Below are 115,343 nucleotides of genomic sequence, written 5' to 3'. Positions count from 1 at the left end.
TACCGCTGATTGCCAACGGCTTTACCGATAAAGCGCGTAAGCAGGCGGTGAGCAACGTGGCCTCGCTCAGAGAAGCAATTGACGGTAAAGGCATTCCGGTGATCGCCACCTCATCAACCTGCACCTTTGCGCTGCGTGATGAATATCCGGAAGTGCTGGACGTCGACAACTCAGGTCTACGCGAACACATTGAACTGGCAACCCGCTGGCTGTGGCGCAAGCTGGATGAAGGCAAAACGCTGCCGCTGAAAACGTTGCCGCTGAAAGTGGTCTACCACACGCCATGCCACATGGAGAAAATGGGCTGGACGCTCTACACGCTGGAACTGCTACGACAAATTCCAGGGCTGGAGCTAACGGTGCTGGACTCGCAATGCTGCGGGATTGCCGGGACATACGGCTTTAAAAAGGAAAACTACCCGACATCGCAGTCCATTGGCGCACCGCTGTTCCGCCAGATTGAAGACAGCGGCGCTGATATCGTCGTCACCGACTGCGAAACCTGTAAATGGCAGATTGAGATGTCTACCAGTAAGCGCTGCGAACACCCCATCACCCTGCTTGCCAAAGCGTTAGGTTAATTCTGTTGCCCGGTGGCGTTGGCTACCGGGCATTTTTGCGAATGCCGTTGCACATAACTGAATACGTTGCAACCGGACGTATTTATCTCTGACTCCTCCACGCAAAAAATCAATTCCTCAAATGCAGCCCGCGTCATTCGTAGGTATCGTCACACCATCTTCTCCCTCTGGTGACGGACTACCATGGCTAAATCAGCAACATCAACACCGCATGATGCTGTTTTTAAAAAGATAATTTCTTATCCTGAGATGGCTCGCGATTTTCTTGAAATTCACCTTCCCGTCGCATTACGCGAGATATGTGACCTGCAAACGCTGAAGCTGGAGCCTACCAGTTTTATCGAAAAGGATCTCCGTGCTTACTATTCCGACGTATTGTGGTCGTTAAAAACCCGCGAAGGTGAAGGCTACATCTACTGCGTTATCGAACATCAGAGTACAGCGGTACAACACATGGCATTTCGCCTGATGCGTTATGCCACTGCCGCCATGCAATATCACCTGGATGCCGGATACAGAACGCTACCTCTGGTTATCCCCATGCTTTTTTATCACGGGCAACAGAGCCCGTATCCGTGGTCGCTCAACTGGCTGGACGAATTTGATTACCCACAACTGGCGCGCAAGCTTTACTCAGAAGCATTTCCGCTAGTGGACATCACTGTGGTATCTGACGACGAGATTATGCAGCATCGGCGTATCGCTCTACTTGAACTGATGCAAAAACATATCCGCGATCGCGATTTGATGGGACTGGTGGACAGGCTGGTCGCGCTTTTAGTTACTCGTACCGTTAATGACAGCCAGTTGCAAACGCTGTTTAATTATCTGCTACAGCGCGGTGAGGCTTCTCATGTCAGCGAATTTATCCGTGAAATTGCCGGGCGCTCACCCCATAACAAGGAGAAATTGATGACGATCGCAGAGAAACTACGCCAGGAAGGCCATCACAATGGATTGCAGGAAGGCTGGCTAAAAGGAACACGAGAAGAAGCATTACGTATTGCCCGCATGATGCTGGAGCGAGGCATCGATCATGAGACAGTCCTGACCATTACCGGATTTTCTGCTGACGACGTGACAGAACATCACCATTAGGAGCTATTTCAGGCCCGATGGCACTACACCACCGGGCCCGATATTAATAACTGATTTTCAACTTTTGCGTACTCTGGCCTGATTTAAACATTGCCAGCCTGCGATCCAGCGCTTCGGTATAAAGCATGGTATCCACGCCTACCGCGACAAAATTTGCTCCCCATTGCAGACATTTCTGCGCCATTGCTGGGTCAACAGCGAGGAAACCGGCTGCTTTTCCGGCTGCGCGGATACGGCGAATGCTTTGCTCAATGATCCGCTGCACCTCCGGGTGTCCGGCATTATCCGGATAGCCCAACGACGCAGAAAGATCCGCCGGGCCAATAAAGACACCGTCAATACCGTCAACGTCCAGAATGGCATCCAGATTATCCAGTGCCGCTTTGCTTTCGACCTGTACCAGCAGGCAGAGTGATTCATTAGCCTGGGCCATATAATTGTCGATACGCCCCCAGCGCGCCGCCCGTGCCACGCTGGCGCCGACACCACGCTCGCCGAGCGGTGGATAACGAGTCGCGGAAACCACCTGAAGCGCCTGCTCTGCGCTGTCGACCATCGGGACAAGCAGCGTCTGCGCGCCGATATCCAGCACCTGCTTGATCAACGCTTTACTGCCTTCCACCGGGCGAACCACAGGCTGGCTGGCGTAAGGCGCAATCGCCTGCAACTGATGGTAAAGATCCTGCACCGTGTTCGGCGCGTGTTCTCCATCAATCAGCAGCCAGTCATAGCCCGACGTCGCGGCAATCTCCGCCATGTAGGAGGTGGTCGAACTGAGCCACAGGCCGACCTGGACTTCCCCTTTGCGTAATCCTTCTTTGAAGGGATTTGATAACAATGCGTTCATAACGATCCTTACAACGTAGATAAGATTAATGATGCGCAGCGCCTGCTTGTGAAACTGAACGGTTCACACTCAGCGTAAAGATGATTAGCGAGCCAATAATCGCGACGCCCGCGAGGACCAGCAGGCCCGCCGCATCGCTGGCAAACACCGTTTCGGCTTTGACGCGCAGAATGGGAGCAATAAAGCCGCCGACGGCACCAAACAGGTTGACGAAGCCGATCCCCGCCGCCAGAGCTGTCCCGGAAAGAAGTTGCGTTGGCATCGTCCAGAACACCGGCTGTACCGCAATGAAACCGACCGCCGCGACGCAGAGCGCCACAATCGCCAGTACCGGTGAAACCAGCCCGGAAAGGCCAATGCCGATTCCTGCCGACAGCAGCGTCAGCGCGGCAACATTACGCCGGTCGCCGGTGCGATCGGAGTAACGGGGAATAAGCCAGGTACCAAACAGCGCCGCCACCCACGGTATTGCCGCCACGACCGAAGCCGTAAAGCCCACTTTTGTCCCTAACAACGCAGCAACCTGAGTTGGCAGGAAGAAGATCAGGCCATACACCGCCACCTGGATCGTCAGATAGATAATCGCCAGTTGCCAGACACGGCCATTACGCAGCGCATCCGACAGGCGCGAAGTGACCTTTTTCTCCTCTTCACTTGTCAACTGGCTAATGAGCACCGCCTTTTCCTCCGCGCTCAGGAAACGCGCCTGCTGCGGGGTATCATCCAGCCAGAAGAAGGTGAAAATACCCGCGCCTACCGCCAGTAAACCTTCGATAACGAACATCCAGAACCACCCTGGATGCCCCATAAAGCCGTGCATCTCCAACAGCGCACCGGAAAGCGGCGATCCCAGGGTTAACGCCAGCGGCGCCCCCATGTAGAACAGCCCCATGATGCTGGCGCGGTTACGCTGGGGGAACCACTGGGACGTCAGGTAGATCATACCGGGGAAGAAGCCCGCCTCTGCCGCCCCCAGCAGAGTACGGATAATCAGAAATTTCGATTCAGTATCCGCCCATGCCATCGCCGCAGAGAGGAATCCCCACAGCAACGTGGTGGTACCAATCCAGGTTCTGGCACCAAATTTACGCATCAACAGGTTGGCAGGAACCCCCAGAAAGGCATAAACCACAAAGAAAATCCCCGCGCCCAACGCATAAGCTTCGTTGCTCAGACCGGTATCAATCTGATAGGTCTCTTTGGCAAAACCGATGTTCGAGCGGTCAAGAAACGCCAGCACATACAGCGCCAGCATAAAGGGAATCAAACGGGCGCGGTTTTTCTTCACTACACCATCAAGTAACGTGGTACTCATAGCAAGATCCTCAAAGAAATGAGGGCGTTGCCGTGGCATTGGCAACGCACTGGTCATTAGTGGCTATAAGGGCGCTTCAGATTGCAGTCGCGGTTAAGCTCGACGCCAAATCCTGGTTTGTCGAGCACCGACTTATGAATGCGGCCATTGACGGGTACCGGTTCGTCCAGAAGGATCGGATCAAACTGTGGACGCATCGTTGAACAATCCGGGCTGGTCATCAAAAACTCGCTGAACGGGGTATTGGTGAACGTGATCACCGCATGGTGCGAGTAAACCGAGGAACCATGTGGCACCACCAGCTGTCCGCGCGATTTAGCAATAGCGGCAATTTCCACCAGCGTGGTTAACCCACCGCACCAGCCCACATCAGGCTGCATGATATCGATGCCGGTTTCTGAGAGTGTGCGGAAGGACTGCAGCGTCCCGTGGTGTTCACCGCTGGTAACCATCATCCCCGCCGGAGCGTTACGTTTCAGCTCGCGATAACCTTCGTACTGCTGTGGCGGCAGACACTCTTCGATCCACTTCAGATTGGACGGTGCGCAGGCATGGGCCAGTTTGGTGGCATAGTTCACGTCCTGACTCATCCAGCAATCAAGCATCAACCAGAAATCCGGACCGCATTTCTCACGCATGTCGGCTACCATTGCCGCATCTTTGCGGATCCCTGCATCCCCGTCGTGCGGCCCCCAGTGGGTCGGCATTTTGCCGCCAATAAAGCCCATTTCTTTCGCCAGATCAGGGCGCGCACCGGTCGCGTAGAATTGAATTTCGTCGCGTACCGCGCCGCCCAGTAGCTTGTAAACCGGTAAACCCACCACCTTGCCAAACAGATCCCACAGCGCCAGATCCACGCACGAGATAGTGTTCATCACCAGACCGCCGGAGCCGGAGTAGTACATCGTTGCGCCCAGCATCTGGTCGTGAATGAGTTTGATATCACTGACGCATTTCCCTTCAATAAAACGATTGAGATGCTTTTCCACAATAAAGCACCCCATCTCCCCTGCTGTGGAAACAGCAAAACCGGTCTGTCCGTTTTCAGCTTCCACTTCAACAATCAGTGTTCCTAATACGTTGATGCCAAAGGACTGGCGCGATTGCTCATATTCACGATATTTGCTCATTGGCGTGGCGATATGATCGTCAATCCAGTGGTTAGCCCCCTGATCGTGATAATCGCCGCCGCCAGCGCCTTTATCCGCCGTAGCACCACCGGTAAACCAGGCACGAACGTGTTTAATTTTAGGTAGGGTCATGGTGTTCTCCTTTTTATGAAGCGAGTGAGTCGAAGGGACTTTTCCATCCCAACAGGCGTGAAATATCCCTGGCGCAAGCAATCGCTTTACCGGCCAGATAATCACGGTTCTCTTCGTTAATTTGCAGACGAGTGCCGACCACTGAAATCGCGGCGGTCAGTTCATTGTTAGCGTTAAAAACAGGCGCTGCGACGCAGCGAACATCGGGATAATCTTCGCCATTATCAAAGCTCCATCCACGCTGTCGAATACGCTCCAGCTCGTCATTCAACTGCTGTGGCCTGGTGATAGTGGTCGGCGTTGCCTGTTCCCATATCAGCTGTTCAATAATGGCTTTTCGTGCGGCTGCCGGTTGCCAGGCCAGCAGGCATTTGCCGATACCCGAGCGATAGAGCGAAAGACTTTTCCCTTCGTGGGAGCGCACGCTGATAGTGGATGACGATTCCACTTTCAGAATGTAATACGCGCTTTCGTGGTCGATGATCCCGAGATGGCAAAGTAACCCTGTCTCATCCATCAGTTGTGTCAGCCGGGGACGCGCCAGTTCACGTAAATCCATCTTGCTCAGCGCATGCCCGGACAACTCAACCAGCTTGGTCCACAGGCAGTAATTTTCCTGATGATCAATGCTAATAAAGCGCTGACGCTTCAGTTCGTTAAGTAACAGGTACGCGGTGCTTTTTGGAATACCCAGCGTCTCTATGATGGTGGCGGCGCTACATGGGCCGATACGCGCAATGAGATTGAGTATTTCGATCGCCCTGGTGAGCGCAGGAACTTTGCTTGATTCCAACATACTGGACTCCAGTCTGAGATACTGGAATCAGTGTGGTAGGTTAAGGGGGTTAAAATTGTGAAGCGCATCAAATCCTCTCGTTCTTCCAGCTGGCTGGAGAAAAAACGAGCATAATTGTGAACTAACGCACGGATTTTTTTACAGAGAGTACAACAGGTTGGACTGATAACGGGAAGGCCAGAATGCCTTCCCATAACAAGCGCGTGAGAGAGTGCAAGTCAGGAAGGCAGCGTCAGGGATTCAACCACTTCTATCCAACCGTGTTCGCTGGCAATATCCTGCCCGTTGAGCCAACGGCGCAGCATATTGAGCGCCATCATTGCGCACACTTCCTGACGCACCGACAAACTATAACGATTAGCGTTCAGCCGTACGCGTAAGGCATGCGTTCCATCAGGCGTTGCCAGCGCAAAGTTAATATGTTCGTTTTCGAAAGCCGATACCGCCAACGCCAGCCCGGCATAATGGTTGCCGCGTCGTTCGGTTATCCAGTGTGCCGTTTGCGCCAGCGTTTCTTCCTGGGGCGGAACCACTTCGCTCGCCAACAGCGGAGCATTCACGCGCGAAAGCTGCAGCGCCACCAGACCGCCGGTGAATTGTTCGCTTAGCGTCAGGCTGTATTGCCGTTCCTGCAACGTGCGGGCGATTTGCGCGGGTAAACCTTCCGTACCTTCGAAAATCATATTCTGCCCGGCAACCCGCTTAACTTCTGGCCACAGCGCCAGCATCGCTTCCCGTTGGGAATCCGGCCCGGTCAGCTTTAGTTCGATAATCGGCATTGACGAGCGGTAGCCCATTGTCACTCCCGGAGGCAATTGCAGCGGATCCAGGCTCTGCGCCAGCTCGCTTTCAGAACGACCAAAGGTGGTTAATCGCAGGCATAGCGGGGGTTGAGACAGCGAAAAACGCTCACGCAAACGCGGCAGGATCTCATGCTCAACCATAACTTTAAATTCTGATGGCACTCCTGGGGTAAAGAACATCAGGCAGCGGTTAAGCTTCAGGGCAAACCCACACGCGGTTCCTACCGGATTATTGATGAATTCCGCGCTGGCAGGTAGCTCAGCCTGTTTGCGGTTACTCGGTGCCATCACGCGTCCACGATCGCGGAAATAACGCGTCATCTCGTCGAGCCATGCTTCATGCAGCACCAGCCCTTCACCTTTTGCCGTGGCCGCCGCCAGCGCGCTCAAGTCATCGCTGGTTGGTCCCAGACCGCCGTTAACGATCAGTACATCGGCATGTTCGCTACGCTCACGCAAAACGGCGACCAAATCGTCAAGATTGTCACCTACCGTGTTGCGACGGGTTAGCGGTAACCCCTGATTAAAGAAAAAATCGGCCAGCCAGGCGGCATTCGTGTCGACGATTTGTCCGTGCAACACTTCATCCCCGGTGGATAGCATCTCCACGTTTAACATCGTGTTCTCCTGCTTTTATGATGAAAACACTATAACGCATGGAGGGGGGAAGGCGCGACTGAACGCCGCGCCGGAAAAATCAGAAACTCGCGTTAACCCCAACGTACGGGCCGTCAGCAATCGCGTTATCGCGGTTACCGTCTTTGCCTGCCAGGTTCAGGTAGCGATAACCGGCTTCAATGCTCAGCGGACGCATAATGGTCAGACGCGCACCTGCATTCGCTTCTTCATAGCTGTCGATACCGCTGGAAAGAGAATCGGGAGAGTAATAATACTCGCCAAACAGGCGGAGGCTGTCGCCAATCGGCCACTGCAAACCGCCACCGACCGCCGCCGCGTAACCCTCGTCACCATCATTCGGGTTAGTATAAATGCCTTTCCCACCGACCGTTGCCAGCAGCGGACCGAGAGGTATATTCAGACCCAGTCCCAGCCCGGCCGCATCGCCGTCGTCATCGTTATGCATCCAGTTACCGCTGACGGCCAAACCGGTGGTCTCAGTACCCATACCGAACCCCAGGTTGGTGTAGTCTTCGCCAGCCTGGCCGCTGATGCTAATCGCGCTCGCCGACGCGGAAACAAACAGCATTCCGGCAAAACCCAACATTAAACTTTTTTTCATTTTCTATCCTTTCCAGCAAGAATCAAAACATAACCCCAAAACCTGTGAATTGTACTGTTAGATCACGAGGAATCAATGCACTAAAAAAGCGATGCAATAACATATTGTAAGCAAATACTACTCACAAGATTTAGATAAGGTTAAATTCTTGTAGCAATTACGCCACTGATGGCAGCAGAACGCCATTTTCTACAAACATCCTGTTTTCCCTGCCAAAGCTGCGTTATTCGTCGATGAAGCGTTTTTTCTACCGCCAGCAAAAGGTAAGATGCGTGCACGATGGAATTTTCTATACCTCCCCCTACAAGGATTCGACTTATGCGCCAAAGAACAATTGTTTGCCCATTAATTCAAAACGATGGCTGTTATTTACTGTGCAAAATGGCTGACGACCGCGGTGTGTTCCCCGGTCAGTGGGCGCTTTCTGGCGGCGGCGTTGAACCGGGTGAACGTATTGAAGAAGCTTTGCGCCGTGAAGTAAGAGAAGAGCTGGGCGAACAACTGGTGTTATCAGACATTACGCCATGGACCTTCAGTGACGATGTTCGCACCAAAACGTACGCCGATGGCAGTCAGGAAGAGATTTATATGATTTATCTCATCTTCGATTGTGTGGCGGCTAATCGTGAAGTGAAGATTAATGAAGAATTCCAGGCATTCGCCTGGGTTAAAGCGGAAGATCTCGGCTCTTACGATTTAAATATCGCCACGCGTAAAACGTTAACCTTGAAAGGGTTACTGTAAGTTATCATTTTAATAGCGACATTGCGCTCATCAGTCTGCAGATAACAGCAATGTCGCCAAAACCACTCAAACCTACATGATCTTTTTTTCATTAAGATAAATTAAAAACACGCTATTCCTCTCTCTTTCCCAAACCTTAAACTCTTAAGGATAAATTAACCTTCCGTCATTACCCTTTGAAGCCTGATGAAATAATTAACGACGCCCCTGTTTATCACTAAAAATAAAACGTCGGTGGCGTTAAATGGCTTGAAGGAATAATGATGTCTGACTTTTTGCCTTTCTCTCGCCCGGCAATGGGGGCTGAAGAACTTGCTGCTGTGAAGACGGTTCTGGACTCTGGATGGATAACCACCGGCCCGAAAAATCAACAGCTGGAAGAAGCCTTCTGCCAGCTCACGGGAAATCAACACGCCGTCGCCGTCTGCTCCGCTACGGCAGGAATGCACATCACGCTGATGGCGCTGGACATCGGTGCAGGCGATGAGGTCATTACACCGTCAATGACGTGGGTTTCTACCCTCAACATGATTGTCCTGCTGGGTGCGACGCCAGTCATGATCGACGTTGACCGCGATACGCTCATGGTCACACCGGAGCAAATTGAGGCCGCCATCACCCCGCGAACCAAAGCCATTATTCCGGTACATTACGCAGGCGCCCCCGCCGACCTGGACGCGATTTATGCCATTGGCGAACGCTATGGCATTCCGATTATAGAAGATGCGGCCCACGCCGTAGGGACGTTGTATAAAGGTCGTAATGTCGGCGCGCGCGGCACGGCAATATTCTCGTTTCACGCCATCAAAAATATTACCTGCGCCGAAGGCGGGTTGATCGTTACCGACGACAGCCAGCTTGCCCAACGGCTTCGCAGCCTGAAGTTTCACGGTCTGGGCGTTGATGCCTTTGATCGACAAACCTATGGCCGGGCGCCGCAGGCCGAAGTGCTTGCGCCAGGGTACAAGTACAACCTCACGGATATCAATGCCGCCATTGCGTTGGTACAGCTAAATAAACTGGAACACCTGAACTCACGCCGGGCGCAAATTGCCCGCGAGTATCAACAGGCGCTGGCCGATACGCCATTTCAACCACTGAGTCTGCCCCAGTGGGCGCACGTTCACGCCTGGCACCTGTTCATCATTCGCGTTGACGAAGCCCGCTGCGGTCTGAGCAGAGATGCCTTAATGGAAGCGTTAAAGGCCAAAAATATCGGCACCGGTCTGCATTTTCGTGCGGCCCATACGCAAAAATATTACCGCGAACGCTTCACTACCCTTTCGCTCCCCAATACAGAATGGAATAGCGCGCGCATTTGCTCACTGCCGTTATTCCCCGACATGACCGCCGATGACACCCAGCGGGTAATTACGGCACTTCGCGAGATTGCAGGACAATAACCATGTTTGAAGCAGCACCGATCAAAAAAGTCTCTGTGGTCATTCCCGTTTTTAATGAACAGGAAAGCTTGCCAGAGTTAATCAGACGTACCAGCGCTGCCTGCGAAAAATTGGGCAAAGACTATGAAATTCTGCTAATTGATGACGGCAGCAGCGACCATTCCGCACAGCTGATGATGGACGCTTCCCAGGCACCGAACAGCCATATTGTTTCTATTTTATTGAATCGCAATTACGGGCAACACTCGGCGATTATGGCCGGTTTCAGTCATGTCACCGGCGATGTGATCATCACACTGGATGCCGATTTGCAAAACCCGCCGGAGGAGATCCCACGGCTGGTCGCCACCGCAGATGAAGGCTTCGATGTGGTCGGCACGGTACGTCAGAACCGTCAGGACAGCGTATTTCGTAAGACCGCATCGCGAATGATTAACCATCTGATTCAGCGCACCACCGGTAAAGCGATGGGCGACTACGGTTGCATGTTACGCGCTTATCGCCGCCACATCGTCGATGCCATGCTGCATTGCCAGGAGCGCAGCACCTTTATCCCGATTCTGGCCAACATTTTTGCCCGGCGCGCTACGGAAATCCCGGTACACCATGCAGAGCGAGAATTTGGTGACTCCAAATACAGCTTTATGCGTCTGATCAACCTGATGTATGACCTGGTGACCTGTCTGACCACAACGCCACTTCGTATGTTGAGCCTGTTGGGCAGCGTAATCGCCGCCACTGGCTTTACCTTGTCTATCCTGCTTGTGGTTCTGCGTCTGACGCTCGGTCCACAGTGGGCCGCGGAAGGGGTATTCATGCTGTTTGCCGTCCTGTTTACCTTTATCGGCGCACAGTTTATTGGCATGGGTTTACTCGGCGAATATATCGGTCGCATCTATAACGATGTCCGCGCCCGCCCCCGCTATTTTGTTCAACACGTTATCCGCCCACAAACCACACAGTCAACCGAGGAAAACCGCGCATGAAAGCCATCGTATTTGCCTATCACGATATGGGATGTCAGGGTGTCCAGGCTTTGTTGGATGCAGGTTATGAAATCGCTGCCATTTTCACGCACACCGATAATCCGGGCGAAAAAGCATTTTTTGGATCGGTTTCCCGCCTTGCCGCCAGCGCCGGAATTCCGGTTTACGCCCCGGACGAGGTCAATCATCCCTTGTGGATTGAACGCATTAGCCAACTGGCGCCGGATGTTATCTTCTCGTTCTACTATCGTCATTTACTGAGTGATGAGATCCTCAGTCTTGCGCCTGCCGGGGCTTTTAATCTGCACGGTTCGTTGCTGCCGAAATACCGTGGTCGCGCGCCGCTGAACTGGGTATTGGTCAATGGCGAAACCGAAACCGGCGTCACGCTTCACCGCATGGTCAAACGCGCGGATGCTGGCGCCATTATTGCCCAGCAGCACGTCGCTATTTCGCCGGATGACGTGGCGTTAACGCTGCACCATAAATTGTGCCAGGCTGCGCGTCACCTGCTGGAACAGGCACTGCCCGCGATTAAAACCGGGGATTATGCAGAACGCCCCCAACAGGAAGCAGATGCTACCTGTTTTGGTCGCCGTACACCGGAAGATAGCTTCCTCGACTGGAACACACCTGCCGCGGAGTTGCATAACCAGGTCCGCGCCGTCAGCGATCCGTGGCCGGGCGCATATAGCTATGTCGGCACACAAAAGTTCACCGTCTGGTCATCGCGCGTTTGCGTAAATAACTCAGCGGCCCAACCGGGTACCGTCATCTCCGTTTCTCCTTTGCTGATCGCCTGTGGCGATGGTGCCCTGGAAATTATTACCGGACAAGCTGGCGATGGTATTGCAATGCAAGGGTCGCAACTGGCGCAGGTTCTGGGCCTGGTTCCAGGCTCCCGCCTGAACAGTCAATCAGTTACCACCACTAAACGTCGTACACGCGTACTGATCCTCGGCGTCAATGGCTTCATTGGTAACCATCTGACCGAACGCCTGCTGCAAGAAGATCATTACGAAGTGTATGGGCTCGATATTGGCAGTGACGCCATTGGACGTTTTCTGCAGCATCCGCGATTCCACTTCGTCGAAGGCGACATCAGCATTCACTCCGAATGGATTGAATACCATGTTAAAAAATGCGACGTCGTGCTGCCGCTGGTGGCGATCGCAACGCCAATCGAATATACCCGCAACCCGCTGCGCGTATTTGAGCTCGATTTTGAAGAGAACCTGAAAATCATTCGCTACTGCGTGAAATACCGTAAGCGCATCATTTTCCCGTCAACGTCCGAAGTCTACGGCATGTGTACCGACAAAGTTTTCGATGAGGACAGCTCGAATCTGATCGTCGGTCCGGTGAATAAACCACGCTGGATCTACTCCGTTTCCAAGCAGTTGTTAGACCGCGTAATCTGGGCATACGGCGAAAAAGAGGGATTGCGTTTCACCCTGTTCCGGCCATTTAACTGGATGGGACCGCGTCTGGACAGCCTTAACGCCGCGCGTATCGGCAGCTCACGCGCCATTACCCAACTGATCCTCAATCTGGTGGAGGGTTCACCGATTAAGCTGATTGAAGGCGGCAAGCAAAAACGCTGCTTTACCGACATTCGGGATGGTATCGAAGCCCTGTACCGCATCATTGAAAACGAAGGCGGACGCTGCGACGGTGAGATTATCAACATCGGTAATCCGCAGAACGAAGCGAGTATTCAGGAACTGGCAGAAATGCTGCTTACCTGCTTTGAAAAACATCCATTGCGTAGCCACTTCCCGCCGTTTGCCGGTTTCCGTGACGTCGAAAGCAGCAGCTACTATGGTAAAGGTTATCAAGACGTTGAACATCGTAAGCCCAACATCCGCAATGCGAAACGCTGCCTGAACTGGGAGCCCACCATTGAGATGCAGGAAACGGTAGAAGAGACGCTGGACTTCTTCTTACGCAGTGTGAATATCACGGAACACACATCATGACCCAAGTCGGCTTGCGCATAGATGTCGATACTTTCAGGGGGACGCGCGAAGGCGTACCCCGCCTGCTGGAGACATTGAACCGACATAATGTGCGGGCAAGTTTTTTCTTTAGCGTTGGACCGGACAACATGGGACGCCACCTCTGGCGTCTTGTGAAACCACAATTTCTGTGGAAGATGCTGCGCTCAAACGCCGCATCACTTTACGGATGGGATATATTGCTGGCGGGAACCGCCTGGCCGGGAAAAGAGATCGGCCAGGCCAACGCGGCGATCATTGCGCAAACCGCCCTGATTCATGAAACCGGTTTGCATGCCTGGGATCACCATGCCTGGCAGGCGCGAAGCGGAAACTGGAATGATAAACAGCTGATTGATGATATTTCACGAGGCATCACGGCCCTTGAAACTCTTATCGGACAACCCGTCACCTGCTCTGCCGTTGCCGGATGGCGTGCCGACGATCGCGTCATCCACGCCAAAGAAACGTTCCATCTGCGTTATAACAGCGACTGTCGGGGAACGTCGTTATTCCGTCCGGTGCTGACGTCCGGGAAAACAGGTACGCCGCAAATTCCCGTCACGCTACCCACCTGGGATGAAGTGGTTGGTCAGGAAGTCCAGGCGGTGGACTTCAACGCTTACATTCTTTCCCACATCCAGATGAGCAGAGGAACACCGGTGTATACCATTCATGCGGAAGTTGAAGGCATCGCCTTTCAGCAGAATTTTGACGAGCTGCTTACTCGCGCCGCAGACATGGGGATAACATTTTGCCCGCTCGGCGACCTGTTACCGGACGATGTCAGTTCGCTGCCAACAGGGCAGATCGTGCGTGGCAAAATACCCGGCAGAGAGGGATGGGTCGGCCGCCAACAACCAGTGAGTGTGACAAGATGAAACATACTGTCCGCTACACCCTGGCATTTATCGCTTTTATTGCGCTGTATTTTATTCTCCCCATCAACAGTCGCCTGCTGTGGCAGCCTGATGAAACGCGCTATGCCGAAATCAGTCGGGAAATGCTGACCTCTGGCGACGGGATCGTTCCGCACTTTTTAGGGCTGCGATATTTTGAAAAACCGATTGCCGGATACTGGTTAAACAGCATCGGGCAATGGCTGTTTGGCACCAATAATTTCGGCGTCAGAGCAGGAGCCATCTTTGCCACTTTGCTGACGGCGCTAATGGTAGCCTGGCTTGCCATGCGGTTGTGGCGGGATAAGCGCACCGCTGTACTCTCTTCGGTTATCTTTTTAACGTTTTTTTCGGTTTACAGCATCGGCACCTACGCGGTACTAGATCCCATTATTGCGCTCTGGCTAATGGCGGGCATGTGCTGCTTTTGGGAGGGGATGCAAGCCACCAGCAGAACGCGCAAAATTACCGCCTTTCTGCTGTTAGGGTTAACCTGCGGCATGGGCGTGATGACCAAGGGTTTCCTGGCACTCGCCATTCCTGTGCTCAGCGTACTGCCGTGGGTTTTCGTACAAAAGCGCTGGAAAGATCTCATTATCTACGGTCTGCTGGCAGTAGTCGGTTGCATCGTGACTGTGCTGCCTTGGGGAATAGCGATTGCCCGGCGTGAACCGGATTTCTGGCATTACTTCTTCTGGGTCGAACATATTCAACGCTTCGCGCAGGAGGATGCCCAACATAAGGCCCCCGTCTGGTACTACATTCCGGTATTGGTGGCTGGCGCATTACCGTGGCTCGGGCTGCTCCCCGGCGCGCTGCGTACGGGCTGGCGTGAACGGGATGTTCCGCGCAGCGCACTGTACCTGCTGAGCTGGATTATCATGCCAATCCTGTTTTTCAGCATCGCGAAAGGAAAACTGCCGACCTATATTCTTTCCTGCTTCGCGCCGCTGGCAATATTGACGGCGCGGTTCGGCCTGCAGGCCGCGCAAAAAGGTGCAACCGCGCTGCGCGTGAATGGCTGGATCAACGTTCTGTTCGGTGTAACCGGCATTGTCGCCACGTTTATTGTTTCTACACTGGGTCCATTAAAGACGCCGGTCTGGTCACATATCGAAACGTATAAAGTGTTTTGTGCGTGGGGCATTTTTATCATCTGGACGCTCTTTGGCTGGTATACGCTAAATAACCGCGAGAAGAACTGGACGTTCGCAGCGCTGTGTCCATTAGGCCTGGCACTGTTGTTTGGCTTCTCCATTCCTGACCGGGTGATGGAATCTAAACAGCCACAATTTTTTGTCGAGATGACCAAAGAGTCGCTGGAGTCGAGCCGTTATATTCTCACCGACAGCGTTGGCGTCGCCGCGGGGCTGGCCTGGAGCCTGAAGCGTGACGACATCATAATGTACGGACAAACGGGCGAGTTAAAATATGGCCTTAACTACCCGGATGCCCAGGGGCGTTTTGTCGGGCGGGGAAACTTTGCCGAGTGGTTAGCGCAACATCGTCAGCAAGGAAACATTACGCTCGTGCTTTCAGTCGATAAGGATGAAGATATTAATCGACTTGCTATCCCTCCCGCTGACTATATCGATAATCAGGGGCGTCTGGTCCTGATTCAGTATCGGCCGAAATGATCTGGATAGCCTTAGTTCTCGCCAGCCTGCTCAGCGTCTGTGGTCAGTTATGTCAGAAGCAGGCGTCGCGACCCGTTCCCGTTCGAGCGCGAAAACGCCATATTACGCTATGGATTGGGCTTGCTCTGGCAAGTCTCGGTCTGGCCATGCTGCTATGGCTGGCGGTGCTGCAGAACATTCCGGTCGGCATCGCCTACCCCATGCTGAGTCTTAATTTTGTATGGGTGACTCTGGCTGCCTGGAAAATCTGGCGCGAACCCGTCACCCCGCGCCACTGGCTGGGTGTGGGGTTAATCATCACCGGCATCTTTATTCTTGGGAGTGCGGTGTAATGGGCATCTTTTGGGGATTATGCAGCGTTATTATCACTTCAGCCGCCCAGTTGAGTCTCGGCTTTGCGATGGATAATCTGCCGCCAATGCTGCAGCCGCAGCAATTCATTTCTGCCGTATTCTCTCTTAGCGTTGGCGCATTTGCTCTGTATGCCGGACTGGCAGGATATTTACTGTCGGTGATTTGCTGGCATAAAGCGCTGCACCAGCTCGCACTGAGCAAAGCGTATGCCCTGCTCAGCCTGAGCTATGTACTGGTGTGGGTTGCATCAATGATCCTGCCCGGCTGGCAGGGAATATTTTCAGCGAAAGCGCTCGCCGGAGTGCTGTGCATCATGGCAGGGCTACTGACGATTTTTTTACCTTCACACCAGCGCCAACCCTGAGATTATTTATCTTCAGACAGTCGTAACAGGCGTTCCCATTCGTCGCACATGTACTGTCTGGCATCAATTATTTTGATTAACCGTGAGGTATCGCGATTAATGCAATACAGTGCATCTTTCAGCGGTGAAAGGAGGTCTCCGGGCTTAACCCACTCGGAAGATTGAGCCTCAGCCAGCATCTTTAGCGAACCGCCGCCATCACAAAGTACGATATAGAGCCTGCCTGCTTTTTTGTGACAGCAAGACTTCTTCACATGCCATTCCATAGCGCACCTTTTGTTAAAAAATTTCACAACAGGTTACACTTAAGCAGATAAACAAAATGACAATAGCGACGCAATGGCGAAAGTGAGAAATGTAATTACTGTTTGCTTAATTTTAACAATGAAGCACTTACCCAATCTGACAGCGCACGACGAGAGATTTTAATCCCTCCGGATTTTAGTTCGGGTGGCAATGTCAGCCAGCATACCGGTTGCTGAAAGCGGGCCAGCTTATCTTTCACCCACTCTGCCAGATTTGTGTCACCCGCATTGGTGTCATACTCAACAACCGCCACCGGGCGATGACCAAACTCTTTGTCTTCTATCGGCACAATGAAGGCTTGCAGAACATGCGGATGTGCAGCAATCACGCGTTCCACCTCTTCCGGCTGTATGCCTTCCCCGCCGCTAAAGAACAGATTGTCCATCCGACCGACAATGGTTAACTTGCCGTCCTTCAACACCCCGCGATCGCGGGTGGCAAACCAGCCTTCCGCGTTTACTAAAGGAATCAGCTGCCCGTTACGCCAGTAACCTTGCGCCATGCTGGCGGCACGCAGCCAGACTTCACCATCAACGATTCTGACTTCTCTGCCTGCCAGGGGTAACCCTACATCCGCCAGGCCATCCGCCTCTTTCGCACAGACTGTAGAAGCAAACTCCGTTAAACCGTAACCGCACCAGCAGCGAATCCTTTGCTCGCGCGCCTGTTCCGTCAATTCAACAGGAATTGCCGCGCCCCCCAGGAGCACGGCTTTGAGCGTTACCGCCGTTTTGTTGACCAGCAGGCGCCACAGCTGCGTGGGCACCAGCGAAGCATGAGTGCATCCAGCCAGCATTTGCTCCAACGGCTGCTTGTCGCGCACGGTCATTCGTGCCCCGGCAAACAACCAACGCCACAAAATACCCTGGCCGGAAACATGAAACAGCGGCAGCGAGAGCAGCCAGTCATCTTCAGCGTCAAACGGCATTAATGACAGCACGCCCTGCGCGCTTGCCAGATGAGCCTGACAGGTATGCACCGCTGCCTTTGGCAATCCGGTAGAACCTGAGGTTAACGTCATCGTACTCAAACGCTGGGGTAACCACGCGACGGCATGCTTGCCTGGCACTGCCTGCATCTGCAAAGGATGGAGTCCCGTGAGAACATTAGCGGTCTCCAGATCCATCGCAAAACGCAGCGTTAAGTCCGGGACCAGCGCGTCAAGCAGCGATTGAGGCAGCTGTGGGTTCACAGGTAAAACCCGCGCCCCACATTGCAGCAATGCCAGCCAGGCCAGCAAAGCACGCGGATGATTCCAGGCGCGAAGCAGGACGCCATCGCCCTCTTCCACACCCTGAGCGGCAAAACCGCTGGCCAGATGGTCAACGCGCGTGCAGAGCTCGCTCCAGCTTAATACTTCATCGTTGAGGCGTAGAGCAGGCACCTCTGCACGAACCTGTCGCCAGTGACGCCACGGCCAGTCATCGGGTTGTACCAGGCCCGATATGCTTACGCTATCGGGCATTTCCCGCTGGGTCATAGCAGGCGTTCCAGCGCATCAACATCGATACACGGCAATGCGCTACCCGGCCAGGTGCGTACCTGCTGGCACTGCATCAGGCTCAGGGTATCCAGCCCCGGAATGGTCTGCGGCGTCAGCCAGGCGGCAATTCGCGCCAGTTGGGTTAAGCCCAGGCTCGACTCGATCGACGAACTAATAACAGCGGTGAGACCAAGCGCATGCGCCGCTGCCACCTGTTCGCGCACTTTATCGAGACTGCCCGTCAGCGTAGGTTTGATAACCACTGCCTTGACGCCCTCTTCGGCTTCGAAGATGAAATCCGCTTCACGCAGGCTTTCATCCCAGGCAATGGCAATGCCGGTTTCACGCGCAAAAGCACGAGAGTCATCGCGGGTTTTGCATGGCTCTTCGAGAAAAGCGATGCGCCCGCGGTACTCTGGATTAACGTACTTCGCGAACTGCTGGGCTTTCAACGGCGTCCAGGCTCGGTTGGCGTCAAGTCGCAAATGCAGCTCCGGGATAGCCTCAAGCAGCAGGTTGGCGACCATACCGTCGCGAACCGCTTCATACAGTCCGACCTTGATCTTCGCTACTTTTTCACCCGGCATGTCCGCCAGTTGCAGTACCAGATCATCAGGATCGCCCGTACACAGCGGCGCTGCACGGTAGTCTGCGTCCTCTGGCAATACGCCAGCCAGTTCGGCCAGCGCACAGCTTGCGCCAAAGGCGACCGAAGGCAGCTGCGGTAAGGAAGAATCCCCCTGTAGCCAGCCGTTGACCCAGGCCAGCAGCTCGGTTTGCGCCTCTTCCCAGCTCTCCTGACTGAAGCCCGGCAGCGGGGAGATCTCTCCCCACCCTTCGCGCTCGCCGTCACAAAGGCGAACGTACAGCCCATCACGCGTTTTTAACCGCCTGTCGCGCAGAATCACCCCCGCGTCCATGGGGATCTGCCAGCGGTATACCTGCGCGCTACGCATTACGGATTCCGTTTAAATTTGCTGAAATCCGGCTGACGTTTCTGGTTAAAGGCGTTACGGCCTTCCTGACCTTCTTCCGTCATGTAGAACAGCATGGTGGCGTTACCCGCCAGTTCTTGCAGACCAGCCTGACCATCGCAGTCGGCGTTCAGTGCAGCTTTCAGGCAGCGCAACGCCATCGGGCTGTTTTGCAGCATTTCACGACACCAGCGTACGGTCTCTTTTTCCAGATCGGCCAGCGGAACCACGGTGTTTACCAGGCCCATATCCAGCGCTTGCTTCGCATCGTACTGACGGCACAGGAACCAGATTTCACGCGCTTTTTTCTGACCGACAATACGCGCCATGTAAGAGGCACCCCAACCGCCATCGAAGGAACCAACTTTCGGACCGGTCTGGCCGAAGATGGCGTTTTCAGCCGCAATGGTCAGGTCACACATCATGTGCAGCACATGGCCGCCGCCGATGGAAAAGCCTGCAACCATCGCCACTACCGGCTTCGGACAGGTACGAATCTGGCGCTGGAAGTCCAGTACGTTCAGGTGATGCACACCGGAATCATCCTGGTATCCGCCGTAGTCACCGCGCACTTTCTGATCGCCACCTGCGCAGAACGCTTTGTCGCCAGCACCGGTCAGAATAATCACGCCAATGTTGTCATCGTAGCGAGCATCCGCCAGCGCCTGGATCATCTCTTTCACGGTGACCGGACGGAAGGCATTGCGTACCTGCGGACGATTAATGGTGATTTTTGCGATACCGTCGGTGGATTTCTCGTAGAGAATGTCGGTGTAGCCTTCAGAGCAATCGTGCCATTCTACCGGTGCGTAAAGCATTGTTTCATCAGGATAGATCATAAAATGTCCTATAGTCAGCGATGCAGAATCTGAGCCAGACAGTCCACTACGCCAGCGGGATTGTCCCGATGCGCGTTGTGTCCGGCATTACGAATCACATGGCTTGGTACGGATATTTCCGCCGCCAGAGCGCGGAATTTATCGTCACGTTCACCACATAAATAATAAAACGGAAATGTGCGCGTAGTGAGTTGCGCACGTAAATCAGGTTGTACGGCTAGCGAGGTGGCATCCAGCATCGCTGCCAGCGTATGCCCGTTATTCTGGCTACGCAGTGCGACCAGCGCTTCCCTTTGCGCCGCATTCAGCGAGGAAAAAACCGGCTGTTGATACCAGTCAATAAACACCTCGCACAACGGCTCAGCGCGAAAACGCGCAGCCCAGCGACCATCAGAGAGACGACGCTGAACGCGCGCCTCCTCACTTTGCAAGCCTGGATGTCCACCTTCAACCACCAGACCGCACAGTCCTGGCATCTCCTGACAAGCCGCCATCATCGCGACTCTGCCGCCAAGAGAGTAGCCTACTAGCCAGTATTTAAGTATGTTGTAACTAAGCAACGTGTTACGCAGCAAAGCGCTTACGTCGTCGAATCCGCTCACGCTGATGTCAGCGGAGCCACCATGTCCCGGCAGGTCGATATACAGCCGCGAATAATTCTTAAACGCTTCGCCAACCGTCTGCCATTCCCGACAATCACCGGAAAAACCGTGCAGGAAAACCAGCCAGGGAAATCCCGTCTGGCCCACTTTCGCCTGCGCGTGCAGGATCATAGATGGCTTACCTGCGCCAGCAGTTGCTGCAGGGTTTGCGCCCCATCAGTTTCGTTTACCACCAGCTCAATCACCGTTGCCGCCGGAGTACGCCAGGCGTTAGTCAGCGCGCTCTCCAGTTGCTCCCAGTTTTCCGGGCGCTGGTATTTAAGGTTAAACATGGCGGCAGCATGCTCAAAATGCACGTTCTGCGGCATCAGGTAGAACCGTTCGCGTTCGCTTGCTGGCGTCGGCAACAGGGAAAAAATTTGCCCGCCGTTATTATTGACCACTATCAGGACAAACGGCGCGGAAACCTGGCGCAATAACGCCAGCGCATTGAGGTCATACAGCGCAGATAAATCGCCGACGATAGCCAGCGTCGATTTCGCGCTGGCGCGCTGTACGCCTGCTGCCGTTGACAGCAGGCCGTCAATGCCGCTCGCGCCACGGTTGCTATAGACCGGGTAACCCGCCGGAAGCTGCGACAGCGCATCAATCAGGCGCACCACCAGACTGTTGCCCACGAACAGTTGCCCCTGCTCCGGCAAGTATTCGCGGATACGGTGGGCTAATTGCGCTTCACCAAACGCGTCGCGACGGGCTTCTACCGCCTGCCAGGCCAGTTGCGCCAGGCGTGGGATCTCCACGCACCAGGGCTGACGTTTCTCCGCCGGATGCAACTCCAGCCAGTCGCTAACCGTCGCTACCAGTCTGCGCCCACGATGGTGAGCCGGATCGAGGCGGCCTTCGATATTATCGACAATCCAGTATTCCTGCGGATCGCAGCTGGCCTGCCATTGCAGGAGCCGTTTTCCGGTCAGGCTACTGCCAAGCTGCACCACAATCTGCGCCTGCTGTAATTCAGTGACCGCTTTCGCATTCCCCAGCCACAGGTCGGCGCACGGCAAAGGTTGTCCGGTTTGCGACAGAACATCGCCAATCAGCGGCCAGCCTAGCATCTGCGCCCACTGCGCAACCTTTTTGCCCTCTTCCGCGCTCATGCGGCCTGCAACAACAACGCCGCGTTTTTGTCGCCAGAAAAACCAGTCACGCTGTTTGTCGCTTTCCAGTCGACGCGCTTCACGCAGCCAGGGTTTATCATCCTGCCACCAGTCGCCAAGGCGCTGCTGCCAGTCAATCCCCGTTTCGTCCATGTCGCCATACAGCGGTTCCGCAAATGGGCAATTGATATGAACCGCCCCGCTATGCAGCGCAGCTAAGGCGTTATCAATGGTGGATACCAGCCAACTAGCCGGAATGTTCTGGGTCGGGCGCGGTAAAGAGAGCGTTTGCGATGGATGCGAGGCAAACATTCCGGCCTGACGAATCGCCTGGTTAGCGCCGCAGTCGATAAGCTCAGGAGGTCTGTCAGCCGTGAGTAGAATCAGCTTTTCACCGGTCAGGCCCGCTTCAATCAACGCGGGATACAAATTTGCCACCGCCGTACCGGACGTCACAATCACAGCGACAGGCTGCCGGCTGACTTTTGCCAGACCTAAGGCCAGATGCCCAAGGCCACGCTCATCAAAATGAGTATGGTGAATAAAAGCGGGGTTTTCCGCAGCCGCCAGAGTCAACGGTGTAGAACGAGAGCCAGGGGCAATGCAGACATGCCTGACGCCGTGGCGAGTGAGTGCTTCCAGAATGACCGCCGCCCAGCGTCGGTTAAATGCGCTTACTGACATGAGATTGTCCGGTATCAATATTGCGACACAGTATAAAGAATCGAATAAATGGATTTTTGATATGAGTCGGTAATATACAACTCATTACCCTTCCATCTGTAATAAAGTGCGCAGTCCTGCCGCTTTATTGTCTATTTCTTGCCATTCCTGTTCAGGATCTGAACCACGCACGATCCCTGCCCCGGCATACAGGCGTATCACATTTTCACTAATTTTCGCCGACCGTAATGACACGCAAAACTCGCTTTGGCGCAGAGAAAGGTAACCCGCAGAACCGGCATACCACTCGCGTTCAAACGGTTCATTTTGTTGGATAAATTCACGCGCCAGCTCACGCGGAATACCTGCGACTGCCGCCGTGGGCTGGAGCTGCATCAGACAAAGCGTATCATCAGCCTGATTCAGTTCCGTCCAGATACAGCGGCGCAGGTGCTGCACTTTGCGCAGTCTAAGCACCTGTGGCGGCAGCACATCAAGAGTTTGCGTACAGCCTTGCAGACGCTGGCAAATATCTTCGACCACCAGCATATTCTCGCGCTGGTTTTTATCATCTTTCATTAGCCATTCCCCCAACTGCCAGGCCCGATGATCCTCAGGGTGGTTGGCAACGGTTCCCGCCAGCGCCTCGGTGCGCAGCGCCGTGTCACGCCGCCGATACAGACGTTCAGGGGAAGAACCAAGAAACGCACACTTTGCGGAGAACGCCATAAAGAAATGGTAGCAGTTCAGGTTTAGACGACGACTGGAAGCCATCACGACCGCGGCGTTAACCGACTGAGAAAACTGTAAATCGGTCGCCCGCGCCAGCACGACCTTATCGAGCTGTTCCCTATTGATCGTTTGCGTGGCGAGCTTTATCAGGTCTATCCAGCCAGTTTTATCCGGCCAGTTCTGTTCTCCCGTCAAACGCAGACGCAATGCGGGCAGCGGCTTTACGTTGGCGAGCGATGAGATAAACGCCACCGCCTGCGCGGCGTCTTCACGCAGCGACACGTCGCTAAAAAGATGTAAGCGTAAGCTCGCCCCCCCCGCGCAACGTCGCCACTCCAGCCGTGGCAATAACAAATGGCCGCGCTGAGGCTCAAAGGCATTCAGGCCCCAGATACGCAGGTCAGGATTATCATTATGCTGATGTAAAAAATGCTGGGCTAATTCGAGCGAGGAAAATGTAGCAACAGCGCCCAATACGGCGGCTTCTTCATCGCCATTACGCTGTTGCCAGTAAAACTGGGGCCAGACAGGTTGACTGGCCAGCCATCCTAAAGCGTCAAACGCATCATTCAGTGGGAAAGGGATATCGTAAATACGAATTCCAGGTGCTGCTGGTATCTCTTGCGACAAATGACGCATCAGACTTTCCAGCGCAGTAGTGATTGAATGCACGCGGACCTCTCCCTGTTAAAAACCTCACATTATACGGGGTACTGAGCAGAAAAAGCAGTACCCCCAGTTAGGGAGTACGTACAAATGCGCTGACGGAATGGAATTTATCGCCGTGCTAACAATAATCCCATCACTAAACCGACCGTGGCGCCAACGCCGATTCCGCGCCAGGGTTTTTCATGCACATAATCATCCGCCCGGCAAACGGCTTTCTTCGCGCGGTAATAGTAGCTGTCAGAGGCGTGGCTGACGCGATTTCTCACCTCCTCTAACGCCCGCTCTGCCCGCGCTTTTAACTCAAGGTATTTTTGATCGGCTGGATCGCCGGAAGAACGCAGCACCTCCTCCAGCGTTTCACTCAATAATTCCAGATCGTCATCGATACGTGATTCATAAGAATGAAAAGACATTTTATTCTCCCTTTCTATTGACGTACCCGCTAACTATAGACAATCAGGCGTGTTTGCGCCTGTTTACGCCTGATGTGCTTCCCGCGCCATTCCGACGTGTGGAATACCGTCTTCGTCATAGATATCCGTGACCGGCACAAAGCCAAAGCGCGCATAGAATGACTGCAAATGTGCCTGCGCCCCCAGATACAGCGCCTTGTGCGGCCAATGCTGCGTACAGGAGGCCAGCGTCTGAGTCATTAGCTGTTGCCCCAATTTTTCACCCCGCAGCGCTTCGCTTACGATCACCCGCCCAATGACGACCGGCTCAAGCTCATCATCGCTTTTCAGAATCCTCGCATACGCCACCAGTTCATCGTTATGCCAACCCAGAATGTGCCGATTTTCACCACTCAGGTCATCACCATCCACATCCTGATACGGACACCGTTGCTCAACAACAAATACCGCACAGCGAAGCTCAAGAATGGCGTACAGCTGCTGTGTATTGAGCTTTGCATGGTGGAGATCTTGCCAGTGAATCATAGTCTGCCCCTTTGTTGTGATAACCTGAACACCCTGCCTTATTGATGGCGAAAAGTGTAACGCGAAGATGGAATTACTATTTTTAGGCACGTCTGCGGGAGTCCCCACGCGCTCACGCAATGTAACGGCAATTTTACTGAATCTGCAACACCCGACTCAGGCGGGGCTGTGGCTTTTCGATTGTGGTGAAGGAACGCAGCATCAGATGCTGACCACGCCATTTAACCCAGGAAAACTCGAACGTATTTTTATCAGCCATCTACACGGCGATCACCTGTTTGGTTTACCGGGGCTGCTGTGCAGTCGCTCAATGGCCGGGAACGTCCAGCCACTGACGCTTTACGGACCAAAGGGATTGCGAGAGTTTACCGAAACGGCTTTGCGTTTGAGCGGCTCCTGGACCGATTATCCGCTGGATATTGTCGAAATCACCGCGGGTGAAATTGTTGATGACGGCCTGCGTAAAGTAACGGCGTACCCGCTGGAGCATCCGCTGGAGTGCTACGGTTTTCGTGTTGAAGAACACGACAAACCGGGGGCACTTGACGCCAGCGCCTTGAAGGCGGCTGGTGTTAAAGCGGGCCCGTGGTTCCAGGATTTGAAAGCCGGGAAAACCATCGTGCTGGAGGATGGTCGAGCGATTAACGGTGCCGATTTTCTCGGCCCTGCCACCAGAGGAAAATCTGTGGCTATTTTCGGCGACACAGGACCTTGCGCGTCCGCCATTGAACTGGCACGCGGTGTGGATGTGATGGTACATGAAACCACACTGGACTCCTCAATGGAGGAAAAAGCCAACAGCCGCGGTCACAGCTCGACCCGACAAGCCGCCCAGCTGGCGCTTGAGGCCGGAGTGAGACGCCTGATCATGACCCACGTTAGCTCACGCTACGATGAAAAAGGCTGTCAGCGGTTACTCGAAGAGTGCAAAGCGATATTTCCAGACACTGAACTGGCTCACGATTTCGCCATTTTCACCGTTTAATGCTCCATTTTTCCGCCTCAGTGCCGATAACAGTGGAAAGGCTGGCTTTCACACTGAGGACAGGATGAACAATTTCCAGAAAGATATTGATGACAGGACAAACCTAACCCTGTCTAACCGTTTTGAACTGCTGCTGTTTCGCCTTGGCAAATCCGTCGAGGAGCAGAAATCAGAACTGTTTGGCATCAACGTATTCAAACTGCGTGAAATCGTACCGATGCCGACCTTTACGCGTCCCGCAGGTATGAAAGCCCCGTTGCTGGGTATGGTTAACATTCGCGATCAGGTGATCCCGGTGATTGATCTGCCTGCCGTCGCGGGCTGTAAGCCAGAGACCGGACTCAACATCCTGTTGATCACGGAATATGCCCGCAGCGTTCAGGCGTTTGCGGTGGAGTCGGTAGAAAACATTATGCGTCTGGACTGGCAACAGGTGCATACCGCCGAAAAAGCCGTCAATGGTCGCTACATTACCAGTATCGCCTGTCTGGACGACAACAAAGAGACTAACAATCTGGCGCTGGTGCTCGATGTCGAACAGATCCTGTACGATATTGTACCGTCGAACCACGACCTGCGCGCAACAGAGCTGAAAACCAATAAGTTCAACATTACGCCGGGTGCGGTGGCGATTGTGGCTGATGATTCCAAAGTGGCTCGCGCGATGCTGGAAAAAGGGCTTAACGCCATGGAGATCCCACACTTAATGCATGTGACGGGCCAGGATGCGTGGGAAAAGATACAACAGCTATCTGAAGAAGCAGAAGCGGAAGGTAAACCAATCAGCGAGAAGATTGCGCTGGTGCTCACCGATCTGGAAATGCCGGAGATGGACGGTTTTACGCTTACCCGTAAGATAAAAACCGACGAACGCCTGAAGAAGATCCCGGTCGTTATCCACTCCTCACTTTCCGGTAGCGCCAATGAAGATCACGTACGCCGAGTGAAAGCAGATGGTTACGTGGCCAAATTCGAAGTCAATGAGCTGTCTTCAGTAATTCAGGAAGTGATGGATCGCACAGCGAAAGGCATCAGCGGCCCGCTGGTGAGCCGTCAACTTTCGGCCTGACACCCCAGCAACTTGAAGTATGACGAGTATAGACAGGTAAAAAAAAGAGTCTGGACATTGTCCAGACTCTTTTTCGATCACAGCATGATGAATTACATCAGCGGAGCCGCTAACTGCACGATGCTGATCAACGGTTGCGGGTAGATACCCAGCACCAGTACCAGCAGGGCAGAAATCAGCACCACAATACCGCCCGCGCTGTACTGCCAGTTGGACGGCGCATCGCGATTCAGCTGCTGCGGTGCGCTCAGGTACAGGCTCACGGCAACGCGCAGGTAGTAGTACAAACCAATCGCGGAACCCACCACCACGGCGGCAACCAACCACCACAGATTAGCCTGCACACCCACCGCCAGTACGTAGAACTTACCGATAAAGCCCAGCGTCATCGGAATACCCGCCAGAGACAGCATCATCACCGTCATCACAGCCGCGAGGATCGGACGATGCCAGAACAGACCACGGTAGGAGAACAGAGAGTCTGCATCCGGACCGCGGTACGGGCTGGACATCAGGCTGACCACACCGAAAGCACCGAGGCTGCTGAACAGATAACCGGCCAGGTAAACGCCAACCGCTTCCATCGACATCTCGCCGCTCTGCAGGGCAATCAGCGCCACCAGCAGGTAACCGAGGTGAGAGATAGAAGAGTAACCAAGCAGACGTTTGATGTTGGTCTGGCTCAGCGCCATCAGGTTACCGAAGATAATGGAAGCAAAGGCAATCACACCCAGCACGATCCGTACCGCTTCGCTATCACCTACCGGTGCGTACAAGAACAGACGCATCACCACGCCGAAGATAGCGATTTTGCTCGCCGTCGCCAGGAAGGTGGAAACCGGAGCCGGAGCGCCCTGGTATACGTCTGGCGTCCACAGGTGGAATGGAACCAGTGAGAGTTTAAAGCCGAGGCCAACAATCATCAGACCGAAGCCCGCCAGCAGCAGCGGTTCTTGCAGCATACCGTCGCCGAGGCTCTTACCGAGCGCGACAAACGACAGGTTGCCAGACTGCGCGTACACCAGCGCCATACCAAACAGCAGGAAGGAAGACGCTGCGGCAGACAGAATGGTGTATTTGATACTGGCTTCCAGCGAACGCTTCTGACGGAACGCATAGCCAACCAGACCAAACAGCGGCAGAGAGATAAGCTCAATACCAAGGAACAGCGCCGCCAGATGGTTAGCGTTAGCCAGCAGAATACCGCCGAGCGCGGCAATCAGCACCAGCAGATAGAACTCTTCCCGGTTGTCGTCGTAGCCTTCCAGCCACGGGTAAGCGAAGGTACAGGTGGCAAGACTCGCCAGCAGCACCAGCCCGGTGTAGAGCATGGCGAAACCGTCAACCCGCATCAGCGGGGTGACGTCCATAGCGCCCGCCTGGCCAACAAACCAGAGCGAAACCAGTGCGGCGTTAAGCCCAATGACCGACAGCGTGGCATTGAGGAAGTGATTGCGTCGCCACGCAATGGAGAGCATCACAACCACCACCGTCAAGCCGACGATCAGCAGCGGTAGCAGCGCAATCAGGTGTTGTGGAGTTATTGTCATGGCGATTTACGGCCTTGTAGTAGTAACGGAATTAACAAACCACTGCTGGATGTTGCTCATCGCAGAATGCGAGGTATCCAGAATCGGCTGCGGATAGAAGCCAAGCAGTACCAGAAGCACGACCAGCAACAGGATGATAAACAGCTCACGCAGCGACATCCCTGGCAGTTCAACACTGGCAATCTGGCTCTTCGCCTTACCAAAGTAAGCGCGATGCAGCATCGCCAGCGAGTAAACAGAAGCAAACACCAGACCAAATGTCGAGATCACGGTAATAACCGGAACCACCTGGTAGCTGCCGAACAGAATCATAAATTCGCCAACGAAGTTACCTGTACCCGGCATACCCAGCGTACACACTGCAAAGAACATTGACAGCGCAGGCAACCATTTCATTTTGCCCCACAGGCCGCCCATCATACGCATATCACGCGTGTGCAGACGTTCGTACAGCTGACCACACAGGATGAACAGACCGGCTGCGGACAGGCCGTGCGCGATCATCTGAATCACCGCACCCTGGTATGCCAGCTGGCTGCCGGTGTAGATAGCAATCAGAACGAAGCCCATGTGGGATACGGAGGTGTAAGCAATCAGACGTTTGATGTCGTACTGATTAAAGGCCATCCACGCGCCGTAGAAGATGCCGATGACGCCAAGCCACATTGCGATAGGTGCAAACTCCGCTGACGCATTCGGGAACAGCGGCAGGGAGAAGCGCAGCAGACCGTAGGCTGCGGTTTTCAGCAAGATACCTGCCAGGTCAACGGAACCTGCGGTCGGTGCCTGGGAGTGAGCATCCGGCAACCAGCCGTGCAGCGGAACCACCGGCATTTTCACCGCGAAAGCGATGAAGAAGCCCAACATCAGCAGGTATTCCACGCCGTGGGACATCGGAGTATTCAGCAATTCTTCATAGTTGAAAGTCCACACGCCGGTCGCTTTGTAGTGCACAAACACCAGCGCCAGGATGGCAATCAACATCACCAGACCACTCGCCTGGGTATAAATGAAGAACTTGGTTGCTGCCGTGATACGCGTTTTACCGTCAGAGGCTTTATGCCCCCATAGCGCGATCAGGAAGTACATCGGCACCAGCATCATTTCCCAGAAGAAGAAGAACAGGAACATGTCGATGGCAAGGAACACGCCGATTACGCCGCCTAAGATCCACATCAGGTTCAGGTGGAAAAAGCCCTGGTATTTTTCGATTTCATTCCAGGAGCAAAGTACCGCCAGAACACCGAGCAGGCCGGTCAGCACCACCATCAGCAGCGACAGACCGTCGATAGCAAGATGAATCGAGATGCCAAAGCGTGGGATCCACGGCAGGACAAACTCAGACTGCCACTGCGGAATGCCAGTGGATTGCGTCAGTGAATAGCCGCCCTGCAACCAAAGTTGCAGGCCAAGCGCCAGCGTCAGTCCCATGGTAATCAGCGCGATCCAACGCGGCACCTTCACGCCAAAGCGTTCGGTCTGCCAGCACAGGAAGCCACCGATAAAGGGAATCAATATTAGCCAGGGTAGTAACATGGCGATTTTTATTCCTTTTTAAGGCCCCTAATAGAGGCCTGATTTTCAACGAATTTGGATAAAATTCACTTTACGATCAACGCAGTACCATCAACAGAGCCAGCACAACGACGGCACCGATGCTCATTGATGCTACATACCAACGCAGATAGCCGTTCTCGCTTAACAACAGGCCTTTACCTGCAAAGCGGGAAAGGATCGCCGGAATGTTCATCATTGCGTTCAGCGGATCGCGTTTCAGCAGCCATGCAACGCCCAGGAACGGCTTGACGAACACTTTGTCGTACAGCCAGTCGAAGCCCCAGGCGTTATACCACCAGGTACCCAGCAGACGGCCTGGCGCACTGTTGGCAATCGACGTCACCAGAGTACGTTTACCCAGCCACAGCCATGCTGCGATCAGAATGCCTGCAATCGCGACGATACCGGAGGTAATTTCCAGGGTCATCACGCGACCATGCTCAAGCTCGGTCGTCGCAGGCAGTACACCCTGCAGCGGTGGCACAATCAGTGCGCCAACGAAGGTGGACAGGATCATCAGCACAATCAGCGGTAGATGATGTGTAATCCCCTTCCCTGCGTGAGCGTGAATTTGCTCTTTACCGTGGAACACGATGAAAATCATACGGAAGGTGTACAGAGAGGTCATGAACGCACCGACCAGACCTGCAACCATCAGATTAATATGACCGTTCGCCATCGCACCGGCCAGAATCTCATCCTTACTGAAGAAGCCTGCGGTAATCAGCGGCAGAGCCGACAGCGCCGCGCCACCGATCAGGAAGCAGAGATACACCAGCGGAATAGACTTACGCAGGCCGCCCATCTTGAAGATGTTCTGTTCGTGGTGACAGGCCAGGATAACCGAGCCGGATGCCAGGAACAGCAGCGCTTTAAAGAAGGCGTGGGTCATCAGGTGGAAAATCGCCGCGTCCCACGCCTGAACCCCGAGAGCCAGGAACATATAACCAATCTGGCTCATGGTGGAGTACGCGAGAACGCGTTTAATGTCGGTCTGTACCAGCGCGGCAAAACCAGCCAGTACCAGAGTGATAGCCCCGATAATCCCCACCAGATGCAGGATTTCCGGCGTCATCAGGAACAGGCCGTGAGTACGTGCAATCAGGTAGACACCGGCGGTAACCATCGTCGCGGCGTGGATCAGCGCGGAGACAGGCGTCGGACCTGCCATCGCGTCAGCAAGCCATGTCTGCAACGGCAGCTGCGCGGATTTACCCACCGCACCGCCCAGCAGCATCAGGGTTGCCCACATCAGCATGTTGTTACCATCTGCAAAGTGAGCAGGTGCCAGTTCCACCATTTCGCGGAAGTTCAGCGTGCCCAGCTCGTTGTAGAGGATAAACAATGCGAAGGCGAGGAACACGTCACCCACACGGGTCACCACGAAGGCTTTCATTGCCGCAGCGCCATTCTTCGGATCGGTGTAATAGAAACCGATCAGCAGATAGGAGCACAGGCCCACGCCTTCCCAGCCGAGGTACATCAGCAGCAGGTTATCCGCCAGTACCAGAACCACCATGCTGGCGATAAACAGGTTGGTGTAGGCGAAGAAACGGGAGTATCCCTCTTCACCGCGCATATACCAGGAGGCGAACATGTGGATCAGGAAACCCACACCGGTCACCACACTGAGCATGGTCAGCGACAGGCCGTCCAGCACCAGATTAAAACCGATATTGAAGTCACCGACAGACATCCACGTCCACAGCGGCTGGCTGTAGGCCTGTTGACCATTAGCAAAGAAGTCAACGCCAACAAACGCGGTCACCAGCGCCGCCAGGCCAATCGACCCGACACCCACGGTCGCGGACAGATTTTCTGACCAACGACCGCGAGAGAACGCCAGTAATACAAAGCCAATAAATGGCAGAATAATGGTTAAGGCAAGCATGTTCATCCACGCATCTCACTTACTGAATCGATGTTCAGGTTCTGGCGACGGCGATGAAGTTGCAGCAACAGCGCAAGTCCAATGCTCGCTTCCGCAGCCGCAAGGCTGATGGCGAGAATATACATCACCTGACCATCGGTCTGGCCCCAGTAGCTTCCGGCGACCACGAAGGCCAGCGCGGAGGCGTTAATCATGATTTCCAGCCCGATCAGCATAAACAGCAGATTGCGGCGGATAACCAGACCGGTTAAGCCCAGTACGAATAAGACAGCCGCGAGGATCAGTCCATGTTGTAAGGGGATCATGCGTGCTCCTCCGTTTTTCTTTTCGCGCGGTCATCGGTGCGATTGCTCAGCACTTCACCAGAACGCTCTTCGCGCCCTACGTGGAAGGCTACAACCAGACCTGCCAGCAGCAGCATCGAAGCCAGCTCGACCGCCAGTACATACGGTCCGAACAGGGAAATACCGACAGCTTTCGCGCTAATTGGCGTCCCGTCGATGCCCTGATCGTTAACACCCAGAATGGCATAAACAATAACCGCCAGCATGATGGCCGACAGAATCGCCGGTCCAATCCACACCTGCGGTTTCAGCCACTGGCGTTCCTGTTCAATTTCAGAACCACCGAGGTTGAGCATCATGACCACGAACACGAACAACACCATGATGGCGCCCGCGTAGACGATTATTTCCAGCGCCCCCGCGAAGTAAGCACCTAACGAGAAGAACACCCCGGAAATCGCCAGCAGCGAAATAATCAGGTACAGCAGTGCGTGTACCGGATTGGTGTGGGTGATCACCCGCAAGGTTGCGAGAATGGCTATCAGGCCACAGATATAAAAAGCGAACTCCATTGCCCCTCTCCTTACGGTAACAGGCTCTTGACGTCGATAGGCTTGGCTTCGTTCTCTGCTTCGCCCTTATCTTTGCCGTCGATTGCCATACCTGCCATCCGGTAGAAGTTATATTCCGGGTATTTACCCGGACCGGAGATCAGCAGATCCTCTTTCTCGTAAACCAGGTCCTGGCGCTTGTACTCACCCAGCTCGAAATCTGGAGTCAGCTGAATAGCCGTTGTCGGACAGGCTTCTTCGCACAGGCCGCAGAAAATGCAGCGTGAGAAGTTAATGCGGAAAAACTCCGGATACCAGCGGCCGTCTTTGGTCTCTGCTTTTTGCAAAGAGATACAGCCTACCGGACACGCTACCGCACACAGGTTACAGGCAACGCAGCGCTCTTCGCCGTCCGGGTCACGGGTCAGAACGATACGACCACGAAAACGGGGCGGTAGATAGACCGGCTCTTCCGGGTACATCTGCGTTTCGCGTTTCGCGAACGCATGCAGGCCGATCATCCAGATACTGCGTACCTGGGTGCCGAAACCTACTAACAATTCTTTTAAGGTCATGGTCTTTGTGTCCCTTATTGCGCCTGCCAGAGAATGACAGCCGCCGTTACCAGCAAGTTGACGAGCGTCAGCGGCAGACAGACTTTCCAGCCGAAGGACATTACCTGGTCATAACGAGGACGCGGTAACGACGCACGAATCAAAATGAACATCATCATGAAGAACGCGGTTTTCAGCGCGAACCAGACGAATGGCGGTAAGAACGGACCATGCCAGCCACCGAAGAACAGGGTAACCATCAGTGCAGAAATGGTGACGATGCCGATGTACTCACCCACGAAGAACAGACCGAATTTCATACCGGAGTATTCAATGTGGTAACCGTCGGCCAGTTCCTGCTCGGCTTCTGGCTGGTCAAACGGGTGACGGTGACACACCGCCACGCCCGCGATGGCAAAGGTGACAAAACCAAAGAACTGCGGAATAACGTTCCAGATATCAGCCTGGTTGTTGACGATGTCGGTCATGTTAAATGAACCGGCCTGCGCCACCACGCCCATCAGGGAAAGTCCGAGGAATACTTCGTAGCTCAGCGTCTGCGCAGACGCACGCATCGCACCGAGCAGCGAGTATTTGTTGTTACTGGACCACCCTGCGAACAGCACCGCGTATACCGCGAGGCCTGCCATCATCAGGAAGAACAGGATCCCGATGTTCAGGTCAGCAACCACCCAGTTCGGGCTCACCGGCACGATGGCGAAAGCCAGCAGCAGCGAGGTGAAGGCGATCATCGGTGCCAGGGTAAAGATGACGCGATCCGAGAATTTCGGGATCCAGTCTTCTTTAAAGAACATCTTGATCATGTCCGCAACCAGCTGGAGCGAACCGCCCCAGCCAACACGGTTCGGTCCGTAACGGTTCTGGAACAGACCGAGCAGACGACGTTCGCCAAAGCTCATGAATGCCCCGCAGGTGACCACCACCAGCAGAATCACGACCGCTTTGAGAACGCTCAGCAGGATCTCAATCAGATCGGGTGTAATCCAACTCATTGTTGTGCCTCCTGCAGATCCTCAAGACGTGCACCAGCCAGAACCGGCGCGATGCCCGGCATACCCATTGGCAAACCAACCTGCCCTGCCGTTAATCCTTCAGCGATTTCAACCGGCAGCGTAACCGTGTTGCCATCGTAGCTAAAAGATACGCGCGTACCGGCATTAACACCCAACTTCGCGGCATCAGCCGGGTTGAGTTTGATGTACGGCTGCGGCATACGGGTCTGGAAGACAGGCGCACGCTGGGACATTTCGTCACTACCAAACAGATGATAGTAAGGCGCGACACGCCACTGACCATCCTGAGCCTGGAAGCTCGCCGGAACGGTTGTGAAGTAATCCAGACCACCCGCCGAAGCTTCGATCAGACGCACGCCCGGATCGCCATGACGCAGTTTACCGCCCACTTCATCCTGGAACTTGTTCCACGCCTGTGGGGAGTTCCAGCCCGGAGCCCAGGCAAACGGAATTTGTGAACGCGGCGCAGACGGTTGGTTGTTCCCTTCCATAGAGAAAGCGAACATGGTGTCTTTATCCTGCGGCTGGCGCGGTTCGTGGACGCTGATGTTGGCGCGCATTGCGGTACGGCCACTGTAGCGGTGCGGTTCACGTGCCAGTTTCTGTCCACGGATACGGAAGCTTGCATCCGGCGCGGCATCTTTAATACCCGCCAACTGCGGTAACTTCTCAACGACCGCGTCGATAACATGGTCGAGCTGCGTCCAATCCACTTCACGGCTCTGCACGGTACTGTGCAGCGAGTGCAGCCAGCGCCAGCTTTCCAGCATTACGGTGTTGCTGTCGTAGTAGGATGGGTCATAGACCTGGAAGAAACGCTGGGCGCGACCTTCGTTGTTAATTACCGTACCATCGCTTTCGGCGAAGCTAGCGGCGGAAAGCACCAGATGGGCGTTTTCCATAATAGCCGTGCGCTGATGGTCAACAACCAGTACCAGCGGCGCTTTCGCCAGCGCGGCGTTCACACGCGTTGCTGAAGCATGGCGATGCAGGTCATTTTCCAACACCACAACGGCGTCAGCACGACCTGTTTCCAGTTCGGTCAGCGCGTCGTCGAGGGAACCACCGCCAATCATACCCAGCCCCATACTGTTGACAGAGCGAGCAATCATGGTGATCCCGACGTCTGCGCCACGGCCTTTCAGCGCCTTCGCCACGTTGGCAGCAGCCTGAATCACGTCGGCGCTACCGGCGTTGGTACCGGAAATAATCAGTGGTTTCTTCGCCCCGGCCAGAGCCTGAACGATGACGTCAATTTTGTTCTGCAGGTCACGGTCGATACCGTCAACCGCCGGTGCGTTGTTATCCAGCGCATGGGCGATAGCGAAACCTAAACGCGCCTGATCTTCAACCGGCGCACGGTAGGTCCATGCCGCGATATCATCCAAACGGGTGTTATCGACGTTGGTAACGAACAGCGGGTGCTTGGCGCGCTGGCCGATGTTGAGGATTGCCGCAATCTGCCAGTCGGCCACTTTCTGCGCCGCCGCCATTTCACGCGCTTTACCTTTCACCGCCTGACGCACTGCCAGCGCAACGCGCGCGCCGGTTTGGGTGACATCTTCGCCCAGGACCAGAACCGCATCGTATGACTCGATTTCGCGCAGTGCCGGGGTATGAATACCGCCGTCACGCAGCACGCTCAGAGCCAGTTGCAGACGTTCCTGCTCGCCCTGGGCAATACCGGTATAGAAGTTATCCGCACCGACCAGTTCACGCAGCGCGAAGTTACTTTCAACGCTGGCACGCGGGGAGCCGATACCAATCACTTTCTTCGACTGACGCAGAATATCTGCCGCGCCCTGCATCGCCTGTTCGGCGTTCAGCGTGATCAGGTCATCGCCACGACGCTGTACCGGCTGACGCGGACGGTCTTTCAGGTTCACGTAACCATAGCCAAAACGACCACGGTCGCAGAGGAAGTAGTGGTTAACGGTACCGTTGTAGCGGTTTTCGATACGACGCAGTTCACCGTAGCGCTCGCCCGGGCTGATGTTACAACCGATAGAACACTGCTGGCAGATGCTCGGCGCAAACTGCATGTCCCATTTACGGTTATAACGCTCGGAGTGCGTTTTATCGGTGAAGACGCCGGTCGGGCAAATTTCCACCAGGTTACCGGAGAATTCGCTTTCGAGCGTACCGTCTTCCGGACGACCAAAGTAGACGTTGTCATGCGCGCCATAGACGCCCAGATCCGCGCCATCGGCGTAATCTTTGTAGTAACGTACGCAGCGATAGCAGGCGATGCAGCGGTTCATTTCGTGAGAGATGAACGGCCCCAGGTCCTGGTTGCGGTGAGTACGCTTCGTGAAGCGGTAGCGACGGAAGCTATGACCGGTCATGACGGTCATATCCTGAAGGTGGCAGTTACCGCCCTCTTCACAGACCGGACAGTCGTGCGGGTGGTTAGTCATCAACCACTCCACTACGCTTTCGCGAAACTGCTTCGCTTCTTCGTCATCAATTGAAATAAAGGTGCCTTCGGTGGCCGGTGTCATACAAGACATCACCAGGCGACCACGCGTGTCTTCCGCGTTTTGATATTGCTTCACCGCACACTGGCGGCAAGCACCGACGCTTCCCAGCGCCGGGTGCCAGCAAAAGTACGGAATATCAAGGCCGAGAGACAGACAAGCTTCCAGCAGGTTGTCCGCTCCGTTGACCTCATATTCTTTGCCGTCTACATGAATCGTAGCCATAGTCAGCATGCTTCCAGTTGGCTCGGTCTAAAACCGAGCGTTAATCGAATTTCTGATCGCGATTCAGGGTTACCCTGCTATTACCAGCGCTCTTTCAGCAGGTTCGGCTGAATACCACCAATCTGATGGGTATTGCTGAAGGACTGCTTGATGCCAGCTTCGAATTCTTCGCGGAAATATTTAATGGCGCTCTGCAGCGGCTCCACCGCACCCGGTGCGTGTGCACAGAAGGTTTTACCCGGGCCGAGGAAACGACACAGTTGCTCAAGCGTCTCGATATCCCCAGGCTGGCCTTCGCCACGCTCCAGCGCGCGCAGAATTTTCACACTCCACGGCAGACCGTCACGGCACGGCGTACACCAGCCGCAGGACTCGCGGGCAAAGAACTCTTCGAGGTTACGCACCAGAGGAACCATGCCAATCTCGTGATCGACGGCCATTGCCAGCGCTGTGCCCAAACGGCTACCGGCTTTACCAATGCTTTCGAATTCCATCGGCAGATCGAGGTGCGCTTCAGTCAGGAAGTCAGTACCCGCGCCGCCCGGCTGCCAGGCTTTGAATTTCAGGCCATCACGCATGCCGCCCGCGTAATCTTCGAGGATCTCGCGCGCGGTAGTACCGAAAGGCAGTTCCCACAGGCCAGGGTTCTTCACGCGACCTGAGAAGCCCATCAGCTTGGTGCCCGCGTCTTTGCTCTGCGAAATGTTCTGGTACCACTCCACGCCGTTCGCGAGGATAGCTGGTACGTTACACAGGGTTTCGACGTTGTTAACGCAGGTCGGCTTACCCCAAGCGCCAGAGCTTGCCGGGAACGGCGGCTTAGAGCGTGGGTTAGCACGACGACCTTCAAGGGAGTTGATCAGCGCCGTCTCTTCACCGCAGATATAGCGCCCTGCCCCGGTGTGGACAAACAGTTCGAAGTCGAAACCGGTGCCCATGATGTTTTTGCCAAGCAAGCCGGCTTCGGTTGCTTCGGCAATCGCGCGACGCAGATGCACAGCCGCTTCGATATATTCACCACGCAGGAAGATGTAACCACGGTACGCTTTCAGCGCAAACGCGGAGATCAGCATGCCTTCCACCAGCAGGTGCGGCAGTTGTTCCATCAGCAGACGGTCTTTATAGGTACCCGGCTCCATTTCATCGGCGTTACACAGCAGGTAACGGATGTTCATGGATTCGTCTTTCGGCATCAGGCTCCACTTCAGACCGGTGGAAAAGCCCGCACCGCCGCGCCCTTTCAGGCCAGCGTCTTTTACCTGATTAACGATTTCGTCCGGTGACAGCCCGGTCAGGGCCTTACGTGCACCTTCGTAGCCGTTCTTGCTACGGTATTCGTCCAGCCAGACCGGCTGTTTGTCATCACGCAGACGCCAGGTCAGCGGATGCGTTTCGGGAGTACGGATAATGTCTTTCATTTATACCGCTCCAGCAGTTCGGGAATGCCTTCCGGGGTCAGGTGAGCATGAGTATCCTCATCGATCATCATGTTCGGCCCTTTATCGCAGTTCCCCAGGCAACAGGTCGGGAGCAGCGTAAAACGACCGTCAAAGGTCGTCTGCCCCGGCTTGATGTTGAGTTTTTTCTCAAGCGCAGCCTGGATCCCCTGATAGCCGTTGATATGGCACACCACGCTGTCGCAATAGCGGATCACGTGGCGACCTACCGGCTGGCGGAAGATCTGGCTATAGAACGTGGCAACACCTTCTACGTCGCTTGCCGGGATCCCCAGCACATCAGCGATCGCATAGATCGCCCCATCCGGCACCCAGCCACGCTGTTTCTGAACGATTTTCAGCGCTTCAATGGACGCCGCACGCGGGTCTTCGTAGTGGTGCTTCTCGTGCTCAATCGCTTCACGCTCAGCCGCACTCAGCTCAAAAGCCTCGGTTTGTGGTTGTTGATTCTCGTGCATAATTAGCGGTCCACATCTGACATAACAAAATCGATACTACCCAGGTGGACGATAAGGTCGGACACCAGGCTGCCACGTACCGCTACCGGGATCTGCTGCAGGTGCGCATAGCTCGGGGTACGGATACGGGTACGGTAACTCATGGTGCTGCCATCGCTGGTCAGGTAGTAACTGTTAATACCCTTGGTCGCCTCCACCATCTGGAAGGACTCGTTTGCCGGCATAACCGGTCCCCACGAAACTTGCAGGAAGTGGGTGATCAGGGTTTCGATATGTTGCAACGTGCGCTCTTTCGGCGGCGGCGTAGTCAGCGGGTGATCCGCTTTGAACGGGCCTTCCGGCATGTTGTTGAGGCACTGCTCAAGGATGCGCAGACTCTGGCGCAGCTCTTCAACTTTCAGCATCACGCGGGTATAGCAGTCGGACACGCCGCCGCCAACCGGGACTTCAAAGTCAAAGTTTTCGTAGCCAGAGTATGGACGCGCTTTACGCACGTCAAAATCAATACCGGTCGCACGCAGCGCAGCACCGGTACAACCCCAGTCCAGCGCTTCTTTCTTACCATAAGCGGCAACGCCCTGCGAACGGCCTTTCAGGATGGTGTTACGCAGTGCGGCTTTCTCGTAGGAATCCAGACGTTTTGGCATCCAGTCGAGGAAGTCACGCAGCAGTTTGTCCCAACCGCGCGGCAGATCGTGTGCCACACCGCCGATACGGAACCAGGCCGGGTGCATACGGAAACCGGTGATCGCTTCCACTACGTCATAGATTTTCTGACGGTCGGTAAAGGCGAAGAAGACCGGCGTCATCGCGCCGACGTCCTGGATGAACGTGGAGATGTACAGCAGGTGGCTGTTGATACGGAACAGTTCAGACAACATAACGCGAATCACGTTGACGCGATCCGGCGTGGTGATGCCAGCCAGTTTCTCAACGGCCAGTACGTAAGGCATTTCGTTAACGCAGCCGCCGAGGTACTCGATACGGTCGGTGTACGGAATGTAGCTATGCCAGGACTGACGTTCACCCATCTTTTCAGCGCCACGGTGGTGGTAGCCGATGTCAGGCACGCAGTCGACGATTTCTTCGCCATCAAGCTGCAGCACAATACGGAACGCACCGTGAGAAGACGGGTGGTTAGGACCGAGGTTGAGGAACATGAAGTCCTCGTTTTCGGAACTACGCTTCATACCCCATTCTTCTGGTTTGAAGGTCAGTGATTCCATTTCCAGATCCTGTTTGGCTTTGGTCAGCTCAAACGGATCGAATTCGGTCGCACGCGCCGGGTAGTCTTTACGCAGCGGATGACCTTCCCAGGTATGCGGCATCAGCAGACGCGTCAGGTGCGGGTGACCTTCGATGTCGATGCCAAACATTTCCCAGGTTTCACGCTCATACCAGTTGGCGTTCGGGAACAGTTTGGTGAACGTCGGTACGCGCAGGTCGTTTTCAGACAATGCCACCTTGAGCATGATATCGCGATTGCGTTCAATGGAGATCAGGTGATAGAAAACGGAAAAATCCGCGGCAGGTAACCCTTCGCGGTGCGTACGCAGACGTTCGTCCATGCCGTGTAAGTCAAACAGCATGACGTAAGGTTTCGGCAGTCTCTTTAAGAAATCGCCAACTTCCAGTAATTGTTCACGCTTGACCCAAACAACAGGTACCCCGGTGCGAGTCGCCTGAACGGTAAAGGCATCCGGCCCAAAACGGTTGCGCAGTTCGCCAATGACCGGGTCATCAAGGTGATCCCGTGTTTGCCATACAGCGTCTTGCGCGGTTAAGTCGGTCATATTGTTCACCATTGCAAATGGTCCGTGGTGGTCGGCAGTGCTTCGCGCTATTTATGTAGTGATAAGCGAAGGAAGTGCTGCTGCCGACAGGCGCAAATTAAATCTCGTCTGGTGTACGAAGATTCGTTACAGCAATACGTTCGCCGCGTTTACGCTCGCGTTCTGACTGCATATTGGCGCGATAAACGCCCTGATCGCCAACCACCCAGGAGAGCGGACGGCGTTCTTTGCCAATGGAATCTTGCAGCAGCATCAGAGCCTGCATATACGCTTCCGGACGCGGCGGGCATCCCGGGATGTACACATCGACCGGAATAAATTTATCAACGCCCTGCACCACAGAATAGATGTCGTACATACCGCCGGAGTTGGCGCATGCGCCCATGGAAATAACCCATTTCGGTTCCAGCATCTGATCGTAGAGGCGCTGAATAACCGGCGCCATTTTGGTAAAGCAGGTTCCGGCTACGACCATCAGGTCAGCCTGACGCGGCGATGCACGCAGTACTTCTGCACCAAAACGGGCCACATCGTGCACGGCGGTAAACGAGGTCACCATCTCAACGTAGCAGCAGGAAAGGCCAAAGTTATATGGCCAAATTGAGTTTTTACGGCCCCAGTTAACCATGTCATGCAGCTTGCCCATGAACACGTTTTTGTTAACTTCTTGCTCCAGGGGGTCGGTTACGATCTCCTGTTTTTGCAGGGGGTAACGGTCGTTCTCACCGTTAGGATCTATGCGGGTGAGCGTATAATCCATCTTAATGCCTCGCGGTTAGCGTTGACGATTAGCGATACTGTTCGTTTCCGGGTTCATACGCTCGCGGCGTGAACGCGCGGGCGTCCAGTCCAGCGCGCCAATACGCACCAGATAAACCAGACCTGCCAGTAACACAAAAATAAAAATTGCAGCTTCCACAAAGCCAATCCAGCCGCTTTCACGGATAGAAGTTGACCATGCGAACAGATACAGCGCTTCAACGTCGAAGATAACGAAGAACATGGCTACCAGATAAAACTTGGCAGACAGGCGCAAGCGGGCGGTGCCGACCGAGTCGATACCTGATTCAAACGGCACGTTTTTAGATCTCGCGCGCGCGCGACCACCTAAAAACCAGCCGCCGACGAGCATCAGGCAGCACAGGCCAATGGCAACAATAAGAAAGATAGCGAATGCCCAGTGATGAGCGATGATTTCAGTGGATGTTGACATACTCATTGCTTACTCATCAAAAGTAGCGCCAAATTCTCTGCTCTTTTCGGCAGATGAACGCCACATCGATTCATGGGGAGGAATAAAAAAAACCTTACAATCACTGTGAAAAACCATTTTATACAGCTAATTGATGGGGTTTTTTACTCCTTTCTATAACCTTTTGTCAACTTTAACAAAAGTTTCCTCACATTATTTTACACCGCTCCAACTTCATTAACATAAAGTGCTATTTAGACCAATTTCGATCGCATCATCGGTCATTTTTAATGTTGTTGAATCGTGTCCGTAGTGAAGTAAAAAAGATAATACTCACCTATTTTGACAGGAATTCACCCAGATGCCTCCCCCTAAATGGGAGTATTTTCTTGATCTGTGACACGCTTTTGTTAATTCACCATAAAAAACAGCAACAATTTCTCTAGTTTTTTAACATGGAAACAATTAGTAACGCTGCTGCTTATTTTTCAGCCAGGTGTCAGGCCGTTTTTTTACCTTCTGATTTTGTTAAGTTTTAGTATAGCAAATGACATAAAGCGGCAATATTTACATAAAAAAAGAGCCGCTGGATGTTTTTTCATCACCAGAGGCTCTTTTTTACACTAACATTTTAAAACGATTTTTTGTGACGGATTACTCAAAGTCGCCTTCAACAATCAGCGAGTCATCTCCCCCTTCCGGGGTAAACTGATTGTATTGCCAAGGATTTTGATACGTTTGCATCGACTTAAAGATAACTTCTGCCAACTCATTTTGCGTGGACGGATCGCAGCACAACAGATACTCAGTATCAGGCAATGGCGGTAATCCGTCGGCGGCGCCCAGTACGCGTAAATCCGGACTCATCATTTCAACAGGCCGCGCAGTGACGCCGAGCCCTGCTTTTACCGCCGCGCGAACCGCAGGTAATGTTGAAGCAACATAAGCCAGACGCCACGGGATCTGAGCAGCGTTTAATGTCGCCAGCACGATATCGCGAAACGGGCTCGGATCGTCCAGCAGAACCAACGGTACCGGCTCACCTTTTTGCAGAATATATTCGGCAGCACAGTACCAATGCGTTGGCGAGGTACGCAGATTCAGACATTCAAAATCGCCAGGACGGTTGGTAGTCACAACCAAGTCCACTTCTTGCGACTTCAGCATATCCACCATGTAGGCGTTACGCTTGACCCTCACATCCAGCGCAAGCTTCGGATAAACCGAACTTATTCGGTTGAGCAGGAAAGGCAGTATGGTATCGGCTGATTCATCAGAAGCACCGATAGTTAACACTCCCTGAAGATTATTAAACATTAATGATGAGCATGCCTCATCATTAAAGCGCAGTATTTTTCTGGCGTAACCCAACAGTTGTATACCATGTTCGGTCAGTAGTTTGTTGCGTCCATGGCGCGCGAACAACTCTTTCCCCACGAGTTGCTCAAGACGCTGCATTTGCTGACTCACCGCAGACTGAGTTCGACATACCGCAGCTGCCGCAGCCGCAAAGGTATTCAGGTCGGCAACAGCAACGAAGGTTCTCAGCAGATCGAGGTCGAGGTTAATTATCGGACGATTTGCATTTATCATAGTTTTTCACTTACTCGCGGGTCATACCGGGTTAATGCTGTGCATTTGGAATCAAACAACTCCATTTGTAATGTGCCTCCCTCGCAGTTTCGCTTAGTGTAACCAAGTGAAAATAAGGATGTATTTGGTTTAACAAACGAAACAATTCTCTTTCCTGGCTATTTTAATTCCCGTGATATTCATCGGAATATAGCAACGAGAAAGAGCCGAATTTTTAGCTGCTGGATGATTCTGACTTAGGGAAAACATGTAAATTTTGTAAATTTAAAAAAAAGTTAACGAACAATAATTTACACATTAAAAACTAACTTTTCAGTGTGTTAGGAACAACCAACAAACATTTGAATTATCTTAAAATTCAGACTACTTACCATTTCATGAGACTTATCTTAACCTAAAACCACTATATTTATAAGTGTTATCGTGAATAATTCCAGGCTACCAGGTGTTATGTCAGAGCAGCGGTTTTGCTATTATTGGCCCATTCAATTTAATGTCGTTTAAATATTAAATAATAATTAATTAAGAATTCTTCAATTCATTAATTCTGCTTAACAATGAATTCACACCGTATCACGTACGGATCAGGCCGATAACAGGTCCCGCAGTTAAAACCTCAGTATTTTCGAATTACCTCATCCACCTTAGACACCCGTGACATTTCGCTTTACAGGCTTAACTTTTTTTGACCAAACAATTCACCACAACCAAACCAATAAAACAAAATATACTACCAATAAAACAAATCCAGATAGATTATTATCTCATAATATTTACATTATTTAGTTGTTAACAGTTAATTATCACTTCATAGCTTTTCAAAATCTTCTACTAAAGACCCTTCAAAACTCACCGCCGTGGGAGTACATTGTGCTGGGCTGACTTCCATGGCAGGGAGTGGCATTCACAGCTAAAAAGGTCAACGTTCATGTCCCCCATTGAAAAATCCAGCAAATTAGAAAACGTCTGTTATGACATTCGCGGCCCGGTTCTGAAGGAAGCAAAGCGCCTGGAAGAAGAAGGCAATAAGGTTCTGAAACTGAACATCGGCAACCCCGCGCCATTCGGGTTTGAAGCGCCAGATGAAATACTGGTGGATGTGATCCGCAATTTGCCAACAGCGCAAGGATATTGCGACTCCAAAGGCCTTTATTCCGCCCGGAAAGCGATTATGCAGCATTACCAGGCCCGTGGTATGCGCGACGTAACCGTGGAAGATATTTATATCGGCAACGGCGTTTCTGAATTAATTGTGCAGGCTATGCAGGCGTTGCTGAACAGTGGGGACGAAATGCTGGTTCCTGCTCCTGATTATCCGCTGTGGACGGCGGCAGTATCGCTCTCCGGCGGTAATGCCGTGCACTACCTGTGTGACGAATCATCAGACTGGTTCCCGGACCTGGATGATATCCGCGCCAAAATCACGCCGCGTACGCGTGGGATCGTCATCATCAACCCAAACAACCCAACCGGCGCTGTTTACTCTAAAGAGCTGCTGATGGAGATTGTTGAGATTGCTCGCCAGAACAACCTCATCATCTTTGCGGATGAGATTTACGACAAAATTCTCTACGACGACGCTGAACACCACTCCATTGCTGCAATGGCGCCGGATCTGCTGACCATCACCTTCAATGGTCTGTCAAAAACCTATCGCGTTGCCGGTTTCCGTCAGGGCTGGATGGTGCTGAACGGGCCGAAGAAACATGCTAAAGGATATATTGAAGGTCTTGAGATGCTGGCCTCTATGCGCCTGTGTGCCAACGTTCCGGCGCAACATGCCATTCAGACCGCGCTGGGCGGATACCAGAGCATCAGCGAATTTATCATGCCTGGTGGGCGTCTGTATGAACAACGCAACCGCGCCTGGGAACTGCTCAATGACATTCCCGGTGTCTCCTGCGTAAAACCGCGCGGCGCGCTGTATATGTTCCCGAAAATTGATGCTAAACGCTTCAACATTCATGACGACCAGAAGATGGTGCTCGACTTCCTGCTGCAGGAAAAAGTACTGCTGGTTCAGGGAACAGCGTTCAACTGGCCGTGGCCGGATCATTTCCGCATCGTCACGCTGCCGCGTATTGACGATATTGAAATGTCGCTGAGTAAATTTGAGCGTTTCCTGTCAGGGTATCACCAGCTGTAATTAAACAAAGGCTGTCGGATGGATGACGAGTATTTGCATCTGACAGCCTTCTCTGCGCAAAATGACTCTTAGGTTGCCATCATATAAGGGTCGTTATGAAGCAGAGCCATTTTTTTGCCCACCTCTCCCGTCTGAAGCTCATTAATCGCTGGCCGCTGATGCGCAACGTGCGCACCGAAAACGTGTCTGAACACAGTCTGCAGGTTGCCATGGTTGCCCATGCGCTGGCCGCGATCAAAAACCGTAAATTTGGTGGTCAGGTTAATGCTGAGCGTATTGCTCTGTTGGCGATGTATCACGATGCGTCAGAAGTGCTGACCGGTGATCTCCCTACCCCGGTGAAATATTTCAACTCGCAGATTGCGCAGGAATATAAAGCGATAGAGAAAATTGCCCAGCAAAAACTGGTCGATATGGTACCTGATGAACTGCGCGATATTTTTGCGCCGCTCATTGATGAACATGCCTTAAGTGAAGAAGAGAGATCGATTGTTAAACAGGCCGATGCCCTGTGCGCGTATCTGAAGTGTCTGGAGGAACTCTCTGCCGGTAACAACGAATTCCTGCTTGCCAAGACGCGTCTGGAAAAAACGCTCGAGTCGCGACGCAGCGAAGAGATGGACTACTTTATGGACGTGTTTGTCCCGAGTTTTCACCTCTCATTAGATGAAATCAGCCAGGATTCTCCGCTATAAACGCATGACCCGGTGGCGGCGAAGATATCCCCGTCGCCATCCGCCAACAACATCAAAACGGAAACAGCATCGGGATCATCACCACGCACACCGCCATCACAATGATGGTAAACGGTACGCCAATCTTCACGAAATCGCTAAAGCTGTAGTTGCCAGGTCCGAGCACCAGAGTGTTTACCGGCGAAGAGACCGGTGTCATAAAGGCTGCGGATGCTGCCATCGCAATCCCCATCGCAAAAGGATACGGTGAAACGCCCATCGACTTTGCAGCCGCCAGCGCGATTGGCGCCATCAGCACCGCCGTCGCGGTGTTGGAGATAAATAACCCGATAGTCGCACACAGCACGAACAGGCAGCCCAACATCACATACGGGCCATACCCGCCACCGACATCCATCAGCCCTTTCACCACCAAGTCGACACCGCCGGTTTTTTGTAAAGCCAGCGCGAAGGGCATCATCCCGACAATCAAAATAATGCTTGGCCAGTGAATCGCTTTATAGGCACTTTCGGCATCAATACAGCGAAATTTCCCCATCAGTAGACAAGCGATGATCGCAGCCACCGTATTGGGAATTTCATCAGTGAGCATCAGAGCAACCATCAGCACCAGACAGAAAATCGCATGCGGTGCCTGGCTGTGCGCCGGAGAAGCTTCACTGACTTCCTCGGGCATATTCAGCACGACAAAATCACGCCCTTTTTGTCCCAACAGTGTGATGAGCTTCCAGTTGCCCACCACTAATATGATATCGCCCATCAGCAATGGCTCATCCACCACCGCTCCAGCCAGAGCCGCGCCATCGCGCTTCAGCCCAACGACATTCAGCCCGTAGCGGGTACGAAAAGCGATTTCCCGTACCGTTTTGCCGATCAATTCCGATTCAGGGATCAGAGAGATCTCGGCCATCCCCACATCAAGCGCCTGCTCGGAGAAGTATTCGCCGCGCAGTACCATTGGTTCCAGAAACTGTTCACTGCAAAATTCACGCAGGTCGACATCGGCCGCGGACATATCAATCAGCAATACATCACGGGCGCGAAACTCAGAAACCCCGTTAACGTCGACTATTACGCGACGAAAGCGACGCCAGCGTTCCACGCCAATCACGTTTGCCCCGTAGCGCTCACGCAGCTTCAGATCATCCAGACGCTGGCCAATCATAGGAGAACCGGGACGAATCGCCAGCCGACGCGCGCGCCCGGTCAGGCGATATTCTTTAATCAGATCGCGAAAGGTCCGGCGTTTCCAGCCGTCTCCCGGCTGCCTGGAATCTTCTCCCTTGAGCATAAAGCGCATCAGCAGCATATAAATTATGCCGAGTACCAGAACCACCAGCCCCAGCGGGGTAACACTAAAAAAGCTGAACCCGTTAAGTCCTTCACGTAACAGTTCACTGTTGACGACCAGGTTAGGCGGCGTCGCCACCAGCGTCATCATGCCGCTTATCAATCCGGCAAAGCTCAGCGGCATCATCAGGCGTGAAGGGGAAATTTCCATGCGCATGGAAACGCTTAAGACCACCGGGATAAAGATGGCGACCACGCCGGTCGAACTCATAAACGCCCCGAGCCCGGCAACGGTAATCATCAGCAACACCAGCATTTTGACTTCACTGCTGCCAGCCACCTTCACCAGCCAGGCACCCATTACTGTCGCCACCCCGGTACGCACCAGGCCGTCGCCGATAATGAATAATGCCGCTATCAAAATAACGTTAGGATCGCTGAATCCGGAAAAGGCTTCTGTGATGCTCAATGTTCCGCTCAGAACAAAGGCAATGATGACCAGCAAAGCGACCGCGTCCATACGCACTCTGCCAGTAACAAACAAGACGACGGCAATCGCCAGCAATGAGAGAACCCATATCAATTCACCGTTCACAACATATCCTTGTTAAATGAGAGGGATGGATCGATTCTGCCATAAAAAAGCCCCAACAATCTGGGGCTAAATCATGTTCAGGTATTTCTTACCACGACCACATTTCCGTTAGGCTGTTTGGTCACAGAAATATGTTCCAGACTGGTCAGCGAAAAATCGACCTCATCCAGACGCGGCGTGTCCACAGGCGCGTTGACCGCTATCACATGACACCCTGCCGCCAGTCCTGAAAGCACCCCAGCGGGCGCATCTTCCACCACCGCGCATTCCTGTGGCGCAAGACCTAGAAGCTGGGCGCCTAACAGATAGGCGTCAGGCTCGGGTTTGCCTCTTTTTACCCGCTCGGCGGTGACAAACACTTCAGGAGCAGGCAGACCCGCGACACGATGACGCGCTCGTGCGACCGGCATGGATCCGGAGGTCACAATCGCCCATGGAATACCCGCTTTATTGAGGTGGTTGAGTAAATCAACCGCTCCCGGCAGCGCTGTGATCCCCGCGGTTTCCGTCGCTTCGATCTGCTCCAGGCGGGTGAATTCCGCGGCGATCTCAGCCTCAGATTTGCCCACCATAAAGTGTCGCAGGGAGGTAATGGCCTGCTTGCCATGAATAAAGCCGAGCACCTCGGCGTGATCGAGGCCAAAACGATCGGCCCAGTTGCACCACGCGCGTTCTACTGCGGGTAAGGAATCGACCAGCGTTCCATCCAGATCAAACAGAAAACCTTTGCACTGCACGCTCGCCCCCTCAGGCATTAATGATTTGGTTAATTTCATTCGCACTCAGGTGATACTGGCGCGGGCAAGAGTGCCAGACATTTAGCATACGCTGATATTTTTCCCACATCGGGGTCTGGGCGTTGAAGCCATGCGTACCCGCATCAAAGTGGGTATAACGACCTTCGACATTAACCATAAAACGTACGTACCCGAGGTAACGGGCTTCCGTTGCGGCGTCAAAGCCAAGGAAGGTCACGCGGCGCTCATCAATAGCCTGCGCGTCCTTAAGATTAGTCCAGGACACATGTAATGCGTGATACATCTCCATAATATCGATAATCGTACGACAGGTTTCTTCCGTCAGCTCACCGAACTCACGATCCAGCTCGCGCATCTGCAAGCCGTAACCGCGTTCAATAATCGTCTGCAAACGACGATAACGCTCGGCGTTAGTGGGATCGAGCATAGTCATCATTTTGTACTGATTAGACAAAATCAGACGTTGAGCGTTGGTCATTTCCATTTGGGACTCCTGTATCACTACTACTGCGATGAAAAAAAAGAAGGCATCTTGTGCCTTCTTTTATATGCGTAATCAGGGGTCAATTACAAATCATCAAGGAAAGTTTTATCCAGTTGTTTGAAGGCGCGCTTAAGCGTGTCAGCCAGCGCCTGATAATCAGGCTTTCCTTCTACCGGAGTGAGCGCCTGCCCGGCTTCTTGCAATTTACCCCGAACTTCGTAGAACCAGTTGAGTATTGAAGGCGGCAGCGGCGTTACAGAACGTTTACCCAGCCACCACATGCCCTGCATCGGCAGGCTGAGCGCAAACAGCGCAGTCGCCACGGCCGGTCCCAACTGCCCCCCTAACGCAATTTGCCAGCATAAGGTGAAGACGGCGATAGGCGGCATAAAACGGATCGCGTAACGCGTCATGCGGATCACGCGGTTCTCTACAAACACAGGTGCGAGGCGCTTTTCCATTGGCCACGTCTTCGCATAGTGCTGCCCCCGGCGAAACAAGCTAAAAAAATTGACGGAACGATTATCCGGTGTCGACATGGCGGTTACCTCAACTTCACATATAAAAATTAAAAAATTTGTGCAAAACAACAACTACAAGGGACATCGTTCAAAACATTTTGTCTTTGATACCCACATTCAGGTATCCTGTGCCGGCCTGTAAGGCCTTTAGTCCAAAATCATTGAGTCGTCAAATTGACACATAGTATGCCATTGGCTGAAAAATACGCAAAATGACATAGACTCAAAGGTATTTATTCCATCGTGCCCAAAAAGACTATGGCGCATGATGTTAATCATAAACGTCGGTGTCATCATGCGCTACGCTCTATGACTTCCTGACGTTTTTTTAGCCACGTATCATAAATAGGTACTTCCATGTCGAGTAAGTTAGTACTGGTTCTGAACTGCGGTAGCTCCTCACTGAAATTTGCCATCATCGATGCAGTAAACGGTGAAGAATACCTCTCTGGTTTAGCCGAATGTTTCCATCTCCCAGAAGCACGTATCAAGTGGAAAATGGACGGCGGTAAACAAGAAGCGGCTTTAGGTGCAGGCGCCGCTCACAGTGAAGCGCTGAATTTTATCGTTAATACTATTCTGGCACAAAAACCAGAACTGTCTGCTCAGCTGACTGCGATTGGTCACCGTGTTGTTCACGGCGGCGAGAAATACACCGGCTCTGTGGTTATCGACGATTCCGTTATTCAGGGTATCAAAGACGCAGCCTCTTTTGCACCGCTGCATAACCCTGCACACCTGATCGGTATCGCAGAAGCGCTGAAATCCTTCCCGAATCTGAAAGACAAAAACGTGGCTGTGTTCGACACCGCGTTCCATCAGACCATGCCGGAAGAGTCTTACCTCTATGCTCTGCCATACAGCCTGTACAAAGAACACGGTGTTCGTCGTTACGGCGCGCACGGTACCAGCCACTTCTTCGTGACTCAGGAAGCGGCAAAAATTCTGAACAAACCGGTTGATGAGCTCAACATCATCACTTGCCACCTGGGCAATGGCGGTTCTGTTTCTGCTATCCGTAACGGTAAATGTGTTGATACCTCCATGGGTCTGACCCCGCTGGAAGGTCTGGTGATGGGTACGCGTTCCGGTGACATCGACCCGGCGATCATCTTCCACCTGCACGACACCCTGGGCATGAGCGTTGACCAGATCAACAAAATGCTGACCAAAGAGTCCGGCCTGCTGGGTCTGACCGAAGTCACCAGCGACTGCCGTTATGTTGAAGATAACTACGCGACTAAAGAAGACGCTAAACGTGCAATGGACGTTTACTGTCACCGTCTGGCGAAATACATCGGTTCTTACACTGCGCTGATGGATGGTCGTCTGGATGCAGTTGTCTTCACCGGTGGTATCGGTGAAAACGCAGCGATGGTTCGTGAACTGTCTCTGGGCAAACTGGGCGTTCTGGGCTTTGAAGTTGACCACGAACGTAACCTGGCCGCACGTTTCGGCAAATCTGGTTTCATCAACAAAGAAGGTACCCGTCCTGCGGTGGTTATCCCAACCAACGAAGAACTGGTTATCGCGCAAGACGCGAGCCGTCTGACTGCCTGATTTCACACCGCCAGCCTAGCTGGCGGTGCTGTTTTGTAACCCGTCTACATCGACGGTAACGAAAGAGGATAAACCGTGTCCCGTATTATTATGCTGATCCCTACCGGAACCAGCGTCGGTCTGACCAGCGTCAGCCTTGGCGTGATCCGCGCAATGGAACGCAAAGGCGTTCGTCTGAGCGTCTTCAAGCCGATCTCTCAACCGCGTGCCGGTGGCGATGCGCCAGACCAGACTACCAGCATCGTCCGTGCTAACTCTTCTCTGCCAGCCGCTGAGCCGCTGAAGATGAGCCACGTTGAATCTCTGTTGTCCAGCAATCAGAAAGATGTGCTGATGGAAGAGATCATCGCGAACTACCACGCGAACACTAAAGACGCTGAAGTTGTACTGGTTGAAGGCCTGGTCCCAACCCGTAAACATCAGTTCGCGCAGTCTCTGAACTACGAAATCGCGAAAACGCTGAACGCAGAAATCGTCTTCGTAATGTCTCAGGGTACCGATACCCCGGAACAGCTGAACGAGCGTATTGAACTGACTCGCAGCAGCTTCGGCGGCGCGAAAAACACCAACATCACCGGCGTAATCGTTAACAAACTGAACGCACCGGTTGATGAGCAGGGCCGTACTCGCCCGGATCTGTCCGAGATTTTCGACGACTCTTCCAAAGCAAAAGTGATCAAAGTTGATCCGGCTAAACTGCAAGAATCCAGCCCACTGCCGGTTCTGGGCGCGGTGCCATGGAGCTTCGATCTGATCGCAACGCGTGCAATCGATATGGCGCGTCATCTGAACGCCACTATCGTTAACGAAGGTGATATCAACACCCGTCGCGTGAAGTCTGTGACTTTCTGCGCACGCAGCATTCCGCACATGCTGGAGCACTTCCGTGCCGGTTCTCTGCTGGTGACTTCCGCCGATCGTCCTGACGTGCTGGTTGCAGCATGCCTGGCAGCCATGAACGGCGTGGAAATCGGTGCCCTGCTGCTGACTGGCGGCTACGAAATGGACGCGCGTATCACTAAACTGTGCGAACGTGCATTTGAAACCGGCCTGCCGGTATTCATGGTGAACACCAACACCTGGCAGACCTCTCTGAGCCTGCAGAGCTTCAACCTGGAAGTTCCGGTTGACGATCACGAACGTATTGAGAAAGTTCAGGAATACGTTGCTAACTACATCAACGCTGACTGGATTGAATCCCTGACCGCGACCTCTGAGCGCAGCCGTCGTCTGTCTCCGCCAGCGTTCCGTTATCAGCTGACCGAGCTGGCACGTAAAGCCGGCAAGCGCGTTGTTCTGCCGGAAGGTGACGAGCCGCGTACCGTTAAAGCGGCGGCTATCTGTGCTGAACGCGGTATCGCAACCTGCGTACTGCTGGGCAACCCGGATGAGATCACCCGCGTTGCGGCCTCTCAGGGCGTTGAGCTGGGCGCTGGCGTAGAAATCGTTGATCCAGATGTGGTTCGCGAAAGCTACGTTGCTCGCCTGGTCGAACTGCGTAAAAACAAAGGTATGACCGAAACCGTTGCCCGCGAACAGCTGGAAGACAACGTGGTTCTCGGTACCCTGATGCTGGAACAGGACGACGTTGACGGTCTGGTTTCTGGTGCAGTTCATACCACCGCGAACACCATCCGTCCGCCGCTGCAGCTGATCAAAACTGCACCGGGTAGTTCCCTGGTGTCTTCCGTGTTCTTCATGCTGCTGCCGGATCAGGTTTACGTATACGGCGACTGCGCGATCAACCCGGATCCGACTGCAGAGCAACTGGCAGAAATCGCGATTCAGTCCGCTGAATCCGCCATTGCTTTCGGTATCGAACCACGTGTAGCAATGCTCTCCTACTCCACCGGTACTTCTGGTGCAGGTAGCGACGTAGAAAAAGTTCGTGAAGCCACGCGTCTGGCGCAGGAAAAACGTCCTGACCTGATGATCGACGGTCCGCTGCAGTATGACGCCGCCGTTATGGCTGACGTAGCAAAATCCAAAGCGCCGAACTCTCCGGTTGCAGGTCGTGCTACCGTGTTCATCTTCCCGGATCTGAACACCGGTAACACCACCTACAAAGCGGTACAGCGTTCTGCCGACCTGATCTCCATCGGGCCGATGCTGCAGGGTATGCGCAAGCCTGTGAACGACCTGTCTCGTGGCGCGCTGGTTGACGACATCGTCTACACCATCGCTCTGACCGCGATCCAGTCTTCCCAACAGCAGCAGTAATCTGTCGAGTGTGCCGGATGTCTTATCCGGCAACACTTCTGCTTATTAAACCGGAAATAGCTTATATTTCCGGTTTTTTTATACCTGTTTTTCCCGTTGGCATATTCTGAAACCTTTGCCAGGATGCGCTGCATCAATGAATAACTATTCTCCTGTTTGCATACTTATCCTCTTTTGCATTGCAACAGGGATAGTCTTTCATGTCAGCAGTAACAGAAACACAGCCAGCTAAAAAATGGGCGATGCCCGATACGTTGGTGATTATTTTTTTCGTTACCATTTTAACCAGTCTGGCGACATGGGTTGTTCCCGTCGGAATGTTCGACAGTCAGGAAGTGCAGTATCAGGTTGATGGACAAACCAAAACCCGTAAGGTGGTCGACCCCCATTCTTTTCGAATTCTGACCAACGACGCGGGCGAAGAGCAGTATCACCGGGTGCAGTTTTTCACCACCGGTGATGAGCGCCCTGGCCTGATGAATTTTCCGTTTGAAGGGTTAACCTCCGGCTCTAAATTCGGCACTGCCGTCGGCATTATTATGTTTATGCTGGTGATTGGCGGTGCATTCGGCATCGTTATGCGTACCGGAACCATCGATAACGGCATCCTGGCGCTCATCCGCCATACGCGAGGAAACGAAGTCCTGTTTATCCCGGTGCTGTTTGTTCTCTTCTCATTAGGCGGCGCGGTGTTTGGCATGGGGGAAGAGGCGGTCGCCTTTGCCATTATTATCGCACCGTTAATGGTACGGTTAGGTTACGACAGTATCACCACCGTTCTGGTCACCTATATTGCGACTCAAATTGGATTCGCCAGCTCATGGATGAACCCGTTCTGCGTGGTCGTCGCGCAGGGGATTGCGGGCGTGCCGGTGCTCTCTGGTTCCGGTCTGCGTATCATTGTCTGGGTAATTGCGACCCTGATAGGTCTGACCTTCACGCTGGCCTATGCGGCGCGCATCAAAAAGAATCCGCTTTTGTCCCGGGTACATGAATCCGACCGTTTCTTTCGCGAACAGCAGGACGACGTTGTGGAACGACGCTTCACGCTGGGCGACTGGCTGGTGCTGCTGGTGCTGACTGCGGTAATGATTTGGGTTGTCTGGGGCGTGATCGTCAACGCGTGGTTTATTCCTGAGATCGCCAGTCAGTTCTTCACCATGGGCCTGGTAATTGGCATCATCGGCGTGGTCTTTCGTCTCAACGGCATGACGGTCAACATCATGGCCTCCTCATTCACTGAAGGCGCGCGAATGATGATTGCCCCTGCCCTGCTGGTCGGTTTTGCCAAGGGCATATTACTGCTGGTCGGTAATGGAGAGGCGGGTGAAGCCAGCGTGTTGAACACGCTGCTGCACAGCATTGCCAACGGCATCAGCGGGCTGGATAACGCCATCGCGGCGTGGTTTATGCTGCTGTTCCAGGCGGTGTTTAATTTCTTCGTTACTTCCGGCTCTGGTCAGGCTGCATTGACCATGCCGTTATTAGCACCCTTAGGCGATCTGGTTGGCGTAAACCGTCAGGTCACCGTACTGGCCTTCCAGTTTGGCGACGGATTCAGCCATATTATCTATCCTACGTCGGCATCGCTGATGGCAACGTTAGGCGTGTGTCGGGTGGATTTTCGTAACTGGCTGAAGGTTGGCGCCACGCTGTTGGGACTGCTGTTTATTATGTCCAGCGTGGTGGTGATTGGCGCGCAGATAATGGGTTACCATTAAAAAACGATTGCCCGGCCTACACGACTTCTCGACGCTGTAGGCCGGATGAGCAGATTTTACTCAGCTTCTTCCTGCTTTTCGGCTTTCGCCCCTTCATTCTTAGCGTTGCGGGTCATCCACAGCGCCAGGGCTTTCAGTGAGTCCGGCGTAAATTCGTCGCAGCGCGCGGTAATTTCTTCCGGCGTCAGCCAGCAAACTTCACTAACCTCTTCTTCCTGAAGCGCAAACGGTCCGTGGGAAACACAGCTAAACAGCCCGCCCCATACGCGACAGTTCTGGTCTTCAAAATAAAACTGCCCATGCTCGGCAAACGGCACGCCCGCAATCCCCAGTTCCTCTTCCGCTTCACGGCGCGCTGAATCCAGTAGTTGCTCGTCAGCCTGCACAACACCGCCAGCGGTGGCATCCAGCATGCCGGGCAAAAAATCTTTTGTCTCAGTACGGCGCTGAACCAGAATTTTGCCCATACCATCATGCACGACGATATACGTTGCACGATGGCGTAAGCGTTGCGCCCGCATTTGTTCCCGGCTGGATTGTGCAATGACTTCGTTGTCTTCATTCACAATATCCACCCATTCCGTACTTGCCAAACGACGCTGTTCCACCATCAGGAAACCTTCTTTTTTCTTGCGCTCTTACGGCGCGTTTATGTTTGTGGGGTAAATTACGGATTAATCTCGACCTGTGCAATAACACTTTGATCATTGAGTGCCATTACGCTGAGAACATTATCATCCAGAATCCCGTAACTTGCCGCAAAGCCCCCTTTCGGGATGCTTACCGAGCCGGGATTGAAGTGGTAAACATCCCCTTGACGCTCAGCAACGGGCAGATGTGTATGCCCATAAACCAGCACATCTCCCACGTTGAGCGCCGGCATATTTTGCGGGCCAAAAAGATGCCCGTGCGTCAAAAAGAGTCGCTGGTTTTCTGTCAGAATTTGCTGCCACGGCGCGGTCATCGGAAAATGCAGAAGCATCTGATCCACTTCGCTGTCACAATTGCCACGCACCGCGATAATCCGCGCTGCCAGCGCATTCAACCGCTCAGCAACCTGCGCAGGCGCATAGCCTTCCGGGAGCGCATTACGCGGTCCGTGGTTTAAAACATCACCCAATATCACCAGCCATTGCGCACCGCTTGCGGCAAACCGTTCAAGTACGCGTTCCGTGGCTGGCAACGAACCATGAATGTCCGATGCGAACATCAGTTTCATCACTCACTCCTCGTTGAAAAGTACCTTGTAATGATACTGGATTACGCCCCGTTTTTCAGCAGGAACGCTTCGCTGAAAGCGCGATAAAACGCTGGACTGAAGCGCGCTGCCACTGGAAGGCGGCATATTCTGCAAGCGCTTCGGGAACCTCATCGCCGTTAAGGACCAGACGATTCAGCATTAGCGCTAAATCGCAGTCGGCAATACACCATTCGCCAAATAAATTCTGCTTCCCGTTGCTCAATAAATGGCTCGCAGTGGCGAACAATTTCTCCGCACTGACTTTTCCCGCTTCGCTTAACGGACCTTTCTTCACGCCAGCAAAAACTACGTCCGTTGAGCGTTCTTCACGGATAGGCATCAGATCGCTGCGGATCCACGCCTGAACCTGGCGCGCCCGCGCGCGCTTTTGCACATCGTGTGGGTAGATACGCTCCCACTGCGGCGGCGCAAAACTCTCTTCCAGGAACTCAGTAATCGCTGATGATTCGCTCAGCTCGAAACCGTCGATTTCAAGCACCGGCACGCGCCGCGTTAACGCATACCCTTGCCATGAAGGTTGCAAGTGTTCGCCGCTGTTGAGATCAACGGTTTTCAGCGTAAAAGGCAGTCCTTTCTCTTGCAGAGCGACATAAACAGACAGCACGTAAGGGGAGAAAAAATTGGCATCTGACCACAGCGTAATTGCAGATTTGCTCATAATGTCCTCTGAAATGTATTGGCTTGCCTTCAAAATATAGAGTCTTTCTCTCACTGTCACTTGATGAAAACTCACGCACGCCAACAGGCTCTATACTTGTTATGACCCGGTTCATGACAAAACGGACGCTGAAAATGATCGATCTCTATTACACTCCATCGCCAAACGGTCACAAAATCACGCTGTTTCTTGAAGAGGCGCAGCTGCAATACCGTCTGATTCATGTCGATATCAGCAAAGGTAGCCAGTTTCACCCTGATTTTCTGCAAATCTCACCAAACAATAAAATCCCGGCCATTATCGACAGTGCCCCGGTTGACGGCGGAAAGCCCATCAGCCTGTTTGAGTCTGGAGAAATTTTACTCTATCTGGCAGAAAAGAGCGGTAAGCTGCTGAGCGGTGAGTTACGTGAACGCCACACTACACTGCAGTGGTTGTTCTGGCAGGTCAGCGGCCTCGGACCCATGCTCGGTCAGAATCATCATTTTAGCCACTACGCCCCACAAACGATTCCCTACGCCATTGAAAGATACCAGGTTGAAACCCAGCGCCTGTACAACGTGATGAATAAACGTCTGGAAACGTCCCCCTGGCTGGGAGGCGATCACTACAGCATTGCCGACATTGCCTGCTGGCCGTGGATCCACGCCCATCAGCGTCAGCGCATCGACCTCGACAACTACCCGGCGGTCAATAACTGGCATGAACGCATCCGTACGCGTCCCGCAACGGAACGCGCCATGCAACAAGCACAAAGTGAGAAGCGGTGACGCGATTCGGTTCTCGTGTATCATGCAAAGGTTCATACATGGAGGAAACCTGCAATGTCACAACCTGACGCAATTATTCGTATAAAAAACCTTCGTCTGCGCACTTTTATCGGCATCAAAGAAGAGGAGATCCTTAACCGCCAGGATATCGTCATCAACATTGCCATTCACTATCCGGCAGACAAAGCCCGTACCAGCGAAGATATCAACGACGCGCTGAATTATCGCACTATCACCAAGAGCATCATTGCCCACGTGGAGGGTAACCGCTTCTCATTGTTAGAAAAATTAACTCAAGATGTGCTCGATATCGCACGCGAACATCACTGGGTCACTTATGCTCAAGTAGAGATAGATAAACTTCACGCATTACGTTACGCCGACTCAGTCTCTATGACGCTGAGCTGGCAGCGCTAAAACATAACCCGGGAGGCGACATGCAGATTCTGATTACCGGCGGTACTGGCCTGATTGGACGTCATCTGATCCCCCGCTTGCTGGAACTGGGGCATCAGATAACCGTAGTGACCCGTTCTCCAGATAAGGCGCGTCAGATTCTCGACTCCTGGGTTACGCTGTCCAAAGGGTTGGAAGAGCGGCAAAATCTCAATGACATTGATGCCGTCATAAACCTTGCCGGAGAGCCGATTGCGGACAAGCGCTGGAGTGCCCAGCAAAAGGAACGCCTGTGTCAGAGCCGCTGGGTCATTACGCAGAAGCTGGTCGATTTAATCAATGCCAGCGAGACACCGCCCGCAGTGCTAATCTCCGGTTCCGCTACCGGTTACTACGGCGATTTAGGCGAAGTGGTGGTCACAGAAGAAGAGCCGCCGCATAACGAATTTACCCATAAGCTGTGCGCCCGCTGGGAGCAAATTGCCAGCACTGCGCAAAGCGATAAAACCCGCGTGTGTATGCTGCGCACCGGCGTGGTACTGGCCTCTGCTGGCGGCATTCTGGCGAAAATGGTTCCACCGTTTCGTCTTGGCTTAGGCGGACCAATTGGCAACGGACGCCAGTATATGGCCTGGATCCATATTGATGATATGGTCAACGGAATTCTCTGGCTGCTGGATAACGATCTGCGCGGTCCCTTCAATATGGTTTCACCGTACCCGGTGCACAATGAGCAGTTTGCCCACGCGCTGGGCCACGCCCTGAACCGTCCTGCCATTCTGCGCGTTCCCGCCACCGCAATGCGGTTGCTGATGGGCGAATCTTCAGTGCTGGTTCTCGGCGGGCAGCGAGCGTTGCCAAAACGCCTGGAAGCGTCCGGTTTCGCGTTTCGCTGGTACGATTTAGAAGAAGCGCTGGCGGATGTCATCCGATAACCCCTAAGCGCTATTCACGGTCGCCGTTGTGGTGGTAAGGTTATAGGCCAGATTTCTGCAATGGCGACGTTATGGCGATAATTTCGACTCCCCGACTTACCCTCTCTTTGTTTCAGTTTTCTGACTGGTCATTTTTCCAGAAACTACGTGAATGTCCTGAAGTCATGCGCTATATGAGCAACATCGCCCCGGCGAAAGATACGCGTCTGTTATTCGCCAGACGCCTTGCCGCTCAGCACACTTTTGTCATCCGCGAGCACAACAACCCGACGCCGCTCGGCGATATTGGTCTGCAAATCAGCCATCTCTACCCACACGAAGCCGACCTCGGCTACGCCATCATGCCACAGGCGCAGGGGAAAGGTATTGCCAGCGAAGCCGTACGCGCGGTGTGCCAGTACGCCTTCGAGCACGCGGAGGTCACGGCGATAAATGCTTACGCACTGGCGGATAATAAGGGCTCAATACGGATTCTGGAAAAAACGGGGTTCGTGCGTACGCAGGTGCTGGAAAAGGCGTATGAGATTGATGGTATCGCCTACGACGACTGGGTTTATCGTCTGGAGTGCGACGCGCTAAAATCCCAGGCCCGGAAAGCGTAGCGCCTCCGGGCAGGTGACTTACTTCAACGAACCTTTGAGGAACTGCTGCAAACGCGGACTTTGCGGATTACCAAATACCTGTTCCGGATCGCCCTCTTCTTCAATCTTCCCTTGATGCAGGAAAATCACGTGCGTGGAGACATGACGGGCAAACCCCATTTCGTGGGTCACGACCACCATGGTTTTTCCCTCTTCGGCCAGTTGTTGCATAATGCGCAGCACTTCGCCCACCAGCTCCGGGTCAAGTGCCGACGTGGGTTCATCAAACAGCAACACTTCCGGTTCCATCGCCAGCGCACGAGCAATGGAGACACGCTGCTGCTGACCACCGGACAGATGCACCGGATATTTGCCCTGAGCGCGCTCATCAATACCCACTTTCGCCAGATACTTCACCGCACGTTCGCGAGCTTCCTGCTTGCTCAGCCCCAACACCTGGATCGGCGCTTCCATCACGTTTTCCAGCACCGTCATGTGGCTCCACAGATTAAAGTGCTGAAAGACCATCGTCAGTCGCGTGCGCAGCAAGCGCAGCTGATTTTTGTCTGCAACCTTAAGCTGGCCGTCTTTGTCGCGTACCAGACCAATGTTCTGACCACTGACGACAATCGACCCGGCGCTCGGTTTCTCGAGAAAGTTAATGCAGCGCAGGAAGGTACTTTTACCGGAACCTGACGAGCCAATAATACTGATAACATCACCCGCATTGGCCTGCAGCGATACCCCTTTCAGCACTTCATGTTCGCCGTAGTGCTTATGTAAATCGATAACGTTTAATTTATTTTCAGACATCGTGTTACTCGAATCATTTAGAGGATACATGCTGCAACCAGCGTTTTTCCGCTTTACGGAACAGACTGATCAGGACATACGAAATAATCAAATACAGAAAAGCGGCAATACCGAAGGCGGTAAACGGCTGATACGTTGCCGAGTTGATATCGCGGGCGATTTTCAACAAATCAGGCACCGTTGCGGTAAATGCCAGCGCCGTGGAGTGCAGCATTAAAATAACTTCATTGCTGTAAGCCGGCAGCGCAATACGCAGCGCGGAAGGCAAAATAATGCAGCGATACAGTTTAAATGACGAGAAACCGTAAGCGCGCGCGGCTTCAATCTCACCATGGGGTACGGAACGAATAGCCCCGGCGAAAATCTCCGTGGTATAGGCGCAGGTATTCAGCGTCAGCGCCAGCACGGTGCAATTTAGCCCACTGCGGAAAAACGCGTTGAGGAAGTCCGTGCCTTTGACTATCTCCAGCGTATACATCCCGGAATAAAACACCAGCAACTGGACGTACAGCGGCGTCCCACGAAAAATATAGGTGAACAGCCAGATGGGAAACTGGATAAATTTATTACTGGAAACACGACCAATTGCCAAAAACAGCGCCAGTATCCCGCCCATCACCACCGATGAAATCAGAAGCCACAGGGTGATAGCCACGCCGGTGTAGCGATATCCGTCGGTCCACAGCAGGGACTTCCAGTATTCCTGAATAATCTCAATCACAGGTCAGCCCTCTTCACACCCACGGAATAGCGGCGCTCAAGGTACAGCAGCACACCATTAGAAACAGTGGTAAACACCAGATAGATGACCCCGCACACTACGGCAAAATAGAACGGCTCCCAGGTACTTTTTCCGGCAAGCTGAGTGGCTTTCACCACGTCTTCCAGGCCGAGCAACGATACCAGCGCCGTGGCCTTAAGAATGACCTGCCAGTTATTGCCAATTCCCGGTAAGGCATAGCGCATCATCGCCGGGAACATAATGCGGCGAAATATTTGTGAACTGGTAAAACCGAATGCCGTCGCGGCTTCAATATGGCCTTTTGGCACGGCCATAAATGCGCCACGAAATGTTTCGGTAAAATAGGCTCCGTAGATAAACCCGAGCGTAATAATACCCGCGACCATCGGATCGATATCAATCTGGCTGATACCAATTGCATCGGTAAGGGTATTCAGCGCGATTTGTAATCCGTAAAAGATGAGCAGCATTAAGACCAGATCGGGCACGCCGCGGATAAGCGTTGTGTACCCTTCGAAAATAAGCGCCAGCGCCCGGCTTTGCGACAGCTTTGCTGCCGCGCCGACAAGGCCTATCAGAACCGCCAGTACCACCGAGCTAAGTGCCAGCTCCAGCGTAACAATTGCGCCCTGTAAAATAACACCTGAAAAGCCATACAACATGCTGCCTGTCCTGTCGTGTGTGGTGGAGTAATAAGCCTCTTTTGATTTCAGACAAACTGTTAAATGCGGGATGGCGACTTTGCCTTATCCGGCCTACAAAATCGCTGTAGACCGGATACGCGCAGCGCCATCAGGCATAAATTCAACACGTCAAAAATCTACGGGCTTTATCAGCACCTGCGGTGATTAACCGCCATAAACATCAAAATCGAAGTACTTTTTCGCCAGCTTCTCGTAAGTACCGTCAGCTCGCATCTCGGCAAAGGCTTTGTTCAGTGCTTCGCGCAGTTCGTTATCATCTTTGCGCAGCCCCATACCGGTACCCACGCCGAATAACTTCTCATCTTTTACAGATGGGCCGCCGAATTTGTAATCTTTACCGACCGGCTGTTTCAGGAAGCCTTCGCTGGCTGCGACTTCATCCTGGAAAGCAGCATCAATACGCCCGGCAGTCAGGTCAGAATAGATATTGTCTTGCCCCTGATAAGAGACAATTTCAATGCCTTTTGGCGCCCAGTGCTCGTTGCCGAAGGTTTCCTGAGTCGTGCCCTGCAGCACGCCAACACGTTTACCTTTCAGCGACTCAATGGTTGGCTGAATAGCAGAATCTTTAGCGACAACCAGACGCGAGTCGGCTGCATAAAGCTTGTCGGTAAAGGCGATTTCCTGCTGACGTTTTTCAGTGATGGAAAGCGAGGACATAATCGCATCGATTTTCTTCGCTTTTAACGAAGGGATAAGCGCGTCCAGCGGGTTTTCCACGAAGGTACATTGTGTATTGATACGTTTGCACAGCTCTTTAGCCAGATCGATATCAAAACCGACTAATTCACCCTGTGCATTTTTCGATTCGAACGGCGCATAAGTAGGATCGGTACCGATACGAATTTTTTGCGGAATGGCTGCAAATGCTGCGGTAGCACTGGAGAAAGCCAGGACCAGAGAAAGAGACAACACCAGTTTTTTCATAACTATCCTCAACAGACTGTCTTTTATAGGGGATCTTTACAGGACCAGGTGCAGTTATCGTGCCATTAATCGGGCCGACAAGGCAAAGCATTCTACCCTGTCGACGGTATTTATTTGCATGAAAAGCGCTTAAGTATGCACTCATGCTTATTAAGACAGCGACAAAAGCACTAAAACAGTGCACTGAATTTATTATGCACCGTAATGGTTACCCGCAATGGTGCAGTCCATTCCCCGCTGCGGCGTATTAATCGCCGTAGACATTGAAGTTAAAATACTTGCTCGCCATTTTGTCGTAGGTGCCGTCTTTGCGCAGTTCGCCCAGCGCTTTATCGAAAGCAGCTTTCAGCTCTGCATCATCTTTGCGCAAGCCAATCCCGGTGCCGTCACCAAAGTATTTTTTATCTTTCACCGACGGACCAGCAAAAGCGTAGTCCTTACCGGCAGGCTGCTTCAGGAAGCCTTCGCTGGCCGCGACTTCATCCTGCAACGCCGCGTCCAGACGACCCGCTGTCAGGTCAGAATAGATAAGGTCCTGGTTCGCATAGGCCACCACATCTACGCCTTTGCTGCGCCAGTTGTCATTAGCATAGGCTTCCTGAGTCGAGCCTTGCAGTACGCCAACATGTTTACCTTTGAGGGAATCAAGAGTCGGTTGAATTGGGGAACCTTTCGCGGCGATCAGACGTGAGTCTGCTGCGTAAAGCTTGTCTGAGAACGCAATCTCTTGCTGACGCTTCTCAGTGATTGAAAGCGAGGAGATGATGGCATCAATTTTTTTCGCTTTCAGCGACGGGATCAGCGCGTCAAAGTCGCTGGCTACCCAGGTACATTTGATCTGCATGCGCTTACACATCTCATTTCCCAGATCGATATCAAAGCCGACAAAGTCGCCTTTGGCATCTTTAGAGGAAAAAGGTGCGTACGTTGTATCTGTACCAATACGAACCGTCTGCGGAAGTGCTGCGTAGCTGGCCGCGGTGGCGGAGAGTCCTACCAGCAAAGACAAAGCAAGAACCGTCTTCTTCATACATAACCCTCAAGTGGCGTAATTTTATTATGTTTTACGTTGTGTTGTGTGTTTGCAGACTTTTTCATGCAGGTCTTATGCCATTTTCGCGTCGATGAGGATATTCGACGTTAAATATGTTAATAAAACGTTGCAATAATGTCCTGATTTTGAAGATAGCAGGTCTGACGGTTGAACCGCAGCGTTTCGTTGAGTTTTAACGAATTAAATGTTGAGGATATGATCGCGGTTACAAAATTGCCCTGAAACAGGGCAACGGATGTTTCTTTGCACGCTGATGGAACGGTTTTACGCCCCTTGCCAGCGGGTGAACAGATCCTGTGGAAGGGAGATATCAAACTGGTCGAGTACGCGGTTAACTGTTTGATTAATCACATCATCTAGCGTTTGCGGGCGATGATAGAATGCCGGAACTGGCGGCATAATCACCGCGCCAATTTCTGCCGCCTGCGTCATCAGCCGCAGATGCCCCAGATGCAGGGGCGTTTCACGCACGCACAGCACCAGCGGGCGGCGTTCTTTCAACACCACGTCTGCCGCACGGGTAAGCAGCCCATCGGTGTAACTGTGGACGATGCCTGAAAGCGTTTTGATTGAACAAGGTAATATTACCATTCCGGCGGTCTGAAAAGAGCCGGAAGAGATACTGGCGGCGATATCGCGCGTATCGTGATTTACATTCGCCAGTGCCTGCACATCGCGTACAGAGAGGTCAGTTTCCAGCGCCAGCGTCTGTCGGGCAGCAGCACTCATCACCAGATGGGTTTCCACATCAGTAACGTCACGCAAAACCTGCAGCAGGCGCACGCCATAAATCGCGCCACTGGCACCGCTAATCCCTACAATGAGTCGTTTCATTTTTTCGCCCTTACTTGCTTCAGGGCTGACTTTGCAGGTTTTTATGCGCAGTTGCAAGTCAGTCCACTCTATGTGTCCTGACCTGCAACAGAACATTACCCTTCGTTATGCATCTCGAGGTTTTCCGCTTCGTTCTGACGCAAAATTGCTTTGGCATCGTCATTACGCAGGGAGTCAAGGAAATCGAGATATTGCTGGTCGACGTCTTTGGTGACGTACACGCCGTTAAACACTGAGCATTCAAACTGCTGAATATCCGGGTTCTCAGCGCGGACCGCTTCAATCAGATCGTTCAGATCCTGGAAGATAAGACCGTCTGCACCGATTATCTGGCGAATCTCGTCCACTTCGCGACCATGAGCAATCAGCTCCGTCGCCGTAGGCATATCGATACCATAAACGTTCGGGAAGCGAATTTCCGGGGCCGCAGAGGCCAGATACACTTTCTTCGCTCCGGCTTCACGCGCCATCTCGATAATCTGTTCCGAGGTGGTACCGCGCACGATGGAGTCATCCACCAGCAGCACGTTTTTATCACGGAATTCCGCACGGTTGGCGTTCAGCTTACGGCGCACGGATTTACGGCGCAGCTGCTGGCCGGGCATGATAAAGGTACGACCCACGTAGCGGTTTTTCACAAAACCCTGACGGTACGGCTTACCGAGAATACGGGCAATTTCCAGCGCGATATCGCAGGAGGTTTCCGGAATCGGGATCACCACGTCAATGTCCAGATCTTCCCACTCACGAGCAATTTTTTCGCCAAGCTTGGTACCCATATTTACACGGGCGCTGTAGACGGAAATCTTGTCGATAAAGGAGTCAGGACGAGCGAAGTAAACGTATTCAAACAGGCACGGATTGCTGACCGGGTTATCGGCACACTGGCGAGTAAACAGCTGACCTTTTTCGGTGATATACACCGCTTCGCCAGGTGCCACATCGCGCAGGAATTCAAAGCCCAGCGTATCCAGCGCCACGCTCTCGGAGGCTACCATATACTCGGTACGACCATCCCCGATATCGCGTTTACCCAGTACCAGCGGACGGATACCGTTAGGATCGCGGAAGGCAACCATACCGTGGCCAATAATCATCGCCACGCAGGCATAGGCGCCGCGGATCTGGCGGTTGGTTGCCGCAATAGCAGCAAAAATATTATCGGCTTCCAGCGGATAATGGCGGAAGTTATCCAGCTCGCTGGCGAAAATATTCAGCAAAATTTCAGAGTCTGAAGTGGTATTGATGTGGCGGCGCTTTTCTTCAAACAGCTTTTTACGCAGCTCATGCGCATTGGTCAGGTTGCCATTATGGGCAAGCGTGATGCCATACGGTGAGTTGACGTAAAAAGGTTGAGCTTCGGAGGCGCTGGAGCTGCCAGCCGTTGGGTAACGCACATGACCGATGCCCATATTGCCCTGCAAACGCTGCATATGGCGCGCTTCAAAAATATCGCTCACCATTCCGTTTGCTTTACGCAAGCGGAAGCAGTTGTTGGCATCAATGGTGATGATGCCTGCGGCATCCTGACCACGATGCTGGAGCACCGTTAACGCGTCATAAATCGACTGGTTTACCGGCATAACACCGGCGATACCGACAATACCGCACATACGTCTTTTCCTCGTTCAGCAACAACCCAAAGTTTATACTTTGGGCAAGAAACTTGACGAGCTTTGCAGATAGTCAAAGAACCATCTGATGATGAAACTGAACTGCGGGATCAGCTGCGACTTGCTCCAGTCTTCACTTTTCGACAGACCGGTAAAGGTATCGAGAAAGAACAGTATGGCAGCGACGATCAGCGCTCCTCGCAGAGCACCAAAGCAGATCCCCAACACCCTGTCGGTACCCGACAGGCCTGTTTTCTCTACCAGTTGGCCTATCACAAAGTTAACGATAGCGCCGACGATAAGTGTCGCGATAAACAGTATCGCGATAGCAATCCCATTTCGAACGAGTTCGTCTTCAAAGCCCGTAAACCAGACAGACAGGTAAGTGTAGTAATGGCTGGCGACAAAGAAAGCACAACCCCAAGTCACCAACGATAATGCTTCACGAACAAAGCCACGGATCAGGCTAACCAGACAGGAAAAACCAATCACCGCGATAATGGCGTAATCAATCCAGACCATAAGTGTCCCACGATTTAACGCCCTGTCGTCCTGTTCGGGGCGCATTCTAACAGAAAAAGAAAACGTTTGCGTAGGGATTTCCTTTCCACGCGTAAATAAAAATGGCGCTGAAAAAATCTTCAACGCCATACCGTTTTATGCCTCTTCGGGCACTGCCGGATAGCGGTAAAAACGCCCTATCCGGCCTGAATTAAGAGCAGCGCCGTGAACAGCGCAATCCCTTAATTAGGGGTGTACCCCATCACTACGCCACTCAGACCGGAGATCTTCTGCAGCTCGCCCAGCGAGTTCTTCAGCTTATCTTTGGAGGCGTCAGGTCCTACGAGAATACGGGTTATTTTACCCTGCACCGGCGTTGACGGGGAAGTATATACCCGGAAGCCCGCGCCACGAAGTTTACCCACGATCTCATTGACCTTATCCGCATTTTTCAGCGCACCGAGCTGTACAACGTACGCTTTGCCGGTTGGCGCTGGCGGTTCCACCGCGGCCGGTTTCGGCGCTGGAGCCGGTGCTGGCGTCGGAGCGACGGCAACCGGCTGCGGCTTCGGTTTGGGTTTCGGCTGTTCTACAGGCGCGGGGACAGGATCTAACTCCGCGCTGTTTGCCGTCGTCAAACGTGACGGATCCAACGATGGCGCGGCAGCATCGCCCGCGCGCACCTCTTCAGCCGCCCCTTCCGGTGGCTGCGTCGGCAGCGCCTGCGTGGCTGCAGGCATCATGTCTGGTTCATCGCGATCGCCGGGTTTCGGCACCAGCGGGATCGCCGCAAACTCATCCTGATAATGCTTTTTCTGCCCGTCAAGCAGCCCGGGGAGCACAATCACCCCCAGCGCGACCAGCACAATTGTGCCGACTAATCGATTCTGAAACTTACTCGCCACCGCTTCTCCCCACGTCTATCACTTCCATGACATGTGCGACAGTGTGAAACGATCCACACACCAACACGGTATCTTCTGGCTTCGCCTCAGCTAGCGCCGCAGACCATGCCTGCGCCACGCTGTCATAGGCGTAGCCTTTGCCCAGATGCTCCAGCAGTTGTTCTGCAGTAGCACCACGCGGCCCTTCCAGGGGCGCACAGTACCAGGCGTCAACCACGCTTTTTAACCAGGCTAACGTACCGGCAATATCTTTATCATGTAGCATACCGATAACCGCAAGTACACGCCCGCTTTTCACTAATTTTTTCAGACGGCCGGTCAGATACTCCGCCGCATGCGGGTTATGGGCAACATCAAAAATCACCCGCGGCGACTCGCTCACAATCTGGAAGCGCCCCGGTAAAATCGCCTGTTCAATACCGTCACGAATGGCCTGCTCGCTGACGTTAAGCCCGCTTGCGCGCAGTGCTGCCAGTGCGGTAGCGGCGTTAGGTTGTGGGACCTGCGGCAACGGCAGGTGCGCCAACGTACCGTGATCGTCCGTAAAGGACCAGTCGTTCTCCGTAACCGCATAGCGCCAGTCCACGCCGCAGCGTTGCAAAATCGCCCCGCTCTCTTGCGCAACATCGGCAATGGTGTAAGGCATTTCCGGCTCGCCAACGATAGCCGGTTTCTCTGCACGGAAAATTCCTGCCTTCTCACGACCAATGCTTTCGCGATCCGGGCCCAGCCAGTCAGTATGGTCAAGCGCAATGCTGGTGACCACCGCAACATCGGCATCCACGATATTGGTCGCGTCAAGGCGACCGCCTAACCCAACTTCCAGAATGACGACATCCAGTTGGGCCTGTTTAAACAGCCAGAGCGCCGATAACGTGCCGTATTCAAAGTAGGTCAGGGAAATGTCGCCACGCGCGTCTTCAATCTCAGCAAACGAGGCGGTATGCGCTGATTCCGGCAGTTCACGCCCCTGCACGCGTACGCGTTCCGTGTAGCGCACCAGATGCGGCGAACTGTAAACGCCGACTTTATAACCTGCTGCGGTCAGCACAGATTCCAGCGTACGGCAGGTTGTGCCTTTCCCGTTGGTTCCCGCCACCGTAAAAACAAATGGCGCGGGTTTCAACACACCCAGTTTGCTCGCCACCTGACTTACGCGTTCCAGGCCGAGATCGATGGTTTTACTGTGCAGGTTTTCCAGATAAGAAAGCCACGATGCCAGGGGCGACGCGGCTTGAGGAATACGTTTATTGTCCATGATGGCTGTAGATTCTTTACGTTGAGAAAAGCAAAAGGGCAGCACCAACCGGCCTGCCCTTTTTTACACGTTGTTTTTCACGTTGCAGATGCGTTGGCTGTGCTCGCTCACCCGAATCACTTACCTGTGTAAGCTCATCGGGATCAACTCTCTTATCGCCTGCCTGCAACCCGAAACCCATAGAGTAAACTATCAGGCCTCTGATTCCTGATCGGGAACCGGAGGTACCACTTCGCCTTCACGCGGCTCATCCGGATTCGGCGTAGGAAGATTCATCAGCTTCGCCAGAATGCTTGCCAGTTTCAGGCGCATTTCCGGACGACGGACGATCATATCGATAGCGCCTTTTTCAATCAGGAACTCGCTACGCTGGAATCCCGGCGGCAGTTTCTCACGTACGGTTTGCTCGATAACACGCGGACCAGCAAAGCCGATCAGTGCTTTCGGTTCTGCAATGTTGAGATCGCCCAGCATCGCGAAGCTAGCAGAAACACCGCCCATTGTTGGGTCGGTCAGTACAGAAATATACGGTAAACCGCGTTCCTGCATTTTCGCCAGCGCAGCAGAGGTTTTCGCCATCTGCATCAGAGACATCAGCGCTTCCTGCATACGCGCCCCGCCAGAAGCGGAGAAGCAGATCAGCGGACAGTTATCTTCCAGCGCCTGCTCAACGGCACGGACAAAACGCGCGCCGACCACAGAGCCCATGGAGCCGCCCATAAACGCGAACTCGAATGCAGCAGCAACGACCGGCATACCGTGCAGCGTGCCTTTCATTACCACCAGCGCATCTTTCTCGCCAGTTTCTTTCTGCGCAGAAGCCAGTCTGTCTTTGTACTTTTTGGAGTCACGAAACTTCAGCACATCTTTCGGCTCAAGCTCGCTACCCAGTTCCACAAGAGAACCTTCATCTAACAGGCTATGCAGGCGATTGCGCGCCGACATGCGCATATGATGGTCACACTTCGGACAGACCTCAAGATTACGTTCCAGCTCAGCACGGTATAAAACCTGACCGCAGCTATCACACTTGGTCCACACCCCTTCAGGAATGCTTGCCTTGCGGGTGGGAGTAATGTTGCTTTTAATTCGTTCAATCCAGCTCATTGGTGACCTTTCTGCCTGAACCCTAGTCAGCTTTGTTATAAGGGGCGCATAATGCCATTTTTGCCCCTAACAGACCATGAATGTTGCACATTAAAACATAACAGCCCGAAACTTTGGATAAAAAAGTGGTCGAACCGCTGAGTTACTTTCTATTTTGCAGCCCGTGACGCAGCGCGTTTATGGCGAATCACTTCAATTATGCCCGGCAATACGGAAAGGACGATGATCGCCACAATCAGTAATTTCAGGTTTTCCTGAACGATCGGCAGATCGCCGAACAGATAGCCTGCATAGGTGAACAGCAATACCCACAGCAGCGCGCCTGCGACGTTATAGATCGCAAAGTGACGGTAGGACATGTGCCCCATACCGGCAACAAACGGTGCAAATGTACGCACAATAGGTACGAAACGCGCGAGGATAATCGTTTTGCCGCCATGACGCTCGTAGAACGCATGGGTTTTATCCAGGTAACTGCGACGGAAAATTTTAGAGTTCGGGTTACTGAAGAGTTTTTCACCGAACAAACGGCCAATCGTGTAGTTCACCGCATCGCCGATAATCGCCGCCACAATCATCAACATCACCATCAGATGAACATTGAGATCGTTAGTTGGCAGCGCAGAAAGCGCGCCAGCGACAAACAGCAGCGAGTCTCCCGGCAGGAACGGCGTCACCACCAGCCCGGTTTCGCAGAACAGGATCAGAAACAGAATCGCGTATACCCAGATACCGTATTCCGCAACCAGCTCCGCCAGATGCACATCAATGTGCAGGATAAAATCGATAAGAAAGTAAATCAGGTCCATAGTTTTGCCTTTATACGACTCAAATTAGTCCGCCAGAAATAGCGGGCCCATAGGCGGTTTTGGCAGGTCGAACCGTTCCGGGTAATCTACTGCAACCAGATACAATCCTTCCGCTTTCGCCGTTGCCGCTGCCAGCGTTCTGTCCTTCGCCGCTAGCAGTTCTGCTATCCAGCTCTCCGGCTGGTTGTTGGCACCTACTTCCATCAGGCTGCCGACAATATTCCTGACCATATGATGTACAAAGGCATTCGCTTTAATATCCACCACCACATATGCACCAAAACGTTCAACGTTAATGTGCATCACGTTACGCCACGGTGTGCGCGACTGACACTGCACCGCCCGAAACGAAGTAAAATCATTTTCGCCAATCAAACACTGGGCCGCACGATGCATACGCTCAGCGTCCAGCGGTTCATAGTAATGGGTTACCCCTTTACCTAAAACCGCAGGGCGCAACCGATGATTGTAGATGATGTAGCGATAACGGCGAGCCGTAGCGCTAAATCGGGCATGGAAATCATCGGGTACAGCTTTCACCCAGCGCACAGCAATGTCACCAGGTAAATTCGCATTTACCCCCAGTGTCCAGGCTGCATCTTTACGCTGGGCAGTCGTTTCAAAGTGCACGACCTGCCCTGTGCCATGAACGCCCGCATCCGTGCGTCCCGCACAAAAGACAGTGATGCGTTCATTCGCCACCTGAGAGAGCGCTTTTTCCAGTTTTTCCTGAACGCTACGCACTTCGTTCTGGCGCTGCCAGCCATAATATTTGCTGCCGTCATACTCAATGCCCAGCGCAATTTTATGGGTTGACGGCTGTTGCAGGTCAGACATTAGTACAGGTACTCCTGCACCAGTTTTTCCGCAATTTTTACCGCCATCAACGCACCGCCAAAGCGTACGTTGTCTGCCACAGACCAGAACTGAACCTGTTCCGGCATCCCATAATCGTTATGCACACAGCCAACTGAAAGGTGCGGAGTACCTGACGCATCGCCAACCTGCGTCGGGATATAGGTCTCTTCTGACAACACTACGTCCTCACCGCGTGAAAACGCATCGCGTGCTTCTTCCGCCGCCAACGGACGCAGGGCTTCAAAATTCACCATCTGTGCGTGGCCATAAAATACCGGCGACTGCACGATGCTGGCGGAGATAAGTAGCCCGTCGTCCTGCATAATTTTGCGCACTTCATCGACAATACGACGCTCTTCGCGCACGCTACCTTCGCGATCCGGCAGCAGCGGCAGCATGTTGAACGCCAGCTGACGGCCAAAGAAATCGTCATCGTCAATCGGGATGCCGTTCAGTAGTTTCGCGCTCTGTCCGGCAAGCGCATCTACGGCTTTTTTACCGTGAGCGGAAGCGGAAATAATATTGGTCACCGTAATACGTGACAGCCCGCCGTCATCAATTAGCGGCTTCAGCGCAGACAGCAGTTGGCTGGTCAGGCTGGAAGGGACCGCAATCACATTGCGGTTGCGGTAATCCGCCAGTACGAACGGGTTAACGTCCGGAACCACCAGCGGAACGTCCGGCTCAAGCGCGAACAGGCCACTGCTGTCGATAACCAGGCAACCGGCATTGGTCGCTTCTTCCACCCATGCGGCGGTGGCTTCAGCGCCCGCAACAAAAAATGCCAGTTGCGCCTGCGTCCAGTCAAAGTCTACAACGTCCTGAACAAGGACCGATTTACCGTTAAAACGCAGATGCTCACCTGCGCTTTCATTACGCGCCAGCGCATAAATTTCACCGACCGGGAACTGGCGTTCAGCCAGCGTATCGAGCAGGGCTTCGCCTACGGCGCCCGTTGCGCCCAGAATGGCAATATTCCAGCCTTCAGACATGGTGATTTACTCCAGAAATACGTAAGCGTCCCTGTCGCATTATTCGACAGGGAGCATTAAGAAGACATTAATGTGCCGGGTGATAAACAGCGTTAAAACCCAGCTTACATAGCAAGGCAGCAGCCGTTGCGTCGTCACACATCACGTATAAAGACGACCATTCACGGCGCTCAAGATAATTTTTACGCAGCTTATCAAACTCACCCGGAATTCCAGCGACTTTACGCAGCGGCGCATCATCGCGGCGCACATCATACACTAAATGCACCAGCCTTTTCAGCGTTGGCTGATCTAACGGGCCATGCAGAGTGATACGACCAAATTCCGGCGCAGGTAACAGGGTATTGAGCGCAACGTGTTGTTCGCGACCAATAAACTTGCTAAAAGCCTCAAAGACCTGCGTGGTGCCGCGCGCTTTTCCTTCCAGGGTATACCCGGCAATGTGCGCCGTGCCGATATCGGCTTTCTCCAGCAATGCCACATTGAGATCCGGCTCCCCTTCCCAGACATCCAGCACGACGCTCAGCGACTGCCCGGCATTCAATCGGTTCAGCAATGCCGTATTGTCGATGACTGGCCCGCGGCAGGCGTTGATCACAATGGTGCCCGGCTTAAGCCGGCTAATCAGCGCATCATCTGCCAGGTGCAGCGTTTTGTACGGTCCGTCTTTAAACAACGGCGTATGGAAAGTCAACACATCGGCTTGCTCTACCAGTTCGTCCAGCGAGCGAAAATCTCCCTCGTCACCGCGATCGGCTCGCGGCGGATCGCACAGCAGCGTGCGGATCCCCAGTGCTTCCAGACGTGCCTGCAAACGTCCGCCCACATTGCCCACGCCTACGATGCCTACAGTACGATCGCGTAACGCAAACCCGTCGCGCTCCGCCAGCATCAGCAACGCTGAAAAAACATATTCTACGACCGCAATCGCGTTACAGCCGGGCGCTGCGGAAAAGCCGATCTTCGACTGCGCAAGCCAGGCTTCATCCACATGGTCCGTGCCTGCGGTTGCCGTGCCGACAAATTGAACCGGTTTTCCGCTAAGCAGTGATTCATTTACTTTCGTCACCGAGCGCACCATTAAGGCATCCGCATCATCCAGTTCGGCAACGGGAATCGGGCGACCGGGAACCGCTTTGACCTCCCCCAAACGACTGAACAGTTCGCGGGCATAGGGCATATTTTCATCAACGAGGATTTTCACGTCTTTCGCACCTGTTTGAGAACGAGAGTTAACCGGGCAAGTGTGCCATAATCTCGCCGCCAGGCATACTGCGAGACCTGGTCAGCACAGATTTAAGGAACAGAGATGATGCAGCCCATTTCAGGTACACCCGCACGCCCTCCCGGCGAAGGCCAAAATGCCCCTTCTGCTGCGGGTGAACAACCGTTATCCACGCAACAACGTACCGTGCTGGAACGACTGATTACCCGTCTGATTTCACTCACCCAACAGCAAAGCGCCGAGGTGTGGGCCGGAATGAAGCACGATCTGGGCGTCAAAAGTGATACACCGCTGCAATCACGTCACTTTCCTGCCGCGGAGCAAAACCTGAATCAGCGGCTGGGTATTGCTCAGCAAAATCATGCTAATCGTCAGGTTCTCTCACAGCTCACTGAATTACTGAGTCAGGGAAATAACCGCCAGGCGGTAAGTGATTTTATCCGTCAGCAGTATGGGCAAACGGCGCTCAGCCAGCTCACGCCTGAGCAGTTGAAGAACGTGCTCACGCTGCTGCAACAAGGGCAGCTTTCTATACCGCAACCGCAACAGCGCCCGGCCACCGATCGTCCGTTATTACCCGCAGAGCACAATACGCTGAACCAGTTGGTTACCAAACTGGCGGCGGCCACGGGAGAGTCAGGTAAGATGATCTGGCAGTCAATGTTAGAGCTGTCTGGCGTAAAAAGCGGTGAGCTGATCCCCGCCAAACAGTTTACTCATCTGGTCACCTGGCTGCAGGCGCGCCAGACGCTCAGCCTGCAAAGCGCCCCGACGCTACAAACGCTCCAGGCGGCCCTGAAGCTGCCATTAGAGCCGAATGAGCTGACGGCAATAAAAGAGTACGCGCAGCAGACGTATCAGATCCAACCACAAACGATTCTGACCACGGTGCAAGTGCAGGACTTGCTGAATCAAATCTTCCTGCGCCGCGTAGAACGGGAACGCGAGCTAAACGATCCGCGCCATCTTCAGCCTATTTACAGCCCGTTCGCGCCGATGATTGAAACGGTTAAATCTCTGTCGGCACGACCGGGACTGCTGTTTGTCGCGTTAATGATCGCATTAGCCATTTTCTGGCTGGTCGCTTAACCTTTGCGCAGCGTAAGCAGCGTCACGACAATCCCCACCACGGCGGATATCGCTCCGGCAAGGAATACCGAGGGATAACCGTACGCGGTGGCCAGCACCCCGGCGACCGGGCCGCTTATGCCGTAGGAGATATCCTGAAACGCGGCGTAACCGCCCAGCGCCGTACCGCGAACCTGCGCGGGCACTCGCTTCACAACCTCTACGCCCAATGCCGGGAAGATAAGCGAACACCCTGCCCCGGTTAGTGCCGCCCCGAGCAGCGCAATCCATGCTGATGGGGCCTGCCACAGCAGAATCAGCCCCGCGGTTTCAACCAGTAAGGAGACAACGGCTACCTTCACGCCTCCGAACCGATCCGGCATCCAGCCAAACAGAATGCGCATCAGCACAAACGCCCCGCCAAACGCGGTCAGGGTGAACCCCGCCATCGTCCAGCCGTTGCTGACAAAATAGAGTGAAATAAACGTACCGATCACCGCAAAGCCAACGCCCTGCAGCGCCAGGCCCAGGCCCGGTTTCCAGATAAGCCCTACCACGCTCCATAACGAAGGGCGTTCTCCTGCATGAGCAGGCACTTTGCGAACGGTGCCGTTGAATGCCCATGCTAGCAGCGGTAATACCATTGTCGTTCCCGCCAGCGCCGCAAAGCCAAAGTGGCTATGGATCAGCAAGCCCAGCGGTGCACCGGCGGCCAGCGCACCGTAAATCGCCATCCCGTTCCACGACATCACCTTACCCGAGCGTGTTGGACCGACCAGCCCAAGCCCCCAGGTCAGCGTTCCGGTGAGCAGTTGGCTTTCGCCAAAACCGAGGATCAAACGCCCGACGATTAACAATGCAAATTTTACAGGGACAGAGACAGGCAATAGCGCGGCTAACAACCACGCCGCGCCCGCCAACCCACAGGCAAACATCCCCTGTAGCGCCGAACGTTTGGCGCCATATTGATCGGCTAAGCGCCCGGCGTAGCCGCGCGTTAATACCGTTGCCAGAAACTGTACGCCTACGGCGATACCAACCATGGTGTTGCCATAGCCCAGCTCCTGATGCACAAACAGAGGAATAACGGGCAAAGGTAGGCCGACCGTCATATAGGTCAGGAAAACTGCAAAAGCGATACGAAACAGCGAAAAGTTCGCCGAAGGTGTTTTTTCTTGTTGGGTTACAGCTGTCATGCGTTACTCCAAAATGCAGAGTAAGGCGAGGAATGTCCACGCCCCCTCTACCTGACTTTCAGGATTAAGGTGCGTTGGATAACGTTAAACGCTTACGCATTATCAGATAGATAATGTTGAGTGCGAAGTCTGCCTGTGAGCCACTAAATTTGTCAACCCTGAAATCTCACCAGGTTGGTTCATGGTAAAGACGACTTTTCGTCTTTACCATGAACCAACCTTTTGCCATTAATTTCTTTCCTTTCTGCCTGTGGAATAAAAAGTTTTCCTTTTGCGCGAAATTTTAGTTTTATTCTGGCAATATTCCAGTGACAAAAAAGAAAGTAACGTTATTTTGTTACTCTGGTTTATACCCTGAAAAAAATATCGGCACCGATAACACATTTACTTAGGTTCACAGAATGGAACACAAAAGCCAAGACAGGCATCGTGCAGATATTGAAAGTGCACTGAAAAAAAAGAATCACGCTCAGAGATCTTTCTCGTGCGGCTGGATTATCACCCGATTCACTGCGCAATGTATTTACCCTAAGCTGGCCCAGAGCGGAACAGTTCATTGCGCAGGCGCTCGAAACCTCGCCAGACGTGATTTGGCCAGCATGCTATCCACGCCAGCAGCCAGAGGATAAAACAAGTAATACTGAATATTAAATAGATCACTCGTAATTTATCGAGCATATAAATTAATAAATATCCCAGCTTAATATATTGAGAATATTAATAGCACTATTTGCCATTTCCAATTGCGTAAATACTGTTAAAGCATCACGTAATTGCTATTACGTATGTTATTAACAGGAGTAGTTATGAGTTGGGATAAAAAGGTGGCGGTCAATTACGCCAAATCGCACGCGAGTTCATATTCACAAGGGCGCGGTGCGGAATATACCCGCAAAGCCGTCATACACCATTTACAGGAAGAAGTAATGAAAGCCTTTCCACTGATTGTTCTCATCCTGCTGATTTGTGGCTGTACCCCTTCTCACCGTGACAGCACGCAGGATGTGAAACAGTTCTATCTTTCGTGGATGAAGAACTACACTCAGGAGCCGGATGCGCCCCGCGAAACATCAGCATTACTGCAACGCTATGTCGCCAAAGAGGTTATCGGGCGTCTGGCGCTAATTGATACGCTTTATGAGCAGGAGATCATGCAAGCGGACTACTTTATGTATGTGCAGGATTACGCACCAGCATGGATCCCGCTGTTGCGGGTTGGACAGGCGCAGCCATTCCTCGGCGGTGAAAAACTGAACCTGCAGTTAGGCACTGAGTCAGCCCCTATTCAACTGGAGGTATATACCCGTTGGGAGGAAGGACGGTGGAAAATTTATCGTGTCCGGGATGCGGGTCGTCATTACGAGCAGCCCATTTACAATGCCGGAGAGATTACGCGAGCCAGAGCATGGTCCGCTGAGATCGCGCCGGAATACGAAAAAATGCCGAATTAAACACAGTAAAAAGGGAGCCTGTTGGCTCCCTTTTTTCGTATTCAAGCTGAGACTTACGCCTTCAGCTTACGCATAACCAGCGTAGCGTTGGTGCCGCCAAAGCCGAAGCTGTTGGACATCACGGTGGTCAGCGCCTGCTCGGTCGGTTTGGTCACGATGTTCAGACCTGCCGCCTGCTCATCCAGCTCTTCAATGTTGATGCTTGGCGCGATAAAGCCATGTTCCAGCATCAGCAGAGAGTAGATAGCTTCCTGCACGCCAGCCGCGCCCAGTGAGTGACCGGTCATCGCTTTGGTTGCGGAGATTGCCGGGCTGTTATTGCCAAACACTTCGCGGATTGCGCCCAGTTCTTTCACGTCGCCTACCGGAGTCGAGGTACCGTGAGAGTTCAGGTAGTCGATCGGCGTGTCTACACCGTGCATCGCCATCTGCATGCAACGTACTGCGCCTTCGCCAGACGGAGCAACCATGTCTGCGCCATCGGACGTTGCGCCGTAACCGACGATTTCCGCATAGATGTGCGCGCCACGTGCCAGAGCGTGCTCCAGTTCTTCAACCACGACCATACCGCCGCCGCCAGCAATAACGAAACCGTCGCGGTTTGCGTCATAGGTACGGGAAGCTTTTGACGGATCGTCGTTGTATTTGGTAGACAGCGCACCCATGGCATCGAATTCACACGCCATTTCCCAGCACAGCTCTTCGCCGCCGCCAGCAAAAACGATGTCCTGTTTGCCCAGCTGAATTTGTTCTACCGCATTGCCGATGCAGTGCGCAGATGTCGCACAGGCAGAACTGATGGAGTAGTTTACGCCGTGGATTTTGAACGGCGTTGCGAGGCAGGCAGAAACGCCGGACGCCATCGCTTTGGTGACCACATACGGGCCAACCGCTTTCAGACCACGTGGGCTACGCATTGCGTCAGCGCCGAACACCTGAAAACGTGGGGAGCCGCCGCCGGAACCTGCAATCAGGCCAACGCGCGGGTTGTTCTGGTAATCTTCTGCAGCCAGGCCGGCATCAGCCACTGCCTGCTCCATTGATAGGAATGCATAGATGGATGCGTCGCTCATGAAGCGCACTACTTTGCGGTCAATGAGGCCAGTGGTATCCAGTTTTACGTTGCCCCAAACGTGGCTACGCATGCCGGAGTCCTTCAGCTCCTGAGAGAAAGTGATCCCTGAACGTCCTTCACGCAGAGATGCCAGGACTTCCTGCTGGTTATTACCGATGCTGGAAACGATGCCCAAGCCAGTAATCACTGCACGTTTCATTCAATACCTCTGTAAGTCGCACTATTTTAAAGTTTCGAGAGGCACAATAGCGTACACTTGTACGCCGAACAAGTCCGATCAGCCATTTTATGTGGAAATTTGCGCAGCCAGGCACTCATCGCTAAGATCGGGACACAGCCTGTCAGACGAGTAACTTACGTGAAACAATACGCTATACAACCTGCCAACCTTGAATTCAACGCTGAGGGTACACCTGTTTCCCGAGATTTTGACGATGTCTATTTTTCTAATGATAACGGGCTGGAAGAGACACGTTACGTCTTTCTCGGCGGTAACCATCTCGCCCAACGATTCCCTGCGCATTCACGTCCCCTCTTCGTGGTGGCAGAAAGCGGGTTTGGCACCGGACTTAACTTCCTCACGCTCTGGCAGGCATTTGCCGATTTTCGCGATACCCACCCTGAAGCTACCCTGGAAAGATTGCATTTCATCAGCTTTGAAAAATATCCGCTGACGCGTGAAGATCTCACCTTAGCCCACCAGCACTGGCCAGAACTTGCCCCGTGGGCCACGGCACTGCAAGAACAATGGCCGCTGCCGCTGGCGGGATGTCATCGCCTGCTGCTTGATGATGGGCGCGTCACGCTGGATCTGTGGTTTGGCGATATTAACGAACTGACCAGTACGCTGGATGACTCTCTGAATCAAAAGGTGGACGCCTGGTTCCTGGACGGTTTCGCACCGGCAAAAAACCCGGATATGTGGACGCCAACGCTGTTTAACGCGATGGCCCGACTGGCTCGTCCCGGCGGGACGCTGGCAACCTTTACATCGGCAGGCTTTGTACGTCGGGGGTTGCAGGAAGCCGGATTTACAATGCAAAAATGCAAAGGCTTTGGGCGCAAACGCGAAATGCTCTGTGGCGTGATGGAACAGACTCAGACGCTCACGTCCTCGGCGCCATGGTTTGCGCGTACGGGAACAGATAAGCGCGAAGCCGCCATTATTGGTGGAGGAATTGCCAGCGCATTGCTGTCACTGGCGTTATTGCGCCGCGGCTGGCAGGTCACGCTGTATTGCGCCGACGATAAACCTGCCGGGGGCGCATCCGGTAATCGCCAGGGGGCGCTCTACCCCCTACTTAGCAAACATGACGCAGCCATTAATCTCTTTTTCCCCACTGCGTTTACCTTCGCCCGTCGACTGTATGACGCCCTCCCCGTTGAGTTCGCGCATGACTGGTGCGGCGTGACGCAACTCGCGTGGGATGAGAAAAGCCAGCAAAAAATCACCCAGATGCTGTCCCTTGAACTGCCCGCTGCGCTCGCCGTCGGGGTTGACGCACAGCAGGTTTTACAAACAACAGGTGTGGAAACCGGATGCGGCGGGATTCAGTATCCGGCCGGAGGATGGCTGTACCCGGCGCAGTTAACCGCCGCGGTACTGGACTATGCAACAACCCTGGGATTACGCACCCGCTACCAACATACGCTGGCCTCACTGACTCGCCAGACAGCAATCTGGCAATTGCAGTTTTCCAGTGGAGAAACCGCCTCTCACGCAGCAGTCGTTCTGGCTAACGGCCATCTCATTAGCCGCTTTGAGCAAACGCAGCCGCTACCGGTGTACTCCGTGGGCGGTCAGGTGAGTCATATTCCCACCACACCTGCACTTTCAGCGCTACGTCAGGTGCTGTGCTATGACGGCTACCTCACGCCGCACAACCCGCAAAATCAGCAGCACTGCATTGGCGCCAGCTATCATCGAGGGAGTGAAGAGACAGCGTATCGCGAGGACGATCAGCAACAAAACCGTCAACGCTTAATCGACTGCTTCCCGAACGCTGTGTGGGCAAAAGAGGTAGACGTTAGTGACAATGCCGCCCGCTGTGGGGTGCGCTGCGCCACGCGCGATCACATGCCAATGGTCGGCAACGTCGCGGACTATGACGCCACGCTCAGCCAGTACACCACACTTGCTGCAGACAAAGAGCACGCCGTAAGCGCGCCGGTTTATTCCGATTTATTTATGCTGGGCGCGCTGGGATCGCGCGGGCTGTGTACTGCCCCGCTGTGTGCAGAAATTCTGGCTTCGCAAATGAGCAATGAACCGATTCCCATGGATGCCAGCACGCTGGCGGCGCTAAATCCAAATCGTCTGTGGGTCAGGAAGTTATTGAAGGGTAAAGCGGTGAAATAAAAGAATGGCCTGATGACGCCACGCTGACCAGGCCTACAACCACCCCAACAAGGTAGGCCGGATAAGACACCAGAGCGTCGCCATCCGGCACAATTTACCGCAATTATTGTGCAGTAGCCTTCTGGAACAGAGTGTCCCACATTTCTTTCACTAACGCTTGGTCACGCGGCGATAGTTCGCCTGCGCTGATGGCTTTTTCCAGGCTGCTGGTCACATTGGCGTACAATGCCTCAGCGGAATGGTCCTCGCCAGCGTCCAGTTCGGCCACGGCCAGCGTCAGGTGTCCACGCAAATAGCCACTGGCAAACAACTCATCATCGCTGGCGTGCTCTACCATATCGTCGATTAATGCCAGAATGCGTGATTCAAACTCCGCGATCATCTTCTTTCCTCATTGTAAACGTGGCAGCGACTTCAGTTGAGCGCTTCGGGCCACGGGAATTGTTCCGCCTTAAGTTCAGGCGTGTGATAATAATTCTGTAACGCGTTAATGAAGCGCGCCGGACGTTCAGGGATCCCCTTTTCCAGGTACTCCATCACCTGAGCATGAACACGGCGCTGGAATACCACGCGATCCGGTTCAAAGTCCCCTTCAAGGTTGTCGCAACTGACGTTAAACGGGTAGCCCGCCGCCATGCAAAACAGCCAGTCAAACGCCTGTGGCTTCACTTCCACATCTTCAAACTGGCATTGCGTCTTCGCGTCGCGTCCGTCCGGACAGTACCAGTAACCGAAGTCGACCAGTTCACGCCGCGCCTTACCGGCGATGCACCAGTGTGAAATTTCGTGTAACGCGCTGGCGTAATAGCCATGCGCAAAAACAATACGGTGATACGGTAATTCCGCATCCGCAGGAAGATAGATCGGTTCGTCATCGCCTTTAATCAGACGGGTATTAAATTCATCGGCAAAGCAGCCGTTAAAAATCTCAATTAACTGTTCGTAGTGATGGGTATTATTCATTAGTTCATCCCCAGCCAGTGGAGAATCTCCTGTCCATGATTATCATAAAGTAGCTTGGCGCTCATCACGGCGGAGACAATGACGATCATTGGCCGAATGAGTTTTTGTCCTTTACTGAGCACCAGCCGTGAGCCCATCCGTGCGCCAATAAACTGGCCAATGAGCATCACAAATCCGGTCGCCCAAATCACTTTGCCGCCGAGGGCAAACAGCAACAGCCCGCCGATATTCGATGTGGCATTTAATACTTTGGCGTGGGCCGTCGATTTCGCCAGGTTGTAGCCGCACAGCATGACAAAGGCCAGCGCGTAGAACGACCCCGCAGCCGGACCAAAAAAGCCATCGTAAAAGCCGACGCAGCCCCCGGCCACCAGCGCGAAAGGCAACCCATGCAACCGACGCTGGCGGTCCTCCTCCCCCACTTTCGGCATCAACAGAAAGTAAAGGCCAATACAGATAACCAGAACCGGCAGGATCTGGCGCAGAATATCTGACTGCACGTGCTGAACCAACAGCGCGCCGCTCATTGAGCCGATAAAAGTCATGAAGATATTGAGCTTTTGATCCGCCAGATTAACCACGCCCCGGCGAATAAAATAGAGGGAGGAAGAGATAGATCCTCCACAGGCCTGTAGCTTATTGGTGGCCAGCGCTTGCGCGGGTGGCATCCCGGCCGCCATCAATGCCGGGATAGTGAGTAAACCACCGCCTCCGGCCAGAGAATCAATAAAACCTGCCAGCATCGCCACGAAAAAAAGCACACCTAACAGCAGCGGCGACACCATAAACAGAGAGGCAAAATGATCCATTAGAGTACATGCTCGTCCAGTAGCGCCTGGCAGGAAGGCGGCAACGGCGGCGGTGTCTTCTTCTCAGGCTTGGTGGTTCCAGGTTTCGGAGGTTCGAACCAGCTTTGCAGCTCCGCACCGCAGCCGTCACCCGGTGGTGGTAACGGTTGATCTTCGCACTCAAGACTGTCGGCAGGACAACGCAACCGTACGTGCATATGCGCACGATGCTGGAACCATGGCCGCACTTTACGCAACCAGTCCCTGTCGGTCCCTGCATCCAGACAAAGTTGCTGCTTAATCGCCGGATTCACGAAAATACGCGTGACTTCATTATCTTTTGCCGCCAGCCTGATCAGGCTGAAAATCTCCGGCTTCCAGAGTGACGGCACGACACGTTTGCTATCCTGTGAGACCAGATCTAACGCCTGCGGCCGCAGCAGTTGCGACTGGGTCCAGCGGGTTTTCGGCAGTTGCAGGAAAATATCTACATCCAGTCCCGTCTGGTGGCTGGCGTGACCGCCATTGAATCGCCCACCGGCCGGCATGCCCATATCGCCGATTAACACCGTACCCAGCCCCAGATTGTTGGCCTGATTACTCAGACGCTGGATAAACATCACCAGATCCGGATGGCCAAAGTAACGGCGCTGATCGGTGCGCATCACCTGATAGTGTTCTGACTGTACAGGCAGCGTATCTGCGCCAACAATACAGCCATTGGAGAACGCGCCGATAGACTGCGCGCTGCCTGCAACCGGATGGGTAATTTTCTGCCAGGGCGTCGCCGCCAGACAGGCGGTGCTGGCAAACAGAGCCAGCGCCGCAAGTGCCGTTTTTTTCATCTCTTACCAGCGTGGAATATCGGTCTTCACGTCCGCATTTTGCGCCCGCTGACGCAGCAGGTGATCCATCAACACGATCGCCAGCATCGCTTCGGCGATTGGCACGGCGCGGATCCCAACACACGGATCGTGACGACCTTTGGTGATCATTTCGACTTCTTCACCAAAGCGATTAATAGTGCGCCCTGGAACGGTAATACTCGAGGTCGGTTTCAGCGCCATATGAGCAATGATTTGTTGCCCACTGCTGATCCCACCAAGAATGCCGCCCGCATGATTACTCTGGAAACCTTCTTTGGTGATTTCATCACGGTTCTGGCTGCCGCGCAGTGCAACAACGTCAAAACCGTCGCCAATCTCAACGCCTTTAACGGCGTTAATGCTCATCAGCGCGTGAGCGATATCAGCATCCAGGCGGTCAAATACAGGTTCGCCGAGACCCGCTGGTACGCCGCTTGCAACCACGGTCACCTTCGCCCCGATGGAGTCGCCCTCTTTCTTCAGCCCACGCATCAGTTCGTCCAGCGCCTCGAGTTTATCCGGATCTGGACAAAAGAACGGGTTAAGCTCCACCTGGGACCAGTCTTTGATCTCCAGCGGAATATCACCCATCTGCGTCAGACAGCCGCGAATTTCAACGCCGAATTTTTCCGCCAGATATTTTTTGGCAATCGCTCCGGCCGCAACGCGCATCGCCGTTTCACGTGCGGATGAGCGTCCGCCGCCACGGTAGTCACGCAGGCCATACTTCTGCTCATAGGTATAGTCGGCGTGTCCTGGACGAAAAACGTCCTTAATCGCGCCGTAATCCTGTGAACGCTGATCGGTATTTTCGATCAACAGGCCAATGCTGGTGCCGGTGGTAACGCCCTCGAACACACCGGAGAGGATTTTCACCTGATCCGGCTCACGACGCTGCGTAGTGTAGCGCGATGTGCCCGGACGGCGTCTGTCGAGATCGTGCTGCAGGTCAGCTTCTGTCAGAGAAATGCCCGGCGGAACACCATCGACAATACAACCGAGCGCCAGCCCGTGTGATTCACCGAAAGTGGTTACGCGAAAGAGTTGCCCAATTGTGTTTCCTGCCATCACGGCTCCGTTATGAGTGTTGTGTATGTGCGCGTGTATTTAGTCTTTATAAATGCTGAAGTGCTCGCGAGCAGCAACTAACTGCTCTTTGGTCAGCATGAATACACCTTCACCGCCGTTGTCGAACTCCAGCCAGGTGAACGGTACATCCGGGTATTGCTCTATCAGATGTACCATGCTGTTTCCGACTTCACAAATCAGAATACCGTTATCTGACAGGTAGTCCGGAGCGTTACCCAGAATGCGGCGGGTAAGTTTCAGTCCATCGCTGCCGGACGCCAGACCCAGCTCAGGTTCATGACGATATTCGTTTGGCAGATCGGACATATCTTCCGCATCGACATACGGCGGATTGGTCACAATCAGGTCATACTGGACTTTCAGCAGATCGCGGAACAGATCGGAACGGATCGGCGTAACATGATGGATCAGGCCGTGCTCTTCAATATTGTGTTCGGTCACCGCCAGCGCGTCGGTGGAAATATCCACCGCATCCACTTCAGCCTCCGGGAAAGCATAGGCGCAGGCAATGGCAATACAGCCGCTGCCGGTACACATATCCAGGATATGCTGCGGCTGCTCATTAATAAGGCCCGCAAAGCGGTTATTAATAAGCTCGCCAATCGGCGAACGTGGTACCAACACGCGCTCATCAACATAAAACTCATGCCCGCAGAACCAGGCTTTGTTGGTCAAATAAGCGACCGGAATGCGCTCGTTGACGCGGCGAATCACGCGTTCAACAATGCGATGGCGCTCGCTGGAAGTCAGACGCGCGGTACGCATATCTTCTGGAATATCCAGCGGCAGATAAAGTGACGGCAGCACCAGTTGTACGGCCTCGTCCCATGGGTTATCCGTGCCATGGCCATACCAGATGTTCGCCGCGCTAAAACGGCTGACCGCCCAACGCAACATGTCCTGAATGGTATGCAGTTCACTCACTGCTTCATCGACGAAAATTTTATCCACGTATTCCTCCAGGGCATGCTCGTATTAATTTCGGCGGCTAGTTTGCCACGAAGACGGCGATAAATCAGCATTCACACAGGGCCTGAGCGCGAAAATTGCGTTTTAAGCGATCGGATGCCCGCCGAGTCGGGTTAAACTAACGAAAAATAAAAGATGAGACTCTCGAATGAAAAAGAAAACATCGCTCAGCGAGGAGGATCAGACGCTGTTTCGCCAGCTGATGACCGGCACGCGTAAAATTAAACAGGACACCATTGTTCACCGACCGCTACGTAAAAAAATTACCGAGGTTCCGGTTAAAAGGCTGCTGCAGGAACAAGCTGATGCCAGTCACTATTTCTCGGACGAGTTTCAGCCGCTGCTGAATACGGACGGCCCGGTAAGATATCTGCGTGCCGACGTCAGCCATTTCGAACTGAAGAAAATGCGCCGTGGCGATTACTCCCCGGAGCTGTTTCTCGATCTGCACGGGCTGACCCAGCAGCAGGCCAAACAGGAGTTAGGCGCGCTGATTGCCGCCTGTCGTCGTGAGCATGTGTTTTGCGCTTGCGTAATGCATGGCCACGGAAAACATATTCTTAAGCAGCAAACGCCGCTCTGGCTGGCGCAGCATCCGCACGTGATGGCCTTTCATCAAGCGCCAAAAGAGTACGGTGGCGACGCCGCGCTGCTGCTGCTGATTGAAGTGGAAGAGTGGCAACCACCCGAACTTCCCTGATGCAGAAAAACAGAAAGAGCCGCATTTGCGGCTCTTTGATTGTGCACAGAAAACCCCCAGCTAGGCTGGGGGTTCCGGAAAGCTTTCAGCTTTGGGCCAGTTATTAAAACCCCTTTTGATTTGTTAAAACACATTGCGGTCTGGCAACTGCAAATGTTTAACAAGAAATCAAAAGGGGGTCCCAATGGGGGACGAAAAGAGCTTAGCGCACACCCGATGGAACTGTAAATATCACATAGTTTTTGCGCCCAAATACCGAAGACAAGCATTCTACGGTGAGAAACGCAGGGCGATAGGCAGCATCTTAAGAAAGCTGTGTGAGTGGAAAAACGTGCGGATCCTGGAAGCGGAATGCTGTGCAGATCATATTCATATGCTTGTGGAAATCCCACCCAAAATGAGCGTATCCGGCTTTATGGGGTATCTGAAAGGGAAAAGCAGTCTGATGCTGTATGAACAGTTTGGGGATATGAAATTCAAGTACAGGAATAGAGAGTTCTGGTGCCGGGGATACTACGTAGATACGGTGGGTAAGAACACGGTGAAGATACAGGAATACATAAAGCACCAGCTTGCAGAAGATAAAATGGGTGAGCAGTTATCGATCCCTTATGCGGGTAGCCCGTTTACGGGCCGTAAGTAACGAAGTCTGATGCAAATGTCAGATCGTATGCGCCTGTTAGGGCGCGGCTGGTAACAGAGCCTTATAGGCGCATCCGAAAAACCTCCGGCTATGCCGGAGGATATTTATTTTCCGGATGACGGCTGTGCCTTATCCGATTCCAGGCTTTTTAAATCGCTTTTGCCATTTTCAGGTTACACGGGCTCATCTGCCAGTTAAAAGTACCCTTCCCGCTCTCATCAAGCGTTACGCTGGCAATCGCTGATGTGGTAAACATCGGCGGTGTTTCGCCTGGGCAAAGTTCAGACACCAGATACCCCACTAAAGGTAAGTGAGAGATGACCAGCGCCGTGGCGATACCTTCATTGGCCAGAGCCTGTAAATAGGCGCTGACCAGACCGACATCGCCGCAGGGAGTCAGCTCCGGCAAAACATCCACACCGGTTGGCAGGTTCATACACTCCCCCACCACATCCAGCGTTTGTTCGGCTCGTAGGAACGGGCTCACCAGAACACGTTCGATATCCACTTTTTGACCTTTCAGCCAGTTCGCCATCAGGCGAGATTCGTCACAACCACAGGAGGTTAAGGGACGAACCGAATCACTGGCGGCATCGAGGGCTGCGTCGCCGTGACGCATGATAAAAACTTGCATATTGCACCGCTTTTGTTAACCAGAATCACCGACACCTTTATCCATAGCCCCTATTGACCGTGGTAACGATGTGGTGGCCGGCATTGTGCCTTATCCATTCACCGAATGAAACGCTGTTTTTTACCTCAACGGCGTAAGTATAGTCAATCTCTGTTTACATTTTGAGCGCGACCCATACATTCAGTGCGGATTCATCCTACCTTTGACCTCATGAATTCAGGTCAGTTTCCCCATTACTCCAGAATCTTTCACCGCGTTCCGCCATCTGCAATAACTGCTCACACGGCGTAAACCGCGAGCCGTATTGCGTGGTCAGTCGTTGCAGAGCAGCAACCACTTCACCCGCGCCTAGCGAATCCATATACCGGAACGGGCCGCCGAGGAAGGGCGGAAAACCAATACCAAATACAGCGCCGATATCGCCATCACGCGCGCTGCGGATAATCTTCTCATCGAAACAGCGTGCTGCTTCATTGAGCATTAACATGACGCACCGCTCGGCGATCTGCGCGGCGGTGAGTCGGCCCTGCCCCTGGACGCCAATAAGCGTATAAATTGCAGGGTCGACCTGTTTTTTGCTTTTACGCCCTTTCGCTCCATAAAGATAGAAACCCCGACCATTTTTTCTACCTTTGCGATCGTCATTCAAAATTGAAGCAACAACATTTGCAGGCGCGCTAAAACGTTCTCCATATGCAGCCTCAAGCACTGGTATAATTTTAGTGCCCGTGTCAATTCCGACCTCATCCAAAAGTTGGATTGGCCCGACCGGAAAACCAAACTTAACCAGCGCGGCGTCAATGGCTTCAACCCGCTCGCCTTCGGTCAGCATACGAATAGCTTCGTTAATGTATGGCGCTAAAATGCGGTTAACATAAAATCCGGCCTTATCTCTGACCACTATCGGAGTTTTGCCCTGCTTTTTCGCCAGTTTAACGGTTGTGGCAATTGTCTGCTCAGAGGTCGTGGCGTGCGGGATAACCTCGACCAGCGGCATTTTTTCCACCGGGCTAAAGAAGTGCAAACCTATTACTTGTTGTGGCCTGGCAGCGTTCGCCGCAATATCGCCAATCGGCAAAGATGAGGTGTTAGAGGCAAAAATGGTATGAGATGCGCAATTTTGCTCAACTTCTGCCACCATCTGTTGTTTTAACGCCAGATCTTCAAATACGGCTTCAATAACCAGGTCGCGATGAGCGAAGCCACGGTAATCGGTTGATCCCGAAATCAGCGCCAGCTGTTTATCACGCTCGCTGGCTTTGATATGACGGCGGCGAACCTTCGTTTCAAGCTGATCCCAGCTGTACTTCAGCGCGTGGTTGATTCCCTTGGCATTTATATCTTTGATACGCACTGGCAAGCCGCCTTTACAGGCCGTCACATAGGCAATACCGCCCCCCATCAGACCTCCGCCCAAAATGCCTACACTGTTTAGCGGGCCGGGCTTCACATCACTTCCGGGATCCTTTTTCACATCGGTGTTGGCAAAAAAGATGTGCCGCAGCGCCTGAGACTGAGATGTCATCGCCAGTTCGCCAAACGCGCGGGCTTCGGCGTCGTAACCGCTGCTGCTGCCTTGCGCCAGGCCGGTTTCGATGACCTCAAGGATACGTTCTGTTGCAGGGTAGTTGCCCTGCGTTTTTTGCGCCGTCTTTTTACTGGCCATGCGGAATAACAGCGCCCGCCCCAGCGGCCCCGCTAGCACACGCTCTCGCACCGGCAGAGTTCGGTGTGCGGGACTGTCCTTTTTGGCCTGTTCTACGGCCGCTTCCAGCAAAATGGTATGCGGTACAACTTCATCCACTAAACCCACTTTCAGCGCCTGTTTTGCGCGTAGTTGTTTTCCGGTGAGGATCATATCCAGCGCGGTACTGACGCCAATCAGACGGGGCAACCGCTGGGTACCGCCAGAGCCGGGCAGCAGACCAAGCTGCACTTCCGGTAAACCCAGTACGGTTTTAGCATCATCGGTACAAATACGATTGTGGCACGCCAGCGCCATCTCCAGGCCACCGCCGAGACAGGCGCCATGAATTGCGGCGATTACGGGGATCGGCAAGGCATTAATTTCCGCCATAATCTGCTGCCCCTGGCGTGCCAGCGTTTCAGCTTCCTGCGCGCTGCGACAGCGACCAATCATGTTGATATCCGCCCCGGCAATGAAATTATCGGGTTTCGCCGAAATGAACACCACGCCGCGTAATGCTTTGTTATCGCGAATTTGTTTCAGAATGACCCGAACCTGGGAGGCAAATTCCGCCTTCAGGGTATTCATTTTCTCTCCGGGCACATCAATGGTAACAACAGCGACGTTATCCAGACGTACGTTTAGCGTAAAAGCCGATGCCATTTCCATTATTCCGCCTCCAGAACCATTGCCGCACCCAGACCACCTGCAGCACAGGCTGTCACTAAACCAAAACCACCGCCACGACGTCGTAACTCATGGAGAGTTTGGGTGATCATGCGAGCACCGGTGGCGGCGAAGGGGTGTCCATAGGCAATCGATCCGCCCAGCACGTTAAATTTACTGTCATCAACCTCGCCCGTGGCATGCGCCCTGCCAAGCACTTCGCGGGCAAAACGTTCGCTACCCAGCAGTTGAAGATTCGCCAGCGTTTGTGCGGCAAATGCTTCATGCATATCGATCAGGGTTAAATCAGCCATGGTCAGACCCGCTCTCTCCAGGGCAAGCGGCGTTGACCACGCCGGCCCCAACAGCATGTCCTGCCAGACATCGATGGCGGTAAAGGCAAAACTACGCAGGTATCCCAGCGGCACCAGCCCCAACTCTTTCGCACGCGATTCCGTCATCATAATCACGGCGGCTGCGCCGTCCGTTAGCGGGGTACTGTTCGCCGCGGTAACGGTGCCGTGCTTTCGGTCAAAGGCCGGACGCAGTTTGGCGTAATCGGCCAGCGTAGAGTTGCCGCGAATATTGTTATCTTCTGAAAAAGGATCTTTGAAAGGTGGCGCGTAGGTGGTCATCACCTCATCTGCCAGTTTGCCTTCAGACCACGCCTGAGCGGCGCGCTGATGAGAACGGTGCGCCAGGGCATCCTGTTGCTCTCGCGTAATCCCATAAGTTTTGGCCATTTGCTCGGCCGTATCCCCCATGCGTAAACCGGTGGAATACTCGGCGACGGCTGGCGGTACGGGCATCAGGTCACGTAAGCGCAGTCGGGAGAAAAGTTTAAGACGCTGACCGGTAGTCCGGGCCTTATTGACATCCACCAGCACCCGCGCCAACTTTTTGCTAACGCCAATAGGCAGAACTGACGAGGAGTCCGCACCGCCGGCAATTCCTGCGCGAATAGTCCCCGCCATCAGGCTTTCCGCGACATTCGCCACCGCCTGGAAACTGGTGGCGCAGGCTCGGCTTACGCTGTAGGCATCGGTGTGCACATTCATCCCGGTTCCCAGCACGATTTCACGAGCAATATTTGGGGCTTCGGGCATTTGTACCACCTGGCCAAAGACCAGTTGCTCAATCACATCAGCAGAAATTTCGCTGCGCGCCAGCAGCTCGCCAACGACCATTTTCCCCAAATCTACGGCGGGAATGCCATGAAACGCGGTTGCCTGGCGGGCAAATGGCGTACGCAATCCGCTTACGATGGCGATGCGATCGCCCTGGCGGGTAACCAGCGGTAAAGCCTGACTCATAACACTCCCCTGTAAAAAATAAGTGGTCTGACCTGATCACAGTCTTAACCAATTTTTTACATTTAGCCAAGCAGGGAGAAAAGAAAGTGGGAGCTAAGACACAGTGAATAATCACTGACAGTGACGAAAAAGCCCTTGCTACCGGGTAACAAGGGCTTTTAAAGAAGGGATTAACGCAGGCCCAGTTGGAAGATCAGCGTTTCAGCTTCACAGGCAAAAACAAAGTCGATATCCAGACGCACACCTTCAGACTCTTCAGTAAAGGTCGAGGTGATTTGGCAAGGCTCAGATTCCACGCCACGCGCCTTCTCAGTCAGAGCGGCCAGCGTTTCTTCTGCCTCTGCACGATTCGCGAACACACGGCTGTATGACGCGGTGCAATCGGAGTTGTCCATGATGGTGCCAACATCCATACAGCAGCAAACCGGGGTTTCATCAGCACTGCATTTACTCATTGTAGATTTCCTCTGTATTCGCACCTGTGGTGCCAGATAAACGATGGGGATATTTTACGCTCCCATTATTCGCCTCTCCAGTCGTTAATTGTATGAAATGGGATAAGTGACCGAAATCACACTTAAAAATGATCTAAAACAAAAATCACCCAAACAGGTGAGTGTGCATACCCGCAATTTTGCCAGCTGGATCGCGTTTCTGAGATCAGAATTGAAAATATTTATAAACATACTTGCAACATTTCATCTGGTCAGACCTATACTCTCGGCACTGGTCTGATTTCTAAGTTGTACCTCAGACCCTACACTTCGCGCTCCTGTTACGGTATGTAACATTGTTTGTATAAAAATAAATCAATGAGGTTATGGTCATGAGCCAGAAAACCCTGTTTACAAAGTCTGCTCTCGCAGTCGCAGTGGCAATTATCTCCACACAGGCCTGGTCTGCAGGCTTTCAGTTAAACGAATTTTCTTCCTCTGGCCTTGGCCGGGCATATTCGGGTGAAGGCGCTATTGCAGATGATGCAGGTAACGCCAGTCGTAACCCGGCGCTGATTATGATGTTTGACCGCCCTACTTTTTCAGCGGGTGCGGTGTATATCGATCCAGACGTGAATATTTCCGGTAAATCGCCATACACCGGTCGCAGCACCGATGCGGACAACATCGCGCCTACGGCGTGGGTTCCCAATGCTCACTTCGTAATGCCGATCAACGAACAGTTTGGTTGGGGGGCTTCTGTCACGTCAAACTATGGCCTGGCAACCGAATTTAACGACAACTACATCGTCGGCGAATACGGCGGGAAGACCGATCTTAAAACGGTCAACCTGAACCTGAGCGGTGCCTACCGTCTGAATGATAGCTGGAGCTTTGGCGTTGGTTTTAATGCCGTCTATGCCGATGCAAAAATTGAGCGTTATTCCGGTGAACAAACTGCTGCATTGCCAAAAGTCAGCCAGAAAATTGCCAGCCTGAAAGGTGACGAATGGGGTTACGGCTGGAACGCCGGTATTTTGTACGAGCTGGATAAAAATAACCGCTACGGTTTAACGTATCGGTCTGAAGTCAAAATCGACTTCGATGGCGATTACAAGAGCGGCATCCGCACCCAGGCCAACGCGTTACCTGGCGCAGGCACGGCGTTCCCTTGGGGAACCACCAACGCCACCGTCCCAGGTTCTCTGACGCTTAACCTACCGGAAATGTGGGAACTGTCGGGTTACAACCGCGTAGCACCACAGTGGGCTATTCACTACAGCATGGCTTACACCAGTTGGAGTCAGTTCCAGGAACTGAAAGCAACCGGCACCAACGGGCAGACGCTGTTCTATAAAGAAGAAGGCTTCAAAGATTCTTACCGCATCGCGCTGGGTACGACTTATTACATGGATAAAAGCTGGACCTTCCGTACCGGTATCGCCTATGACGATAGCCCGGTTCCTGCGAGCAAGCGTTCCATCTCCATTCCGGACCAGGACCGTCTGTGGCTGAGTGCGGGTACCACTTACGCCTTCAATGATGACGCGTCCATTGACGTAGGCGTTTCTTATATGCACGGCCAGAAAGTGACCGTCAAAGAAGACAAGTATACTTTCGATTCTGAAGGTAAAGCCTGGCTGTTCGGTACCAACTTCAACTACGCATTCTGATTTTCTTCAGATATAAAAAAGGTGAGCTTTTTAGCTCACCTTTTTATTTTCATCCTTCCTTACTCAGAATCGATCTCTTTTAAATCGTCCTGAATATCTTTCGCGTTCGGGTTTTCCTCTGGTTTGAGTTTCCCACCGTTCGCAATAAAGTCATGACGCTGGAAGTAAGCTTCTCGCACCATGATGTAAGGGTCGGAAGACTGACGCAGCAGACCGTCGGAATCAAGCAGTTGCGCGCGGGTTTCAATCCCTTCAACCGTCCATTTACCTATCGACAACGGCCAGGTCAGCCAGGACAGTACCGGATACAGCGTATCCACCATGTCGCCGCCATCATCACGCAGCGTGAAGCTGCCGTAGAATGGAAGCTGCATATACGGTCCATAACCAACGTCATAGTGGCCTAACGTACTACCAAAACGGTGTGGTTCAACGCGCTGTAACTTCGGATTAGCCATACCCGCCACGTCGATAAATCCGCCCATACCTAACAGGGTGTTCAGGAAGAAACGGGTGAAGTGCACCATCCCCTGATAGGGGTCGCCTTGCAGGAAGTAGTTGACCATAACGGCCGGCTCTTCAAGGTTGCCGGTAAAATTGCTCAAACCGTTACGCGCCGGCTGCGGGACATAATCACGCCAGGCAACTGCCACCGGTCGAACAACGTATGGATCTAAAACATTAAAGTTGAAGTTGTACATGGTGCGGTTGAACCCTTCAAATGGGTCCGAACGCCCCTGCTGTTCAGTACCAGAGCTCGCACACCCCACCAAAAGTGTGGTTCCCAGCGCAAGCGCCGACAGGCGAAGCTTCATAAGTGTCTCCCTGTGTATTATGGCTATCGCTGATTGCCATCCATGACGGAACGATGACGTATCCGCCTGTTTAGATGTGAGCGATTGTAACAGCACGTCAAATGATGTCTATATACCCTGTGTTACTGATTTGATCATAGCCTGGTAATGCGCACTCCGCGGCGGCTCTATTCTAGCTACCCCAATAAAAACAAACGTTACCATTTTTGCTATCTCAGACTTTCTCCCGCTGATTTTCGGACAAAAGCCGCTACGCTTTAGCAATACGTGCTAATTCAGGATTCGGCTATGAATGACATTGAGAACGAAAAGATTGATCGGCACAGCGATGAACTTCAGGTCGACAGTGACGAAAAGCTAGAGGGTAAAAAGATTGAGGTCGATGAGGACAGACTCCCCTCCCGCGCCATGGCGATCCATGAACATATCCGCCAGGATGGGGAGAAAGAAATGGAGCGCGACGCGATGGCGCTACTGTGGTCAGCCATCGCTGCGGGACTGTCGATGGGCGCCTCGCTACTGGCTAAAGGAATTTTTCATGTGCAACTGGAAGGTGTGCCTGGAGGATTTTTGCTGGAGAACCTCGGTTATACTTTCGGCTTTATAATTGTCATTATGGCCCGCCAGCAACTGTTTACCGAAAATACCGTCACCGCCGTCCTGCCGGTAATGCAAAACCCTACGCTCGGCAATTTTGGCCTGCTGATGCGCCTGTGGAGCGTGGTTCTGCTGGGTAATATTATTGGCACCGGAGTTGCCGCATGGGCGTTTGAGCATATGCCGATTTTTGATGAAGAAACCCGCGATGCTTTTGTCAAAATCGGCATGGATGTGATGAAAAACACGCCAACGGAGATGTTTTCCAACGCCATCATTTCTGGCTGGTTAATTGCCACAATGGTATGGATGTTTCCCGCCGCCGGTGCGGCAAAGATTGTGGTTATTATTCTGATGACCTGGCTGATTGCGCTGGGCGATACCACGCACATCGTCGTCGGTTCGGTGGAAATTCTCTACTTGGTCTTTAATGGCACGCTGCACTGGAGTGATTTTTTCTGGCCCTTTGCGCTACCAACGCTCGCCGGAAATATCTGTGGCGGAACGTTTATCTTCGCGCTGATGAGCCATGCGCAGATCCGCAATGATATGAGCAACAAACGCAAGGAAGAAGCCAGGTTGCAAGCAAAGCGTGATGAGCAAAAACAGAAAAACCAGAAAAAACAGGACTAAATGGTGACTGTTTGAGCAGTCGGGCGGCCTGAGGCTTACCGTTGTGAGTAAAAAACGCTATACTCGTGCCGCTTCGTCCCCTTAGTTAAATGGATATAACGAGCCCCTCCTAAGGGCTAGTTGCAGGTTCGATTCCTGCAGGGGACACCAGATATAACTCTCCTGATGTCTACCGAATTCAATAAAAACCTTTTATAATCAGCCATAACTCCTCTTCTCAGGCTATGCGACGTCAACTGAAGTCTACCCATATCTACGTGAATCAATAAACGTTTGGGGGCCTAAGTGGGGGCTTATCCTGTTCAACGGAAAATGAGGCCCCCAAATGCCACTGAATGCTCGTCAGGTCGAGACTGCAAAGCCCAGAGATAAAGCCTATAAACTCGCTGATGGCGGAGGGCTCTATCTCATGGTCAATACTAACGGTTCAAAGTACTGGCGAATGAAGTATCGATTTGCCGGTAAAGAGAAAAAACTCTCGTTCGGAACCTATCCTGACATCTCACTTGCGGAAGCCCGCACTAAGCGCGATGAAGCGAGAAAAACATTGGCAAATGATAAAGATCCCGGTGAAGTTAAAAAAGCCGAACTACTTGCCCAAAAACTATCGGTTACGAATACTTTTGAAGCGATAGCGGTTGAGTGGTACAACGCAAAAGTTTCTGGCTGGTCAAAAAACTACGCTGACTATGTTAACCGGGCCTTCAAAAACAATGTATTTCCCTTTGTTGGATCGCAGCCGGTTAATGAGATAAAGCCACTGGAGCTTCTGTCTGTATTGCAGCGTATGGAAAAGCGAGGTGCGCCGGAGCTTGCCAGTAAAGTGCGCCAACGTTGTAGCGAAGTGTTCCGTTACGCTATTGTTACTGGCCGAGCCGAGTACAACCCTGCGGCTGATCTTGGTAGTGCTTTACAGGGGTACGAGAAACAACATTATCCTTTTCTTACTGCTGCTGAGCTACCCGAGTTTTTACAAAAGCTTTCACAATACACCGGCAGTCTAGTAACGCTTCTGGCGACCCGACTACTCATGCTTACGGGCTTACGAACCGTCGAATTACGTATGGCAGAATGGAGTGAAATCGACTTCGAAAACCATATCTGGGAAATACCGAAAAGTAGAATGAAGATGAGGCGACCCCACATAGTGCCCCTTTCTGCTCAATCCTTAGCAGCACTTCGGCAACTAAAGCAATTGACCGGTACTTACCAGTTTATCTTTGCAGGTCGAAACGATGTTAATAAACCAATGAGCGAAGCCAGCATCAATATGGTTATTAAAAGGATTGGTTACGATAAGAGAGCAACCGGACATGGTTTTCGTCACACCATGAGCACAATCTTGCATGAGGAAGGATTCAACACTGCTTGGATTGAGACCCAGCTCGCGCATGTGGACAAGAACGCGATTCGCGGGACCTATAACCATGCGCAGTATCTTGAAGGGAGGAAAGAGATGATGCAGTGGTATGGAGACTATTTGGATGGATTGCGATTGGATGGAAACGTTGCCAGAGTTAGTTAATGAAGAGCCGATTCGAGTTCGGCCTTCGGCACCATCGGAACATCAATAGACGTCAACGGACGTCTTTTTTTGTGCCTTAAATCCGTGCCACACAAGGCTTTCCGCGATTTTCCTTTCAACAGAAGTCAATCTGAGTCAACCCACATCAAGCTGCTTGTGAGTATAGAACCGAGTATATATGCTGGTTCGATAATGGTTGTATACTCACAGCGGCACATGGAAGGAGAACTTTTATGGCTCTGACAGATATCAAAGTGCGTTCTGCGAAACCGCAGGAAAAGGAGTACACCCTTGTCGATGGGGATGGCATGTTTTTGCTGATTCACCCTAACGGCTCAAAATACTGGCGGTTCCGTTTTCGTTTTGGTGGTAAGCAGCACCTAATGGCGTTTGGGGTTTACCCTGAAACGTCACTGGCTGATGCTCGTCAAAAAAGGGAAGAGGCCAGAAAGCTTGTTGCTGCAGGAATTGATCCTCGCGGGCATAAGCGTGCTGTAAAAGAGGAGCAGGCAAAAGAGGCCATTACCTTTGAGTCTGTTGCCAGAGATTGGCATGCAACTAACAAGAAATGGTCAGAGGAACACAGTCGACGGGTGCTAAAAAGTCTGGAAGATAATCTGTTCCATGCAATCGGCAAACGTAGTATTGAGGAGCTGAGAACTCGCGATCTGCTTGCCCCTATCAAAGTTGTAGAAGCTACAGGCCGTTTTGAAGTAGCTTCTCGTCTTCAGCAACGGACAACAGCCATAATGAGGTATGCCGTTCAAAGTGGCTTGATTGATTACAATCCAGCCCAGGAAATGGCAGGTGCGGTTGCTTCCAGTAACCGTGTCCATCGTCCTGCGCTTGAGCTGAAACGCCTGCCTGAACTGCTCCACCGAATTGATGGTTACACGGGACGCTCTTTGACCCGTTTGGCTGTTGAGCTCACCTTGTTAATCTTCATTCGATCCAGTGAATTGCGCTTTGCGCGTTGGTCTGAAATCGATTTTGAAACGGCAATGTGGACAATACCGGCTGAACGAGAAGCTATTGAAGGAGTGAAGCATTCACAGCGTGGCTCGAAAATGCGTACGCCTCATTTAGTACCGCTGTCTCGCCAGGCATTAGAAATCCTTAAACAGGTTCACAAGCTTAGTGGCGAGCGTGATTTTGTTTTCGTTGGCGATCATAACCCTCGTAAGCCCATGAGCGAAAACACGGTGAACAAGGCACTGCGCGTCATGGGATATGACACGAAGGTTGAAGTTTGTGGGCATGGATTCAGAACAATGGCCTGTAGCTCGTTGATTGAATCAGGGTTGTGGTCGAGGGATGCGGTAGAGCGTCAGATGAGCCATATGGAGCGTAACTCTGTGCGTGCTGCTTACATCCATAAGGCGGAGCATCTGGATGAACGCAAACTGATGCTGCAATGGTGGGCTGACTTTCTGGATGGGAATCGGGAGAGTGGGATTACGCCGTTTGACTATGCAAAAGTCAATCGGGGTAATATGTAGTGTATATGTTTAATTAATATACAACCCATCAACCAGCTTCCAAAGTGAAGCTGGTTGATGGATGGACTTGACCCGCCATCTCTGGATGTGTTTCGTGGACGGACAGGAAAATATACAATTTTGAAATTGCTCGTAATGAATGTGTCAAAGAGCCTATAGATATCAGTGGGTAGCTTTTATAGAATAGGTGTATTCCTACTTTAGAGAACATGAAGTTATGAGCGCAATCACATTACGTAAAGCGTTGGGTGTACTTGCGAAGTCATCTTCGTTTTCCGTCACCACCGTGACACACCGTCAGAAGGATGAGTTCGATCAGTTAAAGGAACAACTCTTTGTTAAACAAGAAATTGAAACCGAATTACAACGCTATCTGGATGTTGCTAAACCCGGTGAAATCATTTTTTTGTGCGGTAGTAGCGGGGACGGAAAGTCCGAAATTTTAACTCGCTGTCAGTCAGATCCGCGTTATCAGCGGCGATTTATTTTCCATCTGGATGCCACTCATAGCTTTGCCCCTCGACAATCAGCCATTGATGCTTTGAATGAGTTATTTGCTAATCATCATCAGCAGTCATCTCCATTGCTCATTGGCATCAACACCGGAATGCTTGCTAACTTTGCCCGAGAAGGCGCTGAATGCCATAAGGTGATCCGGTCTGCAATTGACTCATTTTTATCAGGGCAGCAAGTTGCAAGCCGTCCTTACCGTAACGAGAATTGTTCTTTTTTTGATTTTGAACACTATCCTAAATTTCAGTTTAACGAAAATAAAAACTATTCATCATTTATTAAAACCTTATTAGATAACTTAACTCGTGACGATGATAATAATTTATTTCAGTTTATCTTTCGGCGCGATGAGTCAATTAATCCAGATCTAAAAGAGGTCGCAAACTTTAAATTGCTTTGCATGCCTGGCGTGCAGAATGTATTAATTACGCAGCTCTTTAAAGCGCGGTTGATTAAAGACCAGTTTGTTACAACCCGAGCGCTGCTAGATTTTTTGCATCATCTGCTGATGGGACCTGGCTACTTATTTGATAACCTCTTCATCGGTGCAGAAAATGATCTGATTAAAAAAGTTTCCGATTTTGATCCTGCCAGATTGCACACCTATGAACTTGATCAGTTTGTTTTGCGCTATGAACTGGGACTGGTTGACGCTGGTCTCGATGGTTTTTTAGCCGCACTTGGGCCGTTGCACATTAAGTTTGATCGCCAGAGCGTTAAGTCCGGTGACGCAACCTCCTTGATCCGGCTTTTCTGGCTATTACAGCACGAATCGTTGGGTAATGATTATCATCGGAGATTTTCCGCGTTCTTTAACGAATCGTTGTTTGAACGTTACTCAGAAATCTGGCACTTGCATAGAAATTACACAGCAGCTCCGGAGCAAAAAAGATTACTGAATCGCTTCTATGCTTTTGAGCTTATCGCGGGTATCCAGCGCTATGCTAACCGCAAAGCTCCTGAATTAAGTATGCAAAAAGAAGAGTTCTTTTTGGGGGAGTTTGGTGGGGTAAAAATAACCGCACCGGTAGAGGTGAAGCCTGATTGGGATGCTATTCGTAATAAACATACGGCTCATCCAACTGGCTTCGATGTCTATTTAAAGGTGGGGCGAAATCCACTGCCGCATATCCATATCGGGCTTAATTTTTTCGAATTATTGGACAAGTTGAATAATGGCTATCGTCCGAATAAATACGATAAAAATGCCATCGTGTTACTGGATGAAATTGTTGAGTTGATCGCGGAGCAGGCTAAATCCAGCAGCGAAATCAAATTTTATGATGGCAGACAACGAGTTTATCGTGCAAAGGCGGATGACGATATGATCACTATTAGCGGTATGGAGAGCTAGCAGAATGTACCCTATCGCAAACGAGTTAAAAGTGGGTAACAATCAACTGGATAGTTACCTGCCTGTGCGCAATAAAAATAACGATATTAGCTGGCAATTCGTCACCGGTCTGGTCCTTAGCTACGCCCTGAAACGCAAAATCGAAGCTTACGATCCCGAACAATTCCGTGAAGATTGTAAAATACATCTGCAGGAGCTGCTTGATGAGCCTGCATTCTGGTCCGTGCTGGAACGGATGTATTTTTCCAGTCAGGATATTTTCCGTGTCTCCCCACTTTTTTTACTGTTCCACGCCCAGTTTAATGGTGAAAAAATAAGTGCGGGTTCAACGGCAGATAAACGACTTGGCACACTGTTTGCCAATTTGATGGGAGATTTCAGCCTTAGTTATCCCATACAGGACAGACTGAACTTCATCGAGCAGCAAATGCTGAATAAGCTCAATGAAAAAATAAAGCTGTTGGGGAAAGGACCGTTTGCCGAAGAGCAACCGTATCTTCCGTATATGGTAACGTGTTTTCAGTCTGATCTGGCATTTTTGGCAGAACATCCACAGTACCTTTTACAGGAATTGACCAACACCCTACGTTTGTACGCTTTTAGTTGGTGCGCTCAACTAGCGCTCAATCTGGACAACTGGCAGGATGGCGAACCACAAAGCAAATCACTGTTTTTTATTCTTGATAGCGAAAAAGCCAGCTCCGAACGGGAAAAGGTGAAACGTTATGGCTATAGGTTATTCGCCAGCCAGAGAGAAAAACTGTTCCCGATACTTTCCGCGTTGGAGGTGTTGCAGGTAAAAGGGGCGAAAAAACGCCCTCTCTGGCAGGTATATCAGGATTGTTTGAGTTATTCTGGCACCCCAAATCAAGTGTTAGATGAGCTTAATGATTACATACAAAAATTTATTAGTAAGGAAGAACGAGATCTTCCAGCTCGTGAACGCGCTACAAATCTGGAAAGTGCTTTCAAACAGCTATTATCCGTTGCCATAGAGCAATTCCAGGATAAAAAAACTAACCGCGCGGATATAAATAAGAACTACATTAACGAGCTGGAAAACCAGATTTGCACTGATTTCATTCAGGTCCGTGGTCGGGCAGGGAAAGTGCTGGTGCTGAATCAGGATCGTCTTCTCTTACTGACCAATCTCACTGTGGGCAAAAATGACAAACTCCGCCTGCATGAACTGCTGCGTGGTTTTGAACAGCGCGGTTTTTATCTGGACAACCAGTCGGCGCAAACGTTGGTGGCGTTTTATGAACGCATGGGAAATGTAGAGCGAATGAGTGATAGTGGAGACGCCGTGTATGTCCGTAAAACAGTATGAAACCTATCTGGCAGAAACCTTTATTGAATGGGTAGGTGGCATCATTCAGCCCGGCGAGCGCTACCAGTTCAAATCTCCCGATCCCGATAATGCCCTAAAACTCTGGGAAGCATTCGTCTCTCTGGCGGACGGCAATCAGTTGGAAATTGCGCCAAGGCAATATATTGATTGCCTCCCCTGCAATGGTGTTCAGCTTATTCCTGTACTGCACGGAGCCGAGGCTCCAGCATTCACAGAAAACTACATTTCTCATTTGCGCGATGAAGTTGCAGGTCGCAGCGGCATTTTTGCCCAAACAGCGCTGTTGATTATTCACAACAGTATGCTCGATACCCTGATTAACAGCACGAAAGACGTAGCGGCACCGGATGCTATCTGGTACCCACAAACTTTCAGTCATCAACTGGAAAAGCTTATTACCACTGATAGTAACTGTTCGGAATTGTCCCGTTGTTTGCTGGAGGATCAACTGGCGACGGTACTGGATGAAGGCGCGACCGTATTTGGTTTCTCGTCGCTGTATCGCTTGCTGGATGATGGCAATCTGGATTTCTCCGAGCTTCATCTGTTTAAAGATGATGAACTACTGAACTATAGCCAGAAGCAACTACGCACACGTCTGAATGAAAACCGGAAATTATATCGCCAGATAGAAGATAGTGTTGAACGCTACAGTGGACAGCTGGAGAATGTGCTGCCTGAGTTTAGTTCCAAATTCATTCAGGAGCATTTTTATGATAAAGATGACTGGCGTGAGCTCGATTTCTCCGACTATAGGAAAGAGAAAGAACAGAATAGTGAACAAAAACTGGTGCTGGAGAACGTCTCAGTCGTAAACGGCGAGGTTTGGCGACGGGCGAAAAGCGCCAGTAAGGCAGGCAAACGTGACATCAGCCTACTGGCGCAGGTGCAGCCAGGGCAATCAAAGGCTGAGCTGGAGTTCAGTTTTCAGGGTAATGATCTTCAGGATAACCAGGTAAGGATTGCCCATAATCGTCAGTTAAAGAATGCACCTTTCTGGCGCACCAGCCGGGCGGGCGGAAAGACTTCCCGCATTATGGCGTCGGTGCCTTTTGATGGGCATCCCTGCTTCTTTAGTCTCGAACTGACCAACCGTAATAATTCAGCCGAAGAGTATAAATTTCGCCTGTTATTGGTCGAACAGGGGCAATTCTGGCTAAACGATATTCAGCACTGCTACCGTGTTGAGCCAGGTAAAGATCAAATAACCCTGCAACTGGAAGATAACACGCTGCGTATTGCCGAGTCTGGCAACTTGATCTGTACGTTGGATGACGAGAGCGAAGACATCGACTGCCTGCATTATGCTCAGGTGAATTTTGAGACGCTGGCAAATCAAAGTGACCTGGTTCAGTTTGCGCTCGTTTCCGGTGATTCCCGTCTGTCGTTTAACATCGAGGGGCCGGGAGCAGAAGAAGGGCTAACGTTGCCGTTGCTTTTTGACCAAAGTCGTTTCAATAAGTTGTTCAAAGAAGAGGGTAATGCAACCTGGAACCGACTAAAAGGGCGCATCATACTCGATAATACTGAACACAAGGTCGTAGGTGTACGCCAGCAGTTGTTGATACTGGAAGCCTCATTAATTGAGCAACGTCTGCTGGGTACGGGAAGTGACGATAGTGAGTTTGCGCTGGATGAACTTCTTGCCAGCTACCCCGATCTCCATAACGCCTATGAGCAGTTATTTGCCTACTATCATCGTCGTAACACACTACCGAGCCTGGTGTCGTGGTCAGCAGAATATCGCACACTAGTCAGCTACATTGTTACTACGTTTGAGCAGTCACTCCAGCAAATCGGCCAGAGCAGAGCGCTGACAGCGCACGAGAAACGTCTTCTGCATCTGGGGATCTGCCGCAATGATAGCCATGAGCGTCTCTCACCACTGCACCCATTAGTGCTGGCCTACCATCTACAACTGGCAGAAACTATCGTTGCGGAGCTGGAACAGCACGATTCGGCTTCATTTGCCACACTACCGCCGATCACTCTTGATCGCTTGATGGTTTCCGGGTTAATGCCGTTTGTTTACCACAGTGAGCATGAATACGCGCAACTACAGCCGGTGGAGGAAAACCGCTTCTGGATTGATGCGGTACCTCAGCGGCAGGTCAGCCATGACTACGTTAAACGTCTGGTAAAAGACAAACTCAATGAGTTCACAGACGCTTACGCCCGGTTGTTCCAGAGCGCTGAAAACAGTTCGTTGATTATCAATGCCAATAATCAAGGGAATGCCAAAGAACTGTTTCTGGGATTAGTAGAATATTTTAAGCAAGAAAAAGAGCACGCTATTTCGGTTCATGTGAACTGCTACGATGAACGTTTGCTACCCAATATGTTCGATCACTTTGCTGAAAGTGGTAGCTATGAGCAGCTTAAAAACGATCTCGATCTGAACAGCGGCGTATGGCGGGCTGAAGCCGATATGCTGATTGACCTGCTGCGTAGCCGGTTAACGTTCAGCAAGTTTGTCCTGCCGTCAGAAAGCGACAAGCTGGCCTATGCACATCTGGCATTTTTCACCAATACAGCACCTGTGGATTGCCGCCAGATCCGCATTGAAGATGCGTCCAGCGGGGTATTGTGTCATGGATTGATAGCTGGGGAAGGTGCCGAAACGCAGGGGGATGCTTACTTTACCGCGTTTGGACTGCGAGATGTGGATACTGAGTCCTACTGCGCCTTGCGTCTTGCCCGACTAATCGGCTGCCTATGGCAACCCGCACGTCAAAGCAACAGCCAGTATCATGGACAAGGGATCGGCCTGGCAGTGAGTGGCAATTTTAAACAGCTGCTCAATTACTCTTACAATAGCGCGCTCTGGACCACCATTATTGATCCTAAAGTCACCCTCGACTTTTTCACCAGTCAGAAAGATGTGGTGCTTATCCACTATTCTGACCAGTACACCAGTTGCGCAGGCTACGATGCCGTCACCGTCACGAAGCAGGTTGATTTGTTCCTGCGGTTGCTCCAGACCGGAAGCCAGTCAGGGCAACCTGCTGTTGATAGTCAGCATCTACTGGCTGAATTTAATGCCTTTAACGGTGAATGGCTGCTGAAAATGCTGCGTTCCAATGAAAGAGAGCGTAAAGAGAAGCACGGCATTATAGGAGCTTACAAATTTGTGCAATCAATGTTGCACCAGTCCGATATTTGCTGGATTCCGTTATCGGTGGCCGAAATGATCCGCGTGTCCGGCAATGTCGGGCTGAAAATGAAAGAGAGTGATTTATCGAGAAATTTACAGGGTTATCGTAAAGGTGCGATCTCTGATGATGTGCTCTTTGTGGGATTTAAAGAAGGCCGCCTCTATCTGTTGCCGCTGGAAGTTAAAACCGGGGCGCGACCGGACTACAGCTATGCAGGCCAACAGGCTCGTGAGTTGAAACGTTACTTACAGCAGGACATTCTGGAACCACAAACGCTGGCATCACACTTGTACCGGGCGCTTTTTATTCGTCAGGTGTTGATGCAGGTGGAGAAACTGCGTCTGTACGGTGTGCTGGACAGCAACAAACTGGCTCCCTTGCTGGATAGACGTGAATGGTGGTTAACGGGCGACTATCAGTTAGGTGAGTTGACCGACTATGCGGACGGCTTCGTCGTGGCGCATGTGGACAGCGCAACTTGCTTCGATCTCTCTTATAAAGAGACGGCGGAGAATATCTTACAGATTGAGATCCCTTATTCACTGTTACCTTCGCTGATTGCCGCACAGGGGGATGAACTACCTCTTGCCGAGCGTTACCGGGTGCCGGAAAAATATCGGCTTAAGTCTGGGTGTGATGCCATTCTGTCACAACCCGAAGTCGTGGTAGAAGTCACAACGCCGACTACTGCACAGTCCATTTCGGAACCGGAGTCGTTACAGCCTGCTGTATCGGTGGCGACTTCTGATACTAGCGATACTCCATTACAGATCCTGTTTGGTCATGATGCTGCGCGTCAGAGCCCGTTACATTGGGAGCCAACCAACACCGCCAAGTTCATGAATACCAATACCGGCATTATTGGAACGATGGGCACCGGTAAAACCCAGTTTACTAAATCGCTGGTAACACAGTTGATGCGTAATCAGTCCCGTAACGTTGATGGTAAACCTATTGGTTTGCTGATCTTCGACTACAAATCAGACTATGTGGATGAGGCTTTTCTTGATGCAACGGGGGCGAAAAAGTACAAGTTATTTAAGCTGCCTTACAACCCCTTATCTCTGTTTGGCGACACGCCAATGCTACCAATCCACACTGCTGGTGGACTATCGGAAACGATGGCGAAAGCCTATGGGCTGGGCCATAAACAGCAGCTCAAATTAGAAAATCTGATTTTAGAATGCTATGAAGCGGCAGGCATTTCGCCGGAAGATCCGGCAACATGGTCACGGACTGCGCCGACGATTGAAGATGTATGGCAGCGCTTCCTCGATCAGGAGAAGGTCGAAGAAGATTCGCTTTACGCAGCACTTTCTAAACTGGCGCGTTACAAGATATTCGAAACCATCCCGGAGAAGATGACCAGCTTGTACGAATTGATTGACGGCGTCACCGTGATTGAACTGGCTGGCTACCCGCCCGAAGTGCAAAACCTGGTAGTCGCACTTACGCTGGATCTGTTTTACGCTCAGATGCAAAAGCGCGGTAAACCGGTGGTGCGGGGGGATTATCGCCAGCTCACCAAAATGATTCTGGTGGACGAAGCCGATAACTTTATGCGTCAGGATTTTTCTAGTCTGCGTAAGATCCTTAAAGAAGGCCGTGAGTATGGCGTTGGTGCGATCCTGTCAACGCAGGAGATTACTCACTTTAAGACTGGGGAAAATAATTATGCCTCCTATATTTTAACTTGGATAATCCATCGTGTTTCTGAGATTAGGAACGCGGATATCAAGGCGGTATTTAACGTTGATGATAAAGGTGAGCAGGAGTCTTTGATGGGGCAGATTCGGCAGCTTGAAAAGCATTTTAGCCTGTATGTTGATGGGGATAAGCGAGTTAAGAAAATGCGGGATCGAGCGTTTTGGGAGTTAGATAAATGATTACTTGGAAAGGTTGCTGTGGAGTTAGTTGTCACCTAGGGAGAGTGACCCTAGAATTTATTATAACTTTATTTTTTTCAATGTTACCTATTATAGTTGGCGCTATTATCGCTTCCTCTTGGTCAGAACCAAGTTTTGGCTCAGCATTTATATCAAATTTTAGATATGGTGAAGTGTTTCTTTATACTTCAGCTTTTTTGGTTCCTTATATACATAAGAAAGCATTAAGAGAGAAAAAGGGTATTACAAGCATAGTTTCATTTGTATTGGCGGCTTATTCGATTTTTGCAGGGATTTATGTTTTTAGTTTTGTCCGTCTAGAAGATGTTCTGTCAAGGAAAATGAGTGTTAGCGCAGAAAATCTTGTATGGCTTGGAGTCTCAATTATACTCTCTACTATATTTGTCTGGTATTACAGTGTATGGCAGGATCATAGTAAGCGAATTGATCCAACTATGGAAGATTTGAGGCAACGTAATGCACTGGCAAATGATATAAATGCGAAATTGAGTGGTAAATAAAAATGAAAAAAATAACAGCCAAATTTTTAAAAGTTACTCAGCCCATCGGTGAGTTTTACTGCTGTGTTATGAAAGCTCGTGATCTATATTCGATATCTTACTCTGATGTTAGAAGGTTGGAAGAAGAACAGTCCGAAGATAATATTGATACATATTTGGGGATTCAGCGCGAACTGAATAAAAGCAGAGTTAAAAAAATTCGTGAATATATCGGATCCGTTGATGCTACTTTCCCTAACTCTATCATTGTCGCTATTAATGGGGATTTTTTAGAAATAGATGATAATGAAATTACAATAAAGTTTGAAGATTATCAGAGTGGAAAAATAGCAAAAATACTAGATGGTCAGCATAGACTGGCTGGTTTTGAAGAAACTGATTTTTCATTTATTTCTCAATATGATGAGAAAGTAGATTTTGAAGTTCTTGTTACTATTTTTGTAGAGGCTGATTTACATACTCAAGCGCAAGTTTTTACAATGGTCAATCAGAATCAGACAAAAGTTAATAAGAGCTTAGTTTACGATCTGGAGTCTCTTGCTCTTGCTAGAAACCCTTCAAAAACGGCACATCAGATAGCTGTTATTTTGAACTCAAGAGAAGGGTCACCATTTTTTAGAAGAATAAAACGATTGGGGGTTAAAACAGCTGGCGTCGATTCGGAAGTTCTGACACAAGCTGCTTTTGTTGAAAATATAGTTAAATTGATTTCTAAGAGGCCAAGCTTAGATCGCGATATCTTATTAGGGAAAAAGAAAAATTTCATCGGAATAAAAAACATGCAATTGCCTGATAATAATAATGCTAGTTTTAGAGCATTGCCCTTCCGTAAAAATTTCATTAACTCAGATGACTCAACTATTGCTGTTGTTGTACACAATTTCTTTTCTGTGGTTAGTGAGTTATGGCCTAATGCGTGGGATAGTAAAAATAGAAAATCCGTGCTTAATAAAACAGTCGGGTTTATTTCTTTGATTAGATTATTAAGAGATGTTTATAATATTTACGTCGATGAAGGTGTCATAAACTATGGCGATATTATAGATAAAGACTTGTTCTATTCTAAATTAAAAGAAATTGATTTGGATGATTCTTATTTTGAAACTGTTGATGCTGTATCAAAATCATCAGGTTATGTTTATAAAATAATGAAAAGTTTTATTTATTGATTCTACATTGAGCCCTATTTATCATAGGGCTTTTTATCATATGCTTAGTGTGAAATCCTTTAAACTGCGATGATTTCTTAACGATGCAATCCCATCCTCAACATGCGCCGCCCACGCCTTAATCATCGCCTTCTGATCCAATTGCGGATAAAGCATCTTTAACACCAGTTCTGTAGCGTGCAGTGTTTCCCCAAGCCACGTAATTTTATCCAGCACTAGCGAGCCATCCAGCTTCTTACTATCCCGCTCAGGCAAATAGCGAAACTCATTCTCCACCGAGCGGAAAAAAGCCAGCCGGGCAGCGATATTAGGCGTAATCCCTGTATATCCTTTTAATCTCTTAAGCTGGTCTTCTGTTTGACGACTAAGTACCATTCGATTCGGGAGCATCAGACAGCCTCCTTGGTTAGTTCCCAGAAATAACCGGGTTTCAGGGTAGATGATTTGGTATGTGCATTAAACACAATCTCATAAGCATGAGAAATATCATCACGCAGTCGATCGACGAAATAACGCTCGTCTACTTCAGTATCGGTGGATAGCAGCACAACCTGATGGCTGGCCTCCGGGAAATAATGATTAATCAACTTATCCCGATGCTGAGAATCCAGACGCCCTAACGGTGTATCGATAATCACCGGGAAATCACGCCCAGAGGTTTTTGCCAACGCCTCAAGAATCGCAATCGCATAAATCTGCTTTTCACCCGCAGAAAGCAGCTTACGATTAATCACTGAACCCTTTTCATCCACCAGTTCAACATCAAATGTCTGTGGATTTATGTGCGCATTAAGCTGTAAATCCTCTTTACGAGCCAGCTTGTGGTAGGCAATTTCAAAGTTAGCAGATAATTTTTTCACTCGCGCCTGCGTTAGTACATCGCTGTAGTAATCGAGCAAGTTAATGGTCTCCTGTGCATTTTTAAATGCGCTGCTCAAACCATGTTGGCTACGGGTGATGTCATGTGCTTTCTGTACCTGACGAACGCAGTCCAGTTGCTGCTGTTTCGCTCGTTTAGCCTCTTCCAAAAGCGAGCGATACTTTTGACGCTGTTTTTCCCGCTTATGGTCGAGCTCGCGTAATGCTGCAAAGAGATCCATTAGCTGCTCATCTTCCGGGGCGCGAGCGATATTAGCAGCGGCTTGTTCCAGTTGTTGTTCAATATCCGCTAACTGATGGCGGTAAATATCAAAACGCTGCCATGCTTTTTTGCTGTCCTGCTCAATGGACTGCTGGAGCATACCGGCTTCACGTTCAGAAATATCAAACAGCAAATCACCTTTGGGTTTGGTTGCCATATAACCTTCTAGGTTATCGGCAATCGTCTCAGCCGCTATTCTCCCAGTACTCACAGAACGGAACGCGATATCATTTTTGAGTCGAGCTAAAAATTGATTTAACTCCGTCTCGAAATTTTTCGCCTGCTTGATCTGCGCTTCATTGGAAATTTTTTCCAGCAACCGCGACAACGTATTGGGTGCCAGTGCATAGGGTAACGACCCATCACACTCATGGCGTAAAGCCTTTTCCAGACGCCCTTTCTCTTGCAACAGCGTTTCAACTTTTAGTTTTTCCTGCGCTTTGGTCTGGGCAAATGCGCCGCCTTGCGCATTTAACAATCCCTCATGGCGAATAATATCCTGGGATAAAAATTCAATCCGCGAATTGACAAAATCGGCCTCTTCCAGCAATTTCTCCGCCTGACCGGCAAGCATTTTAATCTTAGTCTCAAGCGCTTCAACCTGCTGTTGCTGGGAGCCACCCAACTGGGCGGTTTGCTGGCGTTTGACAAAAATCATCAGATCATTTTGTAGTCTGGCGATCAGATCCAGTCCCAACAAACGACGCACCGCTGTACGCAGAATATTGCCGGATTCATCTTCCGCCAACTCTGCAATCTTCTCTCCATCAAAAAAGAAAAGATCGGCAACACCGTGAGGAATTAATTCATTTAAAAACCCTTGGCACTGGTCATAACTGAGTTCACTACGCGGTTTTCCATCCTGCTGCAAAGAGAGACGATCTTTCTTTCCTTTCTTCCAGCTACGAGTGACGGTGAATTCAGTCTCATGGCCGTTTTGGTTGTAGGTAAAGGTCAGTTCTACTGCGGCCTCATCCGGACGCTCTGCTGTATACGTCCCGTTGTGCACCAGTGCTCCGAGTTGTTCAATATACTCCTGCTGCTGCATTGCCGAGCCAAACGCTAAACGCCCATACAGTGCCAGTCGAATTGCCGACAAAATGGATGTTTTCCCTGCACCATTTAAACCACCAAATAGAACAATCGGGCGAGGGTTTACTTCATGCGGACGCTTTCTGGGAGCCAGATCGATGGTGTGTGTGCCGCAAAATACGCGAAAATTATGTAATACTAGTTGCTTAATGAGCACGTTCATTTTCCTCATCGATAAGCACAGACGATTCGCCCGCATCGATAATTCTGCGCTGTAAAGTCTGGAGTTCAGCTTCTAGCTTATCCACCTCGTCCTGATGAATATCCCGATCGTTGCGTTTTTGCAGCATTGCCTGTTGCTGCTGGATCTCTTCCAGGCTGCCCCAGTCCTGCTTCAAAATTGTGCCGAGCTTGTCAAAAATCCCCTGACGACGACTTAACCCTTCCATTGAGGTTTCCAGCTCAATCAGTTTCATTACCATTTCAGGTACTACGTCAAACCCTTGCGTTATCTGTACCAGCAAATCAGCATCGCTGGCATCAAAGCGAGACTGATCGTCAACTACCCAATTCAGATCCTGCTGATATACCTCGCGGTAAATCCCCGGCAATGAATCGTACCAGTCTGGCTCGTTAGGATCTTTCAACCACTCCTGGCGGATAGCGTGCAGCTCCGGCTGAGTAATTAACGTAATCGTGTGACCTTGGGCGTTTAAATCACGCTCAATTTCCAGTAAGTCTTTTAACCACTGCTGGCGGTATTTGAGCCAGTAGGGGCCAGGAACATGCTTACGCTCTGCACTGCGATCTTCGCCATCTTTAGCGTACTGATAGCTCACCTTACCGGTGCGGCGTTTATAGTTGCGATAGGTGTCTTTATTCGCAGGATCGGTGGTAAACGCCAGCAGATCACGATATTTCAGCAACGGCGACATCCACTCTTCGCCGTTTTTAATCAGGCTTTCCATCGCTTTATCTTTGGTGACTACGGTACAGGTCCAGCAGCCGAAGCGAGAGTTTCCGCAAGAAGGGGTACTTTCATCGATCACCAGCGGACACTCCCCCTGTGCGGAAGAGTCCATATACAGCGTCCACAGTGGGCGGTTGTTTCCGCCCCACGGGCTTTCCCACTCGTCGATATCTTCAGGGGCATAACGGAACGCGCCGCGCAACAGCTTCCAGACGTCTTCTACATCCCAGGTATCAATAGGGGTATAAATAAACGCATTTGCCAGTGTGGTATGTCGGGCCAGGCGTGAGCCATCAATTTTATGCTTTGCGATAACCTGCGCACGGGAGGCACTCTCGCTACTACGTGAGCCGAGGACAACAATCACTTCATCAAATTGGCTGACCTTTTCTTTAATAAAGTCGCTCACCGGATTGATTTTCATACGCTCGGTACACCAGCGAAAACTACGGGTTGGGGCCGGATAACCTTTCCCTAGTAAATTGACCCAGAAGGTTTCATTAGTTTTAGGCATCACGGCATGTTGAGTGATCGGCAGGCCATTACGTTTTGCGCCTGCCTCAATCTGCAACATTGTTTTCTTAATCAGATCCACGACCACTGGTGTTTCCACCAGTGTATCTGATGACACCAGAAAAACATCTTTGCTGCGCATTTCCGGGGGCAGGCCGAGCAGGGCCAAATACACCAGCGTGATCACGGCGGAAGAATCTTTCCCGCCGCTATAGCCAATTACCCACGGACGGTTATCCGCACAATAAATTCTTTGAACCTCAGCAACATATTCGGCCAGAGGGCGTCCAGCGAACTGTTCCTGATTAATAAAATCTTCGTACTCGGCCAGATCGAAGGCCTGAACCAGTTTACTCATGAGACAACCATATTTGAGCTTCAAGCTCCTGTTCTTCAGGAGTGAGGGGAATTGAGAGCGCGGTTTTTAGCGCATTGCAGGTGAGCTGGATCGCTGTGCTGGTTTTACTCAGCTTACCATGTTGCATTGCACGCTTGATAAGATCCGGATTGTTCCTGCGCCAGTTAAATGTTTTGAGTGCAGCAATTTTAGCTGGCCACTGCTCTGGGTATTCCGTCAGCAGTGTATATCCCAGTTGTCCGAGCGCCTGCAAACCAATGCCGTGAGCGTGAACATAGTCCTGACGTAGTTGAACCGGTGAAACTTCTTTTTTTGCGGCTAACTGCCAGTCCGGCATTACATGATAAATAGCCTGCCAATAGCGAGTTGCTATCTGGGTACATTCTTCAAAATTGCCCTCTTTAGGATCTTTTCCCAGCAACGCACGGGTAGCTTGTTTGATGCTGTTTAACGTAAATAATTTATTTGACCTTTGACTGATACCGGATTTTTCCAGCTCAGTCATTCCGACAAATGGCTCTACGGACATTGCCAGATAACGCGCCAGATTCGAACTTGCATCTCGATGATCATACAAGGATGCCAATGATGGGCTAGGACGAATAGCGTATTTATTCAGATCGGCAAACATCTGTTGGCTGCGTTTTAATCCTTCATCGACAAAAAACAGCACCGGAATGTTATCCTGCCCCAACTCTGGGCGTGCTTCTAAAGCATCTTCAATTGCTTTACGACGATGCTGACCGTCATTGATCAGAATTTGCGCATCCATCGGTACGCATAACGTTCCCAGATTGTTTGTACCTGGGTGCTCATCAAACTGGACGTCAACGGCAATGGATGCTGTAAGCGCAGAGAACACATAATCTTTTGGATTTTCCAGAAGATAACGCACCATTTCGGGGATACGCGATTTATTCAGCGTGCGCTGTGCGCGTAACTCAGGCGGTACGTCATTTTCATCAAAGCTGAATATCTTGGGAATGATGCGCATCGGGCACGTGGCGATGTAGAAAGGACGACCAGCCTGAATGCCACGTATAGCTGGAAAAGAGTAGCAGTAATCTGCATCAACACTAGCCATGCTGTAATCCGTATAAAAATCGAATGAATTTGGTTACGTGATATTTTACGTAAGTCAGGGCAGGAATTACAGTTTTTTCACGTAATAAATTGCGTACTATCTTCCGATATCCGATCCTAAACGTACCCGCTTAGTGCTGGTTGCGCGATTGCAAAAATCAACATTGTAGGAAGTCGCTCGCACTCATGACGAACTATCAGCTATTGGCCTTAAAAATCAGTATTTAGTCATCAACGGTACCCTGCCAGCGAGCGAAGCTGAACATGACGCCCTAACCGCTGTGATATGGCAACGGGAGCAGGAAGAACTGGCAAATCTTCCTGCCGGTTTATCTAATCTACCGACAGATACTTTATCACTCCAACCAGTCAATATGGTTGGAGTGACTGCATTGAAGAGACCGCTGGATATGGGGATTACGGTACGGGCACTGCAGCGTAAAAGCGTCGAGCCTTATGAGGAACTGGATCTTGCAGAAAATAAATTTACTGACGATCAGCTCATCGACTTTATGTTGCAACATCCGATTCTGATTAACCGTCCGATTGTGGTGACGCCACTGGGAACTAAACTGTGCCGTCCGTCCGAGGTAGTTCTGGATATCCTTCCAGATGCTCGTAAGCGTCGTCTGAGTACCGTCTGGTCCCGAATCCAGGATCCTGTAACTTAAGCACCCACTTATTTTGCAGGTGGACACCTCATGCGCGCTAAAGAAAGACTTCCCCGGAAACACTATTCCCCTGAATTCAAAATGGAACTGGTCAGGCTGGCTCTTGAAGAAGAAGGCAGTATTGCCGCACTGGCCCGGAAACATGACGTCAATGATAACCTGCTCTTTAAATGGATAAGGCTCTGGCAGCGTGAAGGGCGGGTCTGTCGGCCCCGAAAAAACTCATCGTCGCTTCCTGCCCTGATACCCGTGCAGCTTCAGGCGGGCTCTTCTCTCCCAACCTTCGAACTACCATCCTGCTCTCCTCCCGCTACCTGCCACATAAAATGTCGGGGAGGAGAAATAACACTGACTCATCCCTCTGCTGAACTCATGAGCACTGTCCTGCGCGAACTGATGCGGGGGCCGGTATGATAAATCTTCCCGCAGGCACAAAAATCTGGCTGGTTGCCGGTATCACCGATATGCGCAACGGCTTCAATGGCCTCGCCGCAAAGGTGCAGACCGCGCTGAAAGATGACCCGATGTCCGGCCACGTCTTCATCTTCCGGGGACGCAGCGGCAGTCAGGTAAAACTGCTCTGGTCCACCGGCGATGGTCTGTGCCTGCTGACAAAGCGACTGGAACGTGGTCGCTTCGCCTGGCCCTCAGCCCGCGATGGCAAAGTGTTCCTGACGCCGGCGCAACTGGCGAT

Annotated in this window: 104 protein-coding genes, 1 tRNA gene and 3 pseudogenes (2 of these 108 running past the window's edge); 40 read left to right on the top strand and 68 right to left on the bottom strand. The window is 52.1% G+C overall.

Annotation, left to right across the window (positions count from 1 at the left end):
• On the top strand, nt 1-581 hold the 3' portion of the coding sequence (glpC, locus tag HV229_RS08240; protein WP_181547258.1) for an anaerobic glycerol-3-phosphate dehydrogenase subunit GlpC. 610 nt of this gene lie to the left of the window's left edge; only the last 581 of its 1,191 coding nucleotides appear in the window; its start codon lies beyond the left edge, outside the window; the stop codon is at nt 579-581.
• Between the two features lie 183 nt (nt 582-764).
• Entirely contained in the window at nt 765-1,679 is a 915-nt protein-coding gene (locus HV229_RS08235; protein ID WP_016153806.1) for an Rpn family recombination-promoting nuclease/putative transposase, read from the top strand.
• 43 nt (nt 1,680-1,722) lie between these two features.
• Here the strand turns inward: HV229_RS08235 and yfaU are convergent, their stop codons facing one another.
• The 6 genes from yfaU to HV229_RS08205 all read right to left on the bottom strand — a co-directional run bounded on the left by yfaU (nt 1,723) and on the right by HV229_RS08205 (nt 7,942).
• On the bottom strand, nt 1,723-2,526 hold the full coding sequence (gene yfaU / locus HV229_RS08230; RefSeq protein ID WP_181547256.1) for a 2-keto-3-deoxy-L-rhamnonate aldolase: 804 nt from the start codon (nt 2,524-2,526) through the stop codon (nt 1,723-1,725).
• A 25-nt stretch (nt 2,527-2,551) separates the two neighbouring features.
• Complete coding sequence (locus HV229_RS08225) at nt 2,552-3,841, bottom strand: MFS transporter (RefSeq protein ID WP_181547254.1); 1,290 nt, start codon at nt 3,839-3,841, stop codon at nt 2,552-2,554.
• A 56-nt stretch (nt 3,842-3,897) separates the two neighbouring features.
• The gene (gene rhmD, locus HV229_RS08220; RefSeq protein WP_016153809.1) at nt 3,898-5,103 is read right to left on the bottom strand and encodes an L-rhamnonate dehydratase; all 1,206 of its coding nucleotides are present in this window, start codon (nt 5,101-5,103) and stop codon (nt 3,898-3,900) included.
• A gap of 13 nt (nt 5,104-5,116) precedes the next feature.
• Entirely contained in the window at nt 5,117-5,899 is a 783-nt protein-coding gene (locus HV229_RS08215; protein WP_047500908.1) for an IclR family transcriptional regulator, read from the bottom strand.
• A gap of 218 nt (nt 5,900-6,117) precedes the next feature.
• Nucleotides 6,118-7,320, bottom strand: coding sequence for a nicotinamide mononucleotide deamidase-related protein YfaY (locus HV229_RS08210; RefSeq protein ID WP_181547252.1), 1,203 nt, complete (start codon nt 7,318-7,320; stop codon nt 6,118-6,120).
• Between the two features lie 79 nt (nt 7,321-7,399).
• Complete coding sequence (locus tag HV229_RS08205) at nt 7,400-7,942, bottom strand: YfaZ family outer membrane protein (protein ID WP_016153812.1); 543 nt, start codon at nt 7,940-7,942, stop codon at nt 7,400-7,402.
• A 318-nt stretch (nt 7,943-8,260) separates the two neighbouring features.
• Between HV229_RS08205 and nudI the strand changes: the two genes are divergently transcribed.
• The 8 genes from nudI to arnF all read left to right on the top strand — a co-directional run bounded on the left by nudI (nt 8,261) and on the right by arnF (nt 16,326).
• The gene (nudI, locus tag HV229_RS08200; RefSeq protein ID WP_016153813.1) at nt 8,261-8,686 is read left to right on the top strand and encodes a nucleoside triphosphatase NudI; all 426 of its coding nucleotides are present in this window, start codon (nt 8,261-8,263) and stop codon (nt 8,684-8,686) included.
• A gap of 263 nt (nt 8,687-8,949) precedes the next feature.
• Nucleotides 8,950-10,089 (top strand): UDP-4-amino-4-deoxy-L-arabinose aminotransferase, encoded by a 1,140-nt coding sequence (gene arnB, locus HV229_RS08195; protein WP_181547250.1) that lies wholly within the window; start codon nt 8,950-8,952, stop codon nt 10,087-10,089.
• 2 nt (nt 10,090-10,091) lie between these two features.
• Entirely contained in the window at nt 10,092-11,075 is a 984-nt protein-coding gene (arnC, locus tag HV229_RS08190) for an undecaprenyl-phosphate 4-deoxy-4-formamido-L-arabinose transferase (RefSeq protein WP_047359215.1), read from the top strand.
• A complete protein-coding gene (gene arnA / locus HV229_RS08185) occupies nt 11,072-13,054 on the top strand; it encodes a bifunctional UDP-4-amino-4-deoxy-L-arabinose formyltransferase/UDP-glucuronic acid oxidase ArnA (protein WP_181547248.1) in 1,983 nt (660 codons plus the stop codon). Before arnC ends, arnA begins: the two co-directional genes overlap by 4 nt.
• On the top strand, nt 13,051-13,953 hold the full coding sequence (arnD, locus tag HV229_RS08180) for a 4-deoxy-4-formamido-L-arabinose-phosphoundecaprenol deformylase (protein WP_181547246.1): 903 nt from the start codon (nt 13,051-13,053) through the stop codon (nt 13,951-13,953). Before arnA ends, arnD begins: the two co-directional genes overlap by 4 nt.
• On the top strand, nt 13,950-15,608 hold the full coding sequence (gene arnT / locus HV229_RS08175; RefSeq protein ID WP_181547244.1) for a lipid IV(A) 4-amino-4-deoxy-L-arabinosyltransferase: 1,659 nt from the start codon (nt 13,950-13,952) through the stop codon (nt 15,606-15,608). Before arnD ends, arnT begins: the two co-directional genes overlap by 4 nt.
• Nucleotides 15,605-15,940, top strand: a complete 336-nt coding sequence (gene arnE / locus HV229_RS08170) for a 4-amino-4-deoxy-L-arabinose-phosphoundecaprenol flippase subunit ArnE (protein WP_016153819.1) — start codon at nt 15,605-15,607, stop codon at nt 15,938-15,940. The genes arnT and arnE overlap by 4 nt, the downstream gene beginning before the upstream one ends.
• On the top strand, nt 15,940-16,326 hold the full coding sequence (gene arnF / locus HV229_RS08165) for a 4-amino-4-deoxy-L-arabinose-phosphoundecaprenol flippase subunit ArnF (protein WP_016153820.1): 387 nt from the start codon (nt 15,940-15,942) through the stop codon (nt 16,324-16,326). The genes arnE and arnF overlap by 1 nt, the downstream gene beginning before the upstream one ends.
• Nucleotides 16,327-16,328: 2 nt before the next feature.
• On the opposite strand, the gene pmrD is transcribed toward arnF, so the two are convergent.
• The 9 genes from pmrD to HV229_RS08120 all read right to left on the bottom strand — a co-directional run bounded on the left by pmrD (nt 16,329) and on the right by HV229_RS08120 (nt 24,686).
• A complete protein-coding gene (gene pmrD, locus HV229_RS08160) occupies nt 16,329-16,592 on the bottom strand; it encodes a signal transduction protein PmrD (protein ID WP_103928404.1) in 264 nt (87 codons plus the stop codon).
• 95 nt (nt 16,593-16,687) lie between these two features.
• A complete protein-coding gene (gene menE / locus HV229_RS08155; protein WP_181547242.1) occupies nt 16,688-18,112 on the bottom strand; it encodes an o-succinylbenzoate--CoA ligase in 1,425 nt (474 codons plus the stop codon).
• Nucleotides 18,109-19,071: an o-succinylbenzoate synthase gene (gene menC, locus HV229_RS08150; RefSeq protein ID WP_016153823.1), complete on the bottom strand. Its 963-nt coding sequence runs from the start codon at nt 19,069-19,071 to the stop codon at nt 18,109-18,111. The genes menE and menC overlap by 4 nt, the downstream gene beginning before the upstream one ends.
• Entirely contained in the window at nt 19,071-19,928 is an 858-nt protein-coding gene (gene menB / locus HV229_RS08145) for a 1,4-dihydroxy-2-naphthoyl-CoA synthase (RefSeq protein WP_003027671.1), read from the bottom strand. Before menB ends, menC begins: the two co-directional genes overlap by 1 nt.
• A gap of 14 nt (nt 19,929-19,942) precedes the next feature.
• Entirely contained in the window at nt 19,943-20,701 is a 759-nt protein-coding gene (gene menH / locus HV229_RS08140; protein ID WP_075847724.1) for a 2-succinyl-6-hydroxy-2,4-cyclohexadiene-1-carboxylate synthase, read from the bottom strand.
• Entirely contained in the window at nt 20,698-22,368 is a 1,671-nt protein-coding gene (gene menD / locus HV229_RS08135; RefSeq protein ID WP_080858935.1) for a 2-succinyl-5-enolpyruvyl-6-hydroxy-3-cyclohexene-1-carboxylic-acid synthase, read from the bottom strand. Before menD ends, menH begins: the two co-directional genes overlap by 4 nt.
• Before the next feature lie 84 nt (nt 22,369-22,452).
• The gene (gene menF / locus HV229_RS08130; RefSeq protein WP_181547240.1) at nt 22,453-23,751 is read right to left on the bottom strand and encodes an isochorismate synthase MenF; all 1,299 of its coding nucleotides are present in this window, start codon (nt 23,749-23,751) and stop codon (nt 22,453-22,455) included.
• Between the two features lie 104 nt (nt 23,752-23,855).
• Nucleotides 23,856-24,161, bottom strand: coding sequence for a stress response protein ElaB (gene elaB, locus HV229_RS08125; protein ID WP_003027683.1), 306 nt, complete (start codon nt 24,159-24,161; stop codon nt 23,856-23,858).
• 63 nt (nt 24,162-24,224) lie between these two features.
• Nucleotides 24,225-24,686, bottom strand: coding sequence for a GNAT family N-acetyltransferase (locus HV229_RS08120; protein WP_016153827.1), 462 nt, complete (start codon nt 24,684-24,686; stop codon nt 24,225-24,227).
• A gap of 67 nt (nt 24,687-24,753) precedes the next feature.
• Between HV229_RS08120 and rbn the strand changes: the two genes are divergently transcribed.
• Nucleotides 24,754-25,671 carry a ribonuclease BN gene (gene rbn, locus HV229_RS08115; RefSeq protein ID WP_049042372.1) on the top strand — a complete coding sequence of 306 codons (918 nt, stop codon included), beginning with the start codon at nt 24,754-24,756 and terminating at the stop codon, nt 25,669-25,671.
• 64 nt (nt 25,672-25,735) lie between these two features.
• A complete protein-coding gene (locus HV229_RS08110) occupies nt 25,736-26,740 on the top strand; it encodes a chemotaxis protein (RefSeq protein WP_016157041.1) in 1,005 nt (334 codons plus the stop codon).
• A gap of 92 nt (nt 26,741-26,832) precedes the next feature.
• Here the strand turns inward: HV229_RS08110 and nuoN are convergent, their stop codons facing one another.
• From nuoN to lrhA, 14 genes are all read right to left on the bottom strand, one after another.
• Nucleotides 26,833-28,290: an NADH-quinone oxidoreductase subunit NuoN gene (nuoN, locus tag HV229_RS08105; RefSeq protein WP_016153830.1), complete on the bottom strand. Its 1,458-nt coding sequence runs from the start codon at nt 28,288-28,290 to the stop codon at nt 26,833-26,835.
• A 6-nt stretch (nt 28,291-28,296) separates the two neighbouring features.
• Nucleotides 28,297-29,826 (bottom strand): NADH-quinone oxidoreductase subunit M, encoded by a 1,530-nt coding sequence (nuoM, locus tag HV229_RS08100; RefSeq protein WP_016153831.1) that lies wholly within the window; start codon nt 29,824-29,826, stop codon nt 28,297-28,299.
• Between the two features lie 76 nt (nt 29,827-29,902).
• On the bottom strand, nt 29,903-31,744 hold the full coding sequence (gene nuoL / locus HV229_RS08095) for an NADH-quinone oxidoreductase subunit L (protein WP_016153832.1): 1,842 nt from the start codon (nt 31,742-31,744) through the stop codon (nt 29,903-29,905).
• Entirely contained in the window at nt 31,741-32,043 is a 303-nt protein-coding gene (gene nuoK / locus HV229_RS08090; protein WP_006683663.1) for an NADH-quinone oxidoreductase subunit NuoK, read from the bottom strand. The genes nuoL and nuoK overlap by 4 nt, the downstream gene beginning before the upstream one ends.
• Nucleotides 32,040-32,594 carry an NADH-quinone oxidoreductase subunit J gene (nuoJ, locus tag HV229_RS08085; protein ID WP_016153833.1) on the bottom strand — a complete coding sequence of 185 codons (555 nt, stop codon included), beginning with the start codon at nt 32,592-32,594 and terminating at the stop codon, nt 32,040-32,042. Before nuoJ ends, nuoK begins: the two co-directional genes overlap by 4 nt.
• A gap of 11 nt (nt 32,595-32,605) precedes the next feature.
• Nucleotides 32,606-33,148 carry an NADH-quinone oxidoreductase subunit NuoI gene (nuoI, locus tag HV229_RS08080; RefSeq protein WP_005129470.1) on the bottom strand — a complete coding sequence of 181 codons (543 nt, stop codon included), beginning with the start codon at nt 33,146-33,148 and terminating at the stop codon, nt 32,606-32,608.
• 14 nt (nt 33,149-33,162) lie between these two features.
• Nucleotides 33,163-34,140 carry an NADH-quinone oxidoreductase subunit NuoH gene (gene nuoH / locus HV229_RS08075; RefSeq protein WP_016153834.1) on the bottom strand — a complete coding sequence of 326 codons (978 nt, stop codon included), beginning with the start codon at nt 34,138-34,140 and terminating at the stop codon, nt 33,163-33,165.
• Nucleotides 34,137-36,863: an NADH-quinone oxidoreductase subunit NuoG gene (gene nuoG, locus HV229_RS08070; protein WP_029139613.1), complete on the bottom strand. Its 2,727-nt coding sequence runs from the start codon at nt 36,861-36,863 to the stop codon at nt 34,137-34,139. The genes nuoH and nuoG overlap by 4 nt, the downstream gene beginning before the upstream one ends.
• A gap of 80 nt (nt 36,864-36,943) precedes the next feature.
• Complete coding sequence (gene nuoF, locus HV229_RS08065; protein ID WP_016153836.1) at nt 36,944-38,281, bottom strand: NADH-quinone oxidoreductase subunit NuoF; 1,338 nt, start codon at nt 38,279-38,281, stop codon at nt 36,944-36,946.
• On the bottom strand, nt 38,278-38,778 hold the full coding sequence (gene nuoE / locus HV229_RS08060) for an NADH-quinone oxidoreductase subunit NuoE (protein WP_003028069.1): 501 nt from the start codon (nt 38,776-38,778) through the stop codon (nt 38,278-38,280). The genes nuoF and nuoE overlap by 4 nt, the downstream gene beginning before the upstream one ends.
• A 2-nt stretch (nt 38,779-38,780) precedes the next feature.
• Entirely contained in the window at nt 38,781-40,583 is a 1,803-nt protein-coding gene (gene nuoC / locus HV229_RS08055) for an NADH-quinone oxidoreductase subunit C/D (RefSeq protein WP_016153837.1), read from the bottom strand.
• Nucleotides 40,584-40,668: 85 nt separating this feature from the next.
• The gene (gene nuoB / locus HV229_RS08050) at nt 40,669-41,331 is read right to left on the bottom strand and encodes an NADH-quinone oxidoreductase subunit NuoB (protein WP_003028075.1); all 663 of its coding nucleotides are present in this window, start codon (nt 41,329-41,331) and stop codon (nt 40,669-40,671) included.
• Between the two features lie 15 nt (nt 41,332-41,346).
• Nucleotides 41,347-41,790 carry an NADH-quinone oxidoreductase subunit NuoA gene (nuoA, locus tag HV229_RS08045; protein WP_003028077.1) on the bottom strand — a complete coding sequence of 148 codons (444 nt, stop codon included), beginning with the start codon at nt 41,788-41,790 and terminating at the stop codon, nt 41,347-41,349.
• A 627-nt stretch (nt 41,791-42,417) separates the two neighbouring features.
• Nucleotides 42,418-43,356 carry a transcriptional regulator LrhA gene (lrhA, locus tag HV229_RS08040; protein WP_016153838.1) on the bottom strand — a complete coding sequence of 313 codons (939 nt, stop codon included), beginning with the start codon at nt 43,354-43,356 and terminating at the stop codon, nt 42,418-42,420.
• A 928-nt stretch (nt 43,357-44,284) separates the two neighbouring features.
• Between lrhA and alaA the strand changes: the two genes are divergently transcribed.
• Both alaA and yfbR read left to right on the top strand, forming a co-directional pair.
• Nucleotides 44,285-45,502: an alanine transaminase AlaA gene (gene alaA / locus HV229_RS08035; protein WP_005129483.1), complete on the top strand. Its 1,218-nt coding sequence runs from the start codon at nt 44,285-44,287 to the stop codon at nt 45,500-45,502.
• 95 nt (nt 45,503-45,597) lie between these two features.
• Nucleotides 45,598-46,197 carry a 5'-deoxynucleotidase gene (gene yfbR / locus HV229_RS08030; protein ID WP_003028083.1) on the top strand — a complete coding sequence of 200 codons (600 nt, stop codon included), beginning with the start codon at nt 45,598-45,600 and terminating at the stop codon, nt 46,195-46,197.
• 52 nt (nt 46,198-46,249) lie between these two features.
• Here the strand turns inward: yfbR and HV229_RS08025 are convergent, their stop codons facing one another.
• The 4 genes from HV229_RS08025 to yfbV form a co-directional block, all read right to left on the bottom strand.
• A complete protein-coding gene (locus tag HV229_RS08025) occupies nt 46,250-48,082 on the bottom strand; it encodes an SLC13 family permease (RefSeq protein WP_019077293.1) in 1,833 nt (610 codons plus the stop codon).
• Nucleotides 48,083-48,159: 77 nt separating this feature from the next.
• A complete protein-coding gene (locus tag HV229_RS08020; RefSeq protein WP_085951065.1) occupies nt 48,160-48,837 on the bottom strand; it encodes a sugar phosphatase in 678 nt (225 codons plus the stop codon).
• Nucleotides 48,830-49,324, bottom strand: a complete 495-nt coding sequence (locus HV229_RS08015; RefSeq protein WP_016153841.1) for a YfbU family protein — start codon at nt 49,322-49,324, stop codon at nt 48,830-48,832. The genes HV229_RS08020 and HV229_RS08015 overlap by 8 nt, the downstream gene beginning before the upstream one ends.
• Before the next feature lie 83 nt (nt 49,325-49,407).
• A complete protein-coding gene (gene yfbV / locus HV229_RS08010; RefSeq protein WP_016153842.1) occupies nt 49,408-49,863 on the bottom strand; it encodes a terminus macrodomain insulation protein YfbV in 456 nt (151 codons plus the stop codon).
• Nucleotides 49,864-50,202: 339 nt separating this feature from the next.
• Here yfbV and ackA point away from each other — a divergent pair, with 339 nt between their 5' ends.
• The 3 genes from ackA (at nt 50,203) to yfcC (ending at nt 55,346) form a co-directional block, all read left to right on the top strand.
• Nucleotides 50,203-51,405 (top strand): acetate kinase, encoded by a 1,203-nt coding sequence (gene ackA / locus HV229_RS08005; RefSeq protein WP_016153843.1) that lies wholly within the window; start codon nt 50,203-50,205, stop codon nt 51,403-51,405.
• A 75-nt stretch (nt 51,406-51,480) separates the two neighbouring features.
• Nucleotides 51,481-53,625 carry a phosphate acetyltransferase gene (gene pta / locus HV229_RS08000; protein WP_016153844.1) on the top strand — a complete coding sequence of 715 codons (2,145 nt, stop codon included), beginning with the start codon at nt 51,481-51,483 and terminating at the stop codon, nt 53,623-53,625.
• A gap of 200 nt (nt 53,626-53,825) precedes the next feature.
• Nucleotides 53,826-55,346, top strand: coding sequence for a putative basic amino acid antiporter YfcC (gene yfcC / locus HV229_RS07995; protein WP_181547238.1), 1,521 nt, complete (start codon nt 53,826-53,828; stop codon nt 55,344-55,346).
• A gap of 56 nt (nt 55,347-55,402) precedes the next feature.
• Here yfcC and yfcD read toward each other — a convergent pair whose 3' ends face one another.
• From yfcD to yfcF, 3 genes are read right to left on the bottom strand one after another with little or no spacing between them, the layout of a single operon-like run.
• Complete coding sequence (yfcD, locus tag HV229_RS07990; protein ID WP_006683645.1) at nt 55,403-55,957, bottom strand: NUDIX hydrolase YfcD; 555 nt, start codon at nt 55,955-55,957, stop codon at nt 55,403-55,405.
• A gap of 56 nt (nt 55,958-56,013) precedes the next feature.
• A complete protein-coding gene (gene yfcE / locus HV229_RS07985) occupies nt 56,014-56,565 on the bottom strand; it encodes a phosphodiesterase (protein ID WP_016153846.1) in 552 nt (183 codons plus the stop codon).
• A 55-nt stretch (nt 56,566-56,620) separates the two neighbouring features.
• Nucleotides 56,621-57,265 (bottom strand): glutathione transferase, encoded by a 645-nt coding sequence (gene yfcF, locus HV229_RS07980; protein ID WP_046275573.1) that lies wholly within the window; start codon nt 57,263-57,265, stop codon nt 56,621-56,623.
• A gap of 134 nt (nt 57,266-57,399) precedes the next feature.
• On the opposite strand from yfcF, the gene yfcG reads away from it, so the two are divergent.
• The 4 genes from yfcG to HV229_RS07960 all read left to right on the top strand — a co-directional run bounded on the left by yfcG (nt 57,400) and on the right by HV229_RS07960 (nt 59,968).
• Entirely contained in the window at nt 57,400-58,035 is a 636-nt protein-coding gene (yfcG, locus tag HV229_RS07975) for a GSH-dependent disulfide bond oxidoreductase (RefSeq protein WP_016153848.1), read from the top strand.
• A 54-nt stretch (nt 58,036-58,089) separates the two neighbouring features.
• Nucleotides 58,090-58,452: a dihydroneopterin triphosphate 2'-epimerase gene (gene folX, locus HV229_RS07970; RefSeq protein ID WP_016153849.1), complete on the top strand. Its 363-nt coding sequence runs from the start codon at nt 58,090-58,092 to the stop codon at nt 58,450-58,452.
• Nucleotides 58,453-58,472: 20 nt separating this feature from the next.
• The gene (locus HV229_RS07965) at nt 58,473-59,366 is read left to right on the top strand and encodes a TIGR01777 family oxidoreductase (RefSeq protein ID WP_181547236.1); all 894 of its coding nucleotides are present in this window, start codon (nt 58,473-58,475) and stop codon (nt 59,364-59,366) included.
• 71 nt (nt 59,367-59,437) lie between these two features.
• The gene (locus tag HV229_RS07960; RefSeq protein ID WP_181547234.1) at nt 59,438-59,968 is read left to right on the top strand and encodes a GNAT family N-acetyltransferase; all 531 of its coding nucleotides are present in this window, start codon (nt 59,438-59,440) and stop codon (nt 59,966-59,968) included.
• Nucleotides 59,969-59,986: 18 nt separating this feature from the next.
• Here the strand turns inward: HV229_RS07960 and hisP are convergent, their stop codons facing one another.
• The 15 genes from hisP to pdxB all read right to left on the bottom strand — a co-directional run bounded on the left by hisP (nt 59,987) and on the right by pdxB (nt 74,268).
• Nucleotides 59,987-60,760, bottom strand: coding sequence for a histidine ABC transporter ATP-binding protein HisP (gene hisP / locus HV229_RS07955; RefSeq protein ID WP_043017062.1), 774 nt, complete (start codon nt 60,758-60,760; stop codon nt 59,987-59,989).
• A gap of 13 nt (nt 60,761-60,773) precedes the next feature.
• The gene (gene hisM / locus HV229_RS07950) at nt 60,774-61,481 is read right to left on the bottom strand and encodes a histidine ABC transporter permease HisM (RefSeq protein ID WP_181547232.1); all 708 of its coding nucleotides are present in this window, start codon (nt 61,479-61,481) and stop codon (nt 60,774-60,776) included.
• The gene (locus tag HV229_RS07945) at nt 61,478-62,164 is read right to left on the bottom strand and encodes a histidine ABC transporter permease HisQ (RefSeq protein ID WP_016153853.1); all 687 of its coding nucleotides are present in this window, start codon (nt 62,162-62,164) and stop codon (nt 61,478-61,480) included. The genes hisM and HV229_RS07945 overlap by 4 nt, the downstream gene beginning before the upstream one ends.
• A gap of 186 nt (nt 62,165-62,350) precedes the next feature.
• Nucleotides 62,351-63,133 carry a histidine ABC transporter substrate-binding protein HisJ gene (gene hisJ / locus HV229_RS07940; RefSeq protein WP_003028120.1) on the bottom strand — a complete coding sequence of 261 codons (783 nt, stop codon included), beginning with the start codon at nt 63,131-63,133 and terminating at the stop codon, nt 62,351-62,353.
• A gap of 247 nt (nt 63,134-63,380) precedes the next feature.
• Entirely contained in the window at nt 63,381-64,163 is a 783-nt protein-coding gene (gene argT / locus HV229_RS07935) for a lysine/arginine/ornithine ABC transporter substrate-binding protein ArgT (RefSeq protein ID WP_006683634.1), read from the bottom strand.
• 288 nt (nt 64,164-64,451) lie between these two features.
• Nucleotides 64,452-65,021 carry a UbiX family flavin prenyltransferase gene (locus tag HV229_RS07930; RefSeq protein ID WP_019077299.1) on the bottom strand — a complete coding sequence of 190 codons (570 nt, stop codon included), beginning with the start codon at nt 65,019-65,021 and terminating at the stop codon, nt 64,452-64,454.
• A 95-nt stretch (nt 65,022-65,116) separates the two neighbouring features.
• Nucleotides 65,117-66,634: an amidophosphoribosyltransferase gene (purF, locus tag HV229_RS07925; RefSeq protein ID WP_005129677.1), complete on the bottom strand. Its 1,518-nt coding sequence runs from the start codon at nt 66,632-66,634 to the stop codon at nt 65,117-65,119.
• Nucleotides 66,635-66,667: 33 nt separating this feature from the next.
• Entirely contained in the window at nt 66,668-67,156 is a 489-nt protein-coding gene (gene cvpA, locus HV229_RS07920) for a colicin V production protein (protein WP_005129678.1), read from the bottom strand.
• A gap of 221 nt (nt 67,157-67,377) precedes the next feature.
• The gene (dedD, locus tag HV229_RS07915; RefSeq protein WP_016153857.1) at nt 67,378-68,040 is read right to left on the bottom strand and encodes a cell division protein DedD; all 663 of its coding nucleotides are present in this window, start codon (nt 68,038-68,040) and stop codon (nt 67,378-67,380) included.
• Nucleotides 68,030-69,298 carry a bifunctional tetrahydrofolate synthase/dihydrofolate synthase gene (folC, locus tag HV229_RS07910; protein WP_046275570.1) on the bottom strand — a complete coding sequence of 423 codons (1,269 nt, stop codon included), beginning with the start codon at nt 69,296-69,298 and terminating at the stop codon, nt 68,030-68,032. The genes dedD and folC overlap by 11 nt, the downstream gene beginning before the upstream one ends.
• Before the next feature lie 192 nt (nt 69,299-69,490).
• A complete protein-coding gene (gene accD / locus HV229_RS07905; RefSeq protein WP_016153859.1) occupies nt 69,491-70,405 on the bottom strand; it encodes an acetyl-CoA carboxylase, carboxyltransferase subunit beta in 915 nt (304 codons plus the stop codon).
• Between the two features lie 149 nt (nt 70,406-70,554).
• Nucleotides 70,555-71,214, bottom strand: a complete 660-nt coding sequence (locus tag HV229_RS07900; RefSeq protein ID WP_181547230.1) for a DedA family protein — start codon at nt 71,212-71,214, stop codon at nt 70,555-70,557.
• Nucleotides 71,215-71,238: 24 nt separating this feature from the next.
• Nucleotides 71,239-72,051 (bottom strand): tRNA pseudouridine(38-40) synthase TruA, encoded by an 813-nt coding sequence (truA, locus tag HV229_RS07895; RefSeq protein WP_016157050.1) that lies wholly within the window; start codon nt 72,049-72,051, stop codon nt 71,239-71,241.
• Complete coding sequence (locus tag HV229_RS07890) at nt 72,051-73,064, bottom strand: aspartate-semialdehyde dehydrogenase (protein WP_016157051.1); 1,014 nt, start codon at nt 73,062-73,064, stop codon at nt 72,051-72,053. The genes truA and HV229_RS07890 overlap by 1 nt, the downstream gene beginning before the upstream one ends.
• A gap of 67 nt (nt 73,065-73,131) precedes the next feature.
• On the bottom strand, nt 73,132-74,268 hold the full coding sequence (pdxB, locus tag HV229_RS07885) for a 4-phosphoerythronate dehydrogenase PdxB (protein WP_016153863.1): 1,137 nt from the start codon (nt 74,266-74,268) through the stop codon (nt 73,132-73,134).
• A gap of 108 nt (nt 74,269-74,376) precedes the next feature.
• On the opposite strand from pdxB, the gene flk reads away from it, so the two are divergent.
• Nucleotides 74,377-75,378 (top strand): flagella biosynthesis regulator Flk, encoded by a 1,002-nt coding sequence (flk, locus tag HV229_RS07880; RefSeq protein WP_181547695.1) that lies wholly within the window; start codon nt 74,377-74,379, stop codon nt 75,376-75,378.
• Here the strand turns inward: flk and HV229_RS07875 are convergent.
• Entirely contained in the window at nt 75,375-76,553 is a 1,179-nt protein-coding gene (locus HV229_RS07875; RefSeq protein ID WP_016153865.1) for an MFS transporter, read from the bottom strand. The two genes, flk and HV229_RS07875, sit on opposite strands and share 4 nt — an antisense overlap.
• A gap of 401 nt (nt 76,554-76,954) precedes the next feature.
• On the opposite strand from HV229_RS07875, the pseudogene HV229_RS07870 reads away from it, so the two are divergent.
• The 3 genes and pseudogenes from HV229_RS07870 to HV229_RS07865 all read left to right on the top strand — a co-directional run bounded on the left by HV229_RS07870 (nt 76,955) and on the right by HV229_RS07865 (nt 78,004).
• A pseudogene (locus HV229_RS07870) lies at nt 76,955-77,204 on the top strand (helix-turn-helix domain-containing protein).
• Between the two features lie 155 nt (nt 77,205-77,359).
• A pseudogene (locus HV229_RS26265) lies at nt 77,360-77,455 on the top strand (hypothetical protein); the annotation flags it as partial.
• 24 nt (nt 77,456-77,479) lie between these two features.
• Nucleotides 77,480-78,004 (top strand): YbjP/YqhG family protein, encoded by a 525-nt coding sequence (locus HV229_RS07865; RefSeq protein ID WP_181547693.1) that lies wholly within the window; start codon nt 77,480-77,482, stop codon nt 78,002-78,004.
• Nucleotides 78,005-78,057: 53 nt separating this feature from the next.
• On the opposite strand, the gene fabB is transcribed toward HV229_RS07865, so the two are convergent.
• Nucleotides 78,058-79,278, bottom strand: a complete 1,221-nt coding sequence (fabB, locus tag HV229_RS07860) for a beta-ketoacyl-ACP synthase I (RefSeq protein ID WP_016157055.1) — start codon at nt 79,276-79,278, stop codon at nt 78,058-78,060.
• A gap of 159 nt (nt 79,279-79,437) precedes the next feature.
• Here fabB and mnmC point away from each other — a divergent pair, with 159 nt between their 5' ends.
• Nucleotides 79,438-81,438, top strand: a complete 2,001-nt coding sequence (gene mnmC / locus HV229_RS07855) for a bifunctional tRNA (5-methylaminomethyl-2-thiouridine)(34)-methyltransferase MnmD/FAD-dependent 5-carboxymethylaminomethyl-2-thiouridine(34) oxidoreductase MnmC (RefSeq protein ID WP_181547228.1) — start codon at nt 79,438-79,440, stop codon at nt 81,436-81,438.
• A 103-nt stretch (nt 81,439-81,541) separates the two neighbouring features.
• On the opposite strand, the gene HV229_RS07850 is transcribed toward mnmC, so the two are convergent.
• The 6 genes from HV229_RS07850 to prmB are packed head-to-tail and all read right to left on the bottom strand — an operon-like array spanning nt 81,542 to nt 86,095.
• The gene (locus HV229_RS07850) at nt 81,542-81,820 is read right to left on the bottom strand and encodes a YfcL family protein (RefSeq protein ID WP_016157057.1); all 279 of its coding nucleotides are present in this window, start codon (nt 81,818-81,820) and stop codon (nt 81,542-81,544) included.
• Nucleotides 81,821-81,852: 32 nt separating this feature from the next.
• Nucleotides 81,853-82,401, bottom strand: a complete 549-nt coding sequence (locus HV229_RS07845; RefSeq protein ID WP_016153873.1) for an elongation factor P hydroxylase — start codon at nt 82,399-82,401, stop codon at nt 81,853-81,855.
• A complete protein-coding gene (locus tag HV229_RS07840; protein ID WP_016153874.1) occupies nt 82,401-83,210 on the bottom strand; it encodes a sulfite exporter TauE/SafE family protein in 810 nt (269 codons plus the stop codon). Before HV229_RS07840 ends, HV229_RS07845 begins: the two co-directional genes overlap by 1 nt.
• Nucleotides 83,210-84,034, bottom strand: coding sequence for a penicillin-insensitive murein endopeptidase (gene mepA / locus HV229_RS07835; RefSeq protein ID WP_181547226.1), 825 nt, complete (start codon nt 84,032-84,034; stop codon nt 83,210-83,212). The genes HV229_RS07840 and mepA overlap by 1 nt, the downstream gene beginning before the upstream one ends.
• A 3-nt stretch (nt 84,035-84,037) precedes the next feature.
• Nucleotides 84,038-85,123, bottom strand: coding sequence for a chorismate synthase (aroC, locus tag HV229_RS07830; protein WP_003028170.1), 1,086 nt, complete (start codon nt 85,121-85,123; stop codon nt 84,038-84,040).
• Between the two features lie 39 nt (nt 85,124-85,162).
• Entirely contained in the window at nt 85,163-86,095 is a 933-nt protein-coding gene (gene prmB, locus HV229_RS07825; RefSeq protein WP_016157058.1) for a 50S ribosomal protein L3 N(5)-glutamine methyltransferase, read from the bottom strand.
• 166 nt (nt 86,096-86,261) lie between these two features.
• Here prmB and smrB point away from each other — a divergent pair, with 166 nt between their 5' ends.
• Nucleotides 86,262-86,813 (top strand): endonuclease SmrB, encoded by a 552-nt coding sequence (smrB, locus tag HV229_RS07820; protein ID WP_016157059.1) that lies wholly within the window; start codon nt 86,262-86,264, stop codon nt 86,811-86,813.
• 184 nt (nt 86,814-86,997) lie between these two features.
• Nucleotides 86,998-87,456: an IS200/IS605 family transposase gene (tnpA, locus tag HV229_RS07815; RefSeq protein ID WP_079778750.1), complete on the top strand. Its 459-nt coding sequence runs from the start codon at nt 86,998-87,000 to the stop codon at nt 87,454-87,456.
• A 148-nt stretch (nt 87,457-87,604) separates the two neighbouring features.
• Here tnpA and sixA read toward each other — a convergent pair whose 3' ends face one another.
• The 4 genes from sixA to HV229_RS07795 form a co-directional block, all read right to left on the bottom strand.
• The gene (gene sixA / locus HV229_RS07810) at nt 87,605-88,090 is read right to left on the bottom strand and encodes a phosphohistidine phosphatase SixA (RefSeq protein ID WP_003028179.1); all 486 of its coding nucleotides are present in this window, start codon (nt 88,088-88,090) and stop codon (nt 87,605-87,607) included.
• A 208-nt stretch (nt 88,091-88,298) separates the two neighbouring features.
• Complete coding sequence (gene fadJ / locus HV229_RS07805; RefSeq protein ID WP_181547224.1) at nt 88,299-90,446, bottom strand: fatty acid oxidation complex subunit alpha FadJ; 2,148 nt, start codon at nt 90,444-90,446, stop codon at nt 88,299-88,301.
• Complete coding sequence (gene fadI, locus HV229_RS07800) at nt 90,446-91,756, bottom strand: acetyl-CoA C-acyltransferase FadI (protein ID WP_016153879.1); 1,311 nt, start codon at nt 91,754-91,756, stop codon at nt 90,446-90,448. The genes fadJ and fadI overlap by 1 nt, the downstream gene beginning before the upstream one ends.
• 170 nt (nt 91,757-91,926) lie before the next feature.
• Nucleotides 91,927-92,211, bottom strand: coding sequence for a YfcZ/YiiS family protein (locus HV229_RS07795; RefSeq protein WP_003834838.1), 285 nt, complete (start codon nt 92,209-92,211; stop codon nt 91,927-91,929).
• Nucleotides 92,212-92,582: 371 nt separating this feature from the next.
• Here HV229_RS07795 and fadL point away from each other — a divergent pair, with 371 nt between their 5' ends.
• The gene (gene fadL / locus HV229_RS07790) at nt 92,583-93,863 is read left to right on the top strand and encodes a long-chain fatty acid transporter FadL (RefSeq protein ID WP_181547222.1); all 1,281 of its coding nucleotides are present in this window, start codon (nt 92,583-92,585) and stop codon (nt 93,861-93,863) included.
• A 59-nt stretch (nt 93,864-93,922) separates the two neighbouring features.
• On the opposite strand, the gene mlaA is transcribed toward fadL, so the two are convergent.
• Nucleotides 93,923-94,678: a phospholipid-binding lipoprotein MlaA gene (gene mlaA / locus HV229_RS07785; protein WP_003028190.1), complete on the bottom strand. Its 756-nt coding sequence runs from the start codon at nt 94,676-94,678 to the stop codon at nt 93,923-93,925.
• 288 nt (nt 94,679-94,966) lie between these two features.
• Between mlaA and HV229_RS07780 the strand changes: the two genes are divergently transcribed.
• The 9 genes from HV229_RS07780 (at nt 94,967) to HV229_RS07740 (ending at nt 108,881) form a co-directional block, all read left to right on the top strand.
• Nucleotides 94,967-95,908: a formate/nitrite transporter family protein gene (locus HV229_RS07780; RefSeq protein ID WP_046275561.1), complete on the top strand. Its 942-nt coding sequence runs from the start codon at nt 94,967-94,969 to the stop codon at nt 95,906-95,908.
• 75 nt (nt 95,909-95,983) lie between these two features.
• A tRNA-Arg gene (locus HV229_RS07775) sits at nt 95,984-96,058 on the top strand.
• A 175-nt stretch (nt 96,059-96,233) separates the two neighbouring features.
• Nucleotides 96,234-97,433: an integrase arm-type DNA-binding domain-containing protein gene (locus tag HV229_RS07770; protein WP_007851503.1), complete on the top strand. Its 1,200-nt coding sequence runs from the start codon at nt 96,234-96,236 to the stop codon at nt 97,431-97,433.
• 233 nt (nt 97,434-97,666) lie between these two features.
• Complete coding sequence (locus tag HV229_RS07765; protein ID WP_181547220.1) at nt 97,667-98,932, top strand: integrase arm-type DNA-binding domain-containing protein; 1,266 nt, start codon at nt 97,667-97,669, stop codon at nt 98,930-98,932.
• 217 nt (nt 98,933-99,149) lie between these two features.
• On the top strand, nt 99,150-100,799 hold the full coding sequence (gene dptF / locus HV229_RS07760) for a DNA phosphorothioation-dependent restriction protein DptF (RefSeq protein ID WP_181547218.1): 1,650 nt from the start codon (nt 99,150-99,152) through the stop codon (nt 100,797-100,799).
• A 4-nt stretch (nt 100,800-100,803) separates the two neighbouring features.
• Nucleotides 100,804-102,129: a DNA phosphorothioation-dependent restriction protein DptG gene (gene dptG, locus HV229_RS07755; RefSeq protein ID WP_181547216.1), complete on the top strand. Its 1,326-nt coding sequence runs from the start codon at nt 100,804-100,806 to the stop codon at nt 102,127-102,129.
• Entirely contained in the window at nt 102,110-107,191 is a 5,082-nt protein-coding gene (gene dptH, locus HV229_RS07750; protein WP_181547214.1) for a DNA phosphorothioation-dependent restriction protein DptH, read from the top strand. The genes dptG and dptH overlap by 20 nt, the downstream gene beginning before the upstream one ends.
• Complete coding sequence (locus HV229_RS07745; RefSeq protein ID WP_181547212.1) at nt 107,188-107,712, top strand: hypothetical protein; 525 nt, start codon at nt 107,188-107,190, stop codon at nt 107,710-107,712. The genes dptH and HV229_RS07745 overlap by 4 nt, the downstream gene beginning before the upstream one ends.
• A 2-nt stretch (nt 107,713-107,714) precedes the next feature.
• The gene (locus HV229_RS07740; RefSeq protein ID WP_181547210.1) at nt 107,715-108,881 is read left to right on the top strand and encodes a DGQHR domain-containing protein; all 1,167 of its coding nucleotides are present in this window, start codon (nt 107,715-107,717) and stop codon (nt 108,879-108,881) included.
• A 36-nt stretch (nt 108,882-108,917) separates the two neighbouring features.
• Here the strand turns inward: HV229_RS07740 and dndE are convergent, their stop codons facing one another.
• The 4 genes from dndE to dndB are packed head-to-tail and all read right to left on the bottom strand — an operon-like array spanning nt 108,918 to nt 113,979.
• Complete coding sequence (dndE, locus tag HV229_RS07735; RefSeq protein ID WP_181547208.1) at nt 108,918-109,271, bottom strand: DNA sulfur modification protein DndE; 354 nt, start codon at nt 109,269-109,271, stop codon at nt 108,918-108,920.
• Nucleotides 109,271-111,271 (bottom strand): DNA sulfur modification protein DndD, encoded by a 2,001-nt coding sequence (gene dndD, locus HV229_RS07730; RefSeq protein WP_181547205.1) that lies wholly within the window; start codon nt 111,269-111,271, stop codon nt 109,271-109,273. Before dndD ends, dndE begins: the two co-directional genes overlap by 1 nt.
• Nucleotides 111,261-112,895 (bottom strand): DNA phosphorothioation system sulfurtransferase DndC, encoded by a 1,635-nt coding sequence (gene dndC, locus HV229_RS07725; RefSeq protein ID WP_181547204.1) that lies wholly within the window; start codon nt 112,893-112,895, stop codon nt 111,261-111,263. Before dndC ends, dndD begins: the two co-directional genes overlap by 11 nt.
• Nucleotides 112,888-113,979, bottom strand: a complete 1,092-nt coding sequence (gene dndB, locus HV229_RS07720) for a DNA sulfur modification protein DndB (RefSeq protein WP_181547202.1) — start codon at nt 113,977-113,979, stop codon at nt 112,888-112,890. The genes dndC and dndB overlap by 8 nt, the downstream gene beginning before the upstream one ends.
• A gap of 406 nt (nt 113,980-114,385) precedes the next feature.
• Here dndB and HV229_RS07710 point away from each other — a divergent pair.
• Nucleotides 114,386-114,649 (top strand): annotated as a pseudogene (locus tag HV229_RS07710) (ArsC/Spx/MgsR family protein); the annotation flags it as partial.
• A gap of 410 nt (nt 114,650-115,059) precedes the next feature.
• On the top strand, nt 115,060-115,343 hold the 5' portion of the coding sequence (tnpB, locus tag HV229_RS07700; protein WP_000609174.1) for an IS66 family insertion sequence element accessory protein TnpB. 64 nt of this gene lie beyond the right edge of the window; the window shows 284 of its 348 coding nt (coding positions 1-284); its start codon is at nt 115,060-115,062; its stop codon lies beyond the right edge, outside the window.

Origin of the sequence: Citrobacter sp. RHBSTW-00524 (assembly GCF_013747755.1) — a bacterium.
Lineage (GTDB): Bacteria > Pseudomonadota > Gammaproteobacteria > Enterobacterales > Enterobacteriaceae > Citrobacter > Citrobacter braakii.
Note: the sequence above shows the minus strand (reverse complement) of the source record. Positions and strands in the feature narration are given on the sequence as shown.

What these genes read in the sequence shown, in the direction of transcription:
- nuoB (WP_003028075.1), bottom strand. Translation starts at nt 41,331, where the DNA reads ATGGATTATACGCTCACCCGCATAGATCCTAACGGTGAGAACGACCGT.
- purF (WP_005129677.1), bottom strand. Translation starts at nt 66,634, where the DNA reads ATGTGCGGTATTGTCGGTATCGCCGGTGTTATGCCGGTAAACCAGTCG.
- HV229_RS08110 (WP_016157041.1), top strand. Translation starts at nt 25,736, where the DNA reads ATGAACAATTTCCAGAAAGATATTGATGACAGGACAAACCTAACCCTG.
- HV229_RS08235 (WP_016153806.1), top strand. Translation starts at nt 765, where the DNA reads ATGGCTAAATCAGCAACATCAACACCGCATGATGCTGTTTTTAAAAAG.
- lrhA (WP_016153838.1), bottom strand. Translation starts at nt 43,356, where the DNA reads ATGATAAATGCAAATCGTCCGATAATTAACCTCGACCTCGATCTGCTG.
- HV229_RS07875 (WP_016153865.1), bottom strand. Translation starts at nt 76,553, where the DNA reads ATGACAGCTGTAACCCAACAAGAAAAAACACCTTCGGCGAACTTTTCG.
- yfcG (WP_016153848.1), top strand. Translation starts at nt 57,400, where the DNA reads ATGATCGATCTCTATTACACTCCATCGCCAAACGGTCACAAAATCACG.
- tnpA (WP_079778750.1), top strand. Translation starts at nt 86,998, where the DNA reads ATGGGGGACGAAAAGAGCTTAGCGCACACCCGATGGAACTGTAAATAT.
- menH (WP_075847724.1), bottom strand. Translation starts at nt 20,701, where the DNA reads ATGATCCTGCACGCGCAGGCGAAAGTGGGCCAGACGGGATTTCCCTGG.
- HV229_RS08020 (WP_085951065.1), bottom strand. Translation starts at nt 48,837, where the DNA reads ATGCCTGAGGGGGCGAGCGTGCAGTGCAAAGGTTTTCTGTTTGATCTG.
- dndB (WP_181547202.1), bottom strand. Translation starts at nt 113,979, where the DNA reads ATGGCTAGTGTTGATGCAGATTACTGCTACTCTTTTCCAGCTATACGT.
- accD (WP_016153859.1), bottom strand. Translation starts at nt 70,405, where the DNA reads ATGAGCTGGATTGAACGAATTAAAAGCAACATTACTCCCACCCGCAAG.
- nudI (WP_016153813.1), top strand. Translation starts at nt 8,261, where the DNA reads ATGCGCCAAAGAACAATTGTTTGCCCATTAATTCAAAACGATGGCTGT.
- fadI (WP_016153879.1), bottom strand. Translation starts at nt 91,756, where the DNA reads ATGAGTCAGGCTTTACCGCTGGTTACCCGCCAGGGCGATCGCATCGCC.
- HV229_RS07945 (WP_016153853.1), bottom strand. Translation starts at nt 62,164, where the DNA reads ATGTTGTATGGCTTTTCAGGTGTTATTTTACAGGGCGCAATTGTTACG.
- nuoG (WP_029139613.1), bottom strand. Translation starts at nt 36,863, where the DNA reads ATGGCTACGATTCATGTAGACGGCAAAGAATATGAGGTCAACGGAGCG.
- menB (WP_003027671.1), bottom strand. Translation starts at nt 19,928, where the DNA reads ATGATCTATCCTGATGAAACAATGCTTTACGCACCGGTAGAATGGCAC.
- nuoI (WP_005129470.1), bottom strand. Translation starts at nt 33,148, where the DNA reads ATGACCTTAAAAGAATTGTTAGTAGGTTTCGGCACCCAGGTACGCAGT.
- HV229_RS07780 (WP_046275561.1), top strand. Translation starts at nt 94,967, where the DNA reads ATGAATGACATTGAGAACGAAAAGATTGATCGGCACAGCGATGAACTT.
- HV229_RS07965 (WP_181547236.1), top strand. Translation starts at nt 58,473, where the DNA reads ATGCAGATTCTGATTACCGGCGGTACTGGCCTGATTGGACGTCATCTG.
- hisJ (WP_003028120.1), bottom strand. Translation starts at nt 63,133, where the DNA reads ATGAAAAAACTGGTGTTGTCTCTTTCTCTGGTCCTGGCTTTCTCCAGT.
- mepA (WP_181547226.1), bottom strand. Translation starts at nt 84,034, where the DNA reads ATGAAAAAAACGGCACTTGCGGCGCTGGCTCTGTTTGCCAGCACCGCC.
- HV229_RS07960 (WP_181547234.1), top strand. Translation starts at nt 59,438, where the DNA reads ATGGCGATAATTTCGACTCCCCGACTTACCCTCTCTTTGTTTCAGTTT.
- yfcC (WP_181547238.1), top strand. Translation starts at nt 53,826, where the DNA reads ATGTCAGCAGTAACAGAAACACAGCCAGCTAAAAAATGGGCGATGCCC.
- HV229_RS07900 (WP_181547230.1), bottom strand. Translation starts at nt 71,214, where the DNA reads ATGGACCTGATTTACTTTCTTATCGATTTTATCCTGCACATTGATGTG.
- HV229_RS07740 (WP_181547210.1), top strand. Translation starts at nt 107,715, where the DNA reads ATGAAAAAAATAACAGCCAAATTTTTAAAAGTTACTCAGCCCATCGGT.
- cvpA (WP_005129678.1), bottom strand. Translation starts at nt 67,156, where the DNA reads ATGGTCTGGATTGATTACGCCATTATCGCGGTGATTGGTTTTTCCTGT.
- yfbV (WP_016153842.1), bottom strand. Translation starts at nt 49,863, where the DNA reads ATGTCGACACCGGATAATCGTTCCGTCAATTTTTTTAGCTTGTTTCGC.
- rbn (WP_049042372.1), top strand. Translation starts at nt 24,754, where the DNA reads ATGGAATTACTATTTTTAGGCACGTCTGCGGGAGTCCCCACGCGCTCA.
- HV229_RS08215 (WP_047500908.1), bottom strand. Translation starts at nt 5,899, where the DNA reads ATGTTGGAATCAAGCAAAGTTCCTGCGCTCACCAGGGCGATCGAAATA.
- rhmD (WP_016153809.1), bottom strand. Translation starts at nt 5,103, where the DNA reads ATGACCCTACCTAAAATTAAACACGTTCGTGCCTGGTTTACCGGTGGT.
- HV229_RS07840 (WP_016153874.1), bottom strand. Translation starts at nt 83,210, where the DNA reads ATGGATCATTTTGCCTCTCTGTTTATGGTGTCGCCGCTGCTGTTAGGT.
- sixA (WP_003028179.1), bottom strand. Translation starts at nt 88,090, where the DNA reads ATGCAAGTTTTTATCATGCGTCACGGCGACGCAGCCCTCGATGCCGCC.
- HV229_RS08015 (WP_016153841.1), bottom strand. Translation starts at nt 49,324, where the DNA reads ATGGAAATGACCAACGCTCAACGTCTGATTTTGTCTAATCAGTACAAA.
- folC (WP_046275570.1), bottom strand. Translation starts at nt 69,298, where the DNA reads ATGGACAATAAACGTATTCCTCAAGCCGCGTCGCCCCTGGCATCGTGG.
- menE (WP_181547242.1), bottom strand. Translation starts at nt 18,112, where the DNA reads ATGACCCAGCGGGAAATGCCCGATAGCGTAAGCATATCGGGCCTGGTA.
- HV229_RS08225 (WP_181547254.1), bottom strand. Translation starts at nt 3,841, where the DNA reads ATGAGTACCACGTTACTTGATGGTGTAGTGAAGAAAAACCGCGCCCGT.
- nuoJ (WP_016153833.1), bottom strand. Translation starts at nt 32,594, where the DNA reads ATGGAGTTCGCTTTTTATATCTGTGGCCTGATAGCCATTCTCGCAACC.
- HV229_RS07745 (WP_181547212.1), top strand. Translation starts at nt 107,188, where the DNA reads ATGATTACTTGGAAAGGTTGCTGTGGAGTTAGTTGTCACCTAGGGAGA.
- yfaU (WP_181547256.1), bottom strand. Translation starts at nt 2,526, where the DNA reads ATGAACGCATTGTTATCAAATCCCTTCAAAGAAGGATTACGCAAAGGG.
- HV229_RS08210 (WP_181547252.1), bottom strand. Translation starts at nt 7,320, where the DNA reads ATGTTAAACGTGGAGATGCTATCCACCGGGGATGAAGTGTTGCACGGA.
- truA (WP_016157050.1), bottom strand. Translation starts at nt 72,051, where the DNA reads ATGTCTGACCTGCAACAGCCGTCAACCCATAAAATTGCGCTGGGCATT.
- dndC (WP_181547204.1), bottom strand. Translation starts at nt 112,895, where the DNA reads ATGAGTAAACTGGTTCAGGCCTTCGATCTGGCCGAGTACGAAGATTTT.
- HV229_RS07865 (WP_181547693.1), top strand. Translation starts at nt 77,480, where the DNA reads ATGAAAGCCTTTCCACTGATTGTTCTCATCCTGCTGATTTGTGGCTGT.
- nuoM (WP_016153831.1), bottom strand. Translation starts at nt 29,826, where the DNA reads ATGTTACTACCCTGGCTAATATTGATTCCCTTTATCGGTGGCTTCCTG.
- HV229_RS07845 (WP_016153873.1), bottom strand. Translation starts at nt 82,401, where the DNA reads ATGAATAATACCCATCACTACGAACAGTTAATTGAGATTTTTAACGGC.
- flk (WP_181547695.1), top strand. Translation starts at nt 74,377, where the DNA reads ATGCAGCCCATTTCAGGTACACCCGCACGCCCTCCCGGCGAAGGCCAA.
- HV229_RS07850 (WP_016157057.1), bottom strand. Translation starts at nt 81,820, where the DNA reads ATGATCGCGGAGTTTGAATCACGCATTCTGGCATTAATCGACGATATG.
- pmrD (WP_103928404.1), bottom strand. Translation starts at nt 16,592, where the DNA reads ATGGAATGGCATGTGAAGAAGTCTTGCTGTCACAAAAAAGCAGGCAGG.
- HV229_RS08205 (WP_016153812.1), bottom strand. Translation starts at nt 7,942, where the DNA reads ATGAAAAAAAGTTTAATGTTGGGTTTTGCCGGAATGCTGTTTGTTTCC.
- arnB (WP_181547250.1), top strand. Translation starts at nt 8,950, where the DNA reads ATGTCTGACTTTTTGCCTTTCTCTCGCCCGGCAATGGGGGCTGAAGAA.
- nuoF (WP_016153836.1), bottom strand. Translation starts at nt 38,281, where the DNA reads ATGAAAGACATTATCCGTACTCCCGAAACGCATCCGCTGACCTGGCGT.
- yfbR (WP_003028083.1), top strand. Translation starts at nt 45,598, where the DNA reads ATGAAGCAGAGCCATTTTTTTGCCCACCTCTCCCGTCTGAAGCTCATT.
- menD (WP_080858935.1), bottom strand. Translation starts at nt 22,368, where the DNA reads ATGTCAGTAAGCGCATTTAACCGACGCTGGGCGGCGGTCATTCTGGAA.
- arnE (WP_016153819.1), top strand. Translation starts at nt 15,605, where the DNA reads ATGATCTGGATAGCCTTAGTTCTCGCCAGCCTGCTCAGCGTCTGTGGT.
- fabB (WP_016157055.1), bottom strand. Translation starts at nt 79,278, where the DNA reads ATGAAACGTGCAGTGATTACTGGCTTGGGCATCGTTTCCAGCATCGGT.
- HV229_RS08120 (WP_016153827.1), bottom strand. Translation starts at nt 24,686, where the DNA reads ATGATTCACTGGCAAGATCTCCACCATGCAAAGCTCAATACACAGCAG.
- arnT (WP_181547244.1), top strand. Translation starts at nt 13,950, where the DNA reads ATGAAACATACTGTCCGCTACACCCTGGCATTTATCGCTTTTATTGCG.
- folX (WP_016153849.1), top strand. Translation starts at nt 58,090, where the DNA reads ATGTCACAACCTGACGCAATTATTCGTATAAAAAACCTTCGTCTGCGC.
- yfcF (WP_046275573.1), bottom strand. Translation starts at nt 57,265, where the DNA reads ATGAGCAAATCTGCAATTACGCTGTGGTCAGATGCCAATTTTTTCTCC.
- yfcD (WP_006683645.1), bottom strand. Translation starts at nt 55,957, where the DNA reads ATGGTGGAACAGCGTCGTTTGGCAAGTACGGAATGGGTGGATATTGTG.
- hisP (WP_043017062.1), bottom strand. Translation starts at nt 60,760, where the DNA reads ATGTCTGAAAATAAATTAAACGTTATCGATTTACATAAGCACTACGGC.
- argT (WP_006683634.1), bottom strand. Translation starts at nt 64,163, where the DNA reads ATGAAGAAGACGGTTCTTGCTTTGTCTTTGCTGGTAGGACTCTCCGCC.
- arnA (WP_181547248.1), top strand. Translation starts at nt 11,072, where the DNA reads ATGAAAGCCATCGTATTTGCCTATCACGATATGGGATGTCAGGGTGTC.
- nuoH (WP_016153834.1), bottom strand. Translation starts at nt 34,140, where the DNA reads ATGAGTTGGATTACACCCGATCTGATTGAGATCCTGCTGAGCGTTCTC.
- nuoA (WP_003028077.1), bottom strand. Translation starts at nt 41,790, where the DNA reads ATGAGTATGTCAACATCCACTGAAATCATCGCTCATCACTGGGCATTC.
- yfcE (WP_016153846.1), bottom strand. Translation starts at nt 56,565, where the DNA reads ATGAAACTGATGTTCGCATCGGACATTCATGGTTCGTTGCCAGCCACG.
- arnD (WP_181547246.1), top strand. Translation starts at nt 13,051, where the DNA reads ATGACCCAAGTCGGCTTGCGCATAGATGTCGATACTTTCAGGGGGACG.
- alaA (WP_005129483.1), top strand. Translation starts at nt 44,285, where the DNA reads ATGTCCCCCATTGAAAAATCCAGCAAATTAGAAAACGTCTGTTATGAC.
- dptH (WP_181547214.1), top strand. Translation starts at nt 102,110, where the DNA reads ATGTCCGTAAAACAGTATGAAACCTATCTGGCAGAAACCTTTATTGAA.
- HV229_RS07930 (WP_019077299.1), bottom strand. Translation starts at nt 65,021, where the DNA reads ATGAAACGACTCATTGTAGGGATTAGCGGTGCCAGTGGCGCGATTTAT.
- nuoC (WP_016153837.1), bottom strand. Translation starts at nt 40,583, where the DNA reads ATGGTGAACAATATGACCGACTTAACCGCGCAAGACGCTGTATGGCAA.
- dptG (WP_181547216.1), top strand. Translation starts at nt 100,804, where the DNA reads ATGTACCCTATCGCAAACGAGTTAAAAGTGGGTAACAATCAACTGGAT.
- nuoN (WP_016153830.1), bottom strand. Translation starts at nt 28,290, where the DNA reads ATGACAATAACTCCACAACACCTGATTGCGCTGCTACCGCTGCTGATC.
- fadJ (WP_181547224.1), bottom strand. Translation starts at nt 90,446, where the DNA reads ATGGAAATGGCATCGGCTTTTACGCTAAACGTACGTCTGGATAACGTC.
- nuoL (WP_016153832.1), bottom strand. Translation starts at nt 31,744, where the DNA reads ATGAACATGCTTGCCTTAACCATTATTCTGCCATTTATTGGCTTTGTA.
- dptF (WP_181547218.1), top strand. Translation starts at nt 99,150, where the DNA reads ATGAGCGCAATCACATTACGTAAAGCGTTGGGTGTACTTGCGAAGTCA.
- arnC (WP_047359215.1), top strand. Translation starts at nt 10,092, where the DNA reads ATGTTTGAAGCAGCACCGATCAAAAAAGTCTCTGTGGTCATTCCCGTT.
- HV229_RS07765 (WP_181547220.1), top strand. Translation starts at nt 97,667, where the DNA reads ATGGCTCTGACAGATATCAAAGTGCGTTCTGCGAAACCGCAGGAAAAG.
- ackA (WP_016153843.1), top strand. Translation starts at nt 50,203, where the DNA reads ATGTCGAGTAAGTTAGTACTGGTTCTGAACTGCGGTAGCTCCTCACTG.
- menC (WP_016153823.1), bottom strand. Translation starts at nt 19,071, where the DNA reads ATGCGTAGCGCGCAGGTATACCGCTGGCAGATCCCCATGGACGCGGGG.
- dndE (WP_181547208.1), bottom strand. Translation starts at nt 109,271, where the DNA reads ATGCTCCCGAATCGAATGGTACTTAGTCGTCAAACAGAAGACCAGCTT.
- nuoE (WP_003028069.1), bottom strand. Translation starts at nt 38,778, where the DNA reads ATGCACGAGAATCAACAACCACAAACCGAGGCTTTTGAGCTGAGTGCG.
- arnF (WP_016153820.1), top strand. Translation starts at nt 15,940, where the DNA reads ATGGGCATCTTTTGGGGATTATGCAGCGTTATTATCACTTCAGCCGCC.
- smrB (WP_016157059.1), top strand. Translation starts at nt 86,262, where the DNA reads ATGAAAAAGAAAACATCGCTCAGCGAGGAGGATCAGACGCTGTTTCGC.
- elaB (WP_003027683.1), bottom strand. Translation starts at nt 24,161, where the DNA reads ATGTCTTTTCATTCTTATGAATCACGTATCGATGACGATCTGGAATTA.
- HV229_RS07770 (WP_007851503.1), top strand. Translation starts at nt 96,234, where the DNA reads ATGCCACTGAATGCTCGTCAGGTCGAGACTGCAAAGCCCAGAGATAAA.
- mlaA (WP_003028190.1), bottom strand. Translation starts at nt 94,678, where the DNA reads ATGAAGCTTCGCCTGTCGGCGCTTGCGCTGGGAACCACACTTTTGGTG.
- fadL (WP_181547222.1), top strand. Translation starts at nt 92,583, where the DNA reads ATGAGCCAGAAAACCCTGTTTACAAAGTCTGCTCTCGCAGTCGCAGTG.
- HV229_RS07795 (WP_003834838.1), bottom strand. Translation starts at nt 92,211, where the DNA reads ATGAGTAAATGCAGTGCTGATGAAACCCCGGTTTGCTGCTGTATGGAT.
- aroC (WP_003028170.1), bottom strand. Translation starts at nt 85,123, where the DNA reads ATGGCAGGAAACACAATTGGGCAACTCTTTCGCGTAACCACTTTCGGT.
- nuoK (WP_006683663.1), bottom strand. Translation starts at nt 32,043, where the DNA reads ATGATCCCCTTACAACATGGACTGATCCTCGCGGCTGTCTTATTCGTA.
- HV229_RS07890 (WP_016157051.1), bottom strand. Translation starts at nt 73,064, where the DNA reads ATGTCTGAAGGCTGGAATATTGCCATTCTGGGCGCAACGGGCGCCGTA.